The sequence below is a fragment of the Alcaligenes endophyticus genome, assembly GCF_026344035.1.
Lineage (GTDB): Bacteria > Pseudomonadota > Gammaproteobacteria > Burkholderiales > Burkholderiaceae_B > Alcaligenes > Alcaligenes endophyticus.
Genome location: NZ_JAPKND010000002.1, coordinates 56,916 through 171,563 on the forward strand (window position 1 = coordinate 56,916; position 114,648 = coordinate 171,563).

105 protein-coding genes (2 of these 105 running past the window's edge) are annotated in these 114,648 nt (G+C 50.7%); 62 read left to right on the top strand and 43 right to left on the bottom strand.

Translation table 11 applies throughout. The features are described 5' to 3' along the window. From OSH01_RS04675 to OSH01_RS04715, 9 genes are all read left to right on the top strand, one after another. Positions 1-862, top strand: partial view of a flagellar basal body P-ring protein FlgI gene (locus OSH01_RS04675; protein ID WP_266122916.1) — the 3' portion only. 296 nt of this gene lie to the left of the window's left edge; 862 of the gene's 1,158 nt are visible here — the last part of the coding sequence; its start codon lies off the left edge, out of view; it ends in the stop codon at positions 860-862. Between the two features lie 3 nt (positions 863-865). After that, complete coding sequence (flgJ, locus tag OSH01_RS04680; protein ID WP_266122917.1) at positions 866-1,828, top strand: flagellar assembly peptidoglycan hydrolase FlgJ; 963 nt, start codon at positions 866-868, stop codon at positions 1,826-1,828. Between the two features lie 99 nt (positions 1,829-1,927). Next, a complete protein-coding gene (gene flgK / locus OSH01_RS04685) occupies positions 1,928-3,589 on the top strand; it encodes a flagellar hook-associated protein FlgK (protein ID WP_266122918.1) in 1,662 nt (553 codons plus the stop codon). 46 nt (positions 3,590-3,635) lie between these two features. After that, the gene (flgL, locus tag OSH01_RS04690; protein WP_266122919.1) at positions 3,636-4,856 is read left to right on the top strand and encodes a flagellar hook-associated protein FlgL; all 1,221 of its coding nucleotides are present in this window, start codon (positions 3,636-3,638) and stop codon (positions 4,854-4,856) included. 47 nt (positions 4,857-4,903) lie between these two features. Next, positions 4,904-6,316 carry a methyl-accepting chemotaxis protein gene (locus OSH01_RS04695; RefSeq protein ID WP_323177981.1) on the top strand — a complete coding sequence of 471 codons (1,413 nt, stop codon included), beginning with the start codon at positions 4,904-4,906 and terminating at the stop codon, positions 6,314-6,316. Beyond that, positions 6,316-6,753 carry a hypothetical protein gene (locus tag OSH01_RS04700; RefSeq protein WP_266122920.1) on the top strand — a complete coding sequence of 146 codons (438 nt, stop codon included), beginning with the start codon at positions 6,316-6,318 and terminating at the stop codon, positions 6,751-6,753. The genes OSH01_RS04695 and OSH01_RS04700 overlap by 1 nt, the downstream gene beginning before the upstream one ends. A 79-nt stretch (positions 6,754-6,832) precedes the next feature. Further along, entirely contained in the window at positions 6,833-8,512 is a 1,680-nt protein-coding gene (locus OSH01_RS04705) for a methyl-accepting chemotaxis protein (protein WP_266122921.1), read from the top strand. A gap of 99 nt (positions 8,513-8,611) precedes the next feature. Further along, entirely contained in the window at positions 8,612-10,531 is a 1,920-nt protein-coding gene (locus OSH01_RS04710) for a DUF294 nucleotidyltransferase-like domain-containing protein (protein WP_266122922.1), read from the top strand. After that, positions 10,528-11,250 carry a 3'-5' exonuclease gene (locus tag OSH01_RS04715; RefSeq protein WP_266122923.1) on the top strand — a complete coding sequence of 241 codons (723 nt, stop codon included), beginning with the start codon at positions 10,528-10,530 and terminating at the stop codon, positions 11,248-11,250. The genes OSH01_RS04710 and OSH01_RS04715 overlap by 4 nt, the downstream gene beginning before the upstream one ends. On the opposite strand, the gene fliR is transcribed toward OSH01_RS04715, so the two are convergent. The 20 genes from fliR to OSH01_RS04815 form a co-directional block, all read right to left on the bottom strand. Further along, on the bottom strand, positions 11,247-12,035 hold the full coding sequence (fliR, locus tag OSH01_RS04720) for a flagellar biosynthetic protein FliR (RefSeq protein WP_266122924.1): 789 nt from the start codon (positions 12,033-12,035) through the stop codon (positions 11,247-11,249). The genes OSH01_RS04715 and fliR overlap by 4 nt on opposite strands. A gap of 14 nt (positions 12,036-12,049) precedes the next feature. Further along, positions 12,050-12,319 (bottom strand): flagellar biosynthesis protein FliQ, encoded by a 270-nt coding sequence (gene fliQ / locus OSH01_RS04725; RefSeq protein WP_266122925.1) that lies wholly within the window; start codon positions 12,317-12,319, stop codon positions 12,050-12,052. Positions 12,320-12,324: 5 nt separating this feature from the next. Beyond that, a complete protein-coding gene (gene fliP / locus OSH01_RS04730; RefSeq protein ID WP_266122926.1) occupies positions 12,325-13,104 on the bottom strand; it encodes a flagellar type III secretion system pore protein FliP in 780 nt (259 codons plus the stop codon). Beyond that, positions 13,101-13,394 carry a flagellar biosynthetic protein FliO gene (gene fliO, locus OSH01_RS04735; RefSeq protein WP_266122927.1) on the bottom strand — a complete coding sequence of 98 codons (294 nt, stop codon included), beginning with the start codon at positions 13,392-13,394 and terminating at the stop codon, positions 13,101-13,103. The genes fliP and fliO overlap by 4 nt, the downstream gene beginning before the upstream one ends. Positions 13,395-13,397: 3 nt before the next feature. Next, positions 13,398-13,913 (bottom strand): flagellar motor switch protein FliN, encoded by a 516-nt coding sequence (fliN, locus tag OSH01_RS04740; RefSeq protein WP_266122928.1) that lies wholly within the window; start codon positions 13,911-13,913, stop codon positions 13,398-13,400. Between the two features lie 2 nt (positions 13,914-13,915). Then, positions 13,916-14,917, bottom strand: a complete 1,002-nt coding sequence (fliM, locus tag OSH01_RS04745) for a flagellar motor switch protein FliM (protein ID WP_266122929.1) — start codon at positions 14,915-14,917, stop codon at positions 13,916-13,918. Beyond that, entirely contained in the window at positions 14,917-15,429 is a 513-nt protein-coding gene (locus tag OSH01_RS04750; RefSeq protein WP_266122930.1) for a flagellar basal body-associated FliL family protein, read from the bottom strand. The genes fliM and OSH01_RS04750 overlap by 1 nt, the downstream gene beginning before the upstream one ends. Positions 15,430-15,618: 189 nt before the next feature. Beyond that, positions 15,619-16,851: a flagellar hook-length control protein FliK gene (locus OSH01_RS04755; protein WP_266122931.1), complete on the bottom strand. Its 1,233-nt coding sequence runs from the start codon at positions 16,849-16,851 to the stop codon at positions 15,619-15,621. A gap of 11 nt (positions 16,852-16,862) precedes the next feature. After that, entirely contained in the window at positions 16,863-17,312 is a 450-nt protein-coding gene (gene fliJ / locus OSH01_RS04760) for a flagellar export protein FliJ (protein WP_266122932.1), read from the bottom strand. 1 nt (position 17,313) lies between these two features. After that, entirely contained in the window at positions 17,314-18,765 is a 1,452-nt protein-coding gene (fliI, locus tag OSH01_RS04765; RefSeq protein ID WP_266122933.1) for a flagellar protein export ATPase FliI, read from the bottom strand. Continuing rightward, positions 18,758-19,528: a flagellar assembly protein FliH gene (gene fliH / locus OSH01_RS04770; RefSeq protein WP_266122934.1), complete on the bottom strand. Its 771-nt coding sequence runs from the start codon at positions 19,526-19,528 to the stop codon at positions 18,758-18,760. The genes fliI and fliH overlap by 8 nt, the downstream gene beginning before the upstream one ends. Beyond that, positions 19,521-20,540 carry a flagellar motor switch protein FliG gene (gene fliG / locus OSH01_RS04775; protein WP_376918121.1) on the bottom strand — a complete coding sequence of 340 codons (1,020 nt, stop codon included), beginning with the start codon at positions 20,538-20,540 and terminating at the stop codon, positions 19,521-19,523. Before fliG ends, fliH begins: the two co-directional genes overlap by 8 nt. Then, on the bottom strand, positions 20,518-22,209 hold the full coding sequence (gene fliF, locus OSH01_RS04780) for a flagellar basal-body MS-ring/collar protein FliF (RefSeq protein ID WP_266122935.1): 1,692 nt from the start codon (positions 22,207-22,209) through the stop codon (positions 20,518-20,520). The genes fliG and fliF overlap by 23 nt, the downstream gene beginning before the upstream one ends. A 126-nt stretch (positions 22,210-22,335) precedes the next feature. Next, positions 22,336-22,671: a flagellar hook-basal body complex protein FliE gene (fliE, locus tag OSH01_RS04785; protein ID WP_266122936.1), complete on the bottom strand. Its 336-nt coding sequence runs from the start codon at positions 22,669-22,671 to the stop codon at positions 22,336-22,338. Positions 22,672-22,822: 151 nt separating this feature from the next. Further along, on the bottom strand, positions 22,823-23,152 hold the full coding sequence (locus tag OSH01_RS04790; RefSeq protein WP_266122937.1) for an EscU/YscU/HrcU family type III secretion system export apparatus switch protein: 330 nt from the start codon (positions 23,150-23,152) through the stop codon (positions 22,823-22,825). Next, a complete protein-coding gene (fliK, locus tag OSH01_RS04795; protein ID WP_266122938.1) occupies positions 23,139-24,317 on the bottom strand; it encodes a flagellar hook-length control protein FliK in 1,179 nt (392 codons plus the stop codon). Before fliK ends, OSH01_RS04790 begins: the two co-directional genes overlap by 14 nt. Next, entirely contained in the window at positions 24,314-24,652 is a 339-nt protein-coding gene (locus tag OSH01_RS04800; protein ID WP_266122939.1) for a flagellar protein FliT, read from the bottom strand. Before OSH01_RS04800 ends, fliK begins: the two co-directional genes overlap by 4 nt. Positions 24,653-24,720: 68 nt before the next feature. Then, positions 24,721-25,149: a flagellar export chaperone FliS gene (fliS, locus tag OSH01_RS04805; protein WP_266122940.1), complete on the bottom strand. Its 429-nt coding sequence runs from the start codon at positions 25,147-25,149 to the stop codon at positions 24,721-24,723. Between the two features lie 4 nt (positions 25,150-25,153). Beyond that, positions 25,154-26,539: a flagellar filament capping protein FliD gene (gene fliD / locus OSH01_RS04810; RefSeq protein WP_266122941.1), complete on the bottom strand. Its 1,386-nt coding sequence runs from the start codon at positions 26,537-26,539 to the stop codon at positions 25,154-25,156. An 87-nt stretch (positions 26,540-26,626) separates the two neighbouring features. Further along, positions 26,627-27,028, bottom strand: a complete 402-nt coding sequence (locus tag OSH01_RS04815) for a flagellar protein FlaG (protein WP_266122942.1) — start codon at positions 27,026-27,028, stop codon at positions 26,627-26,629. Between the two features lie 252 nt (positions 27,029-27,280). On the opposite strand from OSH01_RS04815, the gene OSH01_RS04820 reads away from it, so the two are divergent. The 12 genes from OSH01_RS04820 to OSH01_RS04875 all read left to right on the top strand — a co-directional run bounded on the left by OSH01_RS04820 (position 27,281) and on the right by OSH01_RS04875 (position 44,776). After that, a complete protein-coding gene (locus OSH01_RS04820; protein WP_266122943.1) occupies positions 27,281-28,045 on the top strand; it encodes an RNA polymerase sigma factor FliA in 765 nt (254 codons plus the stop codon). A 135-nt stretch (positions 28,046-28,180) separates the two neighbouring features. Further along, positions 28,181-29,632, top strand: coding sequence for an SrfA family protein (locus OSH01_RS04825; protein ID WP_266122944.1), 1,452 nt, complete (start codon positions 28,181-28,183; stop codon positions 29,630-29,632). A gap of 17 nt (positions 29,633-29,649) precedes the next feature. Continuing rightward, positions 29,650-32,928 (top strand): virulence factor SrfB, encoded by a 3,279-nt coding sequence (locus OSH01_RS04830; RefSeq protein WP_266122945.1) that lies wholly within the window; start codon positions 29,650-29,652, stop codon positions 32,926-32,928. Next, positions 32,925-35,516 carry a virulence factor SrfC family protein gene (locus tag OSH01_RS04835; RefSeq protein ID WP_266122946.1) on the top strand — a complete coding sequence of 864 codons (2,592 nt, stop codon included), beginning with the start codon at positions 32,925-32,927 and terminating at the stop codon, positions 35,514-35,516. The genes OSH01_RS04830 and OSH01_RS04835 overlap by 4 nt, the downstream gene beginning before the upstream one ends. After that, the gene (locus OSH01_RS04840; protein WP_266122947.1) at positions 35,513-36,565 is read left to right on the top strand and encodes a hypothetical protein; all 1,053 of its coding nucleotides are present in this window, start codon (positions 35,513-35,515) and stop codon (positions 36,563-36,565) included. The genes OSH01_RS04835 and OSH01_RS04840 overlap by 4 nt, the downstream gene beginning before the upstream one ends. Further along, on the top strand, positions 36,562-38,532 hold the full coding sequence (locus tag OSH01_RS04845; protein WP_266122948.1) for a vWA domain-containing protein: 1,971 nt from the start codon (positions 36,562-36,564) through the stop codon (positions 38,530-38,532). The genes OSH01_RS04840 and OSH01_RS04845 overlap by 4 nt, the downstream gene beginning before the upstream one ends. Before the next feature lies 1 nt (position 38,533). Continuing rightward, the gene (locus tag OSH01_RS04850; protein ID WP_266122949.1) at positions 38,534-39,250 is read left to right on the top strand and encodes an ABC transporter ATP-binding protein; all 717 of its coding nucleotides are present in this window, start codon (positions 38,534-38,536) and stop codon (positions 39,248-39,250) included. Next, positions 39,240-40,448 carry an ABC transporter permease gene (locus OSH01_RS04855; protein WP_266122950.1) on the top strand — a complete coding sequence of 403 codons (1,209 nt, stop codon included), beginning with the start codon at positions 39,240-39,242 and terminating at the stop codon, positions 40,446-40,448. Before OSH01_RS04850 ends, OSH01_RS04855 begins: the two co-directional genes overlap by 11 nt. Further along, positions 40,438-41,991, top strand: coding sequence for a formylglycine-generating enzyme family protein (locus OSH01_RS04860; protein ID WP_266122951.1), 1,554 nt, complete (start codon positions 40,438-40,440; stop codon positions 41,989-41,991). Before OSH01_RS04855 ends, OSH01_RS04860 begins: the two co-directional genes overlap by 11 nt. Positions 41,992-42,020: 29 nt before the next feature. Next, positions 42,021-42,749 carry a coiled-coil domain-containing protein gene (locus OSH01_RS04865; protein WP_266122952.1) on the top strand — a complete coding sequence of 243 codons (729 nt, stop codon included), beginning with the start codon at positions 42,021-42,023 and terminating at the stop codon, positions 42,747-42,749. 7 nt (positions 42,750-42,756) lie between these two features. Beyond that, positions 42,757-43,260 (top strand): hypothetical protein, encoded by a 504-nt coding sequence (locus OSH01_RS04870; RefSeq protein ID WP_266122953.1) that lies wholly within the window; start codon positions 42,757-42,759, stop codon positions 43,258-43,260. Positions 43,261-43,288: 28 nt separating this feature from the next. Then, positions 43,289-44,776, top strand: a complete 1,488-nt coding sequence (locus OSH01_RS04875; protein WP_266122954.1) for a vWA domain-containing protein — start codon at positions 43,289-43,291, stop codon at positions 44,774-44,776. Positions 44,777-44,826: 50 nt separating this feature from the next. Here the strand turns inward: OSH01_RS04875 and mgtE are convergent, their stop codons facing one another. Both mgtE and OSH01_RS04885 read right to left on the bottom strand, forming a co-directional pair. After that, positions 44,827-46,179 carry a magnesium transporter gene (gene mgtE, locus OSH01_RS04880; protein WP_266122955.1) on the bottom strand — a complete coding sequence of 451 codons (1,353 nt, stop codon included), beginning with the start codon at positions 46,177-46,179 and terminating at the stop codon, positions 44,827-44,829. A gap of 86 nt (positions 46,180-46,265) precedes the next feature. After that, positions 46,266-46,712: a hypothetical protein gene (locus tag OSH01_RS04885; RefSeq protein ID WP_266122956.1), complete on the bottom strand. Its 447-nt coding sequence runs from the start codon at positions 46,710-46,712 to the stop codon at positions 46,266-46,268. Positions 46,713-47,133: 421 nt separating this feature from the next. On the opposite strand from OSH01_RS04885, the gene OSH01_RS04890 reads away from it, so the two are divergent. The 7 genes from OSH01_RS04890 (at position 47,134) to OSH01_RS04920 (ending at position 54,233) form a co-directional block, all read left to right on the top strand. Further along, positions 47,134-47,850, top strand: a complete 717-nt coding sequence (locus OSH01_RS04890) for an MgtC/SapB family protein (RefSeq protein WP_266122957.1) — start codon at positions 47,134-47,136, stop codon at positions 47,848-47,850. A 257-nt stretch (positions 47,851-48,107) separates the two neighbouring features. Further along, complete coding sequence (locus OSH01_RS04895) at positions 48,108-49,082, top strand: alpha/beta hydrolase (RefSeq protein ID WP_266122958.1); 975 nt, start codon at positions 48,108-48,110, stop codon at positions 49,080-49,082. A 153-nt stretch (positions 49,083-49,235) separates the two neighbouring features. Next, positions 49,236-50,258, top strand: coding sequence for a sulfate ABC transporter substrate-binding protein (locus tag OSH01_RS04900; RefSeq protein WP_266122959.1), 1,023 nt, complete (start codon positions 49,236-49,238; stop codon positions 50,256-50,258). Positions 50,259-50,281: 23 nt separating this feature from the next. Beyond that, positions 50,282-51,202 (top strand): sulfate ABC transporter permease subunit CysT, encoded by a 921-nt coding sequence (gene cysT / locus OSH01_RS04905; RefSeq protein WP_266122960.1) that lies wholly within the window; start codon positions 50,282-50,284, stop codon positions 51,200-51,202. Continuing rightward, entirely contained in the window at positions 51,199-52,083 is an 885-nt protein-coding gene (cysW, locus tag OSH01_RS04910) for a sulfate ABC transporter permease subunit CysW (protein ID WP_266122961.1), read from the top strand. Before cysT ends, cysW begins: the two co-directional genes overlap by 4 nt. A 24-nt stretch (positions 52,084-52,107) precedes the next feature. Next, positions 52,108-53,208 (top strand): sulfate/molybdate ABC transporter ATP-binding protein, encoded by a 1,101-nt coding sequence (locus OSH01_RS04915; protein ID WP_266122962.1) that lies wholly within the window; start codon positions 52,108-52,110, stop codon positions 53,206-53,208. Between the two features lie 77 nt (positions 53,209-53,285). After that, positions 53,286-54,233, top strand: a complete 948-nt coding sequence (locus tag OSH01_RS04920; RefSeq protein ID WP_266122963.1) for a LysR family transcriptional regulator — start codon at positions 53,286-53,288, stop codon at positions 54,231-54,233. Here the strand turns inward: OSH01_RS04920 and OSH01_RS04925 are convergent. Continuing rightward, the gene (locus OSH01_RS04925) at positions 54,200-55,288 is read right to left on the bottom strand and encodes an NAD/NADP octopine/nopaline dehydrogenase family protein (protein ID WP_266122964.1); all 1,089 of its coding nucleotides are present in this window, start codon (positions 55,286-55,288) and stop codon (positions 54,200-54,202) included. The two genes, OSH01_RS04920 and OSH01_RS04925, sit on opposite strands and share 34 nt — an antisense overlap. 1 nt (position 55,289) lies before the next feature. Beyond that, positions 55,290-56,273: a Bug family tripartite tricarboxylate transporter substrate binding protein gene (locus OSH01_RS04930; protein WP_266122965.1), complete on the bottom strand. Its 984-nt coding sequence runs from the start codon at positions 56,271-56,273 to the stop codon at positions 55,290-55,292. Between the two features lie 329 nt (positions 56,274-56,602). On the opposite strand from OSH01_RS04930, the gene OSH01_RS04935 reads away from it, so the two are divergent. From OSH01_RS04935 to OSH01_RS04960, 6 genes are all read left to right on the top strand, one after another. Further along, entirely contained in the window at positions 56,603-57,424 is an 822-nt protein-coding gene (locus OSH01_RS04935) for an energy transducer TonB (protein ID WP_266122966.1), read from the top strand. 11 nt (positions 57,425-57,435) lie between these two features. Next, the gene (locus tag OSH01_RS04940) at positions 57,436-58,335 is read left to right on the top strand and encodes a MotA/TolQ/ExbB proton channel family protein (protein ID WP_266122967.1); all 900 of its coding nucleotides are present in this window, start codon (positions 57,436-57,438) and stop codon (positions 58,333-58,335) included. Between the two features lie 2 nt (positions 58,336-58,337). Beyond that, entirely contained in the window at positions 58,338-58,838 is a 501-nt protein-coding gene (locus OSH01_RS04945; RefSeq protein ID WP_266122968.1) for an ExbD/TolR family protein, read from the top strand. A 209-nt stretch (positions 58,839-59,047) separates the two neighbouring features. Further along, positions 59,048-59,722 carry a response regulator transcription factor gene (locus tag OSH01_RS04950; protein WP_266122969.1) on the top strand — a complete coding sequence of 225 codons (675 nt, stop codon included), beginning with the start codon at positions 59,048-59,050 and terminating at the stop codon, positions 59,720-59,722. Positions 59,723-59,766: 44 nt separating this feature from the next. Then, complete coding sequence (locus OSH01_RS04955; protein ID WP_266122970.1) at positions 59,767-60,900, top strand: sensor histidine kinase; 1,134 nt, start codon at positions 59,767-59,769, stop codon at positions 60,898-60,900. Between the two features lie 7 nt (positions 60,901-60,907). Continuing rightward, entirely contained in the window at positions 60,908-62,776 is a 1,869-nt protein-coding gene (locus OSH01_RS04960; RefSeq protein ID WP_266122971.1) for a potassium transporter Kup, read from the top strand. Between the two features lie 42 nt (positions 62,777-62,818). Here OSH01_RS04960 and OSH01_RS04965 read toward each other — a convergent pair whose 3' ends face one another. The 7 genes from OSH01_RS04965 to OSH01_RS04995 form a co-directional block, all read right to left on the bottom strand. Then, complete coding sequence (locus OSH01_RS04965) at positions 62,819-63,211, bottom strand: hypothetical protein (RefSeq protein ID WP_266122972.1); 393 nt, start codon at positions 63,209-63,211, stop codon at positions 62,819-62,821. Between the two features lie 98 nt (positions 63,212-63,309). Then, positions 63,310-63,708 carry a monovalent cation/H(+) antiporter subunit G gene (gene mnhG / locus OSH01_RS04970; protein ID WP_266122973.1) on the bottom strand — a complete coding sequence of 133 codons (399 nt, stop codon included), beginning with the start codon at positions 63,706-63,708 and terminating at the stop codon, positions 63,310-63,312. Further along, positions 63,705-63,986 carry a K+/H+ antiporter subunit F gene (locus OSH01_RS04975; RefSeq protein ID WP_266122974.1) on the bottom strand — a complete coding sequence of 94 codons (282 nt, stop codon included), beginning with the start codon at positions 63,984-63,986 and terminating at the stop codon, positions 63,705-63,707. The genes mnhG and OSH01_RS04975 overlap by 4 nt, the downstream gene beginning before the upstream one ends. Beyond that, positions 63,983-64,465: a Na+/H+ antiporter subunit E gene (locus OSH01_RS04980; RefSeq protein ID WP_266123260.1), complete on the bottom strand. Its 483-nt coding sequence runs from the start codon at positions 64,463-64,465 to the stop codon at positions 63,983-63,985. The genes OSH01_RS04975 and OSH01_RS04980 overlap by 4 nt, the downstream gene beginning before the upstream one ends. A gap of 2 nt (positions 64,466-64,467) precedes the next feature. After that, positions 64,468-66,093 (bottom strand): monovalent cation/H+ antiporter subunit D, encoded by a 1,626-nt coding sequence (locus tag OSH01_RS04985; RefSeq protein ID WP_376918122.1) that lies wholly within the window; start codon positions 66,091-66,093, stop codon positions 64,468-64,470. A 5-nt stretch (positions 66,094-66,098) separates the two neighbouring features. Further along, positions 66,099-66,455: a Na+/H+ antiporter subunit C gene (locus tag OSH01_RS04990; RefSeq protein ID WP_266122976.1), complete on the bottom strand. Its 357-nt coding sequence runs from the start codon at positions 66,453-66,455 to the stop codon at positions 66,099-66,101. Continuing rightward, positions 66,455-69,376, bottom strand: a complete 2,922-nt coding sequence (locus OSH01_RS04995) for a monovalent cation/H+ antiporter subunit A (RefSeq protein WP_266122977.1) — start codon at positions 69,374-69,376, stop codon at positions 66,455-66,457. The genes OSH01_RS04990 and OSH01_RS04995 overlap by 1 nt, the downstream gene beginning before the upstream one ends. 204 nt (positions 69,377-69,580) lie before the next feature. Here OSH01_RS04995 and hemN point away from each other — a divergent pair, with 204 nt between their 5' ends. Together hemN and OSH01_RS05005 are read left to right on the top strand one after the other, a co-directional pair. Beyond that, positions 69,581-71,002, top strand: coding sequence for an oxygen-independent coproporphyrinogen III oxidase (hemN, locus tag OSH01_RS05000; RefSeq protein WP_266122978.1), 1,422 nt, complete (start codon positions 69,581-69,583; stop codon positions 71,000-71,002). A 68-nt stretch (positions 71,003-71,070) separates the two neighbouring features. Next, on the top strand, positions 71,071-72,237 hold the full coding sequence (locus OSH01_RS05005) for an NAD(P)H-dependent flavin oxidoreductase (protein WP_266122979.1): 1,167 nt from the start codon (positions 71,071-71,073) through the stop codon (positions 72,235-72,237). Positions 72,238-72,247: 10 nt separating this feature from the next. Here OSH01_RS05005 and OSH01_RS05010 read toward each other — a convergent pair whose 3' ends face one another. Next, a complete protein-coding gene (locus tag OSH01_RS05010; protein ID WP_266122980.1) occupies positions 72,248-72,793 on the bottom strand; it encodes a hypothetical protein in 546 nt (181 codons plus the stop codon). Between the two features lie 230 nt (positions 72,794-73,023). On the opposite strand from OSH01_RS05010, the gene OSH01_RS05015 reads away from it, so the two are divergent. The 6 genes from OSH01_RS05015 to OSH01_RS05040 all read left to right on the top strand — a co-directional run bounded on the left by OSH01_RS05015 (position 73,024) and on the right by OSH01_RS05040 (position 85,103). Next, positions 73,024-78,900 carry an alpha-2-macroglobulin family protein gene (locus tag OSH01_RS05015; protein ID WP_266122981.1) on the top strand — a complete coding sequence of 1,959 codons (5,877 nt, stop codon included), beginning with the start codon at positions 73,024-73,026 and terminating at the stop codon, positions 78,898-78,900. Between the two features lie 31 nt (positions 78,901-78,931). After that, positions 78,932-81,085, top strand: coding sequence for a penicillin-binding protein 1C (gene pbpC, locus OSH01_RS05020; protein ID WP_266122982.1), 2,154 nt, complete (start codon positions 78,932-78,934; stop codon positions 81,083-81,085). A 60-nt stretch (positions 81,086-81,145) separates the two neighbouring features. Next, positions 81,146-81,733, top strand: a complete 588-nt coding sequence (locus OSH01_RS05025; protein WP_266122983.1) for a SecDF P1 head subdomain-containing protein — start codon at positions 81,146-81,148, stop codon at positions 81,731-81,733. Between the two features lie 23 nt (positions 81,734-81,756). Continuing rightward, positions 81,757-82,164 (top strand): hypothetical protein, encoded by a 408-nt coding sequence (locus tag OSH01_RS05030; RefSeq protein ID WP_266122984.1) that lies wholly within the window; start codon positions 81,757-81,759, stop codon positions 82,162-82,164. 139 nt (positions 82,165-82,303) lie between these two features. Then, positions 82,304-83,599 carry an aspartate carbamoyltransferase gene (locus tag OSH01_RS05035; RefSeq protein WP_266122985.1) on the top strand — a complete coding sequence of 432 codons (1,296 nt, stop codon included), beginning with the start codon at positions 82,304-82,306 and terminating at the stop codon, positions 83,597-83,599. A gap of 700 nt (positions 83,600-84,299) precedes the next feature. After that, a complete protein-coding gene (locus tag OSH01_RS05040) occupies positions 84,300-85,103 on the top strand; it encodes an aspartate dehydrogenase (protein WP_266122986.1) in 804 nt (267 codons plus the stop codon). A 16-nt stretch (positions 85,104-85,119) separates the two neighbouring features. Here OSH01_RS05040 and OSH01_RS05045 read toward each other — a convergent pair whose 3' ends face one another. The 3 genes from OSH01_RS05045 to OSH01_RS05055 all read right to left on the bottom strand — a co-directional run bounded on the left by OSH01_RS05045 (position 85,120) and on the right by OSH01_RS05055 (position 87,645). After that, positions 85,120-86,379, bottom strand: coding sequence for a type II toxin-antitoxin system HipA family toxin (locus OSH01_RS05045; RefSeq protein WP_266122987.1), 1,260 nt, complete (start codon positions 86,377-86,379; stop codon positions 85,120-85,122). Beyond that, positions 86,372-86,689: a helix-turn-helix domain-containing protein gene (locus OSH01_RS05050; protein ID WP_266122988.1), complete on the bottom strand. Its 318-nt coding sequence runs from the start codon at positions 86,687-86,689 to the stop codon at positions 86,372-86,374. Before OSH01_RS05050 ends, OSH01_RS05045 begins: the two co-directional genes overlap by 8 nt. A gap of 251 nt (positions 86,690-86,940) precedes the next feature. After that, entirely contained in the window at positions 86,941-87,645 is a 705-nt protein-coding gene (locus OSH01_RS05055) for an IclR family transcriptional regulator (protein WP_266122989.1), read from the bottom strand. Between the two features lie 86 nt (positions 87,646-87,731). Between OSH01_RS05055 and OSH01_RS05060 the strand changes: the two genes are divergently transcribed. The 9 genes from OSH01_RS05060 to OSH01_RS05100 all read left to right on the top strand — a co-directional run bounded on the left by OSH01_RS05060 (position 87,732) and on the right by OSH01_RS05100 (position 92,682). Beyond that, entirely contained in the window at positions 87,732-88,442 is a 711-nt protein-coding gene (locus OSH01_RS05060) for a PIG-L deacetylase family protein (RefSeq protein ID WP_266122990.1), read from the top strand. A 9-nt stretch (positions 88,443-88,451) separates the two neighbouring features. After that, positions 88,452-89,090 (top strand): RraA family protein, encoded by a 639-nt coding sequence (locus OSH01_RS05065; RefSeq protein ID WP_266122991.1) that lies wholly within the window; start codon positions 88,452-88,454, stop codon positions 89,088-89,090. Between the two features lie 11 nt (positions 89,091-89,101). After that, complete coding sequence (locus tag OSH01_RS05070; RefSeq protein ID WP_266122992.1) at positions 89,102-90,070, top strand: Bug family tripartite tricarboxylate transporter substrate binding protein; 969 nt, start codon at positions 89,102-89,104, stop codon at positions 90,068-90,070. A gap of 375 nt (positions 90,071-90,445) precedes the next feature. After that, positions 90,446-90,742: a BrnT family toxin gene (locus tag OSH01_RS05075; protein ID WP_266122993.1), complete on the top strand. Its 297-nt coding sequence runs from the start codon at positions 90,446-90,448 to the stop codon at positions 90,740-90,742. After that, complete coding sequence (locus OSH01_RS05080; protein ID WP_266122994.1) at positions 90,732-90,968, top strand: BrnA antitoxin family protein; 237 nt, start codon at positions 90,732-90,734, stop codon at positions 90,966-90,968. The genes OSH01_RS05075 and OSH01_RS05080 overlap by 11 nt, the downstream gene beginning before the upstream one ends. A gap of 203 nt (positions 90,969-91,171) precedes the next feature. Further along, positions 91,172-91,510 (top strand): toxin, encoded by a 339-nt coding sequence (locus OSH01_RS05085; RefSeq protein ID WP_266122995.1) that lies wholly within the window; start codon positions 91,172-91,174, stop codon positions 91,508-91,510. Then, positions 91,510-91,824 carry a helix-turn-helix domain-containing protein gene (locus OSH01_RS05090; RefSeq protein ID WP_266122996.1) on the top strand — a complete coding sequence of 105 codons (315 nt, stop codon included), beginning with the start codon at positions 91,510-91,512 and terminating at the stop codon, positions 91,822-91,824. Before OSH01_RS05085 ends, OSH01_RS05090 begins: the two co-directional genes overlap by 1 nt. Positions 91,825-92,089: 265 nt before the next feature. Beyond that, a complete protein-coding gene (locus OSH01_RS05095; RefSeq protein ID WP_266122997.1) occupies positions 92,090-92,344 on the top strand; it encodes a type II toxin-antitoxin system HicA family toxin in 255 nt (84 codons plus the stop codon). Next, positions 92,341-92,682 carry a type II toxin-antitoxin system HicB family antitoxin gene (locus OSH01_RS05100; protein WP_266122998.1) on the top strand — a complete coding sequence of 114 codons (342 nt, stop codon included), beginning with the start codon at positions 92,341-92,343 and terminating at the stop codon, positions 92,680-92,682. The genes OSH01_RS05095 and OSH01_RS05100 overlap by 4 nt, the downstream gene beginning before the upstream one ends. 56 nt (positions 92,683-92,738) lie before the next feature. On the opposite strand, the gene OSH01_RS05105 is transcribed toward OSH01_RS05100, so the two are convergent. From OSH01_RS05105 to OSH01_RS05135, 7 genes are all read right to left on the bottom strand, one after another. Then, positions 92,739-94,256 (bottom strand): methyltransferase regulatory domain-containing protein, encoded by a 1,518-nt coding sequence (locus OSH01_RS05105; RefSeq protein ID WP_266122999.1) that lies wholly within the window; start codon positions 94,254-94,256, stop codon positions 92,739-92,741. Positions 94,257-94,440: 184 nt separating this feature from the next. After that, on the bottom strand, positions 94,441-95,931 hold the full coding sequence (locus tag OSH01_RS05110) for a flagellin N-terminal helical domain-containing protein (protein ID WP_266123000.1): 1,491 nt from the start codon (positions 95,929-95,931) through the stop codon (positions 94,441-94,443). A 374-nt stretch (positions 95,932-96,305) separates the two neighbouring features. Beyond that, a complete protein-coding gene (locus OSH01_RS05115) occupies positions 96,306-97,628 on the bottom strand; it encodes an amidase (RefSeq protein WP_266123001.1) in 1,323 nt (440 codons plus the stop codon). A gap of 4 nt (positions 97,629-97,632) precedes the next feature. After that, on the bottom strand, positions 97,633-98,937 hold the full coding sequence (locus OSH01_RS05120; RefSeq protein WP_266123002.1) for a TRAP transporter large permease: 1,305 nt from the start codon (positions 98,935-98,937) through the stop codon (positions 97,633-97,635). 1 nt (position 98,938) lies between these two features. Continuing rightward, complete coding sequence (locus OSH01_RS05125) at positions 98,939-99,469, bottom strand: TRAP transporter small permease subunit (RefSeq protein ID WP_266123003.1); 531 nt, start codon at positions 99,467-99,469, stop codon at positions 98,939-98,941. A gap of 2 nt (positions 99,470-99,471) precedes the next feature. Further along, positions 99,472-100,557: a TRAP transporter substrate-binding protein gene (locus OSH01_RS05130; RefSeq protein WP_266123004.1), complete on the bottom strand. Its 1,086-nt coding sequence runs from the start codon at positions 100,555-100,557 to the stop codon at positions 99,472-99,474. A gap of 212 nt (positions 100,558-100,769) precedes the next feature. Beyond that, entirely contained in the window at positions 100,770-101,714 is a 945-nt protein-coding gene (locus tag OSH01_RS05135) for a LysR substrate-binding domain-containing protein (protein WP_266123005.1), read from the bottom strand. Positions 101,715-101,843: 129 nt separating this feature from the next. On the opposite strand from OSH01_RS05135, the gene OSH01_RS05140 reads away from it, so the two are divergent. From OSH01_RS05140 to OSH01_RS05175, 8 genes are all read left to right on the top strand, one after another. Continuing rightward, on the top strand, positions 101,844-103,049 hold the full coding sequence (locus tag OSH01_RS05140) for a CaiB/BaiF CoA transferase family protein (protein WP_266123006.1): 1,206 nt from the start codon (positions 101,844-101,846) through the stop codon (positions 103,047-103,049). Positions 103,050-103,052: 3 nt separating this feature from the next. Continuing rightward, complete coding sequence (locus OSH01_RS05145) at positions 103,053-103,817, top strand: enoyl-CoA hydratase/isomerase family protein (protein ID WP_266123007.1); 765 nt, start codon at positions 103,053-103,055, stop codon at positions 103,815-103,817. Positions 103,818-103,842: 25 nt separating this feature from the next. Further along, positions 103,843-104,811 carry a Bug family tripartite tricarboxylate transporter substrate binding protein gene (locus OSH01_RS05150; protein ID WP_266123008.1) on the top strand — a complete coding sequence of 323 codons (969 nt, stop codon included), beginning with the start codon at positions 103,843-103,845 and terminating at the stop codon, positions 104,809-104,811. Positions 104,812-105,139: 328 nt separating this feature from the next. Further along, positions 105,140-105,907, top strand: a complete 768-nt coding sequence (locus OSH01_RS05155; protein WP_266123009.1) for an ABC transporter ATP-binding protein — start codon at positions 105,140-105,142, stop codon at positions 105,905-105,907. 2 nt (positions 105,908-105,909) lie between these two features. Further along, positions 105,910-106,623: an ABC transporter ATP-binding protein gene (locus OSH01_RS05160; protein ID WP_266123010.1), complete on the top strand. Its 714-nt coding sequence runs from the start codon at positions 105,910-105,912 to the stop codon at positions 106,621-106,623. Positions 106,624-106,726: 103 nt separating this feature from the next. Then, positions 106,727-107,938, top strand: coding sequence for an ABC transporter substrate-binding protein (locus OSH01_RS05165; protein ID WP_376918123.1), 1,212 nt, complete (start codon positions 106,727-106,729; stop codon positions 107,936-107,938). An 82-nt stretch (positions 107,939-108,020) separates the two neighbouring features. Then, positions 108,021-108,908 (top strand): branched-chain amino acid ABC transporter permease, encoded by an 888-nt coding sequence (locus tag OSH01_RS05170; RefSeq protein ID WP_266123011.1) that lies wholly within the window; start codon positions 108,021-108,023, stop codon positions 108,906-108,908. Then, positions 108,905-109,888 (top strand): branched-chain amino acid ABC transporter permease, encoded by a 984-nt coding sequence (locus OSH01_RS05175; protein WP_266123012.1) that lies wholly within the window; start codon positions 108,905-108,907, stop codon positions 109,886-109,888. Before OSH01_RS05170 ends, OSH01_RS05175 begins: the two co-directional genes overlap by 4 nt. Before the next feature lie 76 nt (positions 109,889-109,964). On the opposite strand, the gene OSH01_RS05180 is transcribed toward OSH01_RS05175, so the two are convergent. Beyond that, on the bottom strand, positions 109,965-110,849 hold the full coding sequence (locus OSH01_RS05180; RefSeq protein ID WP_266123013.1) for a LysR family transcriptional regulator: 885 nt from the start codon (positions 110,847-110,849) through the stop codon (positions 109,965-109,967). 104 nt (positions 110,850-110,953) lie between these two features. Here OSH01_RS05180 and OSH01_RS05185 point away from each other — a divergent pair, with 104 nt between their 5' ends. The 3 genes in view from OSH01_RS05185 to OSH01_RS05195 are tightly spaced (at most 23 nt apart) and all read left to right on the top strand, a layout consistent with a single transcriptional unit that may run on beyond the window. Next, positions 110,954-111,946, top strand: coding sequence for a Bug family tripartite tricarboxylate transporter substrate binding protein (locus tag OSH01_RS05185; RefSeq protein WP_266123014.1), 993 nt, complete (start codon positions 110,954-110,956; stop codon positions 111,944-111,946). A 17-nt stretch (positions 111,947-111,963) separates the two neighbouring features. Then, complete coding sequence (locus OSH01_RS05190; RefSeq protein ID WP_266123015.1) at positions 111,964-114,063, top strand: acetate--CoA ligase family protein; 2,100 nt, start codon at positions 111,964-111,966, stop codon at positions 114,061-114,063. A 23-nt stretch (positions 114,064-114,086) separates the two neighbouring features. Next, positions 114,087-114,648 carry the 5' portion of an enoyl-CoA hydratase/isomerase family protein gene (locus OSH01_RS05195; RefSeq protein ID WP_266123016.1) on the top strand. It continues 173 nt past the right edge of the window, so only the first 562 of its 735 coding nucleotides appear in the window; its start codon is at positions 114,087-114,089; its stop codon lies beyond the right edge, outside the window.

The window sequence follows — 114,648 nt, forward strand, 5'->3', positions numbered from 1 at the left end:
GCAGTTGCGTAACGTAGCCGCCGTAATGGTCACTGCTCGTCTTCCTGCTTTTGCTCGTCCAGGGCAATCTGTCGATGTGGTGGTTTCTTCTATGGGTAATGCCAAGAGCTTGCGTGGCGGCACCCTGCTCATGACGCCTTTGAAGGGGGCAAACGGTCAGGTTTATGCCATTGCTCAGGGTAACTTGTTAGTGGGTGGGGCGGGGGCCGAGGCCGGAGGGTCTAGCGTTCAAGTCAATCAGTTGAACGGGGGCACGATTCCTAGCGGGGCGACAGTAGAACAAAGCGTACCCACGACTTTTGTTAGCAATGGCATGCTGCACCTTGAAATGAATAGCTCCGACTTTGGTACGGCTCAGAATGTGGTCGAGGCGATCAATCGTCGTTTTGGCTCCGATACCGCACGGGCGCTTGATGGCCGGCTTATACAAATCCAAGGTCCTCACGATCCACAGGCGCAGGCCGCATTTTTATCTGATATCGAGAATATGCAGGTTACCTTACCGCCAGCTCGTGCACGCGTGGTTGTGAATGCGCGTACAGGCTCGGTGGTCATGAACCGTAGCGTCACTATCGATGAAGCGGCAGTCGCTTATGGCAATTTGTCTGTGGTGATCAGCCGTCAGCCTCAGGTCAGTCAGCCTGACACCCCTTTCGGTGGCGGGCAAACAGTAGTGGCCGACAGTACCCAAATAGAAATGCGTAGTGAAGGTGGCGCGTTGCAGCGTGTCAGTACCAGTGCCAATTTGGCCGATGTCGTGCGAGCGTTGAATGCTTTAGGTGCTAGCCCCCAAGACTTGCTGTCTATTTTGCAAAACCTAAAAAGCGCCGGTGCGTTGCGCGCGGACTTGGAGATTATTTAAGCCGTGAGCGTCAGTTACTTCCCTCGTCCAGGCACCACATCGAGTGTCTCTATTTTTGATTCCGAACAGTTGGCAAATTTACGTCGCGATGCCAGTTCAGGAGCCGACGTCGAGCAGACGCAACGAAAGGTGGCGCAACAGTTTGAGGCTTTGTTTATTCAAAATATATTGAAACAGGCACGTCAGGCCAAAATAGGGGATGGTGGCTTATTTGATAGCCAGCAAGTACGTATGGCGCAAAGCTTAGGCGATGAGCAAATGGCTCTGAATCTATCCCAAACTGGAATAGGTCTGGCGCAAGCGCTATTGGCTCAAATGCGAGGTGACTACGGAACGGCTCCCACGGCATCGGCCCCCGAGCGCAATATGAGTCGGAAGGTGGGGTTACAGTCGCGTATGCCCAACGAACGGGCAGTGGATGCGGATTCTATCTCGGCGCTTATCAATAAGCTTACCGCTAATAAAAGTCTGGAACGTGTGTATACCAGTATTAAAGGCGCGCCCGAGCATATACGTCAGTTTGTTGACCGAATGAGAAGTGCCGCACAGCTGGCAGCTAAGGACACGGGCCTACCGGAAAAATTGATATTAAGTCAGGCGGCTCTAGAGTCGGGATGGGGGCAGCGCGAGATTAAGCACGCCGATGGCAGCACCAGCCATAATTTGTTTGGCATTAAGGCTAGCCCTAATTGGAAAGGGAAAGTAGTCGATATTATGACGACGGAATACGAAAATGGCGTTCCGCGCCAGCTTACTCAGCGTTTCAGGGCTTACGACTCTTATGCTGAGTCTTTCGCTGATTATGCCCGTTTGATTAGTAATAGCCCACGCTATAGCGAAGTGCTATCAGCACCCGATGCGGCAAGTGCGGCACAGCGTATACAGGACGCTGGCTACGCAACCGATCCCTCTTACGCGCAAAAACTCATTTCTATCATGGCTTATTTTGACAGTGGTCGTCGTTAACACAATAAGACACTAAATTTTGGCCAAGAGCGGACGTTAAGTCTGTTAGGGAATTTGAATGCTAATGGTACGTCACCATTGCACTAATAGGATTGCATCATGAACCTTGCTAACTTGGGCCTTACAGGATTACTTGCCGCTAAGCAACGCTTGCAAGTAACGGGTCACAACCTAAATAACGTTGACACCGAAGGCTACAATCGCCAATCAGTGCTCACCCAAACGTCTAGGCCAAGTGCTACTTCCGCAGGCTTTGTAGGGCGCGGCGTCGAGGTGGTGACGGTGCAACGTGCTTACGATGGTTTTTTGCACAAACAGCTCAGTAATGCCCAAAGTCAAGGTGCGGCTCTGATTGCATACGGGAACGAAATTAACAAACTAGATAGTTTGTTTTCCGACCCCAGTACCGGCATTAGTCCTGCCATGTTGCGCTTCTTTGAGGGTATGCAGGCAGTGGCCTCAGCGCCGGCTGACGCCGCTTCACGCCAAGAGTTACTCGGGCGTGCAGCAAGCTTAGTGACGCAAATGAATGACACCAGTGCTTACTTACGGCAGGTGAGTGAAAACATCAATACGCAAATTGGCACGGCTGTCAGCCAGGTGAATAGCTACTTGGAGCGTATCCAAAGCGTCAATAATCAAATTATGGTGGCGCAGGGTAGTAACCCAGGCCATGCTCCTAACGATTTGCTCGATTTGCGTGATCAGTTAGTGACTGAGCTTGGGCAGTTGGTGGATATTCAAGCGGTAGAGCAGAATGGTCGAGTCAGCATCAGTACTAGTCGCGGTCAACTGTTACTAGGTGCCGACACGGTATATCCTCTGCATGCGATGCGTTCCGCGGCTGACCCTAGTAAAGTGGTACTGGGCTATACCAGCTCGTTTGATGCACAAGGCCAGCCCATTAAGGCTGAGTTTAAAGATACTGCAGTTACCGGCGGCAGCTTAGGCGGTCTGCTTAAGTTTCGTCACGAAACCTTAGAACCTACGAGCAATAACTTAGGTCGTATGGCATTAGGTTTGGCGTCGGCCTTTAATGAGCTTCATCAGGCTGGGGAAGATTTACATGGCAAAGCCGGAGAAAAGTTTTTCGGTTTTAATGATGCCTTAAAATCAACTCAAGTGAAAAGCAATGCGCATAACTCTGCTGGCTCTGGTACGCCAGGCTTTACCATCAGTGATGCCACTAGGCTCAGTAATCGTGATTATGAGCTAAGTTTTAATGACGGGGTCTACCGTCTGCGCACTTTACCTGATGGTACGCTAAATCCGTTAACTGATGAGCTTATGAAGGAGCTCGGATTTCAGATCGATGTGAGTGGCTTAAATCCAACTGCAAACGATAGCTGGTTAATTCAGCCCACTCGTAACGCGGCAGAAAACCTGCAGTTGGCGATTACTGACCCCGATCGTATTGCAGCAGCGGGTGTTGGCACCGGAACAGCCAATGGGGATAACGCATTAAAAATGGCAGAGCTGCAAAACTCAAAGGTGTTAGCTGGTGGAACCCTAAGTCTAAACGAGGGCTTTAGCCAAATCGTTAACCAGGTGGCAGTCAATACACAGCAAAATGCTACAGCAGCCAAAGCCCAAGCCAAGCTAATTCAACAAAACTATGCGGCGCAACAAGCTGTATCGGGAGTTAACGAAGACGAGGAGTATTTAAAGCTAGACCGTTATCAAGAGCAATATCGCGCGGCGGCTAGGTTGATCGATATCAGTTCCCAACTATTTGACACCTTGCTGGGATTGCGTACTTAAAACGCTTGTTCTGGGGTTTTCAGCTCTTTTCTCATCGGATTACATTATGCGCATCAGTACCTCTCTCTTTTTTCAGACTGGATTGAACTCCATCAATCAGCAACAAGCCGATTTAGTCAGAATTTTTCAGCAAATAGGCAGTGGTCAGCGTATGGTCAACCCCTCGGATGATCCGTTGGCCGCGGCGCAAAGTATCAGCCTAGAGCAGTCGCGCAGCATGAATGCTCGTTTCGGCGAGAACCGTGCTGTAGCGATGCGTAATTTAGGGGAAGAGGAAAACATTCTGAATGCAGTAACTGTACAGTTGCAGTCGGTAAAAACCCGCTTGGTGGAAGTGGGGAATGGTGCTTTGTCTGATTCTGATCGTCATACACTAGCCACAGTGTTGCAAAGTTCCTTAGACACTTTGGTAGGTTTGGGAAATAGTAAAGATGGGTCAGGGCAGTATTTGTTCTCTGGCGCCAAAGGGGATACTGCTCCGTTTGATACCAGCAGCTATGTTTATAACGGCGACACGACTCAACGCTTTATCCAAGTGGAGCAAACACGTCAGTTAGACTCTGCCGATCACGGTAATGATATTTTCATGCGCGCCAATCCTGGTGCTAGCGTGTATGTAAGTAGTGCCTCTGGTACTAACGCCGGTACTGGTGTTGTAGGCGCCCCTTCTTTGGACACGCCTAGTGTAAATAACGGTGCTACGTACGAGCTGACCTTCAACGCTGATGGAACATACAACGTTAAATGGGGTGCTGATGAGCTTCAGAATCAAGCGTTACCAGAGGCGGATAAGAATGGGGTGCGCCGTTTAAGCTTACCCGATGGAGCTTCAGTGCAACTGAGCGGTGTGCCTCAGGCTGGCGATAGCTTTACTGTTGAACTAGCATCCAAAAGCGGCATGAATTTGTTTAAAACATTGTCGTTCATGATAGAAGCACTGGCACTTCCACAAACCGGTAGTGAAACGAATCAAGCGCAATTCAGAAACATACTGAATACAACCATGCAACATATGGACCAGCATTACGACAACGTGCTTACCGTACGTTCCTCGGTTGGTACACGCATGAACGAGCTCGATGCCTTAAGTGCTAATGGCAATTTGCGTAACCTCAGCTATCGTCAAGAGCTTTCGCGCTTGCAGGATGTAAATTACTACGAAGCCAGTACGCAGCTTGAACTGCGTAAGTCTGCCTTAGAGGCAGCGGCGATGGCATTTAGAAAAATTCAAAGTACTAATTTGTTCACCATGAACAGTCGTGGTTAATAGCTAGTCTGGCACAGGCGTATTTATTTCGTACTCAGGAAACTTACATGTTTTTGAAGAATTCCAGTCTAAAAACATCCATGGTGATGCTGGCGCTGTTCTCTACAGCTCTCACGTTGATTGCGTCGGCTTATGGCTTGTATTTATTCTCTGTTGAGCCAGCGTTACAGGCTCAGCAAACCATGGTGTACAGCGTATTTGGTGTTGTTGCCGTGTTAGCCCTAGTATTTTTTGTAGTAACCATTGTGTTTTTTTTGCAGGCTGTTATTCGCCCACTAAACGACTTCTCAGTCCATTTTGAGGCCATTAGTAAGGGCGATTTAACACATCGTATACAGGTGCTAAACGACAACGAGGTGGGGCAGTTGTTTGCAGCACTTCGTCGGATGCAAGATAGTCTTGGCAAAACCATGGCCATAGTGCGGCACGGTCTGGCTGAAATTCAAGCGGGCGCGCAAGAAATTGCACAAAGCAATACTCATATTAGTAGCCGGACGGAAGACCAAGCTGTCTCCTTACAGCAGACGGCAGCTAGCATGGAGCAACTGGCGGGCACTGTACGCCAAAACGCTGATAATGCACATCAAGCCAACCAGTTAGCCACGACGGCTTCCGATGTGGCGCATCGTGGCGGGCAGGCAGTCCACGAAGTAGTGACTACCATGCAGGGCATTTCTGGCAGCTCTAGTAAAATCTCAGACATCGTGGGGGTGATTGACAGCATCGCGTTTCAAACGAATATTTTAGCGTTGAATGCGGCCGTCGAAGCTGCTCGTGCGGGTGAGCAAGGGAAAGGTTTTGCGGTGGTGGCAGCCGAGGTAAGGGCCCTAGCTCAGCGTAGCGCCCAGGCAGCTCGTGAGATCACCGGCTTAATTGAAGATTCAGTGCGCAAAGTTCAAGAGGGGTCCAGTCAAGTGGAACGGGCTGGAGCCACGATGCAAGAAATTGTAGACTCCGTGCGCCGTGTAACCGATATCATGGGCGAGATCACTGCGGCGACGATTGAGCAGTCATCAGGCATTGATTTAGTCAATCGGGCGGTGGCTCAAATGGATGAGACCACACAGTACAACGCACGGCTGGTTGATCAAGCGGCACTTGCCTCAGGTGCCTTAAGTGAACAGGTCGCGCACGTTAATGAAACCTTGGCTAGCTATCGTGTGCCTGGGGCTGAAGTTATCGACGTCAAGGCGAAACAAATACGTAACAAGCGCAGCCATCCAGAGAGTGCAAACTCAGGACAACGTGCGGCGACCGCTTCTTTAGGAGCAAAAACACCCGGAGTGGAGAATGCAAAAGCAGCCACTAATGGAACTCGCGTTGCCGCTACGCGTGGTGCCTTAGCTCATCAAGGTGCTGGTGGTCAAAGTAGGTCCACGGATGATCACGTATTGCGTCGCCCAGACTTAAGTGCTGGTAATCAAAAAAATGTTAGCGACGATGATTGGGAGGAGTTTTAATGGGGCGTGGCCGAAAAGCCTTCATACGGCGCCTGATAAGGCTAAATGCTGCATCAGTGCTGTGCGGTTTGCTTATGGCGTGTTCTACCTATGGGTCTAGTTTTGAACCTAAAGGCTTAACTTTGTTGATACCGGGTGTGAGCACTCAAGCCCATGCCGAGGACTATTTGCGTGGTCCTGCATTTAATACTTATCGGCAACTCGATGGCTCTCAAACGGCCGTCTGGTTGCAGCGCAATACTTTAGCCACAGACGCAATTTATTTTAATCAAGAGCTTTGGTTGCAGTTCGATGCCCAAGGGCGTTTTGTGCGTGTTGTTAAACGCGAAAATATTCCACTTATATATAAAGAGCAGGAGGCCCCTAGGCCTACCGGTTCCATCACCGTAGAGTCTCCAGACTCAGATATGATCACGATTCATCCGGTGACACGATAAGTTTTTTCGACTCATCTAGGTCATTATTATGTTTGGCTTGAATAAAAAAAAGGGCCTGCGGCACGCTGGAAAGCAGCGTTTGTCTACTAAGCAGGGCTCAGTGGCTTCTAAAGAGGCTCGAGGATTACGTATTAGCACTTTGCTCTTGTGGGGGATGAGCATTTTCATGGTGCTAATTATGGCGGTAGGAGGAGCGGCTATTTATTTTCTGTACGGTAGCGAGAGCACCATGCGTCAACTATCGGCGCAAAGTGAGCGCAGCCAAGGCTTGCAGGAATTAAGCATTACGATGTTAGATGCTCGGGTGTCCTTATTGATGGCAGCACGCTTCTTTCAAGAGGCGGCGGTTGATCAGAGTACTGAGCTTGCACAACGCGGGGAACAAACCCTAGCGGCAGCAAAAGACAAGATTAAACAAGCGCAGCAGATATTTTCACAGCTGCGTGCCAAGATGCCAACCGAGTCGGCGGGGCGACGTTTGATGACACGTATGGTGGGATATTATCAACCCTATATGGACGATGGTATTGAGCCAATGGTGCAGGCTTTGGAGTCCCAAGACTACTCGACGTTCTACTTTGTGAATGCTGAGTTTGGCCTGATCCGTTATCAGGCTTTTCAAGGCGGTATCCAAGCGTTAGGTGAGCATTACGCTCAAGTGGCGGCAGAACACCAACAAGCGGCTGAGCAACAATCGCGTATGGCGATGGTAATGATAGGGCTTAGCCTGTTGATTGGTTTAGTGTTGATGATTGCCTTACGTGTTATATTGTCGCGCCAATTGCTACGCCCCTTGCGTGAGGCGGGTATACAGTTGGATAAGATCGCCGGTGGCGATTTAACCCATCGTATCCACTACCGTTCAAAAAACGAAATTGGTGTGCTATTTGATTCCATGCGTAGTATGCAGACAAGCTTACAAAATATGGTTTTAACCGTGCGCCAAGGAGTAGATGAAATTACCTCCGGTTCCACGCAGATTTATGCTGGCAACACCGACTTAAGTGCTCGCACTGAGCAGCAGGCGGCCTCTTTGCAAGAGACGGCAGCAAGTATGGAGCAGTTAGCCAGTACGGTAAGACAGAACTCAGACACTGCCGCTCAAGCCGATAAGCTGTCGCAAAGTACCGCTCAAGTGGCTGAGCGTAGCGGTGAGGCAGTAGCGCAGTTGATCACCACCATGAATCAGATTTCGCATAGTTCGGGGCAAATCGCTGACATTGTTAACGTTATTGACGGTATCGCTTTTCAAACGAATATTCTGGCGTTAAATGCGGCAGTGGAGGCAGCCCGTGCGGGAGAGCAAGGTAAAGGCTTTGCCGTGGTGGCAGGAGAAGTGCGTTCACTTGCCCAGCGCAGCGCACAAGCCGCTCGCGAGATTAAGGTGCTGATTGAGGGGTCGGTGCAAGATGTGCGAGTGGGGACTGAACAGGTTGACAGTGCTGCGAGCGTTATTCGTGACGTCGTGCAGCAGGTGAGTCGAGTCACCACCCTGATGGGCGAGATTGCCTCAGCGTCACAAGAGCAGACCTCGGGGATTGAGCAGGTGAACGTGGCGGTCAGTCAAATGGATTCTGTTGTGCAGCAGAATGCGGCCTTAGTCGAAGAGGCCGCGGCGGCTGCTCGTTCCTTGCAGGATCAAGCCGAACGTCTATCGGATGTAGTCGCTACCTTTAAGCTTAATGGAGCCGATATTATTGATGTGTCGGAGTCTTATGCCGAGGTCGGTTTTGAGTCATATCAAAGTCGTTTGAGTTAACTGCTGCCTATAGTCGAAATCCCTAAGTACTGAATTCCAGTTTTCTTTATGCTGCATGGCACAATAATGTTCTAGCAGTACAAAGAACTGGAGTTCACTATGCAAGTCGCAGGCAGCTCAACTCGTTCAGTAGAGCAAACCTCAGTGCGTCAAAAAGCACCTGGAATCGTGCAATGGTTGGTTCATTACCCACCTTTTGATCAAATGGAACGCTCGCACTGCGAGTATTTGGTCGATCACTGTGTAATGCGTTACTACGATCAGCACGAGGTAGTGCTGCAAGCAGATGCACAGTTTGCCTCATATGGCTTATTCATTGTGCGCAAGGGACGTATTCAAAGTACGGCCGAAGAGCCTGCCGAGTTCCAGGCCGGTGAGCTCTTTCCCATCGCTAGTCTGTTGCAAGCAGAACCTACTGCACAAACCTATATTGCTGCGGAAGAAAGTTTTTGTCTCTTGTTACCGCATCAGGCATGCGCCCATTTGTTGTCTGTGTCGACGGCTTTTCGTGACTTCTGTTTGCAAGGGGCAAGTAGTCTATTGAACACCGTGTTTCATGCGGCGCAGAAGAATGCTAAAGCTTATTTGGGTGGCAGCTATACTTTAGATGTTTTGTTGTCTGATCTTTGCCCTAGAAGTTTGTTGTCGTGTACACCTGATACAGCAGTACAACTGGTAGTGCGGCGCATGCATGACTATCAAGTCAGTAGTATGGTGGTGGTAAACGATCAACAGCATTTATTAGGCATCTTCACATTACGTGATTTACGTAAGCTTATTGCGAGTGGCTCATATCACGCCCATCAGGCGGTTGGTGAGCTGATGACTCCGGAGCCATTAGTGTTATCCGGCAGCCATAATGCCTTTGACGCAGCCTTGCTCATGGCGGAGCATCATATTGGACATATATGTTTAGTAGATGGGCCTACTGCGATAGGGGTGGTGTCAGAGCGCGATATATTTTCCTTGCAGCGGGTAGACCTTGTACATCTGTCTAGAGCAATACGCCACGCAGGCGATTTAGCTACCATTAAGCAATTGCAGGGTGATTTGAACCGTTTGGTGGATGCCATGCTGGCTCATGGTGCCAGAGCCGAGCAACTCACACGTTTGATCACTCAGTTTAATGATCACACGGTGTGTCGCTTGATTGAGTTAGAGCTCCCGCGTCATGCTCTAGCTCGTCAGCTAACGTTTTCTTGGCTGGTGTTTGGTAGTGAGGCCCGTGCAGAGCAAACACGCCACACCGACCAAGATAATGGGATAGTTTTTCAAACAAGTGATGAGCATGATATAGAAACATGCCGGCAGGCCTTAACGGCTTTTGCGCTGAATATTAATAAGGCATTGGATGAGTGTGGCCTGCGTTGGTGCACAGGTAATATTATGGCCAGTAATCCCGAGCTTTGTTTATCAGAGCACGAGTGGTTACGGCGTTTTCAGCATATTGTCGAACGGCCCGCACCGGAGCAGTTGTTGCAGTCCACCATCTATTTTGACTGTCGCACGGTGTGGGGCGACCCCAAGCCTTTAGTTCGTTTATGGCGTCGTTTACTGGCTTTAGTGCAAGATCAACCAGTTTTTCAGCGTTTACTAGCACAGGCTGCGATAGACAGTCGAGTTCCTTCGGGCCGCGTACCCAGTCGTTTAGAAGCGTTTGTGGGGCCAGGTAGTAATACGGTGGACATCAAGAAGCAGGCCATGACCCCGATGGTGGACTGTATTCGCGTGCTGGCATTAGCGCATGCCTGTAGTGAGCCAGGGACTTTAGCTAGGTTGGAGTTTTTACGCCAGAAACAACAATATAGTGCAGAGCAGGCAAAAACGTATGAGGAAAGTTATCGCTATTTACAACTGCTGCGTTTGCAGACTCATCAGTGTCAACTGAAGCAAGGGGTACCGCTGAGCAATCTGATTCAGCTTGACAGCCTTAGTCAATTGGATGCGCGAGTGTTGCGTGAAAGCCTGCGTCACGTAAGGCAACTGCAGCGTGATCTGGCGTATAGGTATCGTCTATGAGTGTGTGGCATCGGTATACAGCGCTTGTAAAAGCTCGTCTATCCAGCCCATCTAGCGCGCGCTACGCCGCGCCTGTGTATAGCGCGCCCCCTAATCATTCAGCGTTAAATGAACTCAATTTTACGGTGTTTGATACCGAAACAAGTGGTTTGCTGGCCGATAAACATCATATTGTGCAAATTGCTAGTATGCGCATTCAGGCCCAGGCATTAGACCTAGGTAGTGCGTGGTCTGCCTTGATTGACACGCAGGGGGCGGTGCAGCCTGACAGTCGTTTGATTCATGAAATACGACCAGAAGAGCAGCGCTATGGGCATCCCGAGGCGCATGTGTTGCGTGAGTTCTTGCATGGAGCCTCTAATAGCGTGTTGTTGGCTTATGACGCTGATTTTGACTTGGCTTTTTTGCGGCGGGCTTGGAAACGTCATGCATGGGGTAAGTTCGATGTGTTATGTTTGGATTTAACCCGTTTGGCAGCGTTAGTGTTACCCGATTGGCAAGGGCAAGCACAAGGGTTGGATGATTGTTTAGGGTATTGCGGAATTAACCCCGCAGATCAGGATAGGCATGATGCCTTAGGGGATACCTTTTTGGCGGCAAGCTTAGCGTTAGTGTTACTTCGTAAGGCACAGCAACAAGGTTGGCATACGCTAGCCGAGCTGCAATTAGCGTTGCGCCACCGCGATCTTTTACACCGTAATGCTAGGCTAGGGTGCTAGCGACCCGCCAAGCCGGTGGCAATTTTTAACATAGCCTCGTAAGTGTTATTAAACATCATAATAAAAAAGTTGGTGGTTTGCGGCAGCACAACGGTGAGCAATAAAAGTCCTATTGTCAGACTGATAGGAAAGCCTACAGCGAAAATTGTTAATTGTTGGGCTGTACGGTTCAAAATTCCGAAAGCTAAGTTGATCGTGAGCAAGACGATAATAAGTGGCAGTGCCATCAGCATGCCCGACACCATAAGTTGGGCACTCCAATCGAGTAAGGCTCCCCAGCCATTGATGTCGAGCGCGCCTTGGGCAATGGGGACAATCTCGAAAGTACGCACTAACACTCCTAAGACTAACAAGTGGGCATTTAATGCTAAGAAAATTAATACAGCAATGATATTAAGTAGCCGAGACAAGACTGCTGTGTTTGATCCAGTAGCGGGATCAAAGAACGAGGCAAACGATAAACCCATCTGTAAACCGATAAACTCTCCTGCAATTTGAAACGCCGCAAACACAATACGTATGCTTAGACCCAGCGCCAAGCCAATAAGTACTTGCTGAATCATTAGCCATAAAGCGTCATAGGAGCCCGGAGGAATGTCAGGTAGTGGGTAGAGTGACGGTGCGACAACGATGCTAATCAGTGCCGCTAAACCTATTTTTAATCGTTTTGGTATAGAGGACTCACCAAACAACGGACTGATGGCTAGCATGGCCAGAATACGGCAGAAAGGCCATAAAAAGGCGTTGATCCATGCGTAGAGTTGTTCTAAGGTGAAAGAAACCACGGGCAGTCGTGACCTTAGTTGACTAAGCCGGGGATACCACGCAATAAGCCCTGCATATAATCGACCATGGTACTGATAAGCCAGGGGCCCATTAATACTACGGCAAGACCGGCTGCTAACAGCTTGGGAATAAAGGCTAGGGTCATTTCGTTGACTTGGGTAGCCGCTTGGAAAATACTGATGACTAAACCTACAGTCAAGGTGACTAATAGCAATGGGCCAGCCATGAACAAAGCCAGCTTGAGCGCTGTATAGGTCATGGACATTACGGTTTCAGGAGTCATAGTGTTTATTGATAAAAGCTGCGTGCGAGAGACCCAAGGAGCAAATGCCAACCATCTGCCAAGACGAACAGCATAAGTTTGAAAGGCAGTGAAATAGTGACTGGTGGCACCATCATCATACCTAAAGACATCAAGACACTGGCGATAACCAAGTCTATGATTAAGAAAGGAATAAATATGGTGAAGCCGATTTGAAAGGCTGTTTTTAGTTCACTGGTAACAAAGGCGGGTACTAAAACACGCAATGGGGTGTCAGCGGGAGACTGTAGCTCGCCTACTTGTGCCATATCGCTGAATAAGCGTAGATCCGCTTCGCGAGTTTGGTGCAGCATGAATGTTTTGAGAGGCTCAACTCCACGCTCTAGTGCCGTTTCAAAGCTAATGCTATCTTCGGCTAAAGGCTTGTATGCTTGCAGATATACCTCATCAAAGACAGGGGACATCACGAAAAAGGTTAAAAACAAGGCCAAACCCACTAACACTGTATTAGGGGGAGAGGCACCCGTACCCATGGCATTACGGAGTAAACCTAAGACAATAATAACGCGTGTGAATCCCGTCATCATGAGCAACATGGCGGGAAGAAAAGACATCATGGTCAAGAGCAGCAAGGTTTGCACGCTGAGTGACCATGTTTGTTGTCCGGCCGCATTGACCGAGCTGCTTAAGGCTGGCAGGGTTTGGCTCCAGGCCGCATGGGGAATGAGTGTCAGCCCTGCAAGCCCCAGCGCGCAAAGTGCTAGCAGCAAATAGCGCGAAAAAGGGTAAGTGGAGTGGCGCATCATGATGGATCGTTAGCTTCGTTCAAGTGCTGTTGGAAGCTTTTTTTATCGTCGAGGGTATGCAGTAGGTTGATTTGTTGTGGCGTTACCCCCAGCACGATCTCAGTGTTATCTATGCTGACGATGAGCAAGGATGCCCGGGCGCCTAAGCGCTGGCTAGCAATAATTTTAATCCGCCGATTTTCATGGGTTTTGAGCCAGCCTTGACGCTTACTGAGCCAGGCAGCAAAAAGTATCAGCAGTACGACGCAGAAAAGACTGACGACAACGCGCAGTAAGCTGCTTTCATCCATGGTTTATCGACGGCTATTAAGGCGTTGTATGCGGTCTGAGGGAGTAATAATGTCAGTCACTCGAACCCCGTACTTTTCATCGACCACGACGACTTCGCCTTGAGCGATTAAATAACCATTTACATAGATATCTAGCGGTTCCCCGGCCAGACCGTCAAGCTCTACGACCGAACCTTGTCCCAACTGCAATATGTTTTTGATGGTCAGGCGGGTACGGCCTAGCTCTACCGATAGCTGTACTGGGATATCCATAATCATGTCTATATCGCTGCCACTCACCGTGGGGGCGCTGCGTATAGGTTGAAACAGATTGCTGGCTGGCTCAACGGAGCTACCGCTTGCTGCAGCCTGCTCGGCAAGCGCAGATGCCCAATCGTCATCAGCATTTTGACCTAAACCTTGGGCTTGGTTGCTGTGGGGTGTCTGTTGTTCGCCAGCCGCTTGTTCAGCTAAGGCGGCTGCCCAGTCGTCTTCAGCCGGAGTGTGCTGATCGTCGTTAGGAATCTGGGGATCAGTCATGTTCAGGTACCTTGTGGAATGTCAGATTCATTGGTGGTGAGGATATCTTGTACGCGTAAAGCATAGCGACCATTGGAGGTGCCATAAAGACACTCTAGTACGGGTACACCATCTACGTGTGCTTGGACGGTTTCTGGAATTTCTATGGGTAGAATATCGTTCACACGTAAGCGTAATAGCTGTGCAATAGTCATGTCTAGGTGTTGGAAGTCTGCAATGAGTTCGACTTCAGCACTTCGTACTTGGCGTGACAGTTGATGTATCCAACGCTGGTCAATGGCACCGGCGCTTTTATCTTGTAGAGGGCGCGTTAGTATGTCGCGTACCGGTTCTATCATGGAGTACGGGAGGCAAATGTTTAAATTGCCGCCTTGAGAGCCGAACTCGATATTAAACGAGCTGACCACAACGATATCGTTACCGCTGCTAATACTGGCAAACTTGGTATGCATTTCTGAGCGTATATACTCAGCTTCTAGGGGGTAGGCGGTTTCCCAAGCTTGGCAGTAGCTGTCGAGGGTAAGGGTTAGCAAACGCTGAATAATACGTTGCTCGGTGGTAGTGAAGTCACGCCCCTCAATGCGCGTGTTATAACGACCATGCCCCCCAAATAGGCTATCAATAATGAGAAAAACCAGATTTGGGTCAAAGGTAAAGAGGGAAACGCCACGTAGGGGTTTCAGCCCTACCATATTTAGGTTGCTGGGGACGGGCAGGTTGCGCTCAAAATCCGAGTATTTCTGAATTTTAATCGCCCCGACAGTGATATCCGCATTACGACGCATGAAGCTGAGCATGGTGCTGCGCAATCGTCTAGCAAAGCGCTCGTTGATGAGCTCCAGCGTTTGCATACGATGGCGTACTACGCGATCAGGCGAGGTGAGATCGTAGGCGCGTACCCCGCTATTGTTTTCTATGCGTGGTTTGGCATCTACACCTTCACCGGTAACCCCAGCGAGTAGAGCATCAACTTCGTCCTGAGATAGGAAGCTTTGATACGACATTATTGGATCACAAAAGCCGTGAACAACACATTGTTAATACGTGGTGCTACGTTTGTAGGTTCGTAGGGAGTTTGTAGCCCTTTGCTAAGGCTGTGTACTAAGTCTTCCCGTCCTTCAGGAGTTTGAATGCGACTGGGAATTTGCTCAGCCAAAATTTGTAAAACACGATCTCGGACTACCGGCATGAACTCTTGGATTATTTTGCGTGAGTTGTCGTCGGGCACTTGCAGGCTGATACCTACGTAAAGAATCCGCGCTCTACCGTGTTCATTCAGCGTTACCGTAAAAGGTTCAAGCCCGGCGAAAATGGGCTTTTCTGTGTTTGGCGGTGGGGCCGCGGGCAGAGGATTTGCTACAGAGGCTTGTGCTGACGATTGTCCCCATGTAGCCCAACTGGGGCGACTATCTTGTTTCCAAGAGTAGTATAGGGTAACGCCCACACTGATCAAAATGATCAGTAACACCACCAAGAGGTTAATAGCAAAGCGCGCAAATCTGGATTTAGCAGCCATGAGACTTTTAGGCAATCAAATGTGAACAGTTAACATTAACTGAAAGTAATGGGTTGAATAGCCACAACGGCTTAATTATGCCTGAAGGACTCGCAATCGGACGCGCAGAATAGGGCGGACTTTTCTTGGTAGATCTGTCCATTGTGTCTGAGTGCATGTGTTTGCAGGGTTAAGTGATAGAGCGTTGACTTAGGCATAGGTGTCAACCAAGGCATCTACGGCGAGGGTTCGTTGTGGCGTTAGCGCTACTTGCTCTGCTAGCTGTGTAGAGGCCGCGCCCACTGACATGCTGTTGCGTTGACCTGTTTGCTGGGCAAACTCGGCGAGGGACTGTTGAAACTGCTCGGTATTGCTTTGGTCACTGACGTTGGCTTGGCCCAAACTGAGGCCATTGTCGGCCAACTGCTGTTGCAGTTGGCTTAATGACTGTTCTATGGTTTGACGCACCAAAGCATGGGGCGAGCTAATTAACGCGTGTGCAATGCCGTCTTGTACATGCAAGCTGATGCGTAGCGGACCTAGTTCGGGCGGATCAAGGCGAATTTCAGCCGATTGCCATGAGTGGTTGTCTTGGGTGACGAGCTTAATAAAATGTTGGCCTAACTGCTGTGTCCACCCTGGTTTTTGAAGGTTTATAGCATCTTGGATAGGGGCGGCAGAGGGGGGCGTTACGGGACTAGTACTGATTGCGTTGTTCGTCTGTACGTTCAGAGCAGGGTGGGAGGCGATTGGCTCAGGGGCGGCAGACGTTTGGAGCACGACTTGTTCAGCGCTTACGTTTGTAGACTGCTGGCTGTTTGTAGCAGGCAGGTTGGAGTGAGCGCTTACGTTGATCAGAGAGGTCGCGAGTGGTTTTGTACTTGGCTCTTTCGAGGCGCTGGGCACGGTTTTTTTGTTGTTGCTTGGCGTGTTTGCTAGGTCGGGTTCGAAGTCTGGGCGGATAGTAGTGCTGTTTACGGGCTGGGCAGCCGCATGTTTGTCGATTGCCCTAGCCAAGGGTAGGTCTGGGGCCGCAAGCGCTTTTGTATGATCTGTTTTTGGGAGGGAGCTTGGCTGTAGTGCTTTAGCCTCGTGCAAAATCTGTAAAGCTAATAGGGGCAGTGCGCCTTCTTTTTCATTGTCAGAGTTATCATCGATGACTGCTTGTGGGGTGTCCTCGGGCTTATTGGTCTGAGTGACATGGGGGGATTCTATGGCGTCATCGGGGGTAAGTTTTTTTCCTGCCACTAAAGCCTTAACCGCTTTAGTTAGTTCTTGTGCAGGCAATTCGGTATTTTGCTGTAAATGACTATAAACCTGCAATAAGCCCGCAAAGGGGGAGTTGGGGCTTATGTCAGTATTGTGTGGGGTACTGTCAGACGGGGCCGTGCGTGTGTTAGCACCAGAGGCTAAGGTAGCGGTAAGAACTAATGGGCTGCTCACGACTGACTCCTTTAGTATGTGCCTTGCGCTTTGGCGTACAGGCGGGCAGAAATTTCATCGGTTTGAATTTGTTCTTGACGTGCTTGTTCTTTCAGAGCACGGTACTGGCGGCGTTCGACTAAGGTTTCGTAGGCGTTCACGCGCACACGTTTTTCGTTCCAATTGTCGCGACTGGCCGATACTTTATCGTCCAGTTTCTGGAGTATCTTATTTTGCTGCTGAATGGCCTCATCCAATGTGGCGATAAAGCGTACAAAATTATGGTAATTCGACATAGTCAAACCAGTTCGGCCGGCTTCCAGTAAACGCTGGGCGTAATCTTGGCGGTAGCCCTGCAACATTTCCAATTGTTCTGCTGCTGCCCGCTGTTGACTGCTGATGCTATGAAGTTGCTGACCGGCTTGTTCTAAATGGTTTTGGCCTAAATCTACCAGTAAATCTAACGAGTTGCTGGGTTTCATATTAGACTCCTTTACCTAGAATGGCCTGTAACTCTTGTTGCGCTCGAGGGACATCGACGCGTGCGTGCATATCTTGTTGCAAATAGGCTTCTAACCAAGGATAGCGTTCGATTGCTTCATCAATACGAGCGTCGTTGCCTTTGCTGTAGGCACCCACGGCAATAAGATCTCGGTTCCGTTGATAGCTAGAGAGCAAGCCTTTAAAACGGTGCACTAAACGCAGTTGGTCCTGCTCTACGATGCTAGACATGACACGTGAAATAGAGGCTTCGATATCGATGGCTGGATAATGTCCGGTTTCTGCCAAACTGCGGCTAAGTACAACGTGGCCATCTAAGATGGCTCGTGCGGAGTCGGCAATAGGGTCTTGTTGGTCGTCGCCTTCGGTTAGCACCGTATAGAAAGCGGTAATCGAGCCTGCTTCGCCGTTATCGTTGACGGCACCGTTGCCTGCTCGTTCGACCAAGGCGGGAAGCTTAGCAAAAACGGATGGGGGGTATCCTTTGGTTGCCGGTGGTTCACCTATGGCTAGGGCGATTTCTCGCTGTGCCATGGCATACCGAGTCAGTGAGTCCATGATAAGCAAGACATGTTTGCCTTGATCACGGAAATACTCCGCTAACCGAGTAGCGTATACGGCCCCTTGAAGGCGTAAGGACGGTGACACGTCAGCGGGTGCGGCAACGACCACCGAGCGCTGTAGCCCCTCTTGCCCAAGATTGTGCTCGATAAACTCTTTGACTTCTCGGCCTCGCTCACCAATCAGGCCTACCACGATCACATCGGCTTGGGTGTACCGGGCCATCATGCCAAGCAGTACGCTTTTTCCTACCCCCGAGCCAGCAAACAGCCCCATGCGCTGCCCCCTGCCTACGGTGAGTAGGCCGTTGATCGCTCGGACTCCGACATCGAGTACGGTATCAATGGGGGCCCGTTGTAATGGGTTAATGCTAGGGCCCATCAGTGATTGCGTCTCAGTGTTTTGTAGTGGGCCTAGGTCATCCAGAGGGCGGCCGGCTCCGTCTAGAACCCGCCCGAGTAGCCCCATACCCACAGGTAATTGACGCGCACGCGCTTGTTGTAACGGCGTATCTCGTAAGGCTGAGCAAGGTAATGGTACCGGTGGAAGTACTTCATTTTCTAAAGGTAATACCCTTGCTCCGGGAGTAAGACCCGAGATTTCGCTTTGGGGCATAAGGTACAAAGAGTTCCCTTCAAAGCCCACGACTTCGGCCTCTGCCCAAAGCTCTTGTGCAGCAGAAATTTCGATTTTGCATGCGGCGCCCACGGGCAGGCGTAAACCAGTCGCTTGAAGCACTAGGCCCGTAGCACGCACAATGCGTCCACCTTGCAGGATGGGGGAGACAGCATGCAAGCGCTGTGCCGCAGCGAGCAATTGGCTTTGCCAGCGTTGCTCTATGGGCATAGAGGGGCAGTAGCCGTGTTTATCCATGCGACAGAGAACTGGAGCCGCTAGAGCAAGTGCTGTTTTGTATCGGGGGAGTCTGCGCTAACGCCCCGATACTACGCCGCCAACGGGTGCGTAAGGTGGCATCAATGTCGCCATAGGCAGAGCGAGCAATACAATCGCCTCGCTGCAATTGTGCATCTGCTTGCAAGCGCCAGGGACGTGTATCAACTTGCTCCTGCAGGTATTGTTTAACAATATCTAGGTCATCAGGATGCAGCACTAGGGTCAGTAGACTTTGGTCAGTGGGATCTTGGTGAAGAACTTGATGGACGATTCCCAATATGGATTCGGGGCGTAGGGTGATCGTGTCCGCTAAAACATGTTCCGCGATATCAATCGCTAAGCGTATAAGAGCCTGACCCATGCTTTCGTTCAGCTCGCCAATTGACTCACTGCACCGCAGCGTCAATTGTTCGAAAAGCGCTTTGTGGCTCGCTAATTGCGCTTGAGCATCGTCCATTCCTGCTTGATAGCCTGCTGTTTGGCCAGCAGCATAGCCCTCAGCTTGCCCTTTGTCGTAACCACTTTGATAGCCTTGCTGCTGTCCGAGCTGGTAGCCCTCGTGGTGGCCATCGGCTTGTGCTTGTTCGAGCTGAGCCTTAGCTTGCGCAGCCAGTTCCTCAGGTGTAGGAATTGGCTCAATAGTAGCCTCGGGTGTGAGCGCTTTGGACTCGTCTAAGTCTTGCATCTCCCAGCGATGCCAGTCTGATTGCATCGCCTTGTAAGCACTGAGGCGATTAGACATATTCGTCCCCGCTCATGGCTCCTAGGGTGATTTGACCTGCTTCGGCAAGACGGCGTGCCACTTGGACGATTTCTTTTTGTTCTTGTTCTACTTTAGACATGCGTATCGGGCCTTGTGCCTCGATGTCTTCGCGTAACATCTCAGCAGCCCGGTTCGACATGTTGCGGAAGAATTTCTCGCGTAATTCTTCCGGTGCGCCCTTGAGTGCCACGGTAAGCGCGGTGGTTTCAACCTCTTTGAGCAATAATTGGATGGCTGTGTCTTCGACATCGGCCAAGTTCTCGAATACGAACATTTCCTCGACGATGCGCTGAGTCAAATCGGCATCCATATTGCGTAAACTTCCCAAAATGGACTCTTCTTGGCTGGCATTCATGTAGTTCAGCATTTCTGCTGCCGTACGTGGCCCCCCCATTTTGCTGCGTTTAGCGCCTTGACCAGATAGCATGGAGTTAAGCACTTCGGTGAGTTCAGTGAGTGCAGCCGGTTGTACGCCACCAAAGGTGGCGATGCGCAGAATCACATCGTCGCGTAAGCGCTCAGGAATAAAGGTTAGGATGTCGGCCGCGCGATCACGCTCAAGGTGGACCAAAATAGTAGCAATGATTTGCGGGTGTTCATCGGCGATAAGCTCAGCCACACTGGAGGCATCGAGCCAATTTAAAGCATCAATACCGCTGCTGGTACCTTGGGTTGCGTCAAGGATGTCTTCGATCAGCCCGGCTGCACGGTCTGTACCCAGCGCTTTATTAAGCACTGAGCGTATGTAGGCATTTGTGTCGACGTTAACCGCCATAAACTGCTCGGCTTCTTCGCGAAAGCTTTCGAGTGCGGCTTCCATATCGGCACGGGTTAGTTGTTTTAACCCTGCCATAGCGGTACTCAACTGCTGGACTTCTCGTGGGCTAAGGTAGCGGAAAACTTCGGCTGCGGCATCTTCTCCTAGCGCCATCATTAAGACAGCACTGCGCTCAAGCAGATTTTCTGGTTTATCCGTTGACATTTTTTTCATCTTTATTGTTGATCCAGGAGCGCAGCACCATGGCTACAGCGCGTGGGTCTTTGTCAGCCATACCTCGCGCCGTGGTGAGATTATCTTCATAGCGACTGATCATTTGGTGCTTAAGCTCTTCGGCTTGCGCGCGTTCTTTTATTTCATTTTTAGCTTCTTGGCGTGCGTCGGCCTCGGCTTTGGCCTGAATTAACCCTTGAATGATAGGGTTGATCATAATGCGCCAGGCTAAGAACAAAATAAACGCGAACACTAGGTATTTAATGATATCCATCGCCAGCTCGATGTATTCAGGATTTTTCCAGAAAGGCAGGCTACGCTCGCGCTGCTCATTGAATATGCCGTTGACCACGCTGATGGTGTCACCACGCTCGACATTAAAGCCTACCGCTTGTTTAACCAATTCGCGGATGTTGTCCAGCTCATCGGTAGAGAGCGCTTCGGGTTCGGTTTCTTGCTCTTTGTAGTTAATGACAACGGCGACAGCTAGACGTTTGAGTTCCCCCGCAGGCCCCTTGACATGACTGATCGTGCGATCCACCTCGTAGTTCACTGTGTTGTCATTGCGAGCGTTCCCACTACCCTGTAGCAGGCGGCTTTGCTCCTCTAGGGCTTGTAGGCCGGGGTCAGTAACCGGAGTGGTGGATGGGTTCGCATTATTGACAGGAACTGTATTGGGGGGGGGCGGTGGATTAACAATATTGGCCGTTGCTGGAGCGGGGGGCTGATTGCTCAGTGCACCGGGAACCCCTTCGGCAGGTTGCACATTATGCTGTAGGGATGAGCTAGTTTGCTGGCTGCGTATGGCTGCCTGCCCGGGAAGCTGGTTGGGCTTGTAGACTTCCGACGTTTGTTCGCGGCGTGAGAAGTCCACCTCTGCGCTGACCTGCGCGCGGACATTGCCTGCGCCGACTAGTGGGTTGAGCAAAGTCAGAATACGCTGTACTGAACGATGTTCTATGTCGTTCACAAAGTTTCGTTGTTGATTGTCTACTCCGGCTTCGCCCAAAGGAGCGGTGAGTAAACGGCCTTGTTGGTCAATGACAGAGACTTTGTCGGCGGTAAGGTTTGGAACGCTGGATGAGATTAACCAAGTGATGGCATCGACTTGCCCCTCGGCCAGCGTTCTGCCAGGAAATAAAGTGAGTACTACGGATGCAGTAGGGGCTTGTCGGTCGCGCACAAACAAGGTTTCGCGTGGTACGGCTAAATGTACGCGTGCTTCTTGTACTGCGTGTACGGCTTTGATGGAGTTAGCCAACTCGCCCTCAAGTGCCCGCTGGTAAGTAACTTGTTCGGTGAACTGACTGGCACCGAAGCGACTTTGGTCAAGTAGCTCAAAGCCTGCATTGCCTGCCCGTGGCAAACCTTGGCCGGCAAGGCTCATACGTGCTTCGTGGACACGGTCTTGGGGAACGAGAATAGAAGAGCCGTTAGCGCCAAACTGGTAGGGCACGTTCATTTGCCCTAAGGCCGTGACAATAGCGCCGCCGTCCCGGTCATCGATATTAGAAAAAAGCACCTGATACGTAGGGCCGCGGCTCCAGAGCAGTAGGGCAAAAATAGCTGCAAGTACGGTAGCGGCCAAGCCCAATAGGGCTGTTTTTGGCAGCGCGCGAAAGTACTCGTAGCCGGGTACTTTGGTCAGCAATTCTGCTGTCTGACTCATGGGTGACCTCGGTAAAGCATGACTAGGGTATGCATGCAAACGATAGAAGTAGCCTGGCCGTTGTTAAATGCCAAAGCGTAAGCTGGATGAAATAAACTCGAACAAGACACGGTAAGAGTACAGAGGCTAAACAGCCATGTTGGCAATTTCCTGGTAGGCGGCCACAAGACGATTACGGACTTGAACGCTAGTTTGAAAAGCAATGCTGGCTTTTTGTAGGTCAATCATGACATCGTTAAGAGCCACACCTGGTGTTCCCATTTCAAATGCTTGCGCTTGCGTATTAGCCATGTTTTGGGCTTGTGAAACACGTTTGAGCGAGCGCGCTAATTCTGTGGCAAAGCCGCCCCCATCTGGTGCGTGCGTTGCGTTTACTTCAATTTTTTGCAGGCCCGCCGTGTGCGCCACCTGACGCATTTGAGCCAAAACGGTTTCTATACTTGAAAGCGAATGAATAGACATAGTTAGCCTGCCAATTAGACGGAAGGGAGCAAGCAGCGCGCTTAGCTCCTATGCTGATGCCTAATGTAACGGTTTATGCTGGTTGGCAAGACACCTATCTATGGTGGAAAAAGGGGGCTTTTCGTCGATTATGTTCAAACAGACGGTGAACTTAAGCTGAAGGTTTCTTGGCCAAGCTGTCTAAACTGAGTTGCGTGTTGGGATGGAGGGTTTCTAATGCATAGAGCCACGCTAGCAGTTCCGCGATGACTTGATAAAGTTGGGGCGGAATTTGCTGATCTAAGTCTACTTGCATCAGTAAAGACAATAGTTCTGGGGACTCATGGACATAAAGGCCGTGTTCTTTGGCTGTGCGAATAATGTTTTCTGCTAAGGTGCCGTAGGCTTTGGCAATGACTATCGGAGCAGCATCTTGGTTGTCATAGCGCAGCGCGACAGCCTGTTGTCGTACAGGAGTGTGTTCGGATTTAGGTTTCGACATCGGGGTTTTCGTGCGAGTTAGTCGCTGAGTCTTGAATATGGAGTTGGCTAAGATGCATGCCTATATGGTGTAGGCGCTGTTTGACTAATTCGCTGTGAGCACGCAAGAAGTCAGCTTGCTCGGCACTTTGTATATCAACTTGTAGTTGTTGTTGATTGAGTTGAATTTTGAGTTGAACCGTTCCTAGTGTGGGTAAGTGCAAGGTAAGGTTGCTATGCCAGTGCTCTGCTGCCGCGCTGGGGTCGTGATCGGGGTACTTTTGTACTGTCCATTCTAGCTCGCAGTCTTGCCACGCTTGTCCAGACCAGGTGAAGCTTTGTGTTCCAAGGGTTTCCAACTGCTGTCGTATCAGTAGATGATGCGACTCTGGTGCGTGGGTAGCCTTTAGCGGCTCATGGGCATGTTGAGAGGGGGATGGCTGATTTTGGGGCTCTTGTTTTAGCAGGGTAAGGTCATGCTGGCCTGAAGTCCACTGCGCTAGATGAGACTCATAAAACAAACCGCTTTGTTGGGTGCTATGTTGCAACGCTAAGGAGAGGTATTGGGCTAGCGCCGAGGGTGCATTCGGTTGAGTTTGTGCGGTTTGCAGTAACGCTTGGCTTTTTTTGGGTAAGCTTTGCACGGCGGCTTGTAGCAGGTCAGGTAGAGCAGGGCGCGACGTATTGAGGTGACGGTGAGCACTGGGCTCGGGGGAGGCAGTCTCAGGAGTAGAGGAGCCTTGCGGCGAGGCGGCCGTTTGTGGTGGGGGCGCTGGAGGTAACGAAGGCAATAAAACCTGCCTTCCTTGTATCGCAGGGGCTGGCCCCGGATATTGATCCAGCAGGGTTAAAATGAGCTGGGCGGTACGCCCTAAGGTGGTAGAGGTGGACGATGGCCCGCGGCCTTGGGCGGCAGAAGCGGCTGGATTGGCAGCGGTACTTGGCGCTGTGCCGATTCGACCTTTGGCTGGTTGTTGTTGTGCCTGAACGTTATCGACTGATTGCCGAGTACTGCGTGTTGCCGTGTTTTCTGCCCTTTCAGGACGGCCCGCTTGCCGTGCCTGGCTGACGGCATCGGCGCGTGCGCCGTTCGCTAAGTTCGTTTGCTGCGAGGTATGTAGGCCCAATACGGCATCTAGGCGTTGTATTAATAAAGTGCCTAAGGACGAGGGGCCGCCGATGCTCATACGGGCACTTTATGCGAAGTGTAATAGGTTTCTAGTACATTTTGTTGGCGCTTCATATTGCCCATTAAATGCGCGAGTCGTCCCATTTCGGGGGTGGCCAGATTACGGATGGCGGCGTCATCGGCCAATATTCTAGTCAGCAGTTCACGCCGAGCTTGCCGGTCTTGAAGGCTTAAGGTATCCATTTGCTTTAAACCATGCACTGCCTGAATATATGACTCACATTGAGTCATGACCTCTGGCCATTGATTGTTTTGGGCTAATTGCAACATATTGCGGGTGATGTGGGCAATTAGTTGGTATTGCTCAAGTACAGGATTAGATGGATGGCTCATTGTGGTACCCACTGTGACACTGAAAATAGAATATCAATAGTTTGAAATAAAAATTGTGTAATTGAGTATTAAGTGCTGCTTGGGCGCTTGATATCTACACTGGTTTTCCAGGCGTCGCTAATATCGTGGAGCAGTCGCTCAGCCAAATTTAGCTTTTCGCCATCATTGTGTAAGTTGGCAAGCATTAAATTTTGAATAATGATGTCGTAGACGGTAATGAGGTTATTGGCCAGCTCGCCCCCTTTTTCTTTGTCTACTGCCATTTTCAGGCCGGTGTCAACGATGTCTATGGCTTTGGATATAGCCTGACCACGTGCCGCAATATTATTTTGCTGCATATGAAGTTTGGCTTGCAATATAGCCGCCCTTGCGCCGTTAAATAGGAGCGTAATGAGGTGCTCTGGGCTGGCACTCAGAACTTCAGTTTCTACGCCTACTTGGGCGTAGCTGCCAACAGAGCGTTGGGCGTAACGGCGAGAAGGAGCGGCATAAGACATGATGTTACTTATTACTATTGTTGAGATTGGACAGCATGCTAAGTTGCTGTGTGAGGTAGGAGCTAATACCTTGCATTTGGGTCATCATGGTATCGAGCTGGCTAAATTGCTTGCGATAAGCTTCCAAACGCGTATTGATGTGTAGCTCGGTGGACTCGTATTGATCTTGCAGCAGTTTGTCGGTGCGTGTAGCACCCTCTATGGCGTTATCAATAAAGCCGCCTTTTTTGGTATAGAGCTTACCCGCCTCGTCTAGGCGTGCGCCTAATGCGTTTTCGCCAGCAAATAGGCGCTTGACGTCTTCAAGATGGTCACGTATCCCGGCGCTGAGCTTTTCGTCATCGATGCTCATTTCGCCCGTGTTGGGGTCTGTCTTGATACCTAATTGACTAAGGGTGCGTATGTCGCCTTCATTGGTGGCAAAGCCTAGTGCTTGATGCATACTGCTTTGCACCCGACGAACCATTGAGTCGCCGGTGAGTGCTGCCCCTTTTTGCGCATCTACGTCATAGCGCGTCAGTTCTCGGGTGGTGGCATTTAATGTATTGTAAGCAGTGACAAAGTCTTTGATCGCTTTGCTAGCAGCGCTGTCATCGCGGCTAACTGTAAGCGTGGTTTGTTCGCCTATTTTACCCTTGCTAATGTCTATGCTGAGCCCTTCTATGGTGTCTTTCAGAACATTGCCTTGCTGGGTGATAGGGATGTCGTTAATAGTAATAACGGCATTTTTTGCTGCAGTGGCGCTTATGGCCACATTTGGCTCGGAGTCAGAAAAATCCAAGAACTGCGCCAGCGCTTCATTGCCCTGAACTTGTATGCTGGCAACACTGGCTTGCGACCCTGTGTCGTTAGCGGTGAGCAATAGACGATGTGGCTGGCTGCCGCCGTCGTTAATGAGTGTGGCGCTAACACCGGCTTTGTTGTCGGCGTTAATGGCGCGCATAATGCCTTCAAGCGAGGTGTCTTTGCCCTCGAGATCAATGGTATGTGCTTTGCCGTCAGCCAGAGTGATGGTAATACTACCGTTGGATCCGATGGCCTCGGTGCGGCTTTCTTGGCCCTTGGCCAATAAAGTTTGTGAGGTGGCAATAGACTCAATGTTCAGGGTGTATTTTCCCGGACTGGCTTTCGCTGTGCCAGTGGCTGACACGAGCTCGTTGCTACTGCTTACTTTTACAGCACCGTAAGTGTCTGGGTTATTAAGCGCTTTACCCGCTTTTTGCAGGTTTTCTATGGTGCTTTTTAGCTTGCTGTAAGCGGAAATGCGTTGCGTATTCTCGATTTGCCGGTTTTGAACCAATTGTAAGGACTGGTTTTCCACCTTGCGTAATTCCGACAAAATGTCGTCGACTTTAAGTCCCGAGCCTATGCCAATGGAGGAAATAGCCATGTAATACTCCTGAGTTTCAGTTATTGTGCCGCGAGCTGGAATGAAGTAAAGCGTTTGTCTAAGCCGCTAATGTAGGTCTGTTTTGCTTTATGCCTGAACGTTAACGGTTTGCCCTTGTAGTTGAACAATCATTTTGGCGATTTGAATGACGGCATCAGAGGGGACGGTGCGTAGTACCTCGCCAGTGGTGTTGTCGATGATGGATACCACCAGCCGTTGTGCGTCTTCGTCCATATCGAAACGCATGCCTGTAGCCCATGCATCCATAGAACTATTAAGGTTTTTTAGCACCTGATCAATGGAGTTGATTTCCCAAGAGCTTGCTGGATTTTTTTCTGGCCAGCGTTTGTCGAGCTGGTTTTGGGTATCGCTGGCGCTGGTGGGAGTAACCTTTGTGGCGGCGTTGATAGGGAGGTGCTGCCCAGGGGCGTCAGTGTGGGCCTGTATTGGCTCAAGCGAGGCTTGAGGGCCATTAACGGGTGTAATCATGAAAGGGCTCCATGCGTACGTTACGCGTTGTATATGGCCCGTGTAGACAGTGCAGCACTGCGAGTCAGGCCTTCTCTGAGTTTTAGTAACGGCGTAATTGACGTTTACTTTAATTTTTTCCGTGGCTAAGCGTGTTTTTTTCTTTAATAGCGAAAACAGGGTGTTTTATCCGGTTCATCTCCACGCTATGGCTGCAGCGTGGTTCAAGCACAATAGTCGAGAAAATAACTATCTTCCGGAACTCCATGACCTATGTCCCGTACTGAAGACTCTCTGGTCGAGCAATATGCTCCACTAGTGCGTCGCCAGGCGTTGCAACTGGTGTCGCGTCTGCCTGCAAGTGTCGAACTGGACGATTTGATTCAGGCCGGCATGATGGGTTTGCTTGACGCTGTTCGGCGCTATCAAGTCTTAGTGCAGGCGCAATTTGAAACCTACGCCATTACTCGTATTCGGGGGGCGATGTTAGACGAGTTACGCAGCCAAGATTGGCTCCCGCGTAGCGTGCGCAGTAAAAGTCGCCAAATTGACAAGGCGATTCAAACGCTCCGGCAACGCTTGTTGCGTGAGCCTGCTGAATCAGAAATTGCTGCTGAGCTTGATCTGCCTTTAGATCAATACCACTTATTGCTCGAAGAGGCTGTAGGTGTGCAAGTGGTCCACTACGAGGACCTGACCGGGCCAGTTGATGCCGACCGTCAAGATGTGCTCGCTTATCTAGATCAAGAAACTAGCCACAGCACGCCTTTGTTAAATCCATTGGATCAATTGCTTTCGCATGGCTTGCGTGCTGCTTTAGTGGCGGCTATTGAAGCCTTACCCGAACGAGAAAAGCTTTTATTGTCTTTGCAGTTTGAGAAGGATTTAAATCAAAAGGAAATTGCCTTAGTGCTAGGGGTAACGGAAGGGCGTGTCTCGCAACTGCGAAGTCAGGCCGTGGCGCGTATTAGGGCAAGTTTAGATAAAGACAGTTGGGGTAATGCCCTTACGCCATCTGAATATCAATTGTTGCTTTAAATAGTGCCTAAGTCGTCAGTAACGGCTTATTACGTCGAGGCAAGGTATTTCTAATAGTTGTCTGATTGGTTCTTGATACTCATCGGGTCTCACATCTGAGTTAATATGTAACTTTTTTGCACGCATGGATCTTATATGAAACGGGGTGTGTTATTGCGCAGTGGTCAGGTAGATTCGCTGCTAAGCCTGGGGGAGGGTGGGCGTTCCGTATATCGTTTAGCTGATCAGTTGCGTGACACCTTACGAAGGCAGGTAAACCCTGCCAGCGCGGAGCATCTAGCGGTGCCCGAGACCAACGAGCAAGGTACGAACTTAGATTGGTATAGCCCCATACCAGGGCATGTGGTTGCCTGGACCGCAGCCACAGAAGAGGAAAGGGCGCAGGCAACGGCCCAATTGGAACGTTTACAAGAAGAAGTGCGTAGCGTCTCCCTAGAGGGGCAAAGTCGTGGAGCAGACAGCGAACGTGTCGTGTTCTACAAGCTTTTCCACCATGTATTACAGTTTCCCGATGAAAACTATGTTTACTTAGTTGGGGGCAAGCCGGTTGTTACCTTTTGGGGCTTTGTGCACCATAACGCTAAACCCGCTCCCGATCCTTTGCTTTGTCTACGACCGCGTATCGCCGCCCCTCCCGCAGCGCCGGCGTCCGGGGCTGCGGTTGTACCTCCACCAGTCCCACCTGTTGTGACGCAGGTGTCCTCTACAAGTTGGTGGGGCAGAAACTGGTGGCGTTTGTTATTAGCTGCCTTGGCTTTAGCGTTATTGTTATTTGGTTTGCGTTGGTGCAGTCAGCCCAATTTGCCAGCAGGTTTGCCCAGTATCAGTCTGCCTAGTTGGACACTCTCTTGGTTCTCTAAGCCTTGGGGTAATGTTTCGCTACCATCGGTGAACACGCCTCAGGTATCCCTGCCGTCTCTTCCAGAGGTCAACCTCACTGGCGGGGGGCTTCCCAGTGTAGGCTTGCCTAATTTGGGGGTGGATCCTCAAATGCCAGCGTTGAACGACTTAACGGCTCCAGAGCTACCGGTTGCCCCAGACTTGGCAGTTGAGCCTCCGGTGCTAGAAGGGCAGGGGGAAAATATGCCCCCTATGCCCCCTATGGCCGCTCAGCCAGAGTTGAGCGGCGAGTCACCAGGCCAAACCGGTCTTGAGCCGCCACTTATTTCTGCTGCGCCCAGCGCCCCCACGCCGCCTAGCATTTCAACAGGGCCTGCCTTACAAATACCTCCAGCGGCAATGAATACCGGTGCCGTTGACTTCTTAAATGGCAACTGGACCGCGAATATGGGCGTGCAAGATAGCCGCACGGGTAAGCCTGTCCAGTTAAGCTATGGTTTTGAGAAAGGCCAAGGCTCTGTTACGTTAAAGCGGGGCGATGGGGTGGAATGCACAGCCCCTGTGCAGGCAGCGCTCAATAGCGGCCAGCTCATGATCGATAACCAGGCTGCAGCAAAGTGTTCGGATGCGGGCACTTACGACATGCCGCAAATACGTTGTGAGCCCACCGGTCAGGCGGGTGCAGCCCGTTGTGCTGGTGTATATGGCGATAAAGAATTTCCTCTGGCCTTGCATCAGACGGATTAACTGGACGGATAAATGTTATGTTGCCTGAGTTAAGCAATTACGATGAAGTGGTGTCTTTAATCGCAGACACCGGAGTGCAATTTCTCGATTTTGGCGTGAATGTACACGCTATCCCAGAGGGCCAGAAAAGGCCGCTGAAAGATTTGCGCGTTGAGTTTGCTACGCCCAATGGCATGCAATGGCATGCGTTGTGTGAAGGACTGAAAAAAGGCTTAGAAGGGCAAACTGCTCAAGACGACGAAGAGGGTTTGTTTTATCAGGGGCCTAAAGGGCAAGCGGTTGAGTATTACCAAGATGCCAACGGTTGGTTTGAGCTGGATGTGGGTCTGGCTACCAGTCTAGATCTGTTTGATGGGCAGTGGCTGCCTGTGCCTTTTTTATGGCTCAATCCCCCCAGCACGTACGGAGAGGGGCCTTCCAGTTGGTGCTTGTTGCGTATTGTGCGTCTGGAAAAAACCGATACAGATGGTAATACTCATCGCATTACATTTGCTTTCGACACACGTAGCTTACCCGAACGCCAAAATATGGCCTACTTGGCACCCGGGCCGCAAGATTCCTCGTTAGGGCGTTTGTTTCATTTGGCGTGTGACTCAGCCCAAATGCAGTGGTTCCTAGATAAAGACTGGGTGCAAAGTTGGCTGAAAGATCTGTACGAGGAAAATCCTAATAAAGTGCGTCGCCTAGAGTTAGGTTACGAGGTGGACGCGGTACAGTCAGCCCGTTTGTACTACCTAGCGCTGTTGCGCCTGTTTGCGCCAGTGCATGACATTGATACGAAGCGCAGCAAGCCTTATGTGCAGTTGCCCATGGTTCAGGTACGTAAGGTTGATTGGCAAGATGATCAGCTTATTCCTGTGGACTTAGTGCTTGATGTAGGCAACTCACGTACTTGCGGTATTGTGGTCGAGGATCACAAGCAAGACAACACGGCGTTAAGGCAAAACTATGTCCTGCAGTTGCGTGATCTGTCTCAGCCCGAGCAGGTTTATAACCAAGCCTTTGTCAGCCGGGTAGAGTTCGCTCAAGCCAGTTTTGGCAAGCGTAATTGGTTGGCGCAAAGCGGTCATGTTAATGCTTTTATTTGGCCATCGTGGGTACGCGTAGGCCAAGAGGCTGAACGCCTAGCAAGTTTGCGCCGGGGTACTGAGGGGACAACAGGCTTGTCTAGCCCTAAACGCTATTTGTGGGATCAAAACGAGTACCAGCACGGTTGGCGTTTTAGCCATCTGTTCGATCGCTCCGATGTAGAGCGCCCTGTTGATACCAGGCCGTTAAACGTGTTGGTGAATGATCAAGGCGAGGCTCTGTATACCTTAGACGAAGAAGACCGCGACACGGTGTTTTCACCTTGCTATTCGCGTAGTTCTTTGATGACCTTTATGTTGGTGGAAACACTGGCTCAGGCATTATTGCAAATTAATAGTCCTGCGCAACGTATGCGCCAAGGACATGCCAATAAAGCCAGAATTTTACGCAATATTGTCTTAACGGTGCCACCGGGCATGCCGTTGGCCGAGCGCAGCATTTTGCAAGAGCGCCTGGGCCAGGCGGTGGGTTTGTTGTGGAAAAGTATGGAGTGGTACGAAGGGGATGAAAACCCCTTTAAGTTTGACCCTAGCTCTGGCGACGTGTTGCATGTGCCCTTGCCTAATTTCCGGGTCGAGTGGGACGAGGCGACATGTTCCCAACTGGTGTATTTGTACACGGAAATTGTCGAGAATTTCTCAGGCCATGCCGATGAGTTTTTTGACCTGATGGCCAGCCCAGATAAAGTCGAACGTAAAAAGTTGACCGTTGGTACCATCGATATTGGTGGCGGGACGACGGACATTGTTATTAATGACTATAGTTTGACAGCTCCTAATCAAGACCCTGCGACCGCGCTGGGGAGTGGAGCAGGTACGGATACGATTTATCCTTTGCAGCGCTTTCGCGATAGCTTCAAAGTGGCCGGCGATGACATATTGCTCGATGTGATCCAGCAATATGTATTACGTGCGTTAACCTTAGCGTTGCGTGAAGCAGATGTGCAGGATGTAGAGGCCTTCTTATCGCGTATCTGCAGTATGGAAAACAACGATGCACGCAAGCAGGTGTTACGACAACAACTGACTTTGCAGGTGTTTGTACCGCTAGGGCTGACCTTGTTAAAGCACTATGAAGAGTATGAGCCTGAACAAGGGCGTACTCAGGCACGCAGTGTGCGTTGGGGTGATTTACTTGAGTTCGAGGGTTTGGCCGTGGCGAGCGCGCCGGACGCAGATAGCGTTCAGGCACCAGAGGATACGGCAGACGACGTAGACGATGCCGATAGCGCCGAACACGCTCTAGCACCGGCTAAAACCAAAGTAGCACAGCAAGTTATTGATTATGTTATGCAAGAGTTGCGCCTGCATACGGGGCGTGATTGTAAATTTGACATAAGTCAGGTGGCAATGAAAATTGACCCAGCCAGCTTGCATGCGGCTTTTATGGCCGGCAAGTTAAATATCAATACCCCTTTGCGGGCTATATGTGAAGTGCTCAGCCATTACCAATGTGATGTGATTTTATTGGCAGGTCGTCCGTCCCGTTTGCCTGGCGTACAAGCGTATGTACGCTCGTACTTGCCAGCTTCGCCCAGCCGTATCGTGCCGATGCAAAATTACCGTACGGGTGGCTGGTATCCATTCAATCACAATGGTCGCATCAGCGATCCAAAAAGTACGGCTTCTGTTGGTGCCATGCTGTGCTTGTTGAGTGCCGACTTGAAAGTGCCCAGCTTTAATTTTCGTGTCAAGCAGCTCAAGCCTATGTCGGTGCTACGTCATATTGGCGCTATCGATTTGGCCAATCAGATCAAAAGCTCAGATGTTATTTATAGCGATGTTCTTGGCTTTGATGAAGAAACGGGTGAGCATGTGCTGAAGCTCAAAAGCGCTAAGTCGGATCAAGACAGTGGAGGCTTCCATTTTGTCATGCGTAGCAATATGCGTTTAGGGTATCGCCAATTAAATGTCGAGCGTTGGCCTGCGTCGCCGCTTTATTTGTTATTACTTAACGATGGGGTTGGACGCAGTATGGCCAATAGCGATCATCCTAGCCCGGGTATTGAAATGACATTGGCGGTGGGAGGGAAGCGCTCCTCACAGCCCAAAGTGGTCAGCGATGAGTTACGTATCGCTAAAAGCAAAGCAGTCAATTTTTCGGGGCCACTGGGGCCATTAGTAAAAATTCAGTTAAACACCATGTTGGACGCCAGCCTGGGCGATAGCCCGTACTGGTTAGACAGCGGGAGCGTGGTAGCAAAATGAGTCACTTAACGCCTAAAGCAAGCAATTTGCAGTCAGATTGGAATAATCTGCACACTGGTGCCGGGCAAGCTATCGCGTGGCTAGAGTCCACCCGTGCTAGCTCCGAGCGCCTCAATCGTGATGCAGATGAGTTGATATTGCGCATGCGTAGGGCACGCAATATTGCCGATGGTTTAGCCCAAGCCTCAGTCACACCTATGACCATCGGTGTTTTTGGTGCTTCGCAGGTGGGTAAGTCTTACTTGATTTCCAGCTTGGCGGCCGGAGAAAACGGCTTGCTGGAGACCACCTACGACGGGCAACGTATTGATTTCATGAAGCATATCAACCCGGTGGGGGGCAGTGAATCCACAGGTTTGGTCACCCGTTTCAGCCCCTTAGCCAAGGCTGGGCCTACTGGTTTTCCAGTTGAACTGCAGGTATTTGCTGAAGTCGATATTATTAAAATTTTGGCGAACTCCTACTTTATGGACTTCGACCAAAATAAAGTCGCCTACCAACTTAGCGATAAACGCCTACGACAAGTTATCGCTCAAGCGCAGCCACGAGTCCAAGCCCAGCCTTATCCGGGCATGAGTGCAGACGATTGTGTGTCGTTATGGGATTACATCAATACCAACTATCCCAAAGTTAAAGACATACTTGAGCAAGATTACTGGCCAGCCGTCCTACGTTTGGCACCTTATTTGACCCAAGCAGATCGGGCCCAGTTGTTTTCACCGTTGTGGGGCGAGATCGCCGAGTTAAGCGACGCTTACGCTTCTCTTGCCAGTATGCTGGATCAACTGGGGCATCCCACTAAAGTGTATGCGCCACTGGCAGCCTTAGTAAGCCCTAATGCGCAAGGTGTGCTGACACAAGATAATAATATTATGGCCGTGTCTACCCTGCGTCATTTAGGCAGCCCACACGAGAAACGTATTTCAGTATGTCCTTGGGTGGGCGCGGCAGAGTCGGGTAGTTTACAGGCTGCCGTTCCGATTACAGTGGGTTACTTAGCGGCTATTACTCGTGAGCTGACCTTTCCTCTGGAAGCAGGGGCGTGGTCTGACGCCGAACAAACGGTTGATCTTTTGGATTTTCCCGGCTATCGGGCGCGAATGAGTATCAGCAGTATGGATGAGCTCGCTAAGGCGGACTCATCGGGAGAGCAACAAGGCAATCCGGTATCGCGTTTAATACTACGCGGTAAGGTCGCGTTTTTATTTCAGCGCTATACCGACCGGCAAGAGATGAACGGCTTGATTTTATGTTTGCGTGCCGATGCAAATAATGAAGCCAACTTTGGTGAAGAGTTAAATCGTTGGATTGAGCAGACTCAAGGCGCTACACCCGAAGAACGTAGCCGGCGTCAGTCTGGCTTACTGTGGATGACTACGCGCTTTGATGAACTGCTTGAGTCAAATCTGAAGAAAGATGAATCCCTTTTTGGCACTACCTGGAGTGATTATCTTTATAAGTGTTTTGCCGAGCATTTTGAGAAATATGAGTGGCTCGAAAATTGGTCTACTCATCAGCCTTTAAATAATGTGTTCTTGGTGCGTAAACCGGGCATGGCCCATTTATTGTTTGACGTCGATCAGAACAACCATGACAAAGAGCTAGGGCTGCGCTCTGAGTATCAGCATAAGCTAACGATTCTGCATCAAAATTTCGTGAATAGTGCTGACATTAATAAACGGATAGCAAATGCTAGCCAAGCATGGGATGCCATGATGGCTCTGAACGATGGAGGCATGAGCCGCATTCGAGATTACGTAGCCGGGATTTCTGATGTGAGTTTCAAATTAGGGCGTATTCAAGATCAGTTTACGAACACCTACCATCATATTGTTGATCAAGCTCTACAGCCTTGGTATAAGTCGGGGGCAGACGACGACGCCAAGCAAAAGCAACAACTCATGGCGCAGTTTCAGCAACAGTTACCTTCGTTTAGGCCTATATTCGCCGAGCTGCTGCGCTATCTGAGTTTGCCGGCAGAGTTTTTATGCGACCTTTACCAGCGTGTCGGTGAAAGCAATGATGACTCTTATGAGCAAAACGGGGCTTTTCCCATTAGCACAGTAGAAGAGCAGTACGTGCATCGACTCTACCAAGAGTGGTTAAAGCATTTACGTCAGTTACCCGGCAGTGCAGCGAATAAAAATGTTTTAAAAATGCCCGAGGATCTGCTTAATGCTTTAGTGGAAGAAATCATTAGCACCGCTGATCGCCTGCAGTTACAACAACGCTTGTTGGATGCCTTAACACGACGTCGCCAACATGGTGCACGCAGGGCGGTGATGGCAGAGCGTCAGGGACGTTATGCGGCGATGACTCTCAGTAATTTTGTCAGCTATTTAGATCAAAAATCGCCAGCGGATGAGTCTTTATTTACAGTGCAAAGTAGCTTCGCCCCGGATGGCACCCCCTATTTGCCCGAGGCGCCGCAAGACCACGGTACAAAGTACTTACAGGATTGGATTCAGGCATTATGCCAGCAGACCCTAGATAATGCAGGGCATGAAGGAGGGCGTGAGTTGAGTCTAGAGCAAAATAGTCGTTTGGGAGAAATCCTAGCGTGTTTTAGTGCAGCGAGTTTGACATGAAGTTAAGATTTTCATTAATACCTTTAGAGCCTAGTGTGCCAGGCAAGGCCAGGTTGTGTGTGTCGGCCTACGATGGTGAGCATCTTGGGGTACAGAACTATCAGATTCAACTCGAACGTAAAGATGTTGATGCTTATTTACAAGCAGATGGTCGCTGGGGGGCCCAAAGTTGCTGGTTACAGTTGCAGGGCTGGACAGAGTTTGAAGGTGGCGTGGCCGTCTTGATTGATGCCAGCGTGCTGGATCCTATCTTATTGCAAGAAACAGGTTTGCGAATTGCCTTGCGCAATGAGCAGGGCAGTGTAGTAGGAGTGCGGGGCTTAAGCTTTAATCCCTTGGGCTTAGCCTTGTCGAGTGCGGCAGGCACAGGTGCCCAGCAAGCTGAGGCAGTCCATGTTCTGGCGCCCGTCAGCCAGCATCAACCAGAACCCCAACCAGAACCACAGCTCCAGCCAGTGCCAGCCCCTGAACCCGAGCCTGTGGTAGAGCCTATCGTCGCACCTGTCGAAGAGCCTGAGATTCCGGCCATTGTAGAGCCGCCAGCATCTCCTCCAGTGCAACAAGCCCCTACTAAAACCAGGTCGCGATGGGGGTTGTGGGTGGGCTTAGCCATCCTTGCTGCCGCCGCGGCTGGGGGCGTTGCCTATTGGTTATCCCAAGACAAGCCGGTGGCCCCCCTTGCTGATGTTCCTAAAGAGCCGGCAGGCGTGTGCTCCCTTGAGCGTATGCAAACGATGGCGGAATTGACGTTTGTGCAAGAGTGTGTGAATGAAAATTACGATTCGGCTCAATGGCTGGAGGTGATCGGGCGTGCTAAGCAAGCGGGCAAGTGCGAGATCGCTCAACGCTTATACGTCAATAAGGCACAGGCTGGCGATGCCGCGATTGCGCTGGCATACGCGCGTGAGTATGACCCTGCTCAAGCGCGTTCTACGCAGTGTTTTACTCAGGCCAATCCAGCTACCGCTGCGTATTGGTATGAAACGGTATTGATGGCTCAGCCTGAGAATGCCGACGCTAAGGCTCGTTTGCAGGAGTTAATTCAATGATCTACCGCTTAGGTAAAGTGACCCTAGCAGTGTGCCTAGCAGGGTTAGCGTTACAAGCTCATGCTGCCGCCCCTTTGCTGCAAGAAGGCAAGCAAACCTTGTACCAACGTGTGCTAACCACGCCAAGCTGCCAATTAGGTGCTGACTCAACCGCTACCAGTGGTAAACAGATTCCCGCTTTTAGCCGCTTGTATGTGTATGAGCGCCAAGAGGCCGAAGGGCGAAATATGCTGAAGGTGGGGCCAGACAGCTTAGGAAAAACCATAGGTTGGTTAGATCAAGCATGCACCGTAGATTGGAAAATGCAGCTAACCCTGGCATTTACTAATCCGGCTAATCGTGATCGTTTATTGTTTTTCAAAAGTCGTGAAACCTTAGAAGATATTCTAGATGCCCCTGACCCAGCAGAATATGCAGCACCATTGCGACAAGAGTTAAAAAAAAATGGCCAGGCAGAAGGGGTGCTAGCGCAAGAACCTGAGTTATTCGTCGATATGCAGCAGCAGTTTTATCTGTTGCCTGTATTGCAGGGCGAAGAAATTATGACGGATGCGGGCTTTCGAGCGCGTGTGTTAAATATTGCCTCGGTGAGTGAAGCTACCAGCCAAGAGCCTGTGCAGCCAGAGCAAACTGAAGAAGAAAAAAAGGCAGCACAAATTAGTGCTTTCAGTGCTGCAGTGGTGTTTGTCATCGATACCACGATCTCTATGGATCCTTACATTGACAGCACCCGTAAGGCGATACGCGAGGTGTATGAGAAAATTGAGCAAGAGGGTCTGGGCAATCAGGTGAAATTTGGCCTAGTGGCGTTCCGCTCTAGTGTCGAGGCCGCTCCTGGGGTTGAGTATGTAAGCCGTATGTATGCAGACCCTAACACAGTGGTAGACGGTGCTGACTTCTTAAGTAAAGTGGCCGAGGTCAAGCAGGCAAGCGTGTCCACCGTAGCCTACGATGAAGACGCCTATGCAGGGGTCTTACATGCAATTGATAAAGTAGATTGGTCTGGCTTTGGCGCGCGTTATATTGTGCTCATTACGGACGCTGGTGCGCTAGAGGGCTCTAGTCCGCACTCCTCCACGGGCTTGGACGCCGCGCAGTTACGTATTGAGGCGGCCAATCCTGGAGTGGCGATATACACTCTGCATCTGAAAACACCTTCTGGCACCACTAATCACGCTAAAGCCGAAGCCCAGTATCGTGATCTTTCTACCTATGCCGGCACTAATGCCTCCTTGTATTACCCCGTAAATGCGGGTGATGTGAAGCAGTATCAACACATGATAGGTAGCTTGGCCGATGCTATTGCTGGGCAGGTACGCTCCGCGTATTTAGGCGAAGATGCAGTAGGGAGCGCGGTGCATGCTAAAGCGCAGCCCGAGCAAGACGAGGTCAGCCAACAGATGTTGGAAGACGCTGCGCAAATCGGTCATGCCATGCGTTTGGCCTACTTAGGAAAAATCAGTGGTGCTCAGGCTCCTGCCGTGTTTGAAGCATGGATTAGCGATCGAGATTTAGTGCGTCAAAGCGTGCCCACCACTGATGTGCGTGTGTTGCTCACTAAGGCGCAGCTCAGTGACTTAAGTGATGTGGTAAAACGCATACTTGAGGCGGCCAATGAAGGCTTGATTTCACCCACGGATATGTTCAGTCGCTTACGCTCAGTTGCGGCCACGATGGGAACCGATCCTAGTAAAATTAAATCTGATGACAGCACTAAATTGGCTGAGCTGGGGATACTGGGTGAGTACCTAGAAGATTTACCGTATCAAAGCGCTGTCTTATCACTGGATGAGCAAACCTGGGCCAGTTGGGATGCATTAAGCCAAGAGCGTTTTATGCGTGATTTAGGTGTTAAGCTGCGCCATTATCAGCGTTATAACGCCGATAGTGATCGTTGGGTTTCCCTGGCTGAAAATGCCGATGCTAGCGAAGATGTCTATCCTGTGCCACTGGAAATGATGCCGTAGTATGTTGCAAATACGACAGCTCGAGCTTTTGCGTGGTCAGGGCGAGCAAGCTTACCGCATCAGTCTGCCCGAGCTAGACTTACAGGCGGGGCAAATTATTGCTTTGACCGGGGCGAGCGGGTGCGGGAAAAGCAGTTTGTTAGAGTGCTTTGGTTTGCTCTTGCCACCGCATTCAGTGCGCAGGTTTCTCATGGGGGCCCGTGAGCCCATGGATATGGGCCAGGCCCAGCAGCAAAAGCAGTACACCAAGCTTTCAGCGTGGCGAGCGCAATACATAGGTTTTGTTTTACAGAACGGGGGCTTGCTGCCCTATTTATCAGTGCGTGACAATATTTTGTTGCCGCGCCGTTTACAGGGGCGCAGTGATTGCCCTGAGTTTTTACGCGCAGCTATCAAGCTATTGGAAATGGACGCCTTGCTAGACGCCAAGCCTACTGCTTTGTCTATTGGGCAACGGCAGCGCGTCTCTATTTTGCGTGCCCTAGCGCACGAGCCTGATCTATTGTTGGCCGACGAACCAACCGCCGCCCTAGACCCAGATACTGCGGTCCGCATGATGGAGTTATTCTTGCATTTGGTGCAGGAACGCCGTTTGGCCGTGGTATTGGTATCCCACGACTGGGATCTCTTACGCCAATTTCAGTTGCCGCGTATTCAGGCCCATACTCAGCGTGGCCACAGCGTGTTTCTACCCGAGGGGGCCACGTATGTGGGCTAGTGTCTGCCGTCTTGCTTGGGCTGATTTATGGTTTGATCGTCGCATCTCGTTCTGTATTGTTGCTTCGTTGGTGGCTGTGATCGCGCCTTTATTGCTGCTTTTTGGGCTAAAGCACGGCGTGGTGAGCCAAATGCAGCAGCAACTACTGCAAGACCCACAAAATCTTGAGGTCAAGATGATTTCAAGTGGTAGCTACGACCCATTTTGGCTGGAACAACTGCAGCAACGTCCTGAGGTGGGCTATGCAGTGGGCATGACCCGTTCGTTGAATACCCAAGCCGATATACGGCTAGACAGAAGGCATTTTGTTGACAACATAGAGATTATTGCTACGAGCCAAGGCGACCCCTTATTAGGGGAACTGGCCAGAGACTTACAGCCAGGTCAGGTTTTACTCAGCGCTAGTGCAGCGCAACGCTTGAATTGGCAAGAGGGGCAGACGCCAGAGTTACGAGTGCGGCGACGTTTGCATGAGCAAGCCGAAACGGCCTCCTATCCAGTACAGGTTGTGGGGGTAGTGCCAGCGCATCGTTATGCTCGGGCAGCTTTATTTGTGCATCCGCAGGTGCTTTTGCAGGTAGAGTATGTGCGAGACGGTTTTCAGATGCCGGATTGGGGGTTAAGCACGGGTGCGCCTCTGCCTGACAATAAAACTGTGCAGTATGCTCGGGCGCGAGTTTATGCAAATTCTATCGACACGGTGGGGCCTTTGGCGCAATGGCTAGCGTCCCAACACATCGAGACCAGTAGCCGTCTAGCAGAGATAGAAAACGTAAAAACCATCAATCAGGTGCTAAGCCTGATTTTTGGAGTGATAGCCTTAACGGCATCAGTGGGGTGTTTGGCTTCATTAGTGGGGGCTTTTATGGCGAACGTAGACCGCAAACGCAAAGATATTGCGGTGCTCCGTTTATTAGGCATACCCGCTAAGGGCATAGGCTTGTACGTCTTGGTGCAAGCGTTTTTATTAACGGCGCTCGCTTATCTGCTTGGCGTGGCCGTATATGGCTTAGGTAGTTATCTGTTTAACCAAGTCCTGGCTACGCAAAACCTGCCTGGGGACTTTTCTTGCTCAATCACGCTCTTGCATGCTTTTTATGCATGGCTATTGGTGCTTGGGTTAGCGGGTGGCGTAGCCTTAGTCAGCGTGTGGCGAGCAGTGCAGATTGAAGCAGCGGAGAGTTTGCGTGAATTATAAGTTGATTGTACAAAGCCTATTGTTAGGGACTAGCGTTATCGTTGGGCCTGTAGGGGCGCAAGCGTGGGAGCCGCGTTTTTATAATCCTCAGCCACTAGAAAATGACGTTGTTTTGCCCATGCCCTGTGACGGAAGCATGGTATTTCGCAAGGTCTATGTGCCGGCTAGTAAGCCCCTAGACGATTTGCCTATCCATGTGGGGCAAGACAGCGAAGAGTGGGGTTACGTCGAACAGACCAGACCTGACTTCATCGCGGGTAGTTTTACTGAAAAACAGGGTAAAGGCAGTACTCGCTATTACCTGATGGCGAAATACGAGCTATCGCAATTGCAGTATCAGGCAGTCATGAACGCTGAATGTCCTAAAGCCAAAAACTCGGGTCGTTTGCCCCAAACAGAATTGAACTGGATGGACGCTATGCAGTTTGCGCATCGCTATAACCAGTGGTTACGTGAAAATGCCTTGAATCGCTTGCCTGCAGAAGACGGTACGGCAGGTTTTGTGCGTTTACCCACTGAAATCGAGTGGGAGTTTGCGGCTCGTGGGGGCGTAGAACTAGGTCAGTCGGATTTTCGGGGGCTGACTTACCCTATGCCAGAAGGCTTGAATCAGTATGAGTGGTATGGTGGCGCGCAGTCCTCAAATGGGAAAGTGCAATTGACGGGTTTGTTAAAACCTAACCCTTTAGGTTTGCACGATATGTTAGGCAACGTGGATGAATTAATTTTCGAGTCGTTCCGTTTGAATAAGTTGGACAGGCAGCATGGGCAAGCAGGCGGCTTTATTGTGCGTGGTGCTAATTACTTAAGTCCAGCGGCTGACTTACGCTCAGCCTTGCGTAAAGAGCAAGCTTATTACGGGCAAAGCGGGCCTACACAAAGTAAAACGACCGGTGCTCGTTTTGCCTTGGTCTCTACTGCGTTGACGTCGCGAGATCGGGTGGCAGCCATAGAAAAAAACTGGCAGGAATTGGGTACTGGAGCGGGGGAAAGCCAACAAGATCATAACGGCGCAGTGCAGCAGTTGGGTAAATTGGCGACCGAGGTCGAGGACGAAGGCCTGAAAGTTCAGTTGAAAGACTTGGAGTTGCAGCTACGTGCAGCCAAGCAGCGCCAAGAAGAAGCGCGCGATAGTGCTATTCAAAGTGATCTTGAACTTGGTGCTTTTTTATGTACCAAGTTAAAAGACGATGGCTTGTACTTAGAAAATCTAGAGCGAAACTTTGAACTGAACTGCAAAGGAGACTTGGCAGATGCTACCTGCGAGCGGCGCGAGGCAGGCTTGAAAGAGCAGCAAGACCGCGTGCACAAGCTTGGACGTTATTACGCTGATAGTTTGATTCGTAGCGGAAACTTGTATGGCCAAACCTTAATAAGCCAGCAAGTGCCTCTGCTACAAGAATTAATGGAACGCAATCCGTCCCAGCGCCAGTTATTGCCTTACTTGCAAGCACATTGGATTACTCAACAAGCCTATTTAAAAAATGGGCAAATAGATGTCAAAAAATGGAGTCAGGCCTGTAAGCAGGTCAAGCTACCGTAGTCATTTATATAGGGAAGGAAGAGGATATTATGCGTCAAGCCTTTACAGGGAGTGGCCGCGCCGTTTTGGGTGGCTTAATGCTCAGCGTAGCGTTGCTGAGCGGGTGTGCAAGCACAGGGAGCGGTTTGCTTTCTGGTTCATCGGCAGATCCCCGTTTGACTCAAGGTGAAAACTCAGACTTTTTTAGTCGCTCAGGTTTTCAGGCTTGCGTGGGGGGGGCATTGATAGGTATTACCGCGTGTATGCTATCTAATAGTGGTAATAAATTCGTGTGCTCAGCGATTGCTGGGGTGGCCGCTTGCGGTATTGCTATGGGTGGGGATTACTATCTGAGTGAACGTCGTAGACAGTATGCCAATACGACGGATCGTCTGGCGGCCATGAGGGCTGACGTCGAAAAAGACAGTACTGAGGTACAAGCGCGTACTCAAGCCGCTCAGGGGGTAATTGCGGATAACAAGAAAGAGCTGGAGCAGATTACTACTGACTTAAAAAACAAAACTCTGGAGCAAGAGCAAGCTGAGAAACGTTTAAAAACCATCGATGCTAATATTGCGCGCTTAAATAAAGAGTTAGGTAATATGAATGAACGCGTGCAAAAGTACCGTGAGGTAGCCGATGCAGAGCGCAGCGAGGGTAATCCAGCCAGTGTCAAAGCGCTGGATCGAGAAATTGATGCGATGAATTTGAAAGTGGCCGTGCTGCAAAAAGAGGTGGATGATTTGTACACCATGCGATCGGCAGTGACCTTAGGATAGAGAGCCCATGACATCAAGCAAACTTTTGTGGCCGGCTTTGCTGGCGGTACTGCTCAGCGGCTGTGCCACCACCATGAGTGAGTGTAATCCCCACGACAGCAGGGCCAGCATATTGACAAAAATGTCTTGCGACTCATCAGGAGCCTACCGAGCGCACATTGATCAGCAAGAAGAGCAGTTGTTAAGTGCTCAAGAGGCAAATGCTTTATTTCATCAGATTTATAAAGACATTGCCGCACAGCGTGACGCGAGCAGTGCCACGGTAGCTCAGCAGCGTGACAAACAAAATGCGCTAAATCGCTCGGTCGCCCAGTTGTTACGTAGTTTAAGTGTGAAGCAGACCAAAGAAAAAGGGGTGCAAAAGCAAATCAACGATGTAGAGCGCGAGCTGAAACAGTTGAATCAAACCACTGCGACAGCCACTCCAGACGCTCACAAGCAAAAACAGCAACAGTTGCAGCAGTTGCAGCAGCAAGTAAGTCGTCTTCAGACAAGTTTGGGTTACGATTAGGCACTGACTTAATATAGGTTAACGGCGAATGCAACGAGTCTTGCTTGATGCGATAGGACCGAATGAGAGCTATAAGAAGCATCAAGAGGCGATAGAAATACTGCGTACGCGGGGCAGCGGCCCGCTGACGCAGTTGTTTGCGCAGTATCGTTCTGCTGGCTCGTCCAGTGAGCCAGCGGCTTGGTGGACTGAGCGGCAGGGGCACTTAGTGCCTTTGCAGTCATTAAGTGCTACTGATCAAGCCGCTTTGTTGGCATCTTGGCAGCAAAGTTTAGCTAAAATCCCGGCGCTAATACGTGAGCTAAAGCAAAGTGGGCACACCGAGTCAGCTCAGCTTCTACAGCAGTTTTTAAGCGATGAGCAATTACAAGGGAGCTTGTATAGTCTTAATGGAGCCCCTTTATTGGCGCTAGGCGGCACCGATGCACAGCCTATTCCAGCGTATCAAGTAGCCAAGTCGGAGCCCATAGCACCTATTGCAGCGGCCGCCGCGCCGCTGACCACCACTGTGGCAAGTCGGCCGCGTCGTTGGCCCTATGTGTTAGCAGCATTATTGTTACTGTTGTTATTACTCGCTTGCTTAAGTTGGTTTTTTCGTTGGCCTACAGCATGGTGGGACACGATTGCGCCGCCTGTACTGCCGGTGATTGAACAGTCACAGCAAGAGCTTGAACCTGCTCCAGTGGTTGAGCCGATTCCTGAAGCTCCCGTGGAACCTGAACCAGTGATTGAGCTTGTTCCTGACTCTAGTCCAGAGGCGCCAGCTATGGAAGTAGTTGAAAAGCCTGCGGCCAAGCCCACTCTGCCAGCCAATACCCATTTGCCGGTGTGTGCGCGGGATTCTCAGGGTAAGCGCTTAAATCCCGAGTTCTTCATTGTGTTTGATACCTCGGGCTCCATGAATTTGAATATCAATGCTAAGAAAGCAGATGAAGATTGGTATTTCAGCTTAAGTGAGCTTGAGCGCGTCTTGCTCACAGGTGAAAATGAGCAACGAGCACGTGAGATTTTTGGTGGTACGGCGCGCATTACTGTAGCTCGTAGCGCCTTTAGACAAATGTTAGATAAGTTGCCTAAGGAGCAGGATGTGCACTTGCTTACCTTTACGCAAGAGTGCGGTCCACCTAAAAGCTGGGGCAATTTTTCAGGGGCACGACGCGGTGAGCTCAAGCGTATCATTGATGATGTGCCAATCGATAACAGTACTAATCTGGCGTCGTCTTTGGCATGGGCGGCAGCGCGTGTTGATGGCGTCAGCAGAGACGCTTTAATTGTGCTGTTTGTAGATGGCGCCGACGGGTGCGAACAAAATATTTGTGCTATAGCACAGAGCATTGCAAAAGAAAAACCGCGCTTGAAGGTTAACGTGGTGGATATTACTGGCCAGGGTTTAGCCAGTTGCGTTGCCTCGGCAACCGGCGGGCGAATTGTGTCGCCAAGGCAGGCTGCTCAAGTTAGCTCTGCCCTACATCAGGCTACGGTGCAGTCCATACAAGAGCAGGCGCAATGTCGTTAGGTGGTGGGGGACTCTGTGATGGCTATGTGCCAGCACAGAGTAGGTGGAAATCAAGCGAGGTTTAACAGCGCATTGGCAATATTAAAGTAAATTAATACCCCTACCGCATCACAAATCGAGGTAATAAGGGGGGCGCTGGCTGAGGCGGGATCAAGCTTTAAACGGGTAAGGATAAAAGGTAAAGACATGCCTATCAGGCTACCTACCATCACAATGGTTACCATGGTTAGCGCTACAATAATGGCCAACTCCATTCCGCCACGTACCACACCAATGCTTGCGACAGCGACGGCCATACTAATGCCAAGCAGCAGGGACACCATCAGCTCTTTGCCTAACAGTTTGGTCCAGTCTTTTGCTCGAACATCGCCAGTTGCTAAGGCGCGAACCATCAGTGTTGCGCTTTGAGAACCCGCATTGCCACCACTATCTACCAGCAACGGAAGAAAAAACACCAATGCCACCATGTTGGCGATGAGATCTTCAAAATGAGCGATGCCGGCACCCGAAAAAATATTACCAAAAACAAGGATGACTAACCATCCTACCCGCATGCGGTACAGCGTGCTGATGCTGGCGTGACGCAGTGAGGCGCCTTTGCTGCTGATCGCGCCTAGCTTGAGCTGATCCTCGGTGCCGCCTTCAGCCACCGCATCCAAAGCCTCATCGTGGGTGATGATGCCCACGATTTGCAGTTCTTTATTCAGCACCGGTAAAGCCAGTAAGTCATAGTGGGCTACTAAACGAGCAGCCTCGTCCTGACTGTCCATTGCCTGACAGCTAATGGGCTCTTTGGTCATCAACTGAGCAATGAGCGTGTTCGCAGGCGCTAGAATGAGCTCCCGTAGAGAAACGGTGCCGATCAGTCTACGCTCTGCATTAAGTACGTAGCATTGGTAGATGGTTTCTTTGTCTGGGGCTTCTAAACGTAAGCTGTCTAAGGCTTGTTGAGTGGTGAGTTCGGGGGTGAGGCTGGCGTAGGCGGAAGTCATAATGGCCCCAGCGGTACCTTCTGGATAACTAGCAAGCTGGCGTATATCTTCGCGCTCGGCATGGGCTAAGCCTGGCAGTAACGCCAGCCTGTCAGAGGCGCTGAGTCGCTTGTACAAGTCAGCCCTTTTATGGTGATCCATATGTTCAAATAGCTGGGTCACCGCCTGGCGCCCCATTGCTGGAGCTAATAAGGTTTGTAGTTCGAGGTCCAGTAAGGTAAAGACGGCAGCTTGCTTTTGGGGAGTCTGAGTACCTAGCAAGATGAGGGTTTCTTCGCTGGCTAAGCCGGTGAGCAACTCCGCCACATCCGCCGCAGGCAAGTTAGAGATTAGTCCTTGAGCGGTATTGATATCGTGCTGTGCTAACGATTGACGTACTTTTTCTAAGCGCTGAGTGTGGGCGTGATTCATGATAGCAAGCCCCCCTTATATGAGGGGGCAGTAAAAAAGGACAGAGAATAGATAGGCGCAGGATGGGCGCCGACCAAAAGGAGGGCTTAGCCTTGGCGCAGACTGTCGGTATACGATTTGGGCAGTAGACTACCCATAAAAAGATGGGGCGCGTTCGAGGTGTTCGCCTGTGCGGGCTGTGTGCGGGCTTGTGCAGTCAGTTTGGCTGACGTTAATTTGTCCTGCCTAGTGGCTAGCAAGCAGGTTTGCAAGCCTACAGTGCGTATATCTAGCTGCTTGCTGTGAGTCAAAATACGTTGCATCAACAAGTTTGCTCGTGCGCTAGGAGTGGTGAAACTGCATTGCAGTAAGTAACGTGATTGCTCGTCTGCACTGCCGTTGAGAGGTTGGCACTGCCAGTTTTGTAAATATATGCCGGTATCATGGGCGGCCGCCAATAAGGCTTGGCGTACATCGGCTAAAGCAAGTGAGCTGCAGTCAGCGCTAACAGTATGGCGTAGTGCAGGGGTAGGGAATACAGAAATACGGATCATGAGCGTGCTCCTTGGGCAGAGTCCCTATAGCGATAGACGCACGGACTCCGAAGCGATTTGTTTTTAGAACAAAACGCCGATATAGAGAAAAGGAGATACAGAGACGCTGAGTACGTCTCTGTGCTCAAAGCAAGCTTAAGACGTGTAGCGGACCTGTATCAATGTAGGGCAAGGTTCAGGGTCATCAGGCATAAGAAACTCCAGCGTCATTAGCGAATCCAAAAATTGTAGTGCAAGGCTTGTGCTATGCCTAGATAGACCTAGGCATAGCGGTGTATACCTAAGTATAAAAAGCAGAGCAAAGTGGCATGAAAGCGGCGTGGTGCGTATAGCTTGCCATCATTTATACACACAATAGCGGTAGAATGAGCCCGCTGCGCAAATCAGCCGCCACGGCAGCGTTAAGTTATGGGAAGTCATCATGCAAGCAATAGAAAATATCCAATTAGCCGAAATTGCGGATACCTTGGTAAGCCTTTGTACGGCGTTTATTATGGGTTCGATTATCGGCATTGAGCGACAGTATAGGCAACGCACAGCAGGTTTACGTACTAATGTCTTGGTGTGTGTGGGCGCAGCTATTTTCGTCGACATGGCCTTTCGTGTAGCGGGCAGTGATGGGGCGTCGCGGGTGATCGCTTATGTGGTTTCAGGCGTCGGCTTTCTTGGTGCCGGTGTGATTATGCGGGAAGAAGGCAGCGTGCGTGGTCTGAATACCGCCGCTACATTGTGGGGTTCGGCAGCGATTGGAGCCTGTGCAGGGGCTGATCTTATCGTAGAAGCCATACTTGCGACTCTATTTGTGCTCTCGGCCAATACCTTATTGCGCCCTATGGTTAATTACGTGAATCGCTTGCCTTTAGATACCGAGGCCAGTGAAATTACTCAGTTGATTCATGTTATTGCTGCCGATGAGCAGCGCCAAGAGGCGATGAGTGCATTGCAAAGTGCAGTAGAACAGGGCAATTACCCTTTAGCTGAGATAGAGGTTAGCCCTTTTGGGCCCGATGAGGTGCAAATAGAAGCCACCCTAATGGCAACCGCGGTAAATAGTAAAGAAATGGACAAATTAGTACAGCGTCTGAGTAAAAATGCAGCGATAAGGCATGTTTATTGGCAGGCAACCACAGCTGAGTAGAGTAGGTAGTGGATTGGTATCATGTTCTGGTCATGCTTATCTGCTATGCTCACTGGGTCTTTGTGTAGCCAAAAAACCTGCTATACGCTGCCGCTTGGGCCGCTATCGGCTAGGGTTAACACAGACGCAATAAGCTTGGGCTAGGTCCAGTTGACACGCTAACGCCCTAGAAGTGCGTGGGTCAATCTGGTGCAACCACATTGCGCAATAGCAGCAGGGCGTACGCTTTGCGCAGTATAGGCATAGGTCTTATTCAAATGATAATTGAACGTATACAGGCAGGTTCTACCAGCGCTCGTCGCTCCGAGACACCAGATGCTCGCCTACAAAGCATGTTGGTGGGTTTTGCTCGTTTGTCAGCCGCCGCTAGGGAACAAGGGATAAGTTTAAGTCCTGATGTTGCCCGTAATAGTTTGGCCACTATGACCAGCATGTACGTTGCCACCCCAACGGGTGAGTTAACGGTGCAGGACACGGTTTTGTCTGAGACAAATCCTATTCCTTTGCGTATTTACGATCCTGCGCCGGGGCGCGCCTCACGTGTATGTTTATATTTGCACGGGGGCGGGCATATGGCGGGCAGCATACAGGTATACGATCCTATCTGCCGCCAAGTGGCGTTAACCGCACAATGCGTAACGGTTGCAGTGGATTATCGTTTAGCACCCGAGCATCCTTATCCACAGGGTTTGGACGATGCTCAGCAGGTCACCATGCATTTGCTGGCGCGTCTACGTGAATTGGGCTACGAGGTCCAAGATGACTTAACGGTAGCGGGCGACTCCGCCGGAGGAGCCTTAACAGCCACTCTGTCTGCTTTGTCTATGACGCAGCCCGAATTGCATATTAAGCGTCAAATTTTGATTTATCCTAGTTTGGATTACACCTTGTCGCAGCCTTCTGTGAAAGAAAACGCGTTAGGTTATGTGCTCGAGAGCGATAAGATTGCATGGTATTTTGATAATTACTTGCCTAGCGATGTAGACCGTCACGATGCTTCGCCCTTGTTTATGGGGGCCGGCGGCCTACCCCCAACTTTGGTGTTCAGTGCTGGGTTTTGCCCCTTACGCGATGAGTCCTATGCGTACGTGGCCCAGCTTCAACAGGCAGAGGTAGAGGTAGAGCACTGGAATTTCCCAGAACAAATTCATGCTTTTTTGAATTTGCAGCAATTTGTCCCGGACGCCTGCGAGGCCGTTTATCAAAACATGGCCAAATTTATAAATAGTTAGGGCTTGTTTTTGTTGAAATATTAATCTTATAGGTTAATAGCGTAACAAACTGCAGGCTAAGCTATATGCATTCAAGTAATCAGTATTTCTAGGCTGCAAAGGCTCTTGCTAGACTCATTCCTATATTGTCCACTAATGATATGGGGTATAGGAATGAGCACCGGATTGATCCGAAAAAAAGTGACCATCGTCGCTACAGCCCTAATGCTAGCAGGCGGCTTGGCTGCCATTGTGCAGGCGGCCGAGTTAACGCTATTAAATGTCTCCTACTACCCCACTCGCGAGCTGTACGTAGAGTTCAATAAAGCGTTCCAAGCGCACTATCAGCAGCAAACCGGTGACATCGTTACTATCCGTACCGCTCATGGCGGCTCCAGTCGACAAGCTCGTACCGTCATAGACGGTGCCCCTGCCGATGTGGTGACGTTAGGGATTTCCTCGGATATAGATCACATTGCAAAGTCCGGTTTAATCGATGAAAGTTGGCAGACGCGTCTAGCCAATAACAGTACGCCTTATACTTCGACGATTGTGCTGTTGGTACGCAAAGGTAATCCAAAAAACATCCAAGATTGGGACGACTTGGTAAGGCCCACTATTAATGTGGTCACGCCCAATCCTAAAACATCTGCCGGGGCGCGTTGGAACTATTTGGCCGCGTGGCTGTATGCCTTAAAACAACCTGGCGGCAATGAAGAGCGTGCCAAAGAGTTTGTTAAATCTCTGTATAAAAACGTGGGCGTGTTGGATACCGGTGCGCGGGGGGCGACCACAACTTTTGTTGAACGCGGTATCGGCGACGTGCTGATAGCATGGGAGAACGAAGCGTTGTTGTCCGTAAAGGATTTGGGTCCGGATAAGTTTGACATTGTGGTGCCCTCCAGCAGTATTTTGGCCGAGCCTCCGGTGGCGGTAGTGGATAAAAATGTGGCCCGTCATGGTACCTCTAAGGTGGCTCAGGCCTATGTCGAGTATCTGTACAGCGAACAAGGCCAAGAGATTGCAGCACGTCATTTTTATCGCCCGCGTTTGGCCTCTGTCGCTGAGAAATATAAAGATCAGTACCCAAACCTGACGCTGTATACCGTAGATGAGGAGTTAGGGGGCTGGACGCTAACCCAAGAAAAACATTTTGCCGAGGGTGGCGTGTTTGACAGCATTTATTTAACTAAGTAAAACCCACGCCTCGGAGTGCTTTGATGACAGTAGTTCGCTTTGTAGGAAAAGGTTTTTTTAGTTCTAGCCGGTCTGCCAGTGCTGTACCCGGTTTTGGCTTGACGCTCGGGTTTAGTGTTACTTATCTTAGCTTGCTGGTGCTGATTCCCTTGTCCTTTGTTTTTGTTAAGGCCAGTGATGTAAGTTATGCACAGTGGTGGGAGATTATTCTTGCGCCGCGTACGATGTTGGCCTTTCGCTTAACTTTTGGCATGGCCTTCCTGGCAGCGTGTATCAATGCCATTTTTGGTTCTATCTTGGCGTGGGTATTGGTGCGCTATCACTTCCCAGGTAGACGTGTGGTGGATGCGTTAATAGATCTGCCTTTTGCCTTACCCACGGCGGTTGCAGGAATTTCCCTAGCGGCGATTTATGCTCCCAATGGTTGGTTAGGGAAATGGTTGAGCCCTTGGGTGGGGCCCATAGCCTTTACGCCCACAGGGGTGTTGATTGCCCTTACTTTTATAGGTTTGCCCTTCGTAGTGCGCACCATACAGCCTGTTTTACAAGAGTTCGAGCCTGAACAAGAACAAGCTGCGGCATGCATGGGGGCGAATCGTTGGCAGACGATTAGTAAAGTGGTGTTTCCTGCTTTATTACCCGCGCTGTTAACGGGGGTCGCGTTGTCGTGTGCGCGTGCCGTAGGTGAATACGGGTCAGTGATTTTTATTGCGGGTAATAAACCCTTAGAGTCCGAAATTGTGGCGTTGTTAATAGCCATTAAGTTGGAGGGCTTTGATTATGCAGGTGCTTCTGCCTTGGCGGTGGTGATGCTGTTGTTATCCTTTGCTATCTTGCTCGTGATTAACTCTTTACAGTGGTGGTTACAGTACCGGCATTCCGCCAGACGCCACGTATCCACATCTGGCGCCTCCAAAACAGTGACGGTAGGTGCACTGCCATGAGCAATACCCTAGTACTTAATCCTTACTTAGGTCAGGTAGCCTTGGCTGAAGCTGTACGTCGTAGCGATGATGAGTCTACGGTCGTAAAAGTGATATTGATAACTATAGCCTTGCTGTTTTTTGGGATATTTTTGCTCTTACCATTAAGCGTGGTTTTTGTGGCTGCCTTTAGCAAAGGTGTAATTCCTTACCTGCATGCCGTTATGGCTGCCGACACACGTCATGCTATTTGGTTGACTGTAGTGGTAGCGGCTATTGCTGTACCGCTGAATCTCCTGTTCGGGGTGGCGGCGGCGTGGGCTATTGCGCGGTTTGAATTCAAGGGTAAGAGTGTATTCACTACCCTCATCGATCTCCCATTTTCAGTCTCTCCCGTGATTGCTGGCTTGGCGTTTTTATTGATTTTTGGGCGTCAAGGCCCGTTATGGAATTGGTTGGATCAATACGAGTTTCGCGTTGTTTTTGCCTTGCCTGGTTTAGTGTTGGCCACCTTATTTGTGACCTTGCCTTTTGTCGCGCGGGAACTGATTCCTTTAATGCAAGCGCAGGGCAGCGACGAGGAAGAGGCTTCTCGCGTGTTGGGCGCGTCGGGATGGCAAATGTTTTGGCGTGTAACGTTGCCTAAAATTAAGTGGGGCCTGTTATACGGCGTTATTTTATGTAATGCTCGGGCTATGGGCGAGTTTGGTGCCGTATCGGTATTGTCCGGTAATATTCGTGGCCAAACCAACACCTTGCCTTTACACGTAGAAATTGAATATAACGATTACCACACTGTAGGCGCGTTTGCCTCAGCCTCCATCTTGGCGTGCTTGGCTTTGATAACGCTCGCGCTGAAACTATGGGCGGAACGTAAAATGGTTCAGAATTGCGATCGCTAAGGGCGACGTTCGGGAGTATATTTCATGAGCATAGAAGTACGTAACTTAGTAAAACGTTTTGGTGGTTTTACTGCCTTGAATGATGTGTCATTGAGGTTTCCTGCGGGAGAACTAGTGGCCCTATTAGGCCCTTCTGGGTGCGGTAAAACAACGTTGCTGCGCATCGTAGCGGGGTTGGAACAGGCTGATTCCGGGCAGGTGCTGATGCATGACAAAGATGTCGCAAGGGTCGATACGCGTGATCGCCAAGTGGGCTTTGTGTTTCAGCATTACGCCTTGTTTCGCCACATGACGGTATTTGATAATGTCGCCTTTGGTTTACGCATTAAGCCTAGGCGTCAGCGTCTGCCCGACGCTGAGATTAAGCGTCGTGTGCACGAGTTACTGCAATTGGTACAGCTAGATTGGCTGGCTGATCGTTACCCCGCCGCTTTATCGGGCGGACAGCGTCAACGTATCGCCTTAGCACGCGCCTTGGCCGTTGAGCCAGGGGTGTTGCTGTTAGATGAGCCTTTTGGCGCGCTGGACGCTAAAGTGCGCAAAGAGCTGCGCTCTTGGTTACGGAGATTGCACGACGATTTACATATCAGCACGCTGTTTGTGACGCATGACCAAGAAGAGGCCATTGAGGTGGCTGATCGGATTGTGGTGCTGAATAAAGGTCGGGTCGAGCAGCAAGGCGCTCCTCAAGAAGTTTACGACCATCCAGCAAGTCCTTTTGTTTATGAGTTCTTAGGTGCTGCCAATCGTTTGCCAGGACAGTTTTCTACTCAGGGGTTTGTGGCTGCTCAGCACCTAGGCAACTTCGCTTCGGATCAAGCGATTAACGCCTCGCAAGCATTGTCCAGCGGACAAGCTATAGGATATGTGCGGCCTCACGATCTGAGCTTAGTACGTGAGCGTAATGGGCAGGGGATTGCGGTTGCCGTGCAGCGCGTGATACCACTTGGAGCAACCATACGGGTAGAGTTAGCATTAAACGACGGTGGCTCGCCTTGGGAAGCAGAGTTTGATCGCCTCAGTTGGGCAGAACTCAATTTACAGACAGGCGAACAAGCCTGGGCGATCCCTAGAAAGTTCAGCGCTTTCCCGTTGGAAGCTCAGCCTGAGGCGGTAGCTGTCTAGAGGGGGTGAGTAAACCAAGCCTACGACGACTATAGGCTTTATCCCGCGAGCCTCTTAGAGCCCGTATACTTTATGGCATGACTTATTCTGCTTATCGCATCATTTCCGCACTGAGAATGCGTCAGTTCGAGTTGCTTTGTGTGTTGGCCGAGACAGCCAATATGCGGCTGGCCGCGGAACGTTTGCATTTGAGCACAGCGGCGGTAAGTAAAAGTTTGGGCGACATAGAACATCAATTGGGGGTAACGCTGTTCCAGCGTCAAGCACGGGGTCTGGTGCCAACCGCGGCCGGCAATACCGTCTTGAAACGAGCGCGAGTGCTGTTATCCGAAGTCGCTCTGCTAGCCGATGATCTGCAAGATGAGCGCGAGGGCAGGCTAGAGGTGTTGCGTATCGGAGCCCCGCCTTTTGTCGCTTGGACACTACTGCCAGAGGTGTTGTCAGAGTTACGAGCAGCGGGGGCGTCGCATGCTTGGCAGATTGTTGAAGGGCGGTTGGCGGATATGCAGCATAAATTGCTGCATCATGAAATTGATGCCTTGCTGACTATGAACACTCCCTCAGAATTGGGGCAGTTGAATCAGGAGCAGATCGTGATTCAGCCCATATGCGATGAACACTGGATTGTCGTGTGTTCGCCGCAGTATAGGGCAGGCTTGTGCATTGCTACGGAGCAGGCCATTTGGCCACAGTTGCGTCACGCTGATTGGATATTACCGCCCCGGCCTACGCAGGCGCGGATGATGTTTGAACAGTGTCTACTTGATCACGGTCTGGCACCCATAGCCCCTGTTATAGAATCCATGAGTGCCATTACCAATTTGAACCTGGCGCGTGCCGGACACGGCCTGACATTGATGGCTCGGCGTACGGTGCAGGCCAGTCTTGACGATGCTACCTTAGTGAGTCTGCCTACTGAGGGTTTAGCCAGCATACCTATTGTGTTGGCTCATAAAGACAATCCGTTGCGACATGAAGCCATACAGCAGTTTTATGCCGCAGCGCTGAGACGATTGACTAAATAGTTTAAGGCTTGCGTATCCTCCAGCAATTGATCCAGTAAAAAATTACTGCTGCGCAAGTCTTGGTCGTAGACCACCTCCAACAAAGTCAGGGCGCTGCTATGTATGGGGCAGGGAATGCCCGCGAGTATCGCCAATCTTTCCTGAAAAGCCAGGCCAAAAGGCATGTCTTCCAGCACATAACGGTGGTTCAGCCCTTTGGGGCCCAAAGGGCCTTTGCCTGCCGCCTCAATGGCTGCGGCCATCTCATGTAAAGGGCCTTTGGGAACGTGATAGGAACGATGGTAATGCTCTACCAATGAGCGCAGTTCAAACCCAAAGTGTTTGCCAATAGCCAATCGTTCTTCATCTAGTTTTTGAGCAATTCTGCCAACTTCTATGCCAAAGCAAGCGAATAAAGACCAGTCCTCCTGCCTTGTTATACGACTTAGGTTAGGAATGACCTCGGCAGCATGGGCGATAGGATTGATATTGGCCAACGTGCTGGCAAGAGGGTTGTCATCGGCAATGAATCGGTCGCCCAGCAGGGTTTGGCTCAGGGACAAGATGCTTTGACTGTCTTGAGCGCAAGCGCTGGACACCCCTATCGTGCTGCGCAACTCATTGATGTGTACTTGGCCGTCCGCTAGAAAGTGAGCGGTCGTGGCAGTCGTGCTCCAGGCACCCACCTGTAGTTCAAGCCCTAGTTGTCGTGCTTGATCACTCAGCCAAATTGAAGCCAAAGATAAAGCACCGCTAATCAGTACAGTCTGTCCATTTTTAAGCTGTGGCAGCAGCGTGGAGAACAAGTCCTGATAGAGGTGCCCGGGTAGACAAATAAGCACTACCGGATAGTCGCTTAGGGCCTGCTGAGTCGGTAGCCAGTCTACACATACTTGGGCGCTAACCGCTCCGTGGGTTTGGAAGCATGCTTGCTGAGTAGGGAGGTCAATATGCAGACGGCGGCCAGTGGGTGACCACAGAGCCACATGATGCCCGTGATTTTTTAAGTAACACGCACTGGCGCAAGCTATTGGGCCAGCACCGATAATAGCGACATGTTGAGGCGCAAGTTGCATATTAGTCCAGGCTGATGTGGCGAGTGGCGATGATTTCTTTCCAGCGTTGTTGTTCCAGTTGCAAATAGTTCTTCAAACCCTCTGGGTTCTCCAACCGTGGAACGACGCCCTGATTGTCTAGTTTGCTCAGTAGTTCTGGCTGATGCATAGCCTTATCCAAAATACTGTAAAGCGCCTGAATAGTGTTATCTGGCGTGTCTATAGGCACGAATAATGCAAATGTGGTGGTGGCCTCAAAGTCTGTAATGCCTGCCTCATCCAGCGTAGGAACATCTGCCAGTAATGGGGATCGTTGCTTGCTGCTGACACCCAAGGCTTTCGCTCGGCCTTCTCTTAGTATGGGTAAGGCTACTCCTAAGTCCAGAAAGGCAAGATCAACCTCCGAAGCAGAGACCGCAACCGTAGCGGGAGAGCCCCCTTTGTACGGAATGTGAGTGAATTCGGTATTGGTTAATGCCATCAGCATTTCTGCCGCCATGTGACTGGTCGAACCATTTCCGCCAGAAGCAATATTGAGTTGCCCGGCTGTTTTACCTGCCTGATCTAATAATGCAGGCAAGGACTCTATGCCAGATTTTGGACTGGCAACCAGTACCAATGGGCTTTCTGCCAGTAAAGCGACTGGTGCCAGGTCTTTTTCCTGATCAAAAGGTAGGGTGGGGTAGAGCTGCGGAGCGATGGCAAACGTGCTGTTGGTAGCTAGTAGCGTCGTATACCCGTCGGCGCGTGCTCGGGCTGCTTGACTATGACCTATGGTGCCATTGGCGCCCGGCTTGTTTTCTACAATAATGCTTTGGCCACCGATTTTATGCATGGCCTCGCCCACTTGGCGTGCTAACAGGTCAGTGGCTCCACCCGCTGACCAGCCTACTAAAATACTGATGGCACGGGATGGAAAAGGCTTATCAGTTGCGTGAGCGACACTTTGAGAGGCCATGAGTAAGCAGCAAAGCGTAAGTCCTGCATAACGCTTGAGTAAATGCATGATGTGCTCCGATATAAGAGATGTTGTAGAGCAGCAGTGTAGGCGCAGAGTCTCGGTCTTCCCATTGAAAGATAATCAACAGGTATTAAGGAAAGGTGAATGACATCAGGCATACAGCCAGATCAATATGGGGCGACTGCTATGCATACCGACTTATGCGGGAAAAGGCCGTGATAAAAGCAGGGATAAGCCTAAGGTTTGTCTACGTCATTTACCGAATAAATAATTGTATTGAGAATCGTTCCTATTTTTGTTAATATGCTTTGTTGCTCGATTGTTTCAAAATATCCTGTCCTTGAGGCGGGCTTGTAGAGTAGAAAGAACGGAATATGACCCGTAATCACCCCGAACGCCGCTATGGTTCCCATCTGGCCTTGAAATTGACCGCCTTAGCGTTGGCTTTAGGTCTGCACGCAGGGGTACTGGCTACGTTACTACTGAGTGATAAGCCAAAAATAGTGGGGGAGCCTACAGCGGATGAAATTATAGGGGTCACCCTTGTTGAACTCACCGAGCAAGAAGCTGTACAACCCGAGGCCCCGCCGCAAGCAGCTCCAGAAGAGCCTGAAGTGGTTACGGAGCCAGAACCAGAACCCGAGATTGAGCCAGAACCGGAACCGGAACCGGAACCTGAACCAGAGCCAGAGCCGCCTGTGCAAGAGCCTGTGATTCCCGAGCCACCACCCAAACCTAAGCCTAAACCTAAGCCTAAACCTAAACCTAAGCCTACACCTACGCCTACACCTACGCCGGCTCAACCCGTTGAGCAGGTCGTACCAGCGCCAGCGCTGGCGTCTGGGCCCACTATTGCAGATGCCACGCCCGCAGCCCAAGCCGCCGCGCCTAAGCCAGCTCAGGCACAAGGGGATCAAGCTAAAGTGGTGGGCCATATTGACTACTTAGGCCGCCGACCGGTGCCGGTGTATCCCCGTATGTCCGAGCGCAGGGGGGAGCAGGGTAAGGTGATAGTACGTGTATTGATTTCCACAGAAGGGCGAGTGCTCGAAGCGAACGTGCAGCGTTCCTCGGGCTACGAGCGTTTGGATGAATCGGCGCTCAAGGCGGTGAGATCAGCGCGGTTTAAGCCCTACACCGAAAACGGCGTGGCCTTTCGCGCAATGGCAGACATTCCCTTTGAATTTGTTAGATAGGATAGCTTGTGATGCATGACATACTAGATAGCGTTTTGACGATCTTGGCTCAGGCTGCCCCCTTGGCGGCGGACGCTGCTGATACTGCACAGACGAGTGCGGCGCCGGCTTTGCAGCAAGCGGCGGCGAACAGTACTCCGCTTGCGACCGAAGCGGGTGGTACCAATATGCTGCACTTTATTGAGCAAAGTGATTGGGTAGGCAAAGGGCTGTTTATTGTGTTGGCGTTAATGTCTTTAGCCAGCTGGTACTTAATTATTGTGAAAGGAGTCCTGTCGTTCCGTCTTAAACGACGCTCCAGCGCCTTTGTGCATCAGTTTTGGTCAGCTAGTTCGCTAGAGCAAGTAGAGAATGAAATCGCTACGCATGGTGCACGCGAACCTTTCGCGCATTTGGCGAGCCACGCCATTCACGCGCAGCAACATCATGCTAAGTACGGAGCGATGCGCTTAGAAGAAAAAGGTTCTACGGGTGACTTTGTGGCGCGTATCATGCGAAAAGTTATTGATGAAGAAACGGCACGCTTAGAAAATGGTTTAACCCTGCTGGCTTCGGTGGGCTCCACAGCGCCATTTGTGGGTTTGTTTGGCACCGTCTGGGGTGTCTATCATGCCTTGATAAATATTGGTTTAGCTGATGGTGTCACCATCAATCATATAGCGGGTCCAGTGGGCGAAGCCCTAGTCATGACGGGCTTGGGCTTGGCCGTGGCAATTCCTGCAGTGTTAGGCTATAACGCCTTTGTGCGTACCAATCGGGTGTATCTGGCCAAGCTGGACGCGTTTGCACACGATTTATTCACTTTTTTATCTACGGGCCAGCAAGTCCAAGAAAATCAGGGACATTTGCGCCGTGTGCCTAGCAGCGGTGCGAATGCGGCCCAGACAGCGGCAGCTAAAAAGGAGCATTAACCATGTCATTTGGCAGCTTTGATAAGCGGGGTTCAGCACCCGCGATGTCGGAAATTAATATGGTGCCCCTGATCGACGTGATGCTGGTGCTATTAGTGATTTTTTTGATTACGGCTCCCTTGTTGTCGCATTCCATTAAAGTACAGTTGCCCCAAGCTAGCGCAGAGCCGGTAGAGCAAGAGCAAAAGTCCATCGATTTAGCGATCGATGCTTTCGGGGTGGTGTATGTGAATGACCAAGAAGTAGCGATCGACAACTTAACGGCTCACTTAGCGCCATTTAGCCAAGAAAAACCACAACCGGAACTGCGGATTCGTGCTGACTCTGACACTTTATATGAGGTTTTAGCTCAAGTAATGAGTAAATCTAAAGCAGCGGGGATGACTCGTCTGGGGTTTGTAACACGCCCAGATAGCCGTGTTGCCGCTCCGTCAGCAGTAACTCAAACAGAGTCGGGTACGGCAACGTCGGCCAGCACGGTAGGCAGCCCTACTAGCCAGTAATGTAGTGTTTTACAGCTAGGTATCAATGCCCCTTCGATCAGCGCCGAAGGGGCATTTTTTCGTCTGGGAACAGCGAAATTAATGTCTATGGGCGCCTGGAGAGTCACTCATAGAATAAGCATGCAGCGTGCCGAATCTTGCGGTACCATAAACACCTCGTTGCACTGTATAAGCAGTTGAACGGGCCAATTCATTATAAAATCGCCATCATGCGTGTATTACTTATCGAAGACGACGCCACCTTGGGCGCCGCATTGCAGGAATACCTTAACGACCAAGACTATGCCGTCGATTGGCTGCAACAAGGCGAACAAGCCTTAAAAGAGCTAGAGAATCAAGTCTATGATTTGCTTGTGCTCGATTGGAATTTACCGGGTGTAAGCGGCTTAGAGGTGCTTCAGCAGCTACGCAAAGCAGATAACCCCATACCCGTACTCATGCTTACGGCACGTGATGATTTAAATGATCGTGTTGCCGGTTTAGATGCGGGGGCTGACGACTATGTGGTCAAGCCTTTTGATTTAGCCGAGCTCGCCGCGCGCATTCGCGCTTTTCGTCGCCGTCGAACAGGGTTAGGTAAGCCTGAAATTGAGGCTGGGCCCTTAGTCTTCGATACCGTGGGGCGTGAAGTGCGCTGCCATGGCGAGCGCATCGCTTTATCCGTACGCGAGCTGTCCGTTCTAGAGATGCTAATGATGCGTAGTGGACGCGTGGTAACTAAGCAGCAAATCGTGAACTCGTTGTCTGCCTGGGATGCCGATTTTAGTGAAAATGCCGTAGAGGTATATGTGTACCGGCTACGCAAACGCCTAGAGAAAACCGGCGTAGCGATACAAACTATTCGGGGCTTTGGGTATTTATTAGATGTGGAAAATAGAGTCTAAGGTCGCTCGGTAGTACAGCAGGCTTTGCTCCATTAGGGATGGCTATGCCCAAAACCAATCAAGCTTCACCACATCGTGTTCATTCACGGTTGACCCGTTTATTGCCAGAAGGCTCATTAGCCAGACGGTTGATGTTGCGTCTGTTTCCCCCCATTGCTTTCTTAGTTATCTTAGACCTTAGCGTGACGTGGGTCTTGACGCAAAGAATGTCCCTAGAAGACTGGTTGTTACGGGACATATTTTGGACCATGGTGCTCAGTCAATTGTTTCTGATGGCGCTTATTGCTTGGATTTTGCTCTCGGGCATACGGTCAGGCCTGGCTTCCATTAAAGACTTGTCGCAGCAAATTAGTATGCGCAGCGAGGTCGACTTACAAAAACTTGACCCAACAGGTTTGCCAGCAGAGGTCGTGCCGCTGGTGGATCATGTCAATGAGTTGCTGTCGCGTTTGGATGACACGATACAGGCACAGAAACGATTTATCGGTCATGCGGCACACCAATTACATACCCCGCTAAGCGGTTTGCGCCTAGAGTCTGAGCTAATGTTGGCTCGCCCTTTGCCAGATGATGTGCGGGTGCGGGCGACACGCATTAAAACAGTGTCAGATCGCATGATACATTTGGGCCAGCAATTGATGGTGCTGGCGCGGGCAGACTCTACGGCCACACTGAAAGACAGTTTTCGGCGCTTGGATTTATGTGAGTGGGTGCGCTCGGTGGGGGGCGATTGGTTTTTACGCGCTAGACAAGCCAATATTGAGCTGGTATTACACGCCCCCGAGAAACAGGTTTGGATTGATGCTGATCCAATTTTACTCAGTGAGCTACTTGGTAATCTGATTGACAACGCCATACGCTATGCTAGTGAAACGCCCTCTATAGTGTTGCGTGTGACGGATAATCCACCTACCTTGGCGGTCGAGGATCAAGGGCCAGGCATTAATGCCCAAGACACTTTGCGTATTTTTGACGCTTTTTACCGCTCGCCCGGTACTGCTAGCGAAGGGTCTGGTTTAGGTTTAGCGATAGTGCGTGAAATTACGCGCGGTCATGGGGCGTGGTGGAGCGTCGCCAGCCGTCCAGCTTTCGATGGCACGCGCATCAGTATTGTCTTTCCCGGTCCGCGTATTGGTACGCGCTTTTCGCGTACCGAATCTTTGCTTGGAGCAAAATAAGGTGAGCATGCAAACGGAAACCCCAGGCACACAAGTCAAAAAAGTGATGTTCATTGGTGCGCTGGGCGTGGTGTACGGTGATATCGGCACTAGCCCCCTGTACACCATGAAAGTTGCGCTTGGCTACTATGTGCAGCCCGGGGCTGAGCAAGTCTACGGTGTCTTGTCGCTCCTGTTTTGGTTGATCACCTTGTTAGTGTCACTGAAATATGTCACGGTGGTATTGCGCTTAGATAACAAGGGCGAGGGCGGTACCTTAGCATTGATGGAGTTAGCCGCTCGCGGTTTACGAGGCAAACATCGGCGCATATTAACGGTGCTGGGGCTTATTGGGGCTAGCTTGTTTTATGGCGATAGCATGATTACCCCTGCTATCTCCGTGCTTTCGGCCATCGAGGGGGTGGGCATGGTATCCCCATTGCTTGATCCTTGGGTCGTGCCTTTGGCGGTAGTCGTGTTAATTGTCTTGTTCTCCTTGCAATCGCATGGCACGGGCACAATGGGCAAATTATTTGGCCCAGTGATGCTCTGTTGGTTTCTATTGCTTGGGCTACTGGGCTTGTGGCGTATTATTGAACAGCCTCAAGTGCTGCAAGCCATCGATCCGCGTTGGGCTTGGCATTTTATTGTGCATGCGCCTTGGCAAACCTTTTTGGTGTTAGGTGCGTTAGTGCTGGCCCTTACCGGCGCCGAGGCACTGTATGCTGACATGGGCCATTTTGGTCGGCCAGCCATTCGTAGAGCCTGGTTCTCCTTGGTCATGCCCTGTTTGTTGCTCTGTTATTTTGGGCAAGGGGCATTGCTGATTACCGATAGCTCGGCCATTCGTAATCCTTTCTTTCATTTGGCGCCTGCTTGGGGCTTGATTCCCTTGGTGATCATCGCCACTTTTGCCACTGTCATAGCTTCGCAGTCGGTTATCTCCGGTGCCTATTCGGTCACCCGCCAAGCGGTGCAGTTGGGTTTTTGGCCCCGTATGGTTATACAGCACACCTCTTCCCAAGAGGAAGGCCAGATCTACTTGCCTAAAGTGAATCAACTGCTGTTTGTGGCGGTGCTGATATTAGTGCTTAGCTTTGGTTCATCCGATCGCTTGGCGCATGCCTATGGTTTTGCAGTAACCGGTACCATGCTCATGACTAGCTTGCTGGCCGTCTCCCTGTTGCCGCGCGGCTCTACAGGGTGGAAACGGGCAGGTTGGGCAGTATTGTTATCGGTGTTTTTAGTGCTAGATGTAGTGTTATTTTCCGCTAATGCTCTGAAACTACTGGATGGGGGTTGGTTACCCTTGTTGGTGGGGGCAAGTATCTTCACCATGATGTGGACCTGGAAACAAGGTCGGCAACAACTGCATCAGACACTTAACACGGCCCCTCAGGGTTTGCGGGACTTCATGCACGATTTGCAACAGTATCCGCCGTTACGGGTGCCGGGCACGGCAGTATTTATGAGTGTAGTACCCGATGTGGTGCCATCTGCCTTGTTACACAATCTGAAACACAATAAGATCTTGCATCAACAATGCTTATTTCTAACGGTGCAAAGCGAAGGTGTGCCGTTTGTGGCTCAAAACGAGCGCTATCAGTTGGAGCTATTAGCACCTGATTGTTGGCAAGCCGTAGCGCACTGGGGATTCAAACAAGAGCCTAATGTGCCTGCTCTGTTAGAGCAGATTAGTCGTGAGCACCCCGAACTTAATTTAGATCCTATGCAAACCTCGTATTATTTATCGCGTCAAACAGTAGTGATTACCGGGCGAGGCAAATGGCGCTCTAGACTGTTTATGTTTATGGCCCGCAACGCAGCCCGTAGCACACGCTTTTTTAAAATTCCGCCGAATCGGGTGGTGGAAATGGGGATGCAGGTAGAGTTGTAAGGATGAAAATCACCCAGCGAGCGCTGGGTGATTATTGATATTTTATCTTGCCGTAGCAGGCACGGTAATGGTGGTTTCGCGCAAGATGCCGCCACCTTGGACACTACCTGAAACGGTAGTTTCCTGTCCTTCCTGCATCGTTAGTCGGCATTCTTGCTGACGTTCAAGGGGTAAACGGTCGCAGCGTGCGGTACGGTTGCTAGGCATGGCTGGATTAGGCTGTTCAAGCTTGTTTTGACGCTCTGCTTGTAGGGCAGCGCCTGCTTCACGCCGACACGCCGCGCGTGATTCGCCTTGCAGGGCTTCACAGTGCTGTAAGTCTTGCTGATAATTTTTTTGGGTAGGTTGAGCCTGTGACGGGAGGGCGAACGCAAGGGCGCTTACGGCGCAACTCGCAGCCAAATATCGAATGGATAGAAACGCAGTTTTATGCATACAGATACTCCTTGTGAAATGATACAGGGATACACATAGTATAAAAGCCTATCCCATGCCTACATGCAAGCGACTATTTCAAGCTGTCCCGATTGGTATCACTCGTCTGGGTGTAAGGGGGCACCTTGCACAGGGTGCTTAGAGGGTACGCTCATATAGCCAGGCTCATCGGGGGCATATTCCGCTAAACGCTGGCGTAACTCACGTTTGATGGCGGCCCGCATGAGGAATATGGCCGTGACGGGTGAGGTGATAATCAAGAGTATCGAGATGATCAGCGGGTGAAGAATGGGCCGGCTAAACAGAAAACTGCTCAGTATGATGATACTCATTAACATGCAAAATACGCCCAAGGTATTGCCTAACGTGGGCGCATGAATGCGTGAATAAAAATGCCGCAGACGAAGGAGTCCTAGGGAGCCTACCAAGCTGATAATGCCGCTTAGCACTAATAAAACAGCAACGGGTAGGGCGATCCACCAAGGCAGGTTGCTCATGGTTCTATTACCTCGGCACGCAGTAAAAATTTCGCCATCGCGGCAGATCCCACAAAACCAAACAGGGCGATCAGCAGGGCGATGTCAAAGTACAAAGCTGAATCAAAGCGTATACCCAAAGCCAGCAAGGCCAGCATGCCGTTGTTGTACATGGTGTCGAGCGCTAGCACGCGGTCTGGCGCTGTGGGGCCTTTTAGCAAGCGTATTACAGCACAAAGCATGCCCAGTACAAAACAGCCCAAGGCAAATTGGCAGGCCCAGTAGACAAGGTCTGTCATGTGAAAATCTCCAGCAAAGGGGCCTCGTAACGCTTTTGTATGGTGTCTAGCCATTGTTGCTCGTCGTATAAGTCGAGTACGTGCAGCGTTAAGACATTGCTTTTGGTGTCGTGCCCCGACCAGACTGTGCCTGGCGTATAGGTAATAATACACGCTAAGGCAGCAAGGCCATGAGGATCAGTCATTTTAAGTGGAATTTGTAAAAAGCCGGGTTGGGCTTGATAGCGTTTACCCAGTATGACAATGCGGCCTACCTCGTAGTTAGACTTCACAATATCAATGGCAACTTTCCAAATGAGGCATAAGGCCAAGCCTGGACGCTTAAAACTGGCCCTGACAGGGCGAAACGGGCGCGCCGCTAAGCTAAGCCATACAGCAAAGATCAGGCCTAACAAAATGTGCCCGGCCGATAGGCTGTCGTTCAGGAGCAGCCATAACGCTAGTAGAAGCGCCGGTAAGAAAAAGTAAGAGCGACGTATCTTCATTGTGAGCCTCCGGAGACATCACGTAGAGAGTGGCGTTGCAGGACGGCGTTGATGTAAGTGTTCGGCTCGTCAAGCTGGTCAGCGGTTTCTTCCAAATAAGTGCTAATTGGCCCTGCGTACCAGCTCATGAGTGCACACAACAAAATAATGCTGCCAATAGGGATGGCTTCAATCAATTTCAAGCGGGGAATGGTGATGTCGGTTACTGCCCAGAATAAGCGTATACCGGTACGCACCATGGCAATAAGGCCTGCGATACCAGCAAGTAGCACGGCTGCCGTGAGTATCCAGGCATTCAGAGGTTCCGGCGTGTTACCCGAGGCTTTGAGTGCCGCGGTGAGTAAGGAAAGCTTAGCGACGAAACCTGAAAGAGGCGGCAAACCAATTATGAGCAAGGCACAAGCAATGAACGACATGCCTAAAAATACCATGACGCCAGGAATCGCTATCCCCACTACGTCATCACTATCGTCGTCAGAGTGAGGGTCATCTAGGTCAAATATTTCTTGACTGACCGCTAACAGGTCAGCGCCAAAGGGTTTGGCACGGCTGATGAGCTCAAGCACAAGAAAGAACGCCGCTAATGCTAGCACACTGCTAATCATGTAATACAAAGCAGGGCCAGTTAAAATGACGCCCGGCATGCCTAGCGCGGCTAGCAGCGTGCCTGACGAGACGATAATGCTGTAGCCCGCCAAGCGTTCGGGCTGCTGCGCCGCCAGCATACCAACAGCACCAAAAGCTAGGGTAGCAATACCTGCGGGAAACATCCACGCGCCACCAAAGGCGGCGGGTGCGCCGGTAGGAAGTAGTAAAGAGCCAATGCGTAGGAGTGAATAAATTCCTACTTTGGTCATGATGGCAAACATAGCGGCCACCGGCGCGCAGGCGGTACCGTAGGCAGATGGCAGCCAGTAGTTAAGTGGCCAAGCGGCTGCTTTAATTAAAAAGGCAATGCCTAGCACGGCGATAGCCGCTTCAAAAATAAGCCTGTCTGAATTGGCTAAGTCGCCTGCCCGTACCGCTAAGTCAGCCATGTTTAGAGTGCCAGTGGTACCGTAAATTAAGGCGATGGCGATAAGAAGTAAAAACGAGGCGACTAGATTAACAGCAATGTAATGCAAGCCTGCCCGCACACGAGCCTGTCCGGAACCATGTAGCATTAAGCCGTATGAGGCCGCTAATAACACCTCAAAAAACACAAAAAGGTTGAACAAATCGCCTGTCATGAAAGCGCCGTTTAACCCCATCAGCAGCAGTTGGAACAGCGAATGAAAGTGCACTCCAACCTTGTCCCAGCGGGCGGTTGCATAGACCCAGCAAGCCCAAGCGAGGATATTGGTGAGCAACAGCATTAAGGCTGAAAGGCGATCGATAGCCAGTACGATGCCAAATGGCGCCGGCCAATCACCTAAAAGATAAACGCTGACGCCTCCGGCTGGCGTATTACTTAATGTGCCATCGGCAATCATTAATAAAGTTAACGCGCTGGCAAACTGTAAAACCAGAGAAATAACGCTAATAATGAGCTTGTAGCGGCGACGGTGCTCACGTAGCATCAGCATCAGGCCTGCAGCCATCAGTGGTATGGCAACAGGAAAGATGGGTAAATGTTGAAGCATGGGGCTCACAGCTCGTCTTCCTCGCCTTCTTCACGGCCGTCAACGTGGTCTGTGCCTGATAAACCGCGATTAGCGAGCAAGACAACTAAAAATAGAGCGGTTGTGGCGAAACCAATCACAATCGCCGTTAAAACCAATGCCTGAGGTAAAGGGTCGGCATAGTTTGCCGCTATGTCACCCAGTTCAGAGGTAATGACGGGGGCAGCGCCAAGCTTAATACGCCCCATGCTGAAAATAAATAGATTGACGGCATAGGACAGTAATGACAGCCCCATGATGACTTGAAAGGTACGTGGGCGCAGTAAAAGCCAGACTCCTGAGCCGGCTAAAGTGCCAATGGCCAATGCCAAGATCAGTTCCATTACAGTTGCTCCTGTTTGGCGGTAAGGGCAGCATGTGCGGCCGGCAGTTTGCGGTAAAAACGTAGCGATTGGTGCGCAAGAGCAATCAGCATGAGAACCGTAGAGCCAATGACCAGTAGATAGACGCCAATATCAAAAAATAGGGCACTAGAAGTGTGTATGGTACCAATAACGGGTAAGGTTAGATCCCAGCTTTGGGCGGCTAAGAAGGGTTTATCAAACCACCAAACCATCATGGCGGCAGCGCCGGCAGTGAGCATGCCCGTCGCAATCCAAGTTTGTGGCTGAATTAAGGGGCGAGACTCCATCCACACGACACCGCCAACGATATACTGCAAAATAATAGCTGTGGCCATGATAAGACCGCCCACGAAGCCGCCACCCGGCAGGTTGTGACCACGTAGCAAGAAATACAATGAAATTAGCGTGGCAATGGGTAATAGCAGGCGTACTAATACAGCCGGAATACGCATAATGCCATCAGGCAGCAAGGCATCAGGGTCTGGCTCTACGAATACTGCTTCGCGGCTGTCGCGGATGTTTTGACGTCGTGCCAGCGGTAAAGCAATGGCTTCCACGGGCGGGCGGAAGCGGCGCAATAGCGCAAATACCGTTAACGCCACTATGCCTAAAACAGTGATTTCACCAAAGGTGTCAAAGCCGCGGAAATCAACCAAAATGACGTTAACCACGTTCGCTCCACCCCCTAAGGGTAAGGACTGTTCGACAAAGAACGAGGCCACATTGCTGCTGGGGGGGCGCGTCATGATGCTGTAGGCCAGTAACGCTACCCCTAAGCCAGCCGTAATAGCGATGAGGAAGTCGCGGCTGCGGCGCAAGGCAGCGCGATTACTGTCGTCTTCAGGGTGACGAATGCTACTGACACGCGGAGGCAACCAACGCAGCCCCAGCAATATAAGAACTAAGGTGACTACTTCGACAGTCAGTTGGGTCAGCGCTAAGTCAGGTGCGGAAAGCCATGCAAAAGTAAGGCAGGTTACTAAGCCAGCGCCGCCCGACAGCAATAATGAGGCTGGGCGGTGGAACTTGGCTTGGTAGGCGGCACCAATGGCGCAGGCCCCGCCGATGATCCAAATCAATAAGAAGTACGGGTCGATGGGGGTGAAAATAGGACCACGCAGCCAAGTACCTCGTGTGAGAGGTAAGACTGTGACCAACATGGTGACAAAGAAGATGAGTAGGATTTGTCGTTGTAAGCGCGGTGAATACAGGCGATCTAAGAGGGCATTGGCTTTGACCTCAATCCACTCCATAAACACTTCAAATAAATGGCGCCCATCAAAACGATACAAAAAGGGCGTACGACCTTGACGGTTGGGATAGTAATGGGCTAGAAACCAAACAATAATAATCCCTGCAACGGTAGCGATTAGGCTCATTAGCAGCGGTAAATTAAACCCATGCCAAATATGCAAATTGTACGTTGGCATATCTGCACCCATAATCGAGCGTGCTGCACTCGCCAAGAAGGGGCCAAAAGTTAAGGCAGGGGCAATCCCTACTAAGAGACAGGTCAGTACTAAAATGCCGCTGGGTATCAGCATGCGTAGGGGTGGCTCGTGGGGCGGTCGTGGCAAGTCGGTAGCTACAGGGCCAAAGAATACTTCGCGTATAAAGCGTAACGAGTAAGCCACACTAAATGAGCCTGCAATCACCGCTATTAGGGGCAATAGGTAGTCTAGGGTGTTGTCATTGCCCGCTGTGATGGCCTCAGAAAAAAACATCTCTTTGGAGATAAACCCATTGAGCAAAGGCACGCCAGCCATTGCGGCTGCCGCGACGGTGGCCAGTGTGGCGGTGATGGGCATGGCATGTCGCAGACCCGATAAACGGTTCAGATTGCGAGTACCTGTTTCGTGGTCAACGATACCTGCGGCCATAAATAGGGAGGCTTTAAAGGTCGCATGATTCATAATATGAAACAGCGCCGCCACCAATGCTAGGGAACTATTCAAGCCTAACAACAGGGTAATAAGCCCTAAGTGACTGATGGTGGAATAAGCCAGCACACCTTTCATGTCGCGCTGGAACATGGCAGTGTAAGCCCCCATGGTTAAGGATATTAAGCCCGCACCGCCAATAATAATGGCCCATTCAGTGGTGCCCGCCAGCACTGGCCACAGGCGTGCCAGTAAAAACACCCCGGCTTTAACCATGGTGGCCGAGTGCAGATACGCCGATACAGGTGTAGGCGCAGCCATGGCTTGCGGCAACCAAATGTGAAAAGGGAATTGAGCACTTTTGCTAAGTGCGCCAATGGATATGAGAAGCAGCATGAGGGGATACCACGCATGCGCACGTATTTGGTCACCCGATTTCAATACCGTGCCTAGGTCGTAGGAGCCCGCCATTTGACCGAGCATGAGCATGCCCGCTAAGAGGAATATTCCCCCAGTGCCGGTAATGATTAAGGACATGCGTGCCCCACGTCGAGCATCACGGCGGTGATACCAGTAGGCGATAAGCATGAAGGACGATAGGCTGGTCAGTTCCCAGAACACGACCATTTGAATAAGGTTGCCTGATAGTACTACGCCCAGCATAGAGCCCATAAAGGCTTGCAGGAATGAAAAAAAGCGGCGTACAGGGTCTTGGGCAGATAAATAATAATGGGCGTATAAAGCAATTAAGGCGCCCATGCTAGTGATGATAAAGCTAAACAGCCAAGCTAAGCCGTCCATGCGCAAGGTAAAACTTAGACCGTGAGCAGGTACCCAAGGAGTAGAAGATTGGATAATATGACCGGCGGAAATTTCTGGGTAAACCCAAGCCACCATGACTGCGCAGATAGTGGCAACCGTACCGGCCAGAGTGGCTTGGAGCTTGCGCGCGCGCGCAGGAAGTAAGGAAGCTATGAGGCTACTGACAAAAGGCAGGGCCAAAATCACGAGCAGGTACATCAGGCTCCAATAAAAAGCGAGTGTGTTTAACCTAATATAATACGATAAAAGTCGTGTATTTCAGCATATTGTCAGCTAAATAATGACAAAATTTACTTGCATTGTGCTTGATGCAAGTCAAGTCGCTATTTCCCAGTTTGTTTGAAAATGTATGCTTGATCATTATTACAGTAGTCGTGACACGCTCGGCTACTCGAGACTTACATGCATACCACCTTGGAAGCTTATCAGGCCCCCGAGCCGCTAAATACCGATCTGGTTATTTCAGAAGAGCTCATACGTCGTTTTGATCGCTCTGGTCCGCGTTACACCTCGTACCCCACCGCCGATCGCTTTTTCCAAGACTTTCCCGCACAACCTTATGTGCATCAGTTATCGCATCGCGCCAGTAGTAATAATAATCCTCCATTATCAGTATATTTACATATCCCTTTTTGCCAATCGCTGTGTTATTTTTGCGCTTGCAACAAAGTGATCACCCAAGACCGCAGTAAAAGCACCCAGTATTTACGCTATTTAAAGCGCGAAATAGAAATGGCAAGCCAGTACTTGGGCAGCGACAGACTAACCGAGCAATTGCATTTGGGTGGTGGCTCGCCCACCTTCTTAAACCACACCGAGCTGGCCGAGCTCATGGCGTTCCTGCGGCAACATTTTCACTTTACGCCGGGGGCCGAGCTAGGCATAGAAATAGATCCGCGCACCTTGTCAGACCATACTTTTAGCGATCTCGCTAGCTTGGGTTTTAACCGCACAAGCTTTGGTGTGCAGGATTTCAACCCTGATGTGCAGCAGGCAGTGAATCGGATGCAGCCTTTGTCTTTAGTGCAAGCGGCCATGAGCCAGGCGCGCGCTGCCGGCTTTAGCTCTATTAATACGGATTTAATTTATGGCTTGCCCAAACAAAGTAGCGAATCTTTTGCCGCCACCGTGGAAGCTCTAATCCAGTTACGCCCCGATCGTATTGCACTGTACAACTATGCGCATTTACCGCATCGTTTCAAAGCGCAGCGGCTCATCAATGCCGAGCATCTTCCTGATGCGGAACAACGTTTGGCACTGTTTACCCAATCAACGCAGCGTTTACTTGATGCAGGGTACGTTTATATTGGTCTAGATCACTTCGCTTTGCCCGAAGACGAATTAAATTTGGCTCGTCTGGATAAAAGCTTGCACCGTAATTTTCAAGGCTATACCACTCGTGCCGAGTGCGATTTATTGGCATTTGGGGTCTCTGCCATAGGCAAGGTCGGGGCCATGCATGTGCAAAATCTGCGCAGTCTGCGGGATTACTATGCAGACCTAGATCGTGGCCGGCTACCTATAGACCGAGGCATTGTGATGCAAAGCGATGATGTTTTGCGTGCTGATCTGATTATGCGCTTGATGTGCAGCATGCCCGTCGACTTCAATACCTTCGAGCAAAAGTATGCCATTCGTTTCGAGGCCTACTTCGAGCGCGAACTGCAAGAACTCGCTAGCTACGTGGACGAGGGACTCGTCACCGTACAGCAGCGCTGCCTGCAAGTGACGCCTAAAGGGCGCCTATTTGTGCGTGCCATTAGTATGGTTTTTGATGCTTACTTAGCCAAAGCCACCGCAGCACAGTACTCGCGTCTTATCTAATGTTGCCGGTCGCTGACTACGCCGGCTGTGGCTAGGCCTAGCGCCTGGCTTTTTATAAAAGGTTTTTCATGCAAATAAAAACAGATTTACCGCTATTGCAACTAATGGGCAAAAAACTATTGCCATTGGTGCAAGGGGGTATGGGGGTGGGAATCTCTGCTTCACGCTTAGCAGGCACTGTAGCCAGCTTAGGTGGCATGGGTACTATTTCTAGTGTGGATTTACGACGTCACCACCCCGACCTCATGGACAACACCCGTGGCAAAGTCTCCAAAGACGCTATTGATGTGGCTAACCTTGAGGCCTTACATCGCGAAGTCAGCGAAGCCAAGCAAAAAGCAGGCGGGCAGGGGGCGGTTGCGGTCAATATCATGAAGGCAGTCTCACAGTACGGCTCGTACGTAAGGCAAGCGTGTGAAAGTGGTGCGGACGCGGTGGTGGTGGGGGCTGGTTTGCCCATGGACTTACCCGAAATAACTCGGGATCATCCCAATGTTGCCCTTATCCCTATTTTGTCCGACGTGAGGGGCGTGTCTTTAGTATTGCGCAAATGGTTGCGCAAGCAACGCGTGCCTGATGCCATCGTGATAGAAAATCCGCGTTATGCAGCAGGCCACTTGGGCGCCCCTGATCAAGCAAGCTTGAGTAAACCCGAGTATGTGTTTAATCGTGTCCTAGAAGGGTGCAGGCAGCTTTTTAAAGACCTCGGCCTAGAGTCTATGCGTATTCCATTAATCGCGGCTGGTGGGGTGAATAGCCCACGTCAATTGCGCAGCTTATTGGCTAGCGGGGCTGACGCCGTGCAGCTAGGCACGGCTTTTGCAGTCACTCACGAAGGCGACGCTCACGACAATTTCAAACATGTACTGCTGAATGCCGAGCCCCAAGATATCGTTACCTTTATGAGTGTAGCGGGTTTACCTGCCCGGGCCGTACGCACGCCTTGGCTAGATGCCTACTTACACAAAGAGGAAAAACTGCAATCGGTCGCCACGGAACGCGCGTGCCGTGAAGGCTTTGATTGTTTGGCGCATTGTGGCTTGCGCGATGGTGTGGCCAGACACGGGCAGTTTTGTATCGACCAACGCTTGGCCTATGCGCTGGAAGGCGATGTCGAACGTGGCTTGTTTTTCCGTAGTGCTGAGTCCTTACCCTTGGGCAAAGCCATGCGTAGCGTACGGGAACTGATGGAATACATGTTAAGCAATGCACCGGCGGTACGGCCCATTGCTTAAGTTTATCCAGCTATTTTTTTGATGGCGAAATCAATTCGATATCTTCCACCTCGTTAGTGGAGACATGGTGGCTGGCATCAGGCTTACGTAAAGCCATGCTTAAACGGCGTGCCAGCTCATAGCATTCTTCAATATGAGCGTGCCCCACCTTGCGCAACACCACATAACTAATGGTGGAAGAAATTGCGCTACCTATAACGGGTATGTATTTGGCACCGTACTTACCCGCCAATTTTTTGGCCCCTAATTTTAACAACACGTTCACCACTCTATCGGTCGTCAAGACTCGTCCCACTAAGCCTAATCCCATGGTGGCGCCGCCCACAATGACCAGCTTTTGTAATTCTGGGCTCATGCTGTCGACTTCTGTGGGGCCTAAACCAAAACGCGCATTTATTTGCGGGATAATTTTCATCAAAATAGCAACATCTGTGCCAAAATCGACTCCAGGTATGGGGACTACGGCCGCAGCCGCAGAAAGTAAAGCACGTTGGTTTACCATCTTGCGGCACTCGTTACGAATCTCATCTAGGCGCTTGATAGAGGTAGCTTGCATGCGTGCTGCTCCAAAATATAGGGTGCTCAGTCAATGTTAGTGCAGTAATAGTTGTTTTATACTGCTTGCGCAGTCTGTTTGTCATGCCGTCGTGCCACCATAAGGCGTTGGCGATATGGCTATCTAATCATTAAATTAAGTGAAGAGTTGGGCGGCATCAACCACTCGCATAGTTTTAATACTATGCTGAGCTTACGGGGATTCGCTTCGCTACGGGAGTGCACAGAAAAATGAAGTCTCGCTTATTGAGTGCAGTACTAAGTATAGCGTGCGGGTCGGTGGCCCAGGCCAGTTCTATCGGGCAGTTCTTGCCACAAGGCAATGCGACTGACCTGAAAGAGGTTCGAGTCACTTTTGCGCAACCGGTAGTGCAGTGGGGAGATGCTTTTTTACCTGCTCCCGTGCTCTTGCAGTGCGACGATCCCGACATACAAGGTCAGGGGCGTTGGTTAGATAGCCGGCGTTGGATTTACGAGTTTACGCAAGCTCCGGGGCCAGGTTTACATTGCATTGCCCGTGTAGCGCCCGATTTTCGCGATCTGCAAAATAAACCCTTAACGGGGCAACAAGAGTTCTCGTTTACTTCTGGCGGCCCAGCTCTAGCTAATTATTTACCATCCTACAGTGATGTCAGCGAAGATCAAATTTTCTTGCTGCAGTTTAATACGGCCGTAGCAGGCGAGTCGTTAAAAGCCAATAGCTATTGCTTGATTGAAGGCTTGGGCGAGAAAGTGCCCACTCGCCTGGTCGACCGTGAGCAGCTCAACGTGTTGGCGCAGCAAACCTATCTGGGCGAGGACGACCTTAACCAGTTGCAAGGCTTGCAATGTCAGCGCAGCTTGCCGCCCGGCGCCAAGGTGTCGTTGCTGATAGAGCCTGGCGTAGAAACTGAACATGCACACCGAAAGCCGGTAGCTAGTTCAGAGCGTGAGCGTTTGGATTTCACCGTACGGCAACCTTTCTCGGCCTATGTTTCCTGCACGCGCGAGCGCCAGGATGCCCCGTGTACCCCCGTCGCGGATGTCAGCTTACAGTTCTCTGCCCCCGTGCCTTTAGCTTTGCTGCAACAAGTACGTTTGGTACAAGATGGCACCGAGTGGTCGCCCTTGGATCCTCACGAGCAGGGGCAGGACAATGCGCTAGTGTTTTCGGGCCCTTTTGCGGAAAACAGTCAATTGCGCTGGAAAATTCCGGCTGATTTTAGCGATGACATGGGCCGTCCGCTGAGTAATTTAGGCGCTTTGCAAGACAAAGGCGTGCAAACCGCCGCTTTCCCTCCTTTATTGAAGTTTGCCGCCGCTCCGTTTGCCATTGTGGAACGCTTTGCTCATGCCGAACAATACGGCTCCGAAGAGAGTGCGCCACCCGCCTTGGCGCTGAACGTACGCCGAGTAGAGCCCAATTTGGTCAGTCGTGAGCTACTGGTGTCGGCAGGGCAGATACAAAACTTAGTCAGTCAAGACGATTTGCAAGTTCTACAGTGGTACTCGCGATTACAGCGTGCAGACACTGACACCATTCAGCAATCGCAGCTTAAGGACTTGATGGCGGTACGAGAATATGACTACGACAGCGAAAGTCCTTATATTGACTTGCGTAGTGTGTCCTTATTAGACGCTTACGGCCAGCCCACTAAACAATTATTGTTGCCTGGTTTGGATACCACCACGGCCCAAGAGTTTGAAGTTATTGGGGTGCCGTTAAAGGAGCCTGGCTTTCATGTGTTAGAAATCGCCTCCGAGCGTTTGGGTAGTGCCTTACTTGAGGAGCCCGCGCCAATGTACGTGCGCAGCTCGGCTTTGGTGACAAATCTTGGTGTACATATTAAGCAAGGTCTGGACGACGTCTTGGTATGGGTAACCAGCTTAGATGACGCTCAACCTATTGCTGACGCACAGGTAAGGGTGATGACTTGCAATGGTAGCGAATTGGCACAGGGCAACACCGATGCGCAAGGCGTGCTACATCTTATGTTGAGTCAGGCGCCTGATTCTTATTGCTCGGATACGGGTTTATCTGGTTTATACGTGACCGCGCGCATCGGTGCCGAGCATCCTCAGGCCAGAGGAAAAAAAGATTTTAGTTTTGCACTCAGTACGTGGGATCGGGGTATAGAGCCATGGCGCTTTCAGGTGCCCTACCGCTGGGGTAGTAGGGCGGTTGAGCAGGCGCATACTATTTTTGATCGCAGCCTTTTTTTAGCCGGCGAAACGGTGCACATGAAGCACTATTACCAGCTGCAAAACAGAGAAGGCTTCAGCCAACCTAAAAAATGGCCAACTAGCTTAGAGATACGCCATCAAGGCTCGGATAAAACCTATACCTTGCCCTTGAAGTGGCTACATCAAACCACCGGTAGCGTGTTTGCCTTAAGCGAGTTCAAGCTGCCAGCTGAAGCTCCTTTAGGGGTGTACGAGCTGACGGGGCAGGGCAATGACCTGTATCTGCCGTTAGGACAATTTCGCGTAGAAGAGTTCAAGCTGCCTTGGTTAAAGGGCAGTATTAAGGTGTCCGATGCACAGCAACAAGCTGTATTAGTGGCGCCTAGCGTGTTAAATGCAGATCTCCAGCTAGAGTATGTCGCGGGTGGTGCGGCCAGCTATTTGCCCGCCACCCTTTCTGCAGTGGTGCAGCCTTATACCCCAAGCTTCAAGGCCTACTCTGAATATAGCTTTGACGCCCCGACGGTTGCGGGCCAAGAGCAGTCTGCCGCGCCCCATGTGTTTTTGAACAAAAAGCCTGTACAGCTAGATGAAAACGGCGGCGTTCGGGTAGAGCTAGATACTTTGCCGCCTACTAAAGGCGCTGCACAGTACCTTTTTGAACTCAGTTTTGCAGACCCCAACGGGCAAATTCAAACAATTAGCCAAACCGTCCCCGTATGGCCGGCACTGGTTCAGGTAGGTTTGCGCACCGGCAATTGGTTGCCTAGTGGCAAAGCTGCCACGTTTACCGCGATTACCCTAGGGGCAGATGGGCAAGTAAGCGCCGACGTTCCCGTGCGTATGGAAGCCTATCGACGTGTATTGAACACCACGCGTAAGCGCTTGGTGGGCGGCTTTTATGGCTATGACAGCGTAGAGACAGTCGAACCTTTAGGTGTGTTGTGTGAAGGTCGTAGCGATAAGTTGGGCTTGTTCCAGTGTAGCTATAGCTTTGAGCAAGGCGGCGATATTGAAATTAAAGCCGTGGCGCGTGACGCGCAAGGCAAGGAGTCGGTGGCGGTTAGCTCGGTATGGGTGAGCCAATCCGAACAAAGCTGGTTCGGCGGCGAGGATGACGATCGTATCGATCTGATTCCCGAAAGAAAAATCTATGCGCCTGGTGATGTGGCTCGCTTTCAGGTACGCATGCCGTTTCGTGAGGCGACCGCCTTGGTCAGCGTAGAGCGTGAAGGGGTGTTGCATACGCAGGTCATGACCATCAAGGGGGATAATCCTGTTATTGAACTGCCCATCCAAGAGAGCTGGGGGCCGAATGTCTATGTGTCGGCCTTAGTGCTGCGCGGACGCTTACGCGAAGTGCCGTGGTATTCGTTCTTTAGCTGGGGCTGGAAGCGTCCTAGTACTTGGTATCAGGTGTATCAGTCCGGCAGCGAATATATACCGCCCACTCAATTGATTGACTTGTCCAAGCCCGCCTATCGTTTTGGTTTAGGAGCGATTCAAGTCAGCGCGCAACAAGATGCTCTACAAGTAAAACTGAGCACGGATCGCACGCAATATGGCGTGCGCGAGAAAGCACAAGTGCGTATACAAGTTAACGACGCACAGGGCAAACCAGCAGCGCGTACTAACATTGCTTTTGCGGCCGTCGATGCGGCATTGTTAGAGCTTAGCCCCAACTTTTCTTGGGACTTGCTACAGGCCATGCGAACCATACGCCCTTATGGTGTGCAAACGGCGACGGCACAGTCTGAAATTGTGGGTCGACGCCACTATGGGCGTAAGGCGCTGCCAGCTGGGGGCGGAGGGGGTAAAAGCCCAACACGCGAGCTGCTCGATACCTTGTTGTTATGGGAAGGCAATATACAAACAGATGCACAAGGTGTTGCTACGCTAAGCGTACCGTTAAACGACGTTTTAAGCCGTTTTGTGTTAGTCGCCGTCGCTGAGCAGCAGGGGCAGCGCTTCGGTACCGGTCAGGCCGAGATCGTTACTACCCAAGAGGTACAGTTGATTTCTGGCTTGCCCGTCGTAGTGCGCGATCAGGATCACTACCAAGCGCAAGTTACCGTACGCAATAGCAGTGAACGCAGCATGCATATCGCCTTAAGTGCTACCTACCAAGGTAACGGTATACAAGCAGGCAGTTTGCCGCCTAAGCAAGTGCAGCTAGCGCCGGGCAAGGCGGCCACGGTGATGTGGCCTGTGCAGGCGCCTACTATAGAGGGCACCCAAGAAAGTGTGACGATGGAGTGGCGCTGGGATGCCAAAGAGCTTGACGTAGCGCAGCCTGCACAAGATAGTTTGTTGCAAACGCAGCGCTTATACCCCACCACGCCTATTACCGTGCAACAGGCTGCATTGTTGCCCATCAGTGCCGACAAGCCTTTATCCGAAATGGTACAGGCTCCTAATAAAGCCTTGCTCACTGCGCAAGGTGGTTTGCGCGGCGGTATACAGGTCAACTTATTATCCAGTTTGGCGGGGCCTCAGCCCGGTGTGCAGCAGTGGTTCGAGCAGTATCCCTATACCTGCTTTGAGCAACAGGCCTCGCGTTTTATGGGCTTGGGTGATGCGGAACAATGGGCAAGCCTGATGTTACGTTTGCCCGCTTACATGGACCAAGCCGGCTTATTGCGTTATTTCCCCAGCCCCAGGTTGGAGGGTAGCGTCCCGTTAACGGCTTATGTACTGGATATGAGCGATGAGGCGCAGCGGCTGGGAGAACGGTTTACGATCCCCGAGGCTTATCAGCGTCAGATGCTATCAGGCTTGCAGGCCTATGCCTTAGGGCGGGGCACCCACTCGCCTTGGCTAACTCCAGCCCAATTGCAGCAACAGCGCCTGGCTGCCATTGCCACGTTAGCGCGTTATGGGCAGGCGCAGGCCAGCATGTTAGATAGCTTGACCTTGAACTTGCCCCAGTGGCCCACAGCCAGTTTGCTAGACCTTTTATTGGTTCATGAGCGGGTACCTGGTTTAGAACATTTAAATGCTCAGATCGAGCAAGCCTCTACTATTTTGCAAGGGCGCTTGCACAGCCGTGCCACCCGTTTGTATTTTGATGATAACCCCTTGAATCAAGACCCATGGTCTATGGTGAGCAGGGTGAGCAATCAGGCTAAACTTATTTTGCTTAAGGCTCAGGATCCCCGTTGGAGTGAGGATATGCCCCGTTTGTTCCAGGGGCTATTGGCCGAGCAGCGTCACGGCGCCTGGCGTATGACTACCGAGAACTTGTTGGGTAGCTTAGCGGTCAAAAAATTCGCTCTTTTGCACGAAAACCCTCCTAGTGGCCAGAGTCAGATAAGTTTGGCTGGGTTGCCTGTAGAAACCATGGATTGGGATACCGTGGCTCAGCAAGATGGGGTGAGACAGGCACAGTTCATGTTGAATTGGCCCGCTAAAGCAGCTGACTTGCAAGTGTCTTTGCAAGGACAGGGGCGGGCTTGGGCGCAGTTACGCTCGCTGGCAGCCGTTCCCGTCAGTCAAGCGAGCATGGCGGGCATCGAGGTGCAGCGTACAGTTAGCGCCACTCAGCAAGCAAAGCCCGGGCAGTGGTCGGTAGGCGATACGTATAAAGTACAGGTACGTATACGCGCTCAGGGGCGCGTGAACTGGGCCGTGCTGTCCGATCCTATCCCAGCTGGCGCCACTATCATGGGCAGCGGTTTAGGGCGCGATTCAGCCCTAGCAGCGGCTGATGCGCAGGAAGGAAAAGGGGTGGAGCCTAGCTTTGTTGAACGCAAAGCAGAGATGTATCGCGCCTACTTTAATGTGTTACCTGAAGGGGAAACCGAGCTGGAGTATGTGGTGCGCTTGAATACTGCCGGGCTTTTTGCATTGCCGCCTACACGTATTGAAGCGCTATATGAACCCGACGTGTTTGGAGTCTGGCCTAATTCTGAGCCTTGGAAAGTAGGGGAAGCGCTTGCTCCGTAGGTGGTGCCGGCAGGGCTGGTGGAGCATCGTCTTGTTTGGGCTGCTAGGTTTGCTAGGGCCTGCGCAGGCGATGCCGCATTACGGGCAAGTCAAGCAAGCCTATCGCAGTTCTGACTGGGTATTGCTTGATCGTCACGGTGAACAACTACAGGTACTGAGGCAAGATTTTAGTCGTCGTGCGGGGGCTTGGGTTCCCCTGGAGCAGATATCGCCCGCCTTGTTACAGGCCGTCTTAGCCTCGGAAGATAAGCGTTATTATGACCACGGCGGGGTAGATTGGTTAGCACTAGCGGGTGCAGGCTGGGACAGTGCGGTAGGAAGTCAGTTACGCGGAGCCTCAACGATCAGCATGCAGTTAGCGGGCATGCTACAAGAGGGTTTGCAGCGGGCGGCAGGTGGCCGCACAGTGATGCAAAAATGGCAGCAAATTCAAGCTGCTAGGCAGTTAGAAGGCAGCTGGAGTAAACAGCAAATCCTAGAAGCTTATCTGAACTTAGTCAGTTTTAGGGGCGAAATACAAGGGGTTGATGCGCTCTCGCGAGTGTTGTTTCAAAAGCAGGCAGTCGCGTTAACAGTACGAGAGTCGGCCTTAGCCGCCGCTTTGCTACGGGGGCCTAATGCTCCTCAGGCGGTACTGCGTAGGCGTACTTGTGCTTTATTACTAGAGGTAGCGCGCGGTGAGCAATGTCAAGGCTTAGCAGACTTTTTAAGTGTTACCCTAGCGCGTCATGCTCAGCCTGCCTATGGTCATGCCCAGTTAGCCCCGCACTTTGCACGGTTGGTCCAACAGCAATTACCGGCCAGCGTCAGAACTGAAGATACGGAGCAAGTCAGCTCGCTTGATGCGGCGCTGCAAAACCATGTAAAACAAAGCATTCGCCAGCAACTACTAGCCCTGAATCAAGCGTACGTACAAGATGCCGCGGCGGTTGTGCTGGCCGTAGAAACGGGTGAAATTCTGGCTTACGTGGGCTCAAGCAGTGATTTGTCTCAGGCAAGTCAGGTGGACCACGCCGTAGCCTTGCGCCAAGCCGGCTCTACCCTAAAGCCTTTTTTGTACGCCCAGGCATTAGACCAGCGGCGTATCAGCGCAGCCAGCTTATTGCATGACGCCCCTTTGAATTTACCCACGGGCAATGGTTTATATGTGCCGCAGAACTACGATAAAAGTTTTACGGGCTGGGTGAGCGCTAGAACCGCCTTGGCTTCATCTTTAAACATTCCCGCGGTCCGCGTGCTGACTCTGCTGGGGGCGCAGTCTATGGTGGACAACCTGCTGGCCTTGGGCCTGCCCTTAAAGCAAAGTGGTCAGTTCTACGGTTACAGCTTGGCGCTGGGTAGTGCAGACGTGGATTTGTTAAGTCTCACCAATGCCTATCGCGCGTTGGCTCAAGGCGGGCAAGCCAGTGACTGGCATTGGCAAAGGGGGGGGGTAACGCTCTCGCCGTCTACATCGCGTTCGGTTTATAGTCCTCAAGCAGCGTGGCTTATCGGCGATATATTGTCTGATAGACAGGCGCGAGTGCACACCTTTGGCTTAGATAGCGTGTTGAGCACTCCTTTTTGGAGTGCAGTGAAAACAGGCACTAGTAAAGATATGCGTGATAACTGGGCCATAGGCTGGTCAGAGCATTACGTAGTAGGAGTTTGGGTGGGTAACAGCTCCGGCGCCAGCATGCAGGACGTGTCAGGAGTCAGCGGGGCAGCGCCGATTTGGCACGACATTATGCGTTATTTACATGCACAACTACCCAGTCGAGCCACGGCTCCTCCCGAGGGGCTACACAGTGTGGATATTCATTATCAGCCTGCCTTAGAAGCTGCTAGGACGGAGTATTTTTTGACTGGAACGGAACAGGCTGAGTTCGTGCTACCCGATAGCGCAACGGATGCTGGGGCACGCCCATCTATCACGCGTCCGGTGGCGGGCACTATTTTGGCCTTAGACCCCGATATCCCGCCGGCTAATCAACGTCTTCTGTTGCAGGCCAAGGGTGATCCGCAACAACTGCAAGGCTTGCGCTGGGTCATCAACGGGCAATTATGGGCCAGCGGTGCGCAGGCGTGGTGGCCTCCTCAGCCTGGCAGACAAACTATTGAAATCTACTCTGCCCAGCAGCAAAGATTGGATACCTTGACCATCGAGGTTCGTGGGGCGCAGCGTAAAGAAGTGCGCAAACACTAGCGTCGTAGATCGGCATGCTGATACACTGCTTTAATATTATATATTTCCCAGAGGAAACGAATGATTAGCTCCCGACGTCTCACTCATGCGCTGGCACCTCTAGCCCTGGTCTTGCTGGCGGCTTGCCAGACTACCCAAACTAAACCTGATGCTACGCCCGACACGACGGCGGCTACCCCTGCCCAAACAACGCCAGCCGTTCCTGCTACACCCTCCACTTCAGCCCCCCAAGAGCAACAACAAGGGGCGCCTGTGGGTATATTTTTAGCCGACACCAAGCCTCATGCAGACTGGGCAACCGTTGAAGTGCAGCCTAATGGCACTTTGTATGTCAACCCAGAGGCCATACTCACTAATGAAGATTTAGTGGGTGTGCAGGCTGGCACAGGCGAAAACCCCGAGATCGGCTTGTTAGCGTTAGATTTAAACCCAGAAGCGGCACGCCGCCTGGCGAAGTTAACCACTGATCAGCCCAATATGCGCCTTGCCCTGGTGGTGGGTAACACGATGTTAGCGGCTCCTGGGTATAGTCAACCTGTCACAGAAGGTCGCTTGATTTTTATGGTTGGCTCTGAGGCGAATGCGTTGGCAGCAGCCCAAGCCATTGCCGGCGAGGGCGCTACGCCTAACCAAACGCCGGCTCGTTAATCAAGCCAGCGGCTTAGGAAAGCATGATCGCTTTTTACCTGAGTGCAGTGCGTTATACGGCCACGCTCAATAGCGTGGCCATTCTGTACTTATTGTTTTTAGCCAGCGGGGTCGTAGAATCTCTCTTGGCTCCTGCCTGGTTGCGCTTGCCCTTAGTGGTATTTTCTGTAGGGCTGGGGTCCGCATTCTTAGCCATGTTTTGGGCTCAATTCTTACAGCAAAGTTTGCACCTAGGAATCAAGTCTGGTTTTCGTCTGTGGTTCCCTAGCTTTTGCGCCATGCTTTTTGTGTTTGTAAGCTTAGGCGCTTTTTTACTGGGCGTATGGGGAACAGTAGGGTTGGCTAGCTTTTCTTGGTTTAACGACAATGCGTGGCAATCCTTACCCAATGGGCATCCTTTGCCCGACTTCCGACCCATGCACCCCCGGTAAGGCTTACAAGGTTACTTATGCGCTTATCGCTGCGTATAGTCTTGTTGTTTTTTGTCTTGCAAACAAGGGAAAACACTTGGTTTTATATTGATGTGCCATAAAATGTACGCATTGCGTATATTTATATAGGGTGCTCTCCATGGCCGTCTCTCAGCAAGTGTTTTTGCGCGATGCAATGCGCAGGCTTAATCTGACTCGTGATGTTTTCGCTGCACGCATAGGTGTTAAACGCCGTGCTTTAGATACGTGGTTATTGCCCGAGGGCTCCCTTGAGGCGCGCAGCATGCCTGAAGTAGTGCAGCGTTTTGTGACTGAAATCGTCGAGAACGATGCCTTGCTCAGCAAATACTCACAAAGCGCTCAGTCGGGTCCTTTACGCGACCGCATTGCTGTAGGGGGTAAGCATCAGCTTTTATCGGTCGATCAATTTACCCGTGAGAGTGTCGAAGAGCTGTTTAGCGTGGCAGATATTATGCAACCTATTGCGCGCCGTCAGAAAGTCTCGCGCGTGCTAGAGGGAGCCGTGCTGGGTAATCTTTTTTTTGAAGCCAGTACACGTACGCGTGTCAGTTTTGGAGCTGCTTTTTGCCGCCTAGGCGGTTCGGTCTGCGACACCACGGGCTTTACTTTTTCCTCTATGGCCAAAGGCGAGTCCATTTATGACACCAGCCGTGTCATGAGCGGTTATGTGGATGCCATGGTGATTCGCCATCCCGATCAAGGTTCGGTAGCCGAGTTTGCGCATGCCACCAATATTCCCGTCGTTAACGGCGGCGATGGCGCCGGTGAGCACCCCAGTCAGGCATTACTTGACCTCTATACCATCCTCACGGAATTCTCCCGTTTGGGTAAATTGATGGATGGTGCCCATATTGCTTTAGTGGGTGATTTAAAATATGGCCGTACGGTGCACTCACTCATTAAATTACTGGCCTTGTACCGAGGGCTAAAATTTACGCTGATTTCACCCCACGGCTTAGAAATGCCGGAAGATATTCTGGAAAAGGTGGCCGCCAGTGGGTTGCACACCATCGAGCAAACACATAGCCTAGAGGAAGGCTTGGTGGGGGCCGATGTGATTTATGCCACACGCGTACAAAAAGAGCGTTTTTCTGAGGGACAAGACGACGGTTACACGGCAGAGTTTCAAGTCAACCGTGCCATTGTCGAGCAAGTTTGTGGGCCTGACGTCATCGTTATGCACCCCTTGCCACGCGACAGCCGCCCCGGAGCGCATGACTTAAGCGTAGATTTGAACATGGACCCGCGCTTGGCTATTTTCCGCCAAGCTGATAACGGCATTCCTGTGCGCATGGCCATTTTTGCGGTGCTATTAGGGGTGGAAAACTTGGTCCAGCATTCTATGCGTGATGTCACCTGGAGCCCACCATCTCATATTGGTTCGGATGACGCCGCTTTTCATGGTATGTATTAAAACACAGAAATAATAGGCCTATTTTTTAATCAAATCCATTATCAGTGCAGAAATCGTGGCGAGTAAGATTTTTAGAATAAACCAGTAATTTATTTTAATTATTTCAAGGTTTTTGTATTTGCTGATTGTTTTTTTTAATTTCTCTGTAATAGTTTTTATTTTTTCTTAATTTTTATTTTGTTTTTTTTGTTCTTGGTTTTTTAACTGGCCTGGGAAGAGTAGAAAAAGTCTTATTTTAAAAATATTCGCTTTTTTGCCTCTTTGTCATACTGCTGTCATATGGCTGGTTTACTATGTGTTTGTACCTTAATTGGTACTTCTGGTTGATCTCCAGAAACTGGGCCCGGCAAGTAATTGTCGGGCCCTTCTTTTTGATCTTTTGGTTTTGTTGCTGCGTGTTTTTTAACTATACATGCTCCATGCCAAATTCATGAATCTAAAATATTGTTGTTCATTATTGAATTGTTGTCGGATTCATTTGTAATACTATTGTCATCTTGTTTGTTTATTATTTAATTACACCTGACATGGTGCTGCCTCTGAATAAATTTCAGAGGTGGGCTCAGCAAGAAATTGCTGAGCCCTTTTTTATTTATTACTCTAGCACAGACACAGCAGTACTATTGAACGTGCAAGCAAAGGTGGCATAAGTATGCCTCAGTAAATAGCGTATATACTTTAATTTTAAAAGGATAACGCGGTGAAACTACCTAAGCTTGCCATCATAGGGTATGGGGCTATCGCTCAACAGTTAGTGCAACAGTTGCAGCAAACCAAGCAATCTTATCAGTGTGCTGTGCTCTTGCGCGCCAACTCACCTCGGCGCGCTCAAGTGCCCGATTCCGTGCAGTTGCTGACCAGTATCGACGACTTACTCGCATGGCAGCCCGAGCTCGTGGTTGAGGCAGCAGGGCAGCAAGCCGTTGCCGCTTATCTTCCGTCATGTCTTCAGGCGGGGCATACCGTATTAATTACCTCTATCGGGGCCTTAGCCGACTCAGCCTTACATCAGCAATTGTTAGACGACGCACGTCAGGGTGGTGGACGTATTCGTTTATTAAGTGGGGCTATCGGTGCGTTGGATTATCTGCGTGCTGCTAGTCGACTACCTGGTACGCAAGTGCACTACGAATCGCGTAAACCGCTTAGTGCTTGGCAGGCAGAGCTTGCTCAGCTTGGATACGATAGCAATACACTAAAAAAACCCCTTGTTTTGTTTAGCGGCAGCGCTGATCAAGCCGCCCAACGCTACCCCCAAAACCTAAACGTTGCCGCCGCGTTAGCCTTGGCCGGAGTCGGTATGCAACACACTCAAGTGCAAGTCATTGCCGATCCAAGCGCCCAGCAAAATCAGCATATTTTGCACATTAGCGGCCCCGCTGGCGAACTGCATGCCCACATCAGCAATACCCCCTCACCCGATAACCCTAAAACCTCGCTACTCGTTGCGTATAGCTTGCTTGATGCAGTCGAGCGTCATTTTGAAGTAATAGGGTTTGCGTAAGGGAACGCATATAGGCTTACGACAGTCGTTGGATATTCCTATTAAGACAGTCTTGAATCTTAAGCAATGACTTTGGACGGATGAGGCCAGGGTATAGTTGGGTAGTTGTACTGGAAAAGTTGGCAGCAAGCTGGCATAGTTGATCAATAATTGCAGTGGCCTCCGAGGTGCTTAGACACGTTTCAGTAGCCAGCTTGCATAGCATCGAGCGGTCTATAGCCAGTGCTTCGCCCATTACATCCATTTGATGATACCCACCCGGGCCTTCGCAGAAAGTAACGTCGTAAGCAGGGGCCAGTATCCAATCACCAGCGGATGTCATTGAATAAGAAAAGTTTTTTGGATGATCATCGCGGTTATTGAAAACCACATTGAATACTGCGTAAGTGAAGGCTTTGACCTGCTCACGGCTGTCATTGGTGCAAAGCTGCGTAGCGCGTAAAAAATTTACATAATCTAATGATCCTGGTGTTCGGTAGTTGGCCCCTGTAAAAGAGGCTAGGGTTTGCATGGGTATGCGTAACTCACCAGTACGATCGAAACGTTTACTACCAAATGCCGCTAAACCGTTAGGTAGAGCAAAGTAATGTGTATCGGGTGTGCTGATGCCAGCCAACCGTAAGTGCGCAGAGTACGCCATTTCGATGGCGCAAACTTCGGCATGTTCACCTTGAGCTGGAAATTTTATTAGCCATGCCTCAAAGCCTGCCGTTGGGGCGGTGGTAAATTCTTCTGTGTTAGGGCGACGATATAATAGGGCTTTAGGTCGTGCTCCCTGCGGGGATCCTCCTACTAGCAATAATTTCTGTAGAAATTCGCTTCCTTCACCTTGCATAACCTCTTGAATTTCTAGGGCAAGTTGCGCAATAGGCGTGTGAGCTTGAGCAGACAAATTCTCTGACTGTGCAGGTTCGAATGTTAGTGCTCCCATAGCGTTAGAGCCGATATAAGCTAACCGCAGGAGTGGATTGATATCTGAAGATGTTAAGCCACGTTTTTTAAAGACCCGGTCCATCAGCAGCATCCCCCAACCATCAGGTAAAGCATCATATATTGGGCCAGGAAGATGGAGTTGATGAGTAGGGAAAGCGCTACGTAAATGAGGCCCTGCTAAAGAGAGTGTGTAGACAGAAAGCTCTAAGCCTTTTTGTCGTGCTTCAGCACTGTATTCGAATAAAATTTGTGGCCTGCCAATGAGTGCAGTGGTGGTTTTAAGCTTACCCCACAGCCATCGTTCGCCCCAGCCCTCGTAATAGACATTGATTTGCTCAAGCATCTTTTTTCTTCCTTCTGCTACGTTGACGTTGACTGCTGTGTTCGTAGTGTAGAAGCTCGTCGATGCTATTTAGTTTAGGTAAGAAAAGGGTTTCGAACTCTTGGGCGCGCCCCAGTATGCTAGCAATACGTACTAAGTTTTCTACACTAATATTACGGCCTGCCTCTAGGTTAGAGACGGTATTGGTGCTAACCCCGGCGCGTGCGGCAACATCTGCCTGCGTCATTTGTAGGTGTAGGCGTTCTTTGCGCAGGCGCTCGCAAAGGCGTTGTACGATCTCCTCAGGGGTGCTAAATGGTCGTATTAACATAGGTAGGCCAAAGGGGTAGGGTAAACGGATGCATAATAGTCTTCGCTATTATTGTAAATGCATTTTATTGTGAGTTAACTTGGTTTTTGATATTTAATTGCTAAAATAAAGGAATTAAATTATCTTGTTTACGCTACTAGCTTACCACCCTGTATGTATTAACAAGCAGTGAATCCCATCACATGCTTGGGGCTTAGCGATAAGCTAAGGCATCCTGCCGTAGCCCACTCCGGCCTTTGTGAAAATTAGTGTTACTGATACAAAGCCTCGCGTATATCAGCCGTAGCGCCCAGTTTGCTGGCCAGTTCGTCTGCCGCCTGCAGCAGGGTGCGCTCGAAAAAAGTGACATCTACACGGTTCAAGCGTACTGTTGGGCCGGCAATCGTTAAGGCGCCTACAAATAAGTTTTCATAACCTATTACCGGTACCGACCAAGACGATGTGTGCGGATCACGCTGGCCGCATGAATAATAAGGCAGGGTTTGCTCTTGGGTGGGCTCGAGTTGCGCCCACGTTTTGAATACCCTAGCTGTGGAGGAGTTGTCTGGCGGCATAACACTGCCAGCAATTACCTGACTATGCAGGCCCTCGTGGGGTTGGCAGCGAAACAAACACAAGCGGCTCCCCAGTTCTTCCCCTTCCACATAGTATGCCGCGCTTTCTCCTGTTTTTTTGGATAGCGCTTCGAGTACAGGCATGACTAGCTCAGACAAGTGAAAACTCCGTTCGTACACGCGCCCTAAATACAGTAAGCGCGGGCCGGGTGTATAAGTGCCGTCCTTATGACGAATGGCATAGCCGCAGCGAACCAGTGAATTGAGCATACGAAAAATAGTCGTTTTGTGCAGCGGTAGCCGCGCACTCAAATCCGCCAGGCTGAGCCTTTCTGCGCCCGGTTGAAAGCAATCCAGAATGGACAAAGCACGTTCCACGGCAACCACGCCATCATTACTCATCTTCTACCTCTTTATTATATTGTTGTACTAGATACAACGACGTTTCATAAATATACAATAAATTCATTCGAAATAGGAGAGTGGTAATGAATTCGTCAATCTTGGTGGTGACGGCTCACGTGGGCGATTTTGTTTGGCGAGCAGGCGGAGCAATTGCACTACATGCAAGCCAAGGTACCCCCGTTCATTTGGTGTGCTTAAGTTACGGTGAAAATGGGGAGTCTAATCTGGCCTGGCAGACTCCAGACATCAGCAAAAATACAGTCAAGCAAACGCGACATGCGGAGGCGCAGGAAGCGGCTCGTCTACTAGGTATAAAAACGGTGGACTTTTACGACCTAGGTGACTACCCCATGAATATCACTCCAGAGGTCGTGAGTCGCCTAGCAGATAATTATCGAACGCTAAGACCCGATATCGTGATTACGCATCCCGAGCGTGATCCATCTAATTTAGATCACAGCAAAACCTATGAAACCGTGCTGCTGGCACGTATGCAGGCCATTGCTCCCGGCCACGGCAGCAATCACATTAAGCCGCCTCAGGTGCTGTGCTTTGAGCCGCATCAGTCCGAATTGTGTGATTTCAAACCCAATATGTTGCTAGACATCACCCCCGTGTGGGAGCAGAAGTATGCCGCCATGCGAGCCATGCCTACCCAACGCAATCTTTGGGATTACTACGAACGAGTAGCCTTGCAACGAGGTGCTCAAGCCGGTAGGCGCGGACAGGCGAACACGCGTTACGCCGAAGCCTATCAAAGCATATTCCCTTCGGTGCACACCACTTTTCTATAAGGAGGCGCCATGCAAGTAGCACAAGCAGACTGGTTGAGCAGCACATTACTGGCAGATCGCGGTGCCCGAGTCTTAGCAAGTCGAATTAAACCGTTGAAAACAGGTTGGGTCGTGCATGGTCGAGCTTTGCCGGTTGCCGTTCCTGCGGGCGATAACCTAGCCATTCATGCAGCGCTGTCAGTGGCTCAGGCGGGTGAAGTTCTGGTGGTGGATGGGGGCAACTATACCGAGCGCGCTTTGATGGGCGGCATCATGTGCCATCAAGCACAGGCGGTAGGCCTAGCAGGAGTAGTGATAGACGGTGCGGTGCGCGACGCAATTGAATTACGGCAAGCGGCCTTGCCCGTATTTGCCTCAGCCCTAAGTCCTGCGGGCCCGTATAAGCACGGCCCAGGCTCAGTGTTTAAGCCCGTATCGTGTGGTGGCGTGTCAATCCAGGCCGGTGATTGGATCTATGGCGATGACGACGGTGTAGTCGTTTTTACCGAGCAGGAGCGTGAGCCTTTGCTGCAAGCTGCCTACGAAAAATGGCAGCAAGAGCAGGCACGCATGCAAGCGATCGATAAGGGGGTGTTGGAGCCAGCCTGGTTGCGTCAAGAATTGGCGCAGGCCCATATAGATATAGCCCCACGCCCAATGAATGATTAAGTAAGGAGACGATGATGAAAAAACAATGGTTAATAGGTTTGGGTGTCGTGGCAATGAGTCTGGCGTCGTTCGGCAGTCAGGCCAGTACTTATCCAGACAGACCAATACGCCTGATTATTCCTTTTGCTGCAGGCGGCCCGGCAGACTTAGTAGGGCGTGAATACGCCAAGTTGTTGGGCGATGAACTGGGGCAAACGATAGTAGTGGTCAACTCGGGCGGCGGCAACGGCGTTCCCGCCTTGAACCAATTGATAAGTGCTCCCGCAGACGGGTATACCTTGTTATTACCCGCCTCGGGTAATATCACGATTCCCTCTAAGGCCATGGAAGGAAAGGATGTATTGGGTTTGCTCGCGCCTGTTGCACAAATTACTCAAAGCCCTCACGTACTGGTAGTGAGCAATACCTTGCCGGTACGCAGCGTGCCAGAGTTGATCGAATACGCTCGTCAGCATCCCGGCGAAGTGAACTTCGGGTCGGCAGGGGTAGGGGGCATTGCGCACTTGGGCATGGAAATGTTCAAACACGAGGCGCAAGTCGATGTGGTGCATGTGCCTTATCGCGGTACCTCTCAAGTGATTGTAGATCTTGCGGCGGGGCAGATACATGCCTTATTTAGTAGCATGCCTTCCTTGCAGCCTGTTATTCAAGATAACAAAGTCACGGCAGTAGGAATGACTGGCCCCAGCAAAGGGTCGTACACCTCTAGCTTGCCGCTTATCTCCGAACAGGGCTTGCCCAATCTGGAATACACCACTTGGTATGGCTTATTTGCCAAAGCAGGCACACCCGATGAGATTATTGAACGGCTTAATCAGGCCACGCGTAAAGTCATCCAGAACCCAGAATTAGACGCTAAATTTGAGCCGCAGGGGGTAGAATTCGTTTCGGGTACACCGGATGATCTGAAAGCCTTGGTGATTAAAGATAGCCAAAAGTGGGCAGAGCTGATTGACGAGGCCAAGATTGAGATTATGTAGGGCAAACAAGTAGTATCAGACGGGTGCTTTTTGGGTGCAGGCCTAAGTCTTAAAGGGACCTACGTTTAAAGGTGGGCTGGATGGGCAGATGCTAAAGCGTCACCTAGCACCCGTCAGCGTTGATAGGTATTGATGGGCTTTGCTGCTTGATCGCCCACCAACGCAATAGCAACGCGAACTAAAAAACACAACAGGAAAATTTGACCAAGTACTTGCGAAAGTACTTGGTTTTTTTGTGCTTGTGTTAGGGGCGGAGAAGGTAGAAGCCGATCTAGTGTGCAATTAAAAATATGAATAAGATTTGAGCAGCGTTTGTTTGGCCCCGCAGATACGTGTTTTATCCGACAACAACACAAATTGACTCTACAATATGCTATGAGGATAGTCGTTGATCCGATTAAAGATCTTATTACTAGACGAACACGCGGGTTTTCCTTGTTTTTGGCTCGTGATTTCAATTTTGACACGGCCCTAATAAAAGAAGACCTGCGCGTTGATTACGGTGAGACACGTTATCAGGCCTTGGGCTTCATCCACCATCGCTTGTATTTCATGTGTTTTACTTTCCGTGATAATGCTTTACGAGTGATTAGCTTGCGTAAAGCCAACCAACGAGAGACACAACGCTATGAGCGAGAAATTCAATGCCGAACAGCCCAAGATGGATCATGATGAATGGACAGATGCCGACTTTAGCAAGGCGAAACGTTTAACCCAGATGCCTGAAAGCTTTCAGCAGCGCATACAGAAAGTGCGTGGTCCACAAAAAGCCCCACGCAAAATACAAACTACCATACGCTTTGATCCCGACGTACTCGCCGCCCTTAAAGCCACAGGCCGTGGTTGGCAAACCCGTGTAAATGACGCCCTGCGTGAGTGGTTAAAACAGCAGACGTAGTCTGATAAGTGATGAGCTAAAACGTTGCTTGGTTTTTTTGTGCTTGTTTTAGGGAAGAAGAAGGTAGAAGCCGATCTAGCTCTCTGCACCTTCTGAATATATATTGCTTTGCATATTGCTGTGTCATGGTACATACAGTAACAACTTGTTTTTGCCCAAGAGCTTTATTTTTGTACGTTAATTGCGTATAGAATGAGGTGGAAATGAAAGCAGTATTCGTGAAACTTCCTGCTTTTCAGCGATATCGTGAACGTTATTTGGATGATGTCGCCTACGCTAATTTTCAACGCCTATTACTTCATCAGCCTTATGCGGGTGATGTAATGGCTGCCACCGGCGGCTTACGCAAGGTCCGATTTCTTCATTCACGTAAGGGTGCTGGTAAACGTGGTGGACTAAGGCTTATTTATTATTATTGGAGTCAAGGCGATCAGTTTTGGCTGTTTACTTTATATGACAAAAATGAAGTAGAGGACTTGTTAATCAGCGAGCGTATGGCTTTAGCACGTTTTTTACGACATGAAATCGAGGCAAGAACGTAATGAAAAAACGCCATCTTTTTGAAGAAATTAGTGAGGGGTTCGGCGCCTTGGAAGCGGAGCGCGAAGGTAAAATTACCTTGCGCACCCATCATCTTGAAAGTATTCCTGTTCCCCAGATCACTCCAGAACAATTGTTGGCATTAAGGCAGCGCCTGAATTTGTCGCGTGGGGTTTTCGCCCAGTATTTACGCACCAACCCCCGTACCCTAGAAAATTGGGAGCAAGGGCGGGCAAAGCCGAATGATCAGGCCGCACTGCTACTTTATTTAGTGGAACGCTACCCCGACACGATTGAACGCTTAGCCAGTATTTAAAGCGCATAGTAAAAATGGGTGTAGCGTGCCTAGCGTCACAATAAGTACGTGCTTCTGTGCCACGTGACTCCTAACCCGCGCATACCGCCGCTTGATAAGCCGCTATGTAGTATCCGAGCTATTTTCTTTATGTGCGTAGGCCTAGACTGCTGATTGCGTTGTTTGATTACGAGCTACGCCATTTTTCTTTCTAACCTTAATCAGTATCTTGCTTTTATACAGCGAGGTGCTGGCTTTTGTTGATACTGTTTTATGGTACTATTAAATGAAAGCAAAACATAGAAAAACGTTGGAACTACTTTATTCTCGTCCTACGCCCGCGAGCTTGCAATGGAGTGATGTATTGGCCCTGTTGCGAGAGCTAGGTGCAGAGATTACCGAGCGTGAAGGTTCACGAGTGGCAGTTTATTTGTTCCAGCAGGTCCGTGTGATGCATAGACCGCATCCTTCTACTGATATGGATAAAGCAGCAGTCACTTCGTTAAAGCAGTGGTTAGAAAGAAATGGAATATCATCATGAAAAACATCATGCACATTGGGGCTTATAAAGCCTTGATTTCTTATGATCCCGCTATACAGTTATTTCGCGGTGAGTTTTTAGAATTGAACGGCGGTGCCGATTTTTACGCTCATGACATAGAAGGTTTGCAACGTGAAGGGCAGCTTTCTTTGGCAATTTTTTTAGACGAATGCGCTAAACGTGGCATCTCCCCCACAAAAACATTTTCGGGAAAGTTCGTTTTACGTCTCACCCCAGAAATACACCAAGCCGCCACCATAGCCGCTGCGTCCAGCGGGCTGAGCTTAAATCAATGGGCTGTGGCGGCGATTGATAAAGCAGCGCGGGTAGGCGCGTAAGGGAACCATGCTGCGCATTGTTCGTTTCTGAGTAAAGAGCTGCTGCCGTCAAACCTCTACACCAACACCCCTTGCCGCTTCAGCAGATCCAGCAACTTCACAACGATCTTGTCAGCAACGGTATCTAAATTACGCTGTCCCTTCAACAACTTCCCATCTGTGTTGGGTACCGTTCCGCGCGTTAAGGCGTCGCGCAGTAAGGAGGCTAATTGTTTGCGGCTGTGTGTGCCATCTATATAGGGCAGTAACCAGGCTTCGGCCTGAGCCAAACGTATATTGACGCTGTCGTGCCATAGGTTAAACATGCCTACCCCAAAAGCAGGGTCTTGCTTTTGTTTGTACAGCCATTGCACCCCAGGGATTAGGCGTGGGTGTTCACCCTTAGCGTAGTCAGCTTTGTCGTAAGGGCTGGGTGCTAGGGTATAACGTAGGCTGTTGAGCTTAAACAACGTGTGCAACGCGGCCAATACTTGTTGGCGTACGCCCTCTGCATCAAGTTCTGGTAGAGTAGGGGAGCAGGCAATAACAAGCTCGTCTACCGTCAGGCTGCGTGGCCATACTTGGCTTAAGCAGCGAATCACGGCTAGTACATGTATTTCGCTGGTGTGCAGTGGGTTATTTTTATGGTTAGTAAAAGATACGCGTTCTTTGGGTGAGCCTTCTGGGCTATCTGCTTGTGTAAAATGCCCGGCCCAACGTAGATCGGCTAACTTCTCTAGTTCAGGGCTAGTAGCAATATCGTCACTGCGCTCTGCATGTACCAATAAGCTTTTACGGAAATTACGCCCCACCGCAAAGTCTAAATACTGCTGTCGCATAATACGCGGCTGGCTCAAGGCAATTAGGCTATGGTTAAGCTGCACATTTTGCCCAAACGTAGCTCCTAACTCTACATGCGGTTCGCTATCGCCCACATGCACCACCCCGAATTCCTGCGCCATGGCGGCAAACTCCAGCAAATAGCAGGGGTTGTTAAATAGCTCTAGGTATTCGTGGGCAATATAATAATCAGAGTGCGTTCGTAGCTGCGCCACCGCCGCCCGCAACGAGGGCGCTAAGGGATTACTCGCAGAAATGCCGTCCGATAATAAATTCAGCATGGCTTTAGCAGCGGCTAACTTGTCTTCGCCACTATGTGCTGAATGGCTATGTAATAACATAGCATCCCGCACAGTATCCCCGGCTTTCCAGCCTGGGTAAGTGTTGTAACTAATATAAGCCACACCTTTAGGGCTTAAGCGTGCGCGCAGTAACTGCAACATCGCCTGACGCACTTCCGGCGGCACCCAGCTAAACACCCCATGCGCAATAATATAGTCAAACTGCCCAAAGCTTTCGTCTATATCGGTCAGACTCATGGCGTGTAGCTTTACATTCGCCAAACCTAGAGCGGCGATGGCCGCCTTTCCTTGCTCCACTTGCACGGCCGACAAATCCACCCCTACCACGTCGGTCTGTACGTAAGCGACCGCAAACGGCAAAATATTCCCCCCGCCCGCACAACCTAACTCTAATACTCGTGCCTTTTCCAATGACACCGAGTCCAAACCGTATAAATACGCTGCAGCTTGCAAATGTGCTGGGTTAGAAAAGGGGAAAGCGTTAGAGGTATAGGTTCGCTGATCGTAGGTAGCGGTGATATCTTGGTTAATAGCGTCTACGGTGTCGGTTGAGTTTAAATCGTTATTACTATTTTAGTAATTACTAACAAAAATGGGCCTCCGAAGAGACCCATTTTATACTGTCCAAAAACTAAGATTAACGCAGCAAGGACAACACGCTTTGTGGAACTTGGTTAGCTTGAGCTAATACGGAAGTACCAGCCTGTTGCAGAATCTGAGCGCGAGTCATGTTCGAGACTTCGACAGCGTAGTCGGCGTCTTCGATACGTGAGCGAGCTGCGGACAGGTTCGTGACGGTGTTGCTCAGGTTAGCGATGGTGGATTGGAAGCGGTTTTGAACTGCACCGAGCTCACTACGTAAAGAGTCAACAGACGCCAACGCTTTATCGAGAGCTTTCAGCGGATCTGCAGTCGACGCTTCCAAAGCTGCCGCATCTTCATTGATCAACTTCACATTGCCGCTATCCGTGCGAGACAGATACATGACTTTGCCACCGCTCTTGATTTCATCGCCCACTGCGTTAGCAGTATACGTGGCACCGTTGATGTCAAATGTGCTAGAAGCTTTAGTCGCTCCCGCGAGATCCAGATCGGTTGTTGTAGCGGCGCGGTTAGATTCGGCTGTTTTCGTCGTCAGTTGACCTGTAGCAACGGAGGTGTGAATGGCAGTGCTCGTCGCAACCGTTACATCCGTTGCGTCCGCGCCCCCCAATGTGAAAGTCACGGAAGTACCGTCAACCTTTGCAGTGTAGGTGCCGATACCTGCAGCATTGATCGTGCCCACTGTAAATTCGATACCGGATGCCACGACCTTATCGCCCGCCGATTTACCAGCGCCTTGGCCCAATAGAGCCACACCAAGAGCGTCAGCTGCACTAGACGGTGTACTGGTATATGTAGCGGATCCATTGGTAACTGTGCTTGTGTTTATGAATGTGCCGTCTGCTGCGCTTATATATAGAGCTTCCCCAGCAACGTTCTTGACCGTACCACTGTCGATATCCACTCTGAACGAGTCCGTACCGCCAGCGTTGTTATAGTTGTGAGTGCCGCTTACGGTGAAGTTAGCTTGTAGGTCGCCCGCTGTAGCTTTCTGTGCACCATTGACATTGAAACCACTCAGCTCCAAGCTTTTAGCAGTGATCTGTTTGAGGCCGATTTCAATTGTTTGGTTATCGTTCGCTCCAACCTGAATCTTGAGCTTATTGTCAGAAGCGAGGACTTTCACGCCGTTGAATTGGGTTTGTTCAGAGACGCGATTAATCTCACTTAGGCGCTGCCCTATTTCATCTTGAATAGACTTAAGATCTGAGTCTGAGTTAGAACCAGTGGAAGCCTGGACTGTCAAGGTACGGATACGTTGCAGGTTTTCGTTGATTTCGTTCAATGCGCCTTCAGTAGTTTGGGCAATAGAAATACCGTCGTTCGCGTTACGAGCCGCTTGTGTTAGGCCATTGATGTTGGCGGTGAAACGGTTGGCAATCGCTTGACCAGCAGCGTCGTCCTTGGCGCTGTTGATGCGTAGACCAGAGGACAAGCGCTCAATAGCTTGACCCAATGCGCCTTGGGATTTGTTCAGGTTGTTCTGGGAGACCAGAGCCAAATAGTTGGTATTAATAACGGACATGGATTGCTCCTGTAGGGGAAAAAGGCAGCGGCGTGTTACTGCCGGTTAAGCAGGAAAGCCCTTCATGGGTGGAATCCTGGCCCTACATTTTCATGTTAGGCAGGCCCTGTATTTCCTGTACAAGCAGATTTACGGCAGGGGTGGGAGCAAGTTTAGGGGCAAGAGAAAGTTATTTTGTTTACGTACCGAGCGTGGGGTATGTCTTGGCTTTTTTATGATCGTGCTACGTGCTCAGTCGTTGCGGCAAAAAGAAAATACTTAAACAATCGATTTCAGACGTGATTGCTTGGAGTATACCGAAGACGGCGCTGTCGGTTGAGTGCTTTGTTGATGCGATCACGTCGGCTTACTACGAACTTAAGGCTTGTTACGTTTTAATCAAGCCAAGCAGGTGTTTGGAGGTGAAAGTCACTACGCTGTTGATACTGATGCGCCACCCGAAGTAAGAGAGCCTCTTGCCACCACGGCGCTTCTAGCAACATGCCTATAGGTAGCTGGCCTGCGCCAAATCCGCAGGGTACTGATAGGCTAGGAATACTGGCTAATGAGCTTGGGTAGGTGTTGCGGGCAAGCTCTCGCGTAATAGCATAAAGGGTTTGACCGTCATCAATCAGTGGGGCGGTTTGTGTGGTGGTAGGCACGAGCATGATATCGACCTTTTGATAGATATCACGTAGTGTTTGACGCCAGCGTTGACGGAAAGCGACGGCGCGAGCATAGTCACGACCGTTGTATACAAAACCGTGTTCCATACGACTGCGTATATCAAAAGATATGCTTTCTGGCTCTTGTTGTAGACGTTCTTCGTACAAGGCACACACCTCCGAGAACATAATACAAGCAGCCATTGCTTGGGCTTGCTCCACCAAGGGGATGGAGATGGCCTTAAGGATGGCCCCTTGGCTTTCTAGTTGTGTAGCGGCTTGCATGACGGCAGCGCCTACTTCATCTTGGCAATAATCGAAATAATAGTTTTTCGGTATACCTATGGTAATGCCTTGAAGGGGGTGTTCTAGCTGCGTTGTCACAGCATTCATAGCTTGTGCTTGGCTGTAGGGGTCTTGATGGTCATAGCCAGCGATCGCATTGAATAGCCGTGCCACTTCGGCGGCGCTACGAGCCATAGGGCCAATAGTGTCATGTGACTCGCTTAATGGAATGACACCATGGTTAGAGATGCGGCCATGTGTGGGGCGCAGCCCTGTGACGCCACAAAAAGAGGCGGGTAGACGTACTGAGCCACCTGTATCCGTGCCTAAGGAAGCATGACATAAGCCAGCGGCAATAGAGGCCGCGGAACCGCCGCTGGAACCCCCTGCAATGCGTTGCTCATCCCAAGGGTTACGGCATTGGCCCCCAGTAGCCGAGTAACTGCGTACTCCCCAAGCAAGTTCTGTCATATTGGCCTTGCCAAAGGGCGTGGCGCCGGCAGCGAGTAAACGTTCTACCACATAGGCATTGTGGCGGGGAACACGATGTTTCCAAAAAGCAGCCCCAGCAGTGGTTGGGATGCCTGCTGTATCGATATTGTCTTTCAGCGAAACCGTAACACCGCCTAAGGGGCCGCTCTGTGGATTCAGGCTTGCGCTGCTTGGAGGGGTAATTAATGCCGCCAAGCGAGGGTTGTGAGCTTGAATGTTTTGCCATTGTTGTGCGATGGCTGGCGTGTCAGAGTTTTGCGTAGTGCTATGTGGCATGGAATCAAGAGCTTAACGGGAATAAAACAATCTGGGGGAACAGGATAAAGAGGGCGATGAGGAGAAACTCCATGGCAATAAAAGGGACTGCTCCTTTAAAGACTTCGCTGATTTGTATTTCTGGGGCAGCGCCTTTTAATACAAATACATTCAAGCCTACAGGGGGGGTAATATTGCCAATTTCAGCCATTTTAGTGACTAAGATCCCAAATAAGATGGGATTAATGTTGTTTTCGACCACTATCGGGAACATCAGTGGCATGGTTAGCAATATCATGGAAATGGCGTCTAAGAACATTCCCAAAAATAAGAAAGGGATGAGTAATAGAATCAGCAACACCACTGGCGACAGTTCTAGGCCAGAGATCATAGAGGCCATTTGCTGGGGAATTTGGGTGGTGGCGAAACCCAGGCTAAATAGGCCTGAACCCACAATCAACATAAAGACAGCAGCGCTAGATGAGCCACTGGCGATAAGACCTTGGCGAAAAGACTGAAACCGCGCTCCGCGCAGCAGAGCAATGAGTCCAGCTGTGACAGCGCCGACTGCTGCTGCCTCCGTAGGGGTGGCAACCCCGGTAAGCATAGAGCCCATTACAACAGTGAACAGCAGTAGGATTTCCCAACCCGATTTTAAGGAGCGTGTTTTTTCACGCCATGTCGCGGCTTGGTGGGTGGTGCGTGCGGCTTTTTCTCGTGGGCTAACTTGTACCCATATGTAGATGCCTATGGCATAGACCAGGGCTGTAAGTATGCCCGGTACGATTGCGGTAGCAAATAGGTCCAGTACCGGAACTTGGGTAGCGATGGAGTACACCACTAAAATACCACTTGGAGGGATGAGAGCGCCTAAGGCTCCGGCAGTGGCTACAGCCCCTCCGGCTAAGCGTTGTGACACGCCTGCTTTCAACATTTCGGGTATAGATATACGGCCTATAGTGGCAGCCGTAACGATACTGGAGCCGCAAACGGCGGAAAAACCAGCGCAAGCGGCGACTGAGGCAATTGGTAATCCACCAGGTAAGTGCCCTATCCAAGTGCGTGCAACCTTAAAGGCACGCTCGGAAAGTCCCGAGCGGTAGGCCATCTCTCCCATGAAGAGAAAAAGAGGGATGATAACAAATGCAAATTCGGCCGTGGATGAGTAGGGGAAGTTGCCGACTAAGTAATCGGCGGAGGCCCAACCTTGCGTCCATACTAAGCTTGCTAGGCCAATGGCAATCATGGCATAAGCGATGGGTACCCCTATGCCTAATAAAAAAAACAAGCCGGCAATCATGGCCAGCCCGGTGATATGTAGCGAGCTCATATTATGTTTCTGTACTGGATAGGTCGGTACTTAGGGGCTGTTCAGAGAAAGGGTCTTGGCCGCGAAGTAAAAAGAGCACTCCATCAGCCAGATATTGCACCAGTAACAGCACTAGACCTAAGCAAATCAGTGCTCGACTTGGCCACAAAGGAAAGTCGATGAGGCCGTAGCCGATTTCGTCGCGCTCGAACGAGTATAGGGCGGCCCCTGTGCAAAACCATAGCAAGATGCTTAGGGTAAGCAACATGAGTAGATAGCCCAGGGTAATGAGCACCTTGTTTAACCAAGCAGGGAGGCGATCGGAGAGTAGGGTCACTCTAAAATTAGCGCCTTTAGACTGTGCACCAGCCAGCCCAAGGTACACCATAGCCACTAATAATAAAGAGTTAAATTCCACTATGCCTGCCACGGCCTGATTAAACAGGCCGCGCAACACCGCATCGATAAATATCGTAAGCATCATCGGCACGATCAGCCAGCCTGAAAGCTCGGCAAAAGCTTGCGAGAGACGGTTGATTCGTCTGGTCCACATGACTAGGGGGCTTTCTTGTTTAAGAACTTATCAATGCCTGTGACATAGGGGTGCTCGGTATTGTATTTGTCAATGCGTGCCTGATAGTCGTCGAGCAAGGCCCGTCCGTCGGCTTTTACACGTGCCGCACGATCAATGTAGTTTTGTTGCAAAGTGGGTTGAGTCTGTTCCTGCCAGCGCTTGGCTTCAGCGGAATCAATTTCTTGCACTTTGATATTGCTGTTTTCTAGCTGTTGTACCGCTTTATTCGCGGCGTCATCCAAAGCATTAAAATAGCGCGTAGTGGCTTTACCCGCTTCTTCATTAAAAATCGTTTGAATTTCAGGCGAGAACGAGTCCCATAATTTTTCGCGTATGGAGGTCAACATAATTGCAAACACCCCCATGCGTCCGCCCGAGGACATATAGTCTGCTACATTTCCTAAGCCATCCCGCACGCCCTGATCAAAAAAGGTCGTGCTGATTCCATCCACGCCGCCACGTTGTAATAGATCGATCGCTTCGGTGTAGGGGGTAGCCACGGCGGTGGCACCTAGTAGGCTGAGAGCCTCACCAGGGCCTAACAACATGCGGATACGCATACCTTTTAAGTCGTCTGCGGTATTAATTGGTTTTTTGGTCCAGATGACGTTTTCTGCTAGTGACCAGCCCAGCAGTAGATGGGCGCCATTACGTTTGAACTCGGCTTGGACAGCGGGGTTATTACTGAACCAGTCTTGATAGGCATAGGTGGCAGCGTGCACGTTATCAGTCATAAATGGCAGGGTAACGCCAGATAATGGAAAGTCACGCGGGTTAAAAGCCTGTGGAGCGGAGGTCACCATGTCCACGGCACCACGTGCTAACCCCGGATATAGGTCTTGTGCTTTGAGTAAGCTGCCACCGTAGTAAGGTTCGAATACGATTTCACCTTTAGTACGCTCAGTAATGGCGTTCATCATGTCATTGATGGCGGTAATAAAGGTCTCGTTAGCGGAGTGGTAGGCGCCGTATTTGACGGTGACCGGAGCAGCTTGTGCCAAGCCGGTGCCAAGACATAGGGTTGCCGTAGCCAGCCAGCGGCTAAGCTTTCCAGATAAGTGAAGCATAGTTTTCCTGTCGTTTATTTTTGTTTGAAATTTAAAATTTCGCTGATGTTAGCGAGATTTGACAGGGTGAGTAATCAGATAAAACCCTGAATGAGTATGTGTTGACGTTTTTTTAAATAGCATTAGCGATCAGCTGGCTTGCCGCAACTCCAACTGTGCAACGGTAATAATGGCTTTTAAGATTCAACCCCCTAGGGCAGTTCTTTACATACTTAATTTAGCTCCTTATCCCCTTCGGGAATGGTGACGTGTTTCCACGTTTTGGTTTCCACCAGTGTTTGTAAAATTTCTATGGCTATTTGCATGACGCGTTTGACGGCGGGGGTGGGGGGATTGTAGGTGCTCCAGCATAAGGAAATTTCGCGGTAGAGGGCGGTGGCGAAGGGGTAGGCGCTGATCTTTCCGGCATCGATTTCGCTGGAGGCGGCCGAGTAGGGCAATATAGTGATGGCCATGGCGGCTTCTAGAGCGGGAATTAAGGTGGCGGCGGTGCTGGCTTCGGCCAGTAGGCTGTACGACAGACGGGCGCTGAGAAAGGCGTGATCAATGCGTGCGCGAAGTTGGTTGGGCTGGCTGGGTAAGATGATGGGCAGGTCTTTAATGGCTTCTATGGTGACGGGGTTAGCGTGGATGGGCGTATCGGGGTGGGCGAGCAAAAATAATTCCTCAATCAGCAAGGGCCGCACTTCTATGCCACGGGTGGCTTGTTGGTCGGGCGACAGGGAAAAATCCAGGCGCCCTTGTATAACCGATTTGGTCAGATCAGCGCTGGGCACGTCTACAATTTCTAGCACCACGGCGGGCAATTTTCGATGCACTTCTTGTATTAAGGGTAAGGCCAGCATGCGTGCTGTGCTAGATGCCATACCCAGTGAAACCCGACCACTAATGAACTCATCTGAGTCGCGCCCCAGCAAGCTGCGGGTGGCATCTAGCTGACGCAGTATGGTTTGGCTGTGTTGATACAGCAGCGCCGCTTCTGGCGTGGGAGTAACTCCTTGCGCTTTACGCAAAAATAATTGCACCCCTAGGGTCTTTTCCAGCGTTTGCATCTGCTGGCTTAAGGCCGATTGCGCGATGTAAAGCGCTTCGGCGGCATGCGTCATGTTTTTAAGTTCGTAGATACGGCAAAAGTAACGCAGTTGTTTGATATTCATAGCTTGGCCACGCCTTAGAGAAGTTGCTTCAACTATAGCCATAAGTAAAACAGATTTCACTATCTATATTAGATATTTCATAAAAATCAAGGCTGTAGATAGAATGAAAATTATAAAAAGGAGATGTAGATGGCTAGCCCACTTAGAAATATAAAAGTTGTAGATTTGACGCGGGCCTTGTCTGGGCCGTTCAGCACCATGATTTTGGCGGACCTGGGCGCCGAGGTGTGCAAGGTAGAGCCTTGCCCGGGAGGTGATATGGTGCGCCAATGGGGACCGTTCCAAACCGATACTAGCGTGTACTACCTAAGCGCTAACCGCAATAAGCGCAGCGTGGGGGTGAATTTTCGCTCCCCAGAGGGGTTGGAGTTGATTCGCCAGCTTATTTTGGATGCCGACGTGGTGGTCGAGAATTTTAAAGTTGGCACCATGGAAAAAATGGGCTTGGGGTATGAGACCCTGTCAGCGTTGAAGCCCGGCCTCATTATGGCTTCTATTTCTGGATTTGGCAGTCAGGGGCCCGCACGCGAGTGGCCGGGGTTCGATCAGATTGCCCAAGGGTACTCAGGTTTTATGAGCTTAACCGGCACCGTGGAGTCGGGACCAACACGAGTAGGCACGGCGATCGGTGACTTGACGGCAGGCATGTGGTTGGTAATTGGGATTTTATCGGCCATCACTGAACGCGAGCGCACGGGTAAGGGGCAGCATGTAGAAACTTCGTTACTGGCCAGTTTAATGGGCCTGCTTAGCGTGCAGGGCCAACGCTACTTAAGTGTTGGCGAAGTTCCCGAGCCTTGCGGAAACGTGCACCCGGTGATTGCACCCTACGGCACCTTTGAAACCGCGGATGGCCCCCTAAATCTAGCGCCTGCCACCCAAGAAATGTGGGTGCGTTTGTGTGATTTGCTGGGTTGCCCAGAGTTAACGCAAGACGCGCGCTTCTTAACCAATGCCGAACGTATGCAGTACAGGCATGAACTAAAGCTAGAACTGGAGCAGCGCCTACGTACACGCTCACGCATGGAGTGGACGTCTTTAATGATTGCCAAGGGTATCCCGGCTGGGCCCATTAACACCTTGGCGGATGTGTTCACCGACCCGCAAGTGGTGGCGAACCACTTGGTGCAAACCGCGCAGCACGCTCGTTTAGGTGAGATTGCTCAGGTGGCATTACCAATTAGCTTTAATCAGGATAACCAGTCGGTGCGTATGCCGCCGCCGGACTTTGCTCAACATACCCAAGCTGTTTTACAAGAGCACGGGTTTGGCCAAGAGCAAATTGATGAATGGCTACGTCAGGGCGTGATCGCTCAGGCGCAGGGACAGGAGTAAAGCATGAGTGTTTCGACAGCACCTCAATTAGAGATTTTCGCCAAGCATGCCGTGATCAGCTTGAAGGCACCGGCCCAGGCAAATCGGCTGAGCCCCGCTGATCTACAGATATTGCGTGAGCATATTGCCACGGTTAATGAACTGGATGCGGTGATGGTGGTTTTAATCCAGGCCGAGGGGCGCTATTTTTGTAGCGGTTACGATTTGCAGAAATTGGGTAGCGCAACGGAGCCCAGCTCTTTGTTCTTTGGTGAAACCATGGACATTATCGAGCAGGCCAGGCCCGTGACTATCGCTGTGGTCCAAGGTGGCGCTTATGGTGGCGGGACGGATTTGTGCTTGGCCTGCGATTTTAGGGTTGGCAGCACGGACGCCAATATGTTCATGCCTGCTACGCGCTTAGGGCTGCATTTTTATCCGGGTGGTTTGAAGCGTTACATCAGCCGTATCGGGCTCAATAACACCAAAGATTTGTTTTTCACCGGCAGGAAAATTGACGCGGAGCAAATGCGCGCGATGGGCGTGTTGACGCACTTGCATGAGCCGCAAGATTTGCAGGCAGAGGTACAGAACTTGGTGGAGCAAATCTGCACCATGGCTCCTATTCCGCTTTATGGGGTGAAGCGTCATTTAAATCTGATGGCTAACGGGATTTTTGATGAGGCGGACATACGTGAACAAGTGCTGCGTTCCGAGCGCTCGGATGATTTGAAAGAAGGTGGTGCGGCTTGGAAGGAGAAGCGTCCAGCACAGTTTAGCGGTAAGTAATTCATAATAAATTGAAGGAGACAAGATGAAAAAAAGTACTATTTTGGCCGTTTGTGTAGCCAGTGTGATGACGCACGGTGTTGCGCTAGCCAGCACGGATTTCCCCACTAAACCCATTACTCTGGTGGTTGGCTTTCCACCGGGCGGTGGTGCAGATCATGTGGGGCGGGTGTATGCGAATGCCTTAGCTAAAGAATTAGGGCAGCCTATTATTGTGGAGAACCGTCCCGGTGCAGGGGCGACGATTGGCGCCAGTTATGTCGCGCGTGCTAAACCCGATGGTTACACTTTGTTTTTAGGTAACTCTAGTGTGATGGGCAGTGACACCATTTTATATAAGGTTAACTACACGCCCGATGACTTTGATCCCATCATTCAACTCACCACGGCGCCCATGATACTTATCGCCAGTGAAAAGTCGGGTATTAAGTCTGTACAGGACTTGATTCAGCGCGCTAAAGCTAAGCCCAATGATGTTACCTTTTCCTCGTCCGGTAATGGGGTGATTACGCACTTGGCCGCTGTTGAATTCATGTTGAACCAGGGTGTGGAAATGCTGCATATCCCCCATAGTGGCGGAGCGGCAGCTACCCAGTCAGTAGCTTCGGGAGAGGTGGATGTTTCCTTTGCCACAGCCCCTTCCGCGCGGCCTGTTATTGATATAGGCAAGGCAAAAGGGCTAGGAATTACAAGCAGCACTCCCTCGCCCGTATTAGCTGCTTATCCACCTATCGCTCAACAAGGTGCCGAAGGTTACGATATTAGTAACTGGTGGGGAATATTTACCCCAGCCGGCACACCGGACGAGATAAAAAATCGGATTTTTGAGGCTTCCAGCACAGTGCTGAGTGACCCCAAAGTTATCGAGACGATGCGTTCGGGATACGAGGACGTGACCCCCTCGGCCTCGTTAGCGGAATTCGAAGCTTTTGCTCGCAGAGAAGGCGCTTTGGGCCTGAAACTGGCTGAGTTAAGCCGAGCAAGTCAAAACTAAGCGCTTTTAATCTAAGGGTTTTTTATCGTTTTCAGCTCGCGCCACTCCTATGGTTAATAGGGTGGCGTTTTTGGTCTAAGGGTTCGACGTAAGCGTTGGGGCCTCTTTTTTGAGTAATAGCTTAAAGCCAGCCTAATCACGTCGCGCAAGTAGCGGGTAAAACATAGGGGCAGTAAGGGCTTACTCGGTAAAACCCTACTGGTGTATGGGTTTGGCTGTACTTAGAATGCCTTATGCGCTCTTGCTTAGATAAGTTAGAACAGCGAAAAAATGCCAAGAGCCGACCTCGTACAGGAGCGAAACATGCAGCAGCGTAGTAGGAGACGTCATGAGTGATATTATTTTAGAGACCCGTGAGTTAGTAAAAGAATTTAGAGGGTTTGTAGCAGTAAATAATGTCAATCTACGCGTTCAACGAGGCCATATCCATGCCTTAATTGGCCCTAACGGAGCAGGAAAAACAACCTGCTTTAATTTATTAACGCGTTTTTTGCCTGCCACTTCAGGCAGTATCTGGTTTAACAGCCAGAATATTTCTGGGGACAGCCCAGCAGTGATTGCGCGTAAAGGCATTGTGCGCTCGTTTCAGATTTCTGCGGTATTTCCTAATCTAACCGTAATGGAAAATGTTCGCATCGCTCTGCAGCGTGGAACAGGTTTGTCTTTTCACTTTTGGCGTAGCTTACGTCCTTTATCTAAGTTAGATGCTAGGGCGATGGAACTGCTTGATGAAGTGGATTTGGGCAGTTTTGCGCACGAGCTTGCGGCTAATTTGTCCTATGGTCGTAAGCGCGCCCTAGAGGTCGCCACTACGTTAGCGATGGAGCCAGAGCTGATGCTGCTGGATGAACCCACGCAGGGTATGGGCCATGAAGATGTGGAAAAAGTGACCGCCTTGATTAAGCGTGTCTCAGAAGGCAGAACCATTTTGATGGTGGAGCACAATATGAAGGTGGTGTCCTCGATTGCCGACAAAATTACAGTATTGGCACGTGGAGCAGTGCTGGCTGAAGGCGACTACGCGCATGTTTCTAAAGATCCTGCTGTGATGCAAGCCTATATGGGCACGGTTAATGAAGAATTAGAGGGTGTGTAGTCATGGCAGAAAATAATGCATTAGACATTGCTGGACTGCATTCGTGGTATGGCGAATCCCATATCTTGCACGGTATTGATATGTATGTGGCTCCTGGCGAGGTCGTCACTTTACTAGGGCGCAATGGAGCCGGGCGCACGACCTTGCTGCGTTCTATATTAGGTCTAACCAGCTCACGTAAAGGTTCAGTCAAAATTCATGGCAAGGAAAGCATCCATTTGCCTACGCATCGTATTGCCCATTTGGGCTTGGGTTTTTGCCCTGAAGAGCGGGGCATTTTCTCCAGCTTAAGTTGCGAGGAAAACCTACTGCTGCCGCCGGTAATTAGTGCCAAGCGCGAAGGCATGTCGCTGGATGAAATTTATGAAATGTTCCCTAACTTACACGAACGTAGGCATTCGCCTGGTACGCGTTTGTCAGGGGGCGAACAACAAATGCTGGCGGTAGCGCGCATTTTGCGTACAGGAGCTGACATTTTATTGCTGGATGAAATTTCTGAAGGCTTGGCCCCGGTGATTGTGCAAACCCTGGCACGCATGATTACTACCTTGAAAGCGCGGGGCTACACCATTGTGATGGTAGAGCAGAACTTTCACTTTGCAGCACCGTTGGCGGATCGTTTTTACGTGATCGAGCATGGCACCGTGGTGGCGCATGTACAAGCGGCTGAGCTGAAAGCAAGGCGTGCAGAACTAGACGTGTTGTTAGGCGTGTAGGGCGTTCAGAAGGATGATCCCTTTTGAGCGATGGCTGAGATATCCAGCATAAATCATGACTGCTGGATAGTTCCTTTTTATCGATGGCAGTCAGGAGACAAACATGAAGCAAAAAGTGCTGGTGTCAGTGTTGGCGTCCGTGGGTTTGGCGATGATAAGCCTAACAGTGGGAGCCAAAGGCATGTCAAACGATGTGGTCCGGATTGGCTTTATTACGGACATGTCTAGCGTGTATTCCGACTTGGACGGTCAGGCGGGTGCGGAAGCCATACAGATGGCGATTGATGATGCAGGCGGTCAGGTTAACGGTAAAAAAATTGAATTGTTGTCGGCAGATCATCAGATGAAAGCCGATATTGCTTCAGCCCGGGCACGCGAGTGGTTTGATCGCGAAAACATGGATATGTTGATCGGGGGGACAAATTCGGCCACCGCATTGGCGATGGCTGCCGTCGCACAAGAAAAAAAGAAACCCTTTATAGTCATTGGGGCGGGTGCCTCGGATCTAACCAATAAGCAGTGCTCGCCGTATACCGTACATTACGCTTACGACACCATTGCGCTGGCCCGTGGCACGGGTGGGGCAGTGGTTAAAGATGGCGGCAAATCGTGGTTTTTTCTGACGGCTGACTATGCCTTTGGGCATGCCCTGGAGCGTGATACGGCAGCGGTAGTTAAAGCGGCTGGGGGCGAGGTGAAAGGGCAAGTGCGGGTACCGCTGGGTGCCTCTGATTTCTCCTCGTTCTTGTTGCAAGCACAAAGCTCACAAGCGCAAATTCTGGGCTTGGCCAACGCGGGTGGCGACATGACTAACGCGATTAAGGCTGCGAATGAGTTTGGTGTGACGCAGACCATGAAATTTGCGGGTTTACTTGTTTTTATCAACGATATTCACTCATTGGGCTTGGAAGCGACCCAAGGTATGTACTTGACCGACGGTTGGTATTGGAATCAGTCGGATGCGGCGCGTGAATGGGCTGCGCGCTTTGAAGCAAAGGTAGGACGTAAGCCTTCTATGGTGCAGGCTGCTGATTATTCGGCGACTGCTTTTTACTTGCAAGCCGTGAAAGAAACGGGCACGGATGATGCAGACACCGTCATGGAATGGATGAAGTCGAACAAGGTAGACGATATGTTTACCAAGGGCGGCTACATCAGACCTGATGGGCGTATGGTGTATGACATGTTCTTGATGCAGGTGAAAACACCGGCCGAATCTAAAGGGCCTTGGGACTACTACAACGTTTTGCAAACATTACCCGGAGATCAAATCTACACCACTAAGGATGAGTCCACTTGTGCTTTGTGGAAGTAAGTCTGTTTGCTCTGCTGCCTAACAAGCAGCAGAGAATTTGAAACAGGCAACCTGTTGCAACTTTTATGATGATGTTCAAGCGATGATACAAATATTTGGAGTGCCTTTGCAGGCTTTATTAGGTCAGCTTTTACTGGGGCTGGTTAATGGCTCGTTTTATGCCATGTTATCCCTTGGGCTAGCCGTTATTTTTGGCTTGTTGAACGTCATCAACTTTGCCCATGGCGCTTTATATATGTTGGGCGCTTTCTTTGCCTGGATGGGGATGCAGTATCTAGGCCTGAATTACTGGGTAATGCTGATTTTAGCGCCGTTAGCTGTCGGAATAGTGGGCATAGTGATTGAGCGCTTATTGCTGCGTCATTTGTATAAGCTGGATCATTTGTACGGCTTATTGTTGACCTTTGGTTTGACGCTACTTATTGAAGGATTGCTGCGCAGCGTGTATGGCGTTTCGGGACAATCTTATTCCACTCCCGAGATTTTGCGTGGCGCCACCAATCTAGGTTTTATGATTCTGCCAAACTATCGGGCGTGGGTGGTGGTGGCCTCGTTAGTGGTGTGTTTCGCAACGTGGTTTGTGATTGAGCGCACCCGCTTGGGGTCGCTATTGCGCGCCGCAACGGAAAATCCTAAGTTGGTGGAGGCCTTTGGTATTAACGTGCCCTTGATGGTGACGTTGACCTATGGTTTCGGTGTGGCGTTGGCTGGATTTGCAGGGGTGCTGGCAGCACCCGTATTGCAGGTTTCCCCTTTAATGGGCTCCAATTTAATTATCGTGGTGTTTGCGGTAGTGGTGATTGGCGGCATGGGATCCATTATGGGTTCCATACTGACGGGCTTGGGCTTGGGTATTGTCGAGGGCTTAACTAAGGTTTTTTGGCCTGAAGCTTCCAGTACCGTGGTGTTCATTATTATGGCGATTGTTTTACTGCTGCGTCCGGCAGGTTTGTTTGGGAAAGAGAAATGAATCGAGATCTGCTTGCATACGCCGTATTGGCGTTGGTATTGGCGGCAGCGCCCATGTTGGGGGCCTATCCCATCTTTGTCATGAAGGTGATGTGTTATGCCTTATTTGCCTGCGCGTTTAACTTATTGCTGGGCTATACGGGCATCTTGTCGTTTGGGCATGCAGCGTTTTTCGGCTTGGCGGGTTATGCGACCGGGCAGGCGCTTAAAGTCTGGGGTTTGCCTACAGAGCTAGGAGTGTTATTTGCGGTAGGGGTGTCGGCCTTTGCTGGCTTAATTATGGGCGGCCTAGCCATACGCCGTAGCGGCATTTATGCCACCATGATTACCTTGGCCTTGGCGCAAATGTTGTACTTTTTCTTTTTACAAGCGCCGTTCACCGGGGGCGAAGATGGCTTGCAAAGTATTCCACGCGGCAGTTTATTAGGGGGCCTGATTAGCTTACGCACTGACATTAACCTGTATTATTTTGTGCTCGGCTTGTTCATGGTGGGCGTGCTGATTATCTGGCGTACGGTGCATTCCCCTTTTGGTCAGGTATTACAAGCCATACGTGAAAATGAGCCGCGTGCCACTTCTTTGGGTTACGACGTCAATCGCTTCAAATTGTTGGCCTTTGTGCTCTCGGCTGCCTTATCGGGCTTGGCAGGCTCGGCTAAAAGTTTGGTGTTTGTGTCGGCAACCTTATCCGATGCCATGTGGCAGATGTCGGGTACGGTGGTACTGATGACCTTAATTGGCGGAGTAGGCACATTAAGCGGCCCGATTTTAGGCGCGTTTATAGTGGTGTTGCTAGAAAATAAAGTGGGTGAACTGGGTACTTATTTATCCCTGGTAACTGGGGTAGAGTGGTTTAACCGTATGGGGCAATCGGTGACGATTGTGATCGGCTTTATTTTTGTGGTGTGTGTCATGGCCTTTAGGCGTGGCATAGTGGGGGAGTTCTTCCACTTTTTCAACAAGAAAAAAGCCAGCGCCTAGTTACTGCTGTTACTCCGTTTTTTAAGCCTGCAAAGCATTGCCTTTTGCAGGCTTTTTTTATTGTGTGTTGACGGCATCAAGGTTGATAGTTGGCCAGCTCGGCTTTCAAATAATCAATAAAAATTAACGCGGCGGGGTTGGCGATCCAATCTTTGCGGCGATACAGCAGAACTTGGCGTTCTACGACAGGCTGTTTTAAAGGGATCGCGCACAATTGGTATACCGGCAGGAATGGCGAGATATACGCAGTGGTGACGGCGACATGCTTGCCGATAGCAATGGTAGCGAGCAAGGTGGTGAAGTGGGCCACTTCCATGGCGTGAGCTAAAGAAATGATATTGCCTATATTTTGTGCAATTTCTTCGCTGCCGCCTCCTTTGACTAACAGCAGGGGTTGGGCTTGCAAGTCTTTCCAAGTAAGAAAAGGTTTGTTAGCAAAAGGGTGGTTACGGGCACACAGGACGCATAAACTACTGCTAAATACCAATTCGGACTCTAGAGAGTCGGGTGCGCGTCGCGCCGGGCCTACTCCTATATCTACCCGTTCGGCTTGGACGTCGTCGACTATGCCGCTGGGTAAGGCTTCCTGCATCTGTATTTCTATGCCTGGAGTGCGTTCTTGGAAGCCTGCCACCAGCGACATGATGTGGGTAGAGGCCAATACAGCGGTGGTCGATAGCCGCACCAGACCACGTTTTCCCTGACGCAAAGATTGGGCACAGCTTTGTGCGCCTTGCACATTGCTCAGTATTCGTTGGGCGTAGGGTAGGAAAATAGCGCCTTCGGTGCTGAGTTGCACCGAGCGGGTAGTGCGATGAAACAGTTTTACGCCTAGCTGTGTTTCCAGTTCTCGTAGCAAATGACTGAGGGCCGCCTGTGTTAGGTGCATCTGTTCGGCAGCCTGCACAAAACTGCGGTATTGCTCGATCAGGATAAAAGCATGTAACTGTCTGAGTGTCATATTAACAAGTAAAACTAATTAGTTAATAACTATTAGTCAATATTATAAATCAATAAAGTGGTTAGTATGAATCTACAACATAAATTAGATGACCGGAGACATATATGATGAAGTGGGCCAAACCTTCTAGTGCGCTGTTCTCGTCCATGGTAGTAACAGGGGCCTTAGCTGCTGCGTTGCCGTTGACTGTTCAGGCTGCTTACCCAGACCGCGCAGTGACCATTATGGTGGGGTATGGGGCAGGTGGTGGAGCTGATTTATTAGCGAGGCTGTATGCAGAAAAATTAGCGGCCAAGTTGAATCAGACGTTTATTGTGGAGAACAAACCAGGAGCAGGGGCGACCTTGGCTGCCTCCGCCGTAGCTCATTCCAAGCCCGATGGTTATACCTTGATGGTGGCACCGACGGCTGTATTTACCATTACGCCCAATGTGCGCCGTACCAATTACGCGCCACTGAAAGACTTCACACCTATTGCAACGTTGGCAACAGGTCTGGACATCATTACCAGTTCACAGACCATACCGGCCAAGAACCTGGGCGAGTTTATTGTTCTGGCCAAAGCCAATCCTGGGAAATATTCGTTTGCCAGTTCCGGCTTGGCGACCTCGACGCACTTTACCGGGGAGATGTTCAAAGAAGCGGCTGGAATTGATATTTTGCATGTCCCTTACAAGTCCAGTAATGACTATTTGCCCGACCTGATTCAAGGCCGTGTATCCATCGCTTTCGATCCAGTGCTGCTTAATCAAGTGAATGCAGGCAAGCTCAATTTGCTTGGTATTGCACAGGATGAACCATTGGAAGGTTATCCAGAAGTTCAAACAAGCAAGCAGGCCGGTATAGACATGAGCCCCGCTTATGAGCGTATCTGGTATGGGATTGTTGGCCCTGCTGACATGCCCGCTGACGTGGTGGCTACCTTAAGTGAGGCGATCAAAGAAGTATCCGCGGATCCTGCTATTGCGCAGCGTCTGGAAGCGACAGGGATACGTCCTGATGTTGTCACCGGTGAGGACTTTGCACGCAAAATGCGCGATGACTCGGACTATTACAAAAACTTGATTCAGCGTCTGAATATTCAGCTTGAAAATTAATGCAGGAAAAACACGACATGAAACATGCGTCTGTGATGCACGACTTACTGCACCCGCGTAGTGTGGCCATTGTGGGGGCTTCGGAGGACGAGAGCAAATGGGGGGGGCGTTTGTTGCGTTATATGACGCGCCACCGGATACAGGGGGAGTTGTATCCGATCAACCCTAAAGGTGGGACGTTAATGGGTGTCAAAACCTATGCCTCTCTGTCTGAATGTCCGGGCCCTATCGACATGGCTATTTTGTTGGTGCCCAGTTCCCGAGCCTTAGCAGCAGTACGTGATTGTGTGGCCAATAAGGTGAAAGTGGCTATTGCTATTACGTCGGGGTTTGCCGAGGCGGGGCCCGAAGGGGAGGCCTTGCAACAGTCGGTATTGGATGAGGCAAAAGCAGGTGGCTTGCGCTTATTTGGCCCGAACTGCATGGGTTTGATGAATACCCATCATAATCTGGCTGCGACCACGGCTGTTTCTATGGGATACCTAGAGACCCTGCCGGTAGGTTGCATAGGCATGGCCTCACAAAGCGGCGCGTTGATGGGGGCCTTGCTTGCCCGGGGTATTGATGTGGGTGCGGGCTTTAGCACCATGGTGTCACTGGGTAATCAAGCGGATATTGATCAAAACGATATTTTTGATTATCTGATTCAGGACCCGCACACCAAGATCATTGCTTTGTACATGGAAGCCGTTAAAGAGCCCGAGCGCTTTGTGCAGTTGCTTAAACAAGCTCAGGCGGCCACCAAGCCAGTACTGATTGTTAAGTCTGGGCGTACCGAGGCAGGAGAGCGGGCAGTTCAATCGCATACCGCCAGCTTAGCAGGCGCATGGCCGTCTTTCGAGGCGATATGCCGTGCCCATGGCGTATACCTGTTTGATAATGTATTTGATTTGCTCAACGGGGCCATGGTCTTGCAACGTGGTGCCAGCATGAATAAGCCGGGCTTGGCCGTGTTCTCCGGCTCGGGCGGAGGAGGGGCCTTGTTCGTGGATGCACTGGATGAGGCGGGCTTGTCTTTGCCGGCCCTGTCTGAACAAACTAAATCGCATCTGCAAGATATTTTCCTACCTGTACATCGTGAATTGCCGGTGGATTTTGGTGTGGTGCAACCCAAAGCGCCCGTTGATCCGGTGTATGGAGACCCCGTCACTACCGCCATAGGGCGGGTGATGGAAGATGAGTCCATCGGGGCAGGTATTGTATTTTTGACTACTCAGCCAGGTATGCAACATATTGCTCGGGCTACGGCGCACGTTGGGATGCAATGTGGCAAGCCCTTGCTTTTTGTGCATGGTGCCAGCACGGTAGGGGAAGAGGCCAGAGCGTATTTGCGCGAGCAAGGGTATGGCTATGTGGAAAGCCCTAACGATGCGATGAAATTATGCACAGAGTTATGGCGCAGGCAGTGTGCCGCGTTACAGACTCCGGTGCCTGCCTCTTTACAGGCAGCAGATCTTGCCGTTCCTGCCCAAGCGGGTTTTCTATCCGAGCCTCAAGCACGACGATTGTTAGAGTCTGCAAAGATTCCTTTGGTGCCGTCGCGTTTAGCCAAGGACGAGGAGCAGGCGGTACAAGCGGCGCGTGAATGGGGGGGCAGCGTAGTCATTAAGGCGGTTAGCCCGACGTTGATTCATAAAAGCGATATCGGTGCGGTGAAATTGAATCTGGATAGCGAGGCCAAAGTGCGTGCTGCTTGCCAACAGATTCAAGACGCCTTGGGCAAGGCAGGGCATACGCTGGAGTCCTTTATTGTGTCACCTATGCTGCAGGCCGATGCCGAGCTGATCGTAGGAATACAGCGTGATCCGGACTTTGGACCCATGGTGATGTTGGGGGCAGGTGGGGTGTTGGTCGAATTGCTCAATGATGTGCAGTTGTGTCCGGCGCCGCTTAGTGCTGATCAGGCGTTGGCGATGCTCAATAACCTGCGTTGCCGACCTTTGCTGGAAGGGTGGCGCGGTCGCCAGCCCGTAGACAAGGAAAAGTTGGTGCATATATTGGTGCAGTTAGGGCAATTGGCGCTTGCTTTGCCACGTCTGACTGAACTGGATATCAATCCTTTGCTGATTGTTGATGGTCAACCTATGGCTGTGGACGCACGAGCCACCGTAGCGTAACGCAAAGAAATAAGGAGAGAAAAATGTCTGTACTGTATGAGTCTATTGATGGCATTGCATTAATTACGATCAATCGGCCTGAGAAACGCAATGCTATGAATGCTGCGGTGGTGAATGGCCTGATAGAAGCGTGGGAACGCTTTGATCAATCTGACGATCAGGTCGCTGTGTTAACGGGTGCCGGAGATCAGGCTTTTTGTGTGGGGGCAGACTTAAGTGATTTGCCCGGCGAGGTGTGGCGTGCACTGCCTAATTTTTCCGTTCCGTGTGATAAACCGATTATTGCTGCGGTGACAGGGTATGTGATTGGCGTTGGCTCCAGTTTGACTTTGTATTCAGACATGATTGTGGCCAGTGATACCACACAGTTTATTTATCCCGAGGCTAAAGTGGGCGTATTCCAAGGCATTATGGGCGGGTTCCCCAAGAAAATGCCTTATGCTGTAGGCCTTGAGTGGACGACAACTGGCGAGCCTATGAGCGCTGAGCGTGCGCACCAGATTGGCTTTGTGAATACGGTGTGCCCAGCAGGGCAGCAAGTCGAGCAGGCCATGGCTTTGGCGCGTAAAATTGCTAACAATGCGC

What these genes read in the sequence shown, in the direction of transcription:
- flgK (WP_266122918.1), top strand. Translation starts at nt 1,928, where the DNA reads ATGAACCTTGCTAACTTGGGCCTTACAGGATTACTTGCCGCTAAGCAA.
- flgL (WP_266122919.1), top strand. Translation starts at nt 3,636, where the DNA reads ATGCGCATCAGTACCTCTCTCTTTTTTCAGACTGGATTGAACTCCATC.
- OSH01_RS04695 (WP_323177981.1), top strand. Translation starts at nt 4,904, where the DNA reads ATGTTTTTGAAGAATTCCAGTCTAAAAACATCCATGGTGATGCTGGCG.
- OSH01_RS04700 (WP_266122920.1), top strand. Translation starts at nt 6,316, where the DNA reads ATGGGGCGTGGCCGAAAAGCCTTCATACGGCGCCTGATAAGGCTAAAT.
- OSH01_RS04710 (WP_266122922.1), top strand. Translation starts at nt 8,612, where the DNA reads ATGCAAGTCGCAGGCAGCTCAACTCGTTCAGTAGAGCAAACCTCAGTG.
- OSH01_RS04715 (WP_266122923.1), top strand. Translation starts at nt 10,528, where the DNA reads ATGAGTGTGTGGCATCGGTATACAGCGCTTGTAAAAGCTCGTCTATCC.
- fliQ (WP_266122925.1), bottom strand. Translation starts at nt 12,319, where the DNA reads ATGACTCCTGAAACCGTAATGTCCATGACCTATACAGCGCTCAAGCTG.
- fliP (WP_266122926.1), bottom strand. Translation starts at nt 13,104, where the DNA reads ATGATGCGCCACTCCACTTACCCTTTTTCGCGCTATTTGCTGCTAGCA.
- fliO (WP_266122927.1), bottom strand. Translation starts at nt 13,394, where the DNA reads ATGGATGAAAGCAGCTTACTGCGCGTTGTCGTCAGTCTTTTCTGCGTC.
- fliN (WP_266122928.1), bottom strand. Translation starts at nt 13,913, where the DNA reads ATGACTGATCCCCAGATTCCTAACGACGATCAGCACACTCCGGCTGAA.
- fliM (WP_266122929.1), bottom strand. Translation starts at nt 14,917, where the DNA reads ATGTCGTATCAAAGCTTCCTATCTCAGGACGAAGTTGATGCTCTACTC.
- OSH01_RS04750 (WP_266122930.1), bottom strand. Translation starts at nt 15,429, where the DNA reads ATGGCTGCTAAATCCAGATTTGCGCGCTTTGCTATTAACCTCTTGGTG.
- fliJ (WP_266122932.1), bottom strand. Translation starts at nt 17,312, where the DNA reads ATGAAACCCAGCAACTCGTTAGATTTACTGGTAGATTTAGGCCAAAAC.
- fliI (WP_266122933.1), bottom strand. Translation starts at nt 18,765, where the DNA reads ATGGATAAACACGGCTACTGCCCCTCTATGCCCATAGAGCAACGCTGG.
- fliH (WP_266122934.1), bottom strand. Translation starts at nt 19,528, where the DNA reads ATGTCTAATCGCCTCAGTGCTTACAAGGCGATGCAATCAGACTGGCAT.
- fliG (WP_376918121.1), bottom strand. Translation starts at nt 20,540, where the DNA reads ATGAAAAAAATGTCAACGGATAAACCAGAAAATCTGCTTGAGCGCAGT.
- fliF (WP_266122935.1), bottom strand. Translation starts at nt 22,209, where the DNA reads ATGAGTCAGACAGCAGAATTGCTGACCAAAGTACCCGGCTACGAGTAC.
- fliE (WP_266122936.1), bottom strand. Translation starts at nt 22,671, where the DNA reads ATGTCTATTCATTCGCTTTCAAGTATAGAAACCGTTTTGGCTCAAATG.
- OSH01_RS04790 (WP_266122937.1), bottom strand. Translation starts at nt 23,152, where the DNA reads ATGTCGAAACCTAAATCCGAACACACTCCTGTACGACAACAGGCTGTC.
- fliK (WP_266122938.1), bottom strand. Translation starts at nt 24,317, where the DNA reads ATGAGCATCGGCGGCCCCTCGTCCTTAGGCACTTTATTAATACAACGC.
- OSH01_RS04800 (WP_266122939.1), bottom strand. Translation starts at nt 24,652, where the DNA reads ATGAGCCATCCATCTAATCCTGTACTTGAGCAATACCAACTAATTGCC.
- fliS (WP_266122940.1), bottom strand. Translation starts at nt 25,149, where the DNA reads ATGTCTTATGCCGCTCCTTCTCGCCGTTACGCCCAACGCTCTGTTGGC.
- fliD (WP_266122941.1), bottom strand. Translation starts at nt 26,539, where the DNA reads ATGGCTATTTCCTCCATTGGCATAGGCTCGGGACTTAAAGTCGACGAC.
- OSH01_RS04815 (WP_266122942.1), bottom strand. Translation starts at nt 27,028, where the DNA reads ATGATTACACCCGTTAATGGCCCTCAAGCCTCGCTTGAGCCAATACAG.
- OSH01_RS04820 (WP_266122943.1), top strand. Translation starts at nt 27,281, where the DNA reads ATGTCCCGTACTGAAGACTCTCTGGTCGAGCAATATGCTCCACTAGTG.
- OSH01_RS04825 (WP_266122944.1), top strand. Translation starts at nt 28,181, where the DNA reads ATGAAACGGGGTGTGTTATTGCGCAGTGGTCAGGTAGATTCGCTGCTA.
- OSH01_RS04830 (WP_266122945.1), top strand. Translation starts at nt 29,650, where the DNA reads ATGTTGCCTGAGTTAAGCAATTACGATGAAGTGGTGTCTTTAATCGCA.
- OSH01_RS04835 (WP_266122946.1), top strand. Translation starts at nt 32,925, where the DNA reads ATGAGTCACTTAACGCCTAAAGCAAGCAATTTGCAGTCAGATTGGAAT.
- OSH01_RS04840 (WP_266122947.1), top strand. Translation starts at nt 35,513, where the DNA reads ATGAAGTTAAGATTTTCATTAATACCTTTAGAGCCTAGTGTGCCAGGC.
- OSH01_RS04845 (WP_266122948.1), top strand. Translation starts at nt 36,562, where the DNA reads ATGATCTACCGCTTAGGTAAAGTGACCCTAGCAGTGTGCCTAGCAGGG.
- OSH01_RS04850 (WP_266122949.1), top strand. Translation starts at nt 38,534, where the DNA reads ATGTTGCAAATACGACAGCTCGAGCTTTTGCGTGGTCAGGGCGAGCAA.
- OSH01_RS04855 (WP_266122950.1), top strand. Translation starts at nt 39,240, where the DNA reads ATGTGGGCTAGTGTCTGCCGTCTTGCTTGGGCTGATTTATGGTTTGAT.
- OSH01_RS04865 (WP_266122952.1), top strand. Translation starts at nt 42,021, where the DNA reads ATGCGTCAAGCCTTTACAGGGAGTGGCCGCGCCGTTTTGGGTGGCTTA.
- OSH01_RS04870 (WP_266122953.1), top strand. Translation starts at nt 42,757, where the DNA reads ATGACATCAAGCAAACTTTTGTGGCCGGCTTTGCTGGCGGTACTGCTC.
- OSH01_RS04875 (WP_266122954.1), top strand. Translation starts at nt 43,289, where the DNA reads ATGCAACGAGTCTTGCTTGATGCGATAGGACCGAATGAGAGCTATAAG.
- mgtE (WP_266122955.1), bottom strand. Translation starts at nt 46,179, where the DNA reads ATGAATCACGCCCACACTCAGCGCTTAGAAAAAGTACGTCAATCGTTA.
- OSH01_RS04885 (WP_266122956.1), bottom strand. Translation starts at nt 46,712, where the DNA reads ATGATCCGTATTTCTGTATTCCCTACCCCTGCACTACGCCATACTGTT.
- OSH01_RS04890 (WP_266122957.1), top strand. Translation starts at nt 47,134, where the DNA reads ATGCAAGCAATAGAAAATATCCAATTAGCCGAAATTGCGGATACCTTG.
- OSH01_RS04895 (WP_266122958.1), top strand. Translation starts at nt 48,108, where the DNA reads ATGATAATTGAACGTATACAGGCAGGTTCTACCAGCGCTCGTCGCTCC.
- OSH01_RS04900 (WP_266122959.1), top strand. Translation starts at nt 49,236, where the DNA reads ATGAGCACCGGATTGATCCGAAAAAAAGTGACCATCGTCGCTACAGCC.
- cysT (WP_266122960.1), top strand. Translation starts at nt 50,282, where the DNA reads ATGACAGTAGTTCGCTTTGTAGGAAAAGGTTTTTTTAGTTCTAGCCGG.
- cysW (WP_266122961.1), top strand. Translation starts at nt 51,199, where the DNA reads ATGAGCAATACCCTAGTACTTAATCCTTACTTAGGTCAGGTAGCCTTG.
- OSH01_RS04915 (WP_266122962.1), top strand. Translation starts at nt 52,108, where the DNA reads ATGAGCATAGAAGTACGTAACTTAGTAAAACGTTTTGGTGGTTTTACT.
- OSH01_RS04920 (WP_266122963.1), top strand. Translation starts at nt 53,286, where the DNA reads ATGACTTATTCTGCTTATCGCATCATTTCCGCACTGAGAATGCGTCAG.
- OSH01_RS04925 (WP_266122964.1), bottom strand. Translation starts at nt 55,288, where the DNA reads ATGCAACTTGCGCCTCAACATGTCGCTATTATCGGTGCTGGCCCAATA.
- OSH01_RS04930 (WP_266122965.1), bottom strand. Translation starts at nt 56,273, where the DNA reads ATGCATTTACTCAAGCGTTATGCAGGACTTACGCTTTGCTGCTTACTC.
- OSH01_RS04935 (WP_266122966.1), top strand. Translation starts at nt 56,603, where the DNA reads ATGACCCGTAATCACCCCGAACGCCGCTATGGTTCCCATCTGGCCTTG.
- OSH01_RS04940 (WP_266122967.1), top strand. Translation starts at nt 57,436, where the DNA reads ATGCATGACATACTAGATAGCGTTTTGACGATCTTGGCTCAGGCTGCC.
- OSH01_RS04945 (WP_266122968.1), top strand. Translation starts at nt 58,338, where the DNA reads ATGTCATTTGGCAGCTTTGATAAGCGGGGTTCAGCACCCGCGATGTCG.
- OSH01_RS04950 (WP_266122969.1), top strand. Translation starts at nt 59,048, where the DNA reads ATGCGTGTATTACTTATCGAAGACGACGCCACCTTGGGCGCCGCATTG.
- OSH01_RS04955 (WP_266122970.1), top strand. Translation starts at nt 59,767, where the DNA reads ATGCCCAAAACCAATCAAGCTTCACCACATCGTGTTCATTCACGGTTG.
- OSH01_RS04960 (WP_266122971.1), top strand. Translation starts at nt 60,908, where the DNA reads ATGCAAACGGAAACCCCAGGCACACAAGTCAAAAAAGTGATGTTCATT.
- OSH01_RS04965 (WP_266122972.1), bottom strand. Translation starts at nt 63,211, where the DNA reads ATGCATAAAACTGCGTTTCTATCCATTCGATATTTGGCTGCGAGTTGC.
- mnhG (WP_266122973.1), bottom strand. Translation starts at nt 63,708, where the DNA reads ATGAGCAACCTGCCTTGGTGGATCGCCCTACCCGTTGCTGTTTTATTA.
- OSH01_RS04975 (WP_266122974.1), bottom strand. Translation starts at nt 63,986, where the DNA reads ATGACAGACCTTGTCTACTGGGCCTGCCAATTTGCCTTGGGCTGTTTT.
- OSH01_RS04985 (WP_376918122.1), bottom strand. Translation starts at nt 66,093, where the DNA reads ATGCTTCAACATTTACCCATCTTTCCTGTTGCCATACCACTGATGGCT.
- OSH01_RS04990 (WP_266122976.1), bottom strand. Translation starts at nt 66,455, where the DNA reads ATGGAACTGATCTTGGCATTGGCCATTGGCACTTTAGCCGGCTCAGGA.
- OSH01_RS04995 (WP_266122977.1), bottom strand. Translation starts at nt 69,376, where the DNA reads ATGTACCTGCTCGTGATTTTGGCCCTGCCTTTTGTCAGTAGCCTCATA.
- hemN (WP_266122978.1), top strand. Translation starts at nt 69,581, where the DNA reads ATGCATACCACCTTGGAAGCTTATCAGGCCCCCGAGCCGCTAAATACC.
- OSH01_RS05005 (WP_266122979.1), top strand. Translation starts at nt 71,071, where the DNA reads ATGCAAATAAAAACAGATTTACCGCTATTGCAACTAATGGGCAAAAAA.
- OSH01_RS05010 (WP_266122980.1), bottom strand. Translation starts at nt 72,793, where the DNA reads ATGCAAGCTACCTCTATCAAGCGCCTAGATGAGATTCGTAACGAGTGC.
- OSH01_RS05015 (WP_266122981.1), top strand. Translation starts at nt 73,024, where the DNA reads ATGAAGTCTCGCTTATTGAGTGCAGTACTAAGTATAGCGTGCGGGTCG.
- OSH01_RS05025 (WP_266122983.1), top strand. Translation starts at nt 81,146, where the DNA reads ATGATTAGCTCCCGACGTCTCACTCATGCGCTGGCACCTCTAGCCCTG.
- OSH01_RS05030 (WP_266122984.1), top strand. Translation starts at nt 81,757, where the DNA reads ATGATCGCTTTTTACCTGAGTGCAGTGCGTTATACGGCCACGCTCAAT.
- OSH01_RS05035 (WP_266122985.1), top strand. Translation starts at nt 82,304, where the DNA reads ATGGCCGTCTCTCAGCAAGTGTTTTTGCGCGATGCAATGCGCAGGCTT.
- OSH01_RS05045 (WP_266122987.1), bottom strand. Translation starts at nt 86,379, where the DNA reads ATGCTTGAGCAAATCAATGTCTATTACGAGGGCTGGGGCGAACGATGG.
- OSH01_RS05050 (WP_266122988.1), bottom strand. Translation starts at nt 86,689, where the DNA reads ATGTTAATACGACCATTTAGCACCCCTGAGGAGATCGTACAACGCCTT.
- OSH01_RS05055 (WP_266122989.1), bottom strand. Translation starts at nt 87,645, where the DNA reads ATGAGTAATGATGGCGTGGTTGCCGTGGAACGTGCTTTGTCCATTCTG.
- OSH01_RS05060 (WP_266122990.1), top strand. Translation starts at nt 87,732, where the DNA reads ATGAATTCGTCAATCTTGGTGGTGACGGCTCACGTGGGCGATTTTGTT.
- OSH01_RS05065 (WP_266122991.1), top strand. Translation starts at nt 88,452, where the DNA reads ATGCAAGTAGCACAAGCAGACTGGTTGAGCAGCACATTACTGGCAGAT.
- OSH01_RS05070 (WP_266122992.1), top strand. Translation starts at nt 89,102, where the DNA reads ATGATGAAAAAACAATGGTTAATAGGTTTGGGTGTCGTGGCAATGAGT.
- OSH01_RS05075 (WP_266122993.1), top strand. Translation starts at nt 90,446, where the DNA reads ATGAGGATAGTCGTTGATCCGATTAAAGATCTTATTACTAGACGAACA.
- OSH01_RS05080 (WP_266122994.1), top strand. Translation starts at nt 90,732, where the DNA reads ATGGATCATGATGAATGGACAGATGCCGACTTTAGCAAGGCGAAACGT.
- OSH01_RS05085 (WP_266122995.1), top strand. Translation starts at nt 91,172, where the DNA reads ATGAAAGCAGTATTCGTGAAACTTCCTGCTTTTCAGCGATATCGTGAA.
- OSH01_RS05090 (WP_266122996.1), top strand. Translation starts at nt 91,510, where the DNA reads ATGAAAAAACGCCATCTTTTTGAAGAAATTAGTGAGGGGTTCGGCGCC.
- OSH01_RS05095 (WP_266122997.1), top strand. Translation starts at nt 92,090, where the DNA reads ATGAAAGCAAAACATAGAAAAACGTTGGAACTACTTTATTCTCGTCCT.
- OSH01_RS05100 (WP_266122998.1), top strand. Translation starts at nt 92,341, where the DNA reads ATGAAAAACATCATGCACATTGGGGCTTATAAAGCCTTGATTTCTTAT.
- OSH01_RS05110 (WP_266123000.1), bottom strand. Translation starts at nt 95,931, where the DNA reads ATGTCCGTTATTAATACCAACTATTTGGCTCTGGTCTCCCAGAACAAC.
- OSH01_RS05115 (WP_266123001.1), bottom strand. Translation starts at nt 97,628, where the DNA reads ATGCCACATAGCACTACGCAAAACTCTGACACGCCAGCCATCGCACAA.
- OSH01_RS05120 (WP_266123002.1), bottom strand. Translation starts at nt 98,937, where the DNA reads ATGAGCTCGCTACATATCACCGGGCTGGCCATGATTGCCGGCTTGTTT.
- OSH01_RS05125 (WP_266123003.1), bottom strand. Translation starts at nt 99,469, where the DNA reads ATGTGGACCAGACGAATCAACCGTCTCTCGCAAGCTTTTGCCGAGCTT.
- OSH01_RS05130 (WP_266123004.1), bottom strand. Translation starts at nt 100,557, where the DNA reads ATGCTTCACTTATCTGGAAAGCTTAGCCGCTGGCTGGCTACGGCAACC.
- OSH01_RS05135 (WP_266123005.1), bottom strand. Translation starts at nt 101,714, where the DNA reads ATGAATATCAAACAACTGCGTTACTTTTGCCGTATCTACGAACTTAAA.
- OSH01_RS05140 (WP_266123006.1), top strand. Translation starts at nt 101,844, where the DNA reads ATGGCTAGCCCACTTAGAAATATAAAAGTTGTAGATTTGACGCGGGCC.
- OSH01_RS05145 (WP_266123007.1), top strand. Translation starts at nt 103,053, where the DNA reads ATGAGTGTTTCGACAGCACCTCAATTAGAGATTTTCGCCAAGCATGCC.
- OSH01_RS05150 (WP_266123008.1), top strand. Translation starts at nt 103,843, where the DNA reads ATGAAAAAAAGTACTATTTTGGCCGTTTGTGTAGCCAGTGTGATGACG.
- OSH01_RS05155 (WP_266123009.1), top strand. Translation starts at nt 105,140, where the DNA reads ATGAGTGATATTATTTTAGAGACCCGTGAGTTAGTAAAAGAATTTAGA.
- OSH01_RS05160 (WP_266123010.1), top strand. Translation starts at nt 105,910, where the DNA reads ATGGCAGAAAATAATGCATTAGACATTGCTGGACTGCATTCGTGGTAT.
- OSH01_RS05165 (WP_376918123.1), top strand. Translation starts at nt 106,727, where the DNA reads ATGAAGCAAAAAGTGCTGGTGTCAGTGTTGGCGTCCGTGGGTTTGGCG.
- OSH01_RS05170 (WP_266123011.1), top strand. Translation starts at nt 108,021, where the DNA reads ATGATACAAATATTTGGAGTGCCTTTGCAGGCTTTATTAGGTCAGCTT.
- OSH01_RS05175 (WP_266123012.1), top strand. Translation starts at nt 108,905, where the DNA reads ATGAATCGAGATCTGCTTGCATACGCCGTATTGGCGTTGGTATTGGCG.
- OSH01_RS05180 (WP_266123013.1), bottom strand. Translation starts at nt 110,849, where the DNA reads ATGACACTCAGACAGTTACATGCTTTTATCCTGATCGAGCAATACCGC.
- OSH01_RS05185 (WP_266123014.1), top strand. Translation starts at nt 110,954, where the DNA reads ATGATGAAGTGGGCCAAACCTTCTAGTGCGCTGTTCTCGTCCATGGTA.
- OSH01_RS05190 (WP_266123015.1), top strand. Translation starts at nt 111,964, where the DNA reads ATGAAACATGCGTCTGTGATGCACGACTTACTGCACCCGCGTAGTGTG.